This window comes from uncultured Arcticibacterium sp., assembly GCF_964021845.1.
GTDB lineage: Bacteria > Bacteroidota > Bacteroidia > Cytophagales > Spirosomataceae > Arcticibacterium.
In genome coordinates, this window is record NZ_CAXHZC010000003.1 from 173015 (window position 1) to 288357 (window position 115343).

Below are 115343 nucleotides of genomic sequence, written 5' to 3' on the forward strand. Positions count from 1 at the left end.
TTATCAATTAAATTTCTTTCTTCCAAACTCATTCTAGGTATCAATAGACCCTTATTTTGAGATTGAATATCTAATACCGCAGAGTTATCTGGACTTACCGTTCCTATACCTACGTTATCTTGTGCAAATGTGCTTGTGGCTACAGCAATTCCAAGAATCGCAGGCAGCAGTTTGTAAAATTTCTTCATGTTATTTTTTTTTAGTCAATTATTACGAAATAAAAGTATACACCATTTTCTTTAATCTAAAGCATAATAGACCTTTTTTATTAAATGGTTTTTCTAAATCTTAAAACTTTCGGTACTTCTTTACAGCATTAAAAGTCCAATTTACGAAGAACCAAGCAGATTTTAATATATTTATTTTCTCTATAACTCTATAAGTTTTCCAAACCTCCACCGCCGAATTAAGTTTATTTCTGGAAACAGAACCAGGCAATACTCTATATGCCATCAAATCTGACTGTAAACCATAAGCTTTAGACTCCCTTTTCAAAATTTCTAGCCATAGCACAAAATCATCATAATAAACTTGCCTCATTTTTATTGGCCATGACACAAACTTGGTGTCAATTAAAACAGTTGATGTAGCAATTGCAGTATTTTTAAGCAGCTCACTGTATACTATGGTTTTGGGAACACTTACACGCTCACCTTCTATATTTCCTTTAAAGCGATGAAACTCCGTAAAAGAAAAACCAATGGACTTATTCAGCATAAAATGAAGTTGCTCTTCTAGTTTATTTGGGCTCCAAAGATCATCCGCATCTAAAAAAGCCATGAACCTTCCGGTGGCATTTGACAAACTCCGGTTTCTTGTTTCCGCTGGTCCTGAATTTTCCGTATTGCAAAACAGTTTGATACGTTCGTCTTTTGCTACATACTCATTTACTAAAGCCACACTATTATCTGAAGAGCAGTCGTCACTTATTAACAATTCCCAGTTTTGATGAGATTGATTTAAAACAGACTCTATAGTTTCTGCAATATAATCTGCAGCATTAAACATGGGTGTGATGATTGAAACTTTCACTCTTTCTCTCATTTGCAATTCATTTCTTCCAAGGCTTCTTCTAAACCATATTTTGGCTCAAAAGCTAAAACCGCTTTCGCTTTATTAATGTTTACCTCGGGCGTACCAAAATGAAGAGCTCTGTATATACCATTTAGACTAAGCTCATTTGAGCCTTGCTCAGCCTTTGACTTTGAAGACTCCATCTTCTTTTTAAGCACTTTCAGTAGAGGACGCATTAAAAACCCACCAATGCTAGAATAAAGAATCTTAATAACTAGATTCTTAATAGTACTTTCAGCAAACAAGTTTTGATTACTGGCAGAACAAATAAACTTACGCTTCTGCAAAATTCCGTGCATTTTGTATAGATCTTCCCATAGATAGGGAGTTCCATTAGAAATTAAAATTGGCTGATACTTATTTTTGCTCTCTACCTCTTTTGAACCAGCCGCCTTAAAAATGGCCTGTGCCACGTCTGCTACATAGACAGCAGCCAAAGTCCCCTTTCCTTTTTTAGGAATTATTAAATTGGGGGAGTTAAGCAAACTCATGAACGTCTTGCTCCAGTTTCCTTTTAAGCCGTAAACAATAGAGGGCTGTAAAACAAGTTTTAGTAATGAGGACCTGTCTGTCTTTAATATTTTCTCAATACGCTGCTTTTCCTTCGTGTAGATATCTCCATAACCAGACATGTCTGAAGTTTCTGAAACAGGAGAACCTTCAGTTTTTAAATCATAAACTATATAAGAGCTTAGGTAAACTAGTGTCTTTACATTGTTGGCATTGCAGGCCTTTAAAACATTTTTAATACCCGTAACATTATAGCTATACATATGATCAAATCCAGCATGAACCAAAACGTCACAGCCTAGCGTGAGCTCTTCAATAGATTCATAAAGGTCTAATGAGCCAATCACCTGAACAACATTTGATTTCAGACCGACACGGCTCTTTCTGCTGAGAAAACGTATCGAAGAAAATGAGTCTCCATAACGTTCCAAAAAATCGTTTCCTATAAAGCCACTTCCTCCTATTATTCCTAATGTCATGCTCCCGTCTCTAAATGGTCTGCCAATCTCATGGCCATGGCTGCAATGGTTAGACCTACATTAACATTGCCAGAGGTAGGAAAAACCGAGCCATCACATACATAAAGATTATTCGTATTAAAAACCTTTAAATCGGCGTCTACCACACCATTCTCTTCAGAAGAGGCCATTCTAGCGGTGCCTACATGATGTGCCCCCGATGTAAAAATATTCTCCCAATTGAAATCTTTCTTTGTATGAGTTATTTCAAAATCTTTACTATCAAAGAAATTTTCAAGACACATATTATATACCATTCTCATGTTTTCAAGATCATAATCTGTCAAATGCCAATTTACACTTGCCTTTTTATAACCGAATTCATCTTTCTTATCCGATAAGCCCACAAAACTGTCCCAGCTAGGTACTTGTTCGGTCATAAAAAACAAATCGGCATAATTATAAGAAACATTAAGGGATAACTTGTAAGTCAAAATTTGCCTAACCACATTCAGGTTTAATAAGGTGTTTTTAATGTCTGATAAACTGAGTTTACCGCTTTTATAGGTAAGTAGAGATAGTTTAATTTTCTCTGACTTATCATCTATTCCCTTGACAAAAGATGGTCTAATGTAAAAATTGTGGTTTGGAAGCTTATACTTTTCTTGGGTTTCTTCCGTAAAAACCAATCCAGTTTTAATTTTTGTTCCTTTACCGTAAGGCGTGGTACTATATATATGAGCTTTTTGTTTCTTCCTAAACTTTAGCTGAACCAGGTTACCCATAGGGTGATCCATAAGGTACCGACCAATATTCTTATTCTTTATCCACTTAGAGTTTAGAAGCAAGCGTGGCGTTTCTAAAGCTCCTGCACAGATAATGAACTTATCTGCCAAGACTTCTTTCGTTTGCTTTTGCCCCACACCAATCACGCAGGAACTCACTGAGCCAGAGCTAGCCTCTGACTTTAACTCTAAAGCAGTAGAATCTGAAAAAACCTCCACATTAGCATATTGGTCTGATATCTCTTTAATGGTCCTCTTTAGGCTTAAAATCTTCTTCGGCTGCTGAAAAAGTTTATTTTCAAGAAGCTTCTTATTAAAGTTTATACTTTCAACAGACTTTTTCAAGAATGCATTTAGCCTATTCAGAAAAAAATAATCATACTCTTCTATTCCAAAAAAAACAGCCGCCCTCTTATAATAAGGCATAATGTTTTCTTTTTTAATGGGCCAACCACTTTGCGGAATCCAAGAGCGTTTTTTAAAGTCTATATCATCCAAAAAGCTAAGAACTCCGTGCCACAGGTTACTAGTTCCGCCAAGCTGAACACTTGTGGTAATCATTTTAAAAGGCAAACCGTCGGACTCGTAATGAGGTTCGGCCTTAGGTCTCTTGCCCCCTGCTTCAATAATGGCAATTTTACAGTTCGGGTTATTTTTAACCAAAGAATCTAGAAGCATGCCTCCACCTATTCCCGAACCAATAATACAGTAATCGTATTTCATTTTTATACCTTTCTCCACTGATTTAAATCAAAATCAAACTTTTTAATAACCTTGGCAGGTATTCCTGCAGCAATACAGTTTGCTGGTAAACTTTTTGTGACTACGGAATTTGCACCAATAATACTTCCAGAACCAATTTCTACTCCCATTAGTACAGCTACATTCTCGCCTAACCACACATTATCTCCAATCTTCACCTCATCTGCAAAAGTCTTTCTGTCTTTAGGAATACTTAAAGGGCTGTCATGGTGCCCTTCAAAGCCGTAGCTTCCATGACTACAATCCGATATGTACACTTTACTCGCAATTAGCACATTATCTCCAAATGTTATTTTTTTTGCCGCTGTGATATGCACATAGTCATTGATTTGTATGTTTCTACCAAAAAATATTTTTGTTTTTTGTTCATGTTCATTGCCAACAAACTCGGCTTCAATTCTGCATCCCACCCCTGTAGTCAAACGCTCTCCAAAATCTATAAAAGATCGGCCTCTAATATCTATAGGGAAACGCATTAAGCGTGCCTTTCGAGCGATTAGCTTAGTCCTTAAAAAACAGTATGCTAAGTATAGAACACTTCCTAAAGAATACCTGAACCTCATAATTTCTATTCTGTTACTGGTAAAGGATACAATAAATCAAATATAATCACAAACAAAGCAGAGACAATAATAGCCGAAAAGTATCCCGCACCTACCAAGCTAACTATAGATGAAACAGATATAAGCGAAAGAAAGATTATACTTATGAAAAAGTCAGACAAGGTTTTTAAAACCAAATACCTTTTCCAAACTATTCCCAATACTACTCCAAAAATAAATGTAACTATTACAGAGAAAAAAGAACCAAAGTCAAGATACATAGCTCCAATTTCAGTAAAATAAACCCCTGGGTTAATTATTTCAGCTGTAATTTCAGTTGAATTAATTATATCAAAACCCAGTTTATTAAACATTATAACAAAGGTTTTTAGCTGGTAAGCACCCCAGTATGGGAAATGCTGTGGGTCAGGGGCATTAAGAAGCACATCTAATTGATTTACTCCGTGTGCTACATAGTACTCGAAATATATGGTAAGGGTGACCAGATTAGGGCTAATGTTTAGTAGGGTTTCTGTAAAGGGTTTTGGGCTACAAAGTTTTAACAAATAAGCCACTGCACTGATATCTCCAGCATCCCCAATTCTATCGAGAAAAATTTGCCCAGATATTAATATAAAAATACCAACTCCTATCATTAACAAGTACTTGGCTTTCCTCTTAAGCTTCATAGGCCCAATAGCCCTGGCAAAAAGGTACATTAGAATAAATGTAAAAGCAGTAAACCTTCCTCCTGTCATAAAAGATGACATAGCACCGATTATAAACATACCATTTAGCACCAATAGTGTTTTTGAGCTTAGAACTTTTGAATAGAAAACCGCTAAAAGTCCCGCTAAAACAGGAAAGCCAAAAAGTAAGCTAGATATCATGCCAAAGAAGCTCGAACCCAACTCTTTACTATCATCGCCAATGCTGGCACTTCTTATTTCAGAAAAACCTTCTAAACTTAGATTAGAACCGTAATGAGAAGATAAGTTTTTAACTTTCAAATACATGAAAAAAACACAGATAAAGGAAAGGAAAACCGTAATGTAGATCAACAAGTTTAGGCTTTTATTAGACTCCAGTTTTCCTGCAAAAACTTTAACATTCTTTCTAATTTGAATTAACCAAAAACTTCCAAAATAAAAACCAACGATAAAAACAACAATAAAAACAGCTATTGCAAAAGTGGTCTCATGAGTAATCGGAGCATAAGCCATCAACCCGAAAAAGCGAATGCCTATCACCAGAACCCAACCAAACAGGAAACACTTTACTGGAAAACTTAATGAGGACATTCTGTAATTCTATTAATTAATCACGGCTTTACTTAATTGTCACGATGCTTTCTAAGCAAACCCTTGCAACCTCTTCCTTTTCTTTTCTAGTTAAACTTCTAGCCTTTGCTTCATCCCCTACAAAAGGTAAAAGCCCTCTACTGTAATAAACTTCTGACTCTGCCAAAACCACCTTTTTATCCGCCATAATCGCCTCTACACCAGTAGTTCCTGTCCAAACTACAATATATTCTGCAATATCAAACATTTCAAATGTAGACACAAAAGGACTTATTAAATAAGTGTTTTTGAAAGCCAAAATATCCTTATACACTTTCCTTTCTCTTCTTAAATAAGATGCTGTATGCTCTTTAACTAAAACAGTATAACCTCTTTTAGAATAATTGCTAATGGTCTTAAACAAGGATGGATAATATGACAAGTAGTTTTCTCTAGGAACCCAATATTCCGTAGTGGACTCTGGATGATAGTGGAGTGGAATGTACACTATTTTTTTATTATCAAGCTCCTTAAAAGATTCTACGTTCTTTGTAAATAAACTAGAAACCCCAATAATATCTAATAAATTTCTTGGGTAGGTATCAACCACAGTCATCAGGTATCTATAATTCTTGTTGTTCAACAGTTTGAACTGAATAAGATAGTGCCACAAGTACTTCAACTTATAGGTAAAGTAGTATTTGGCCACTTTTTGATAGACCTGCTTTTTTGAAGAAACGTATGGTTGTACTGATTTTGATTGTATTCCAGCGATAAAGTCATCTATCTCTTCCGTTGAAATATCCCTCACATTATTCACCTCGCCACGTTCAGTAATTCTGCAATGAGCTTTTCCAAAAGAACTACCGCAAAAAGAAACCACTGAAACACCAAAATGCCTGGCTATCTGCGTTAATAAATCCACAACATAGCAATCTGGCATATTAGTTACCAGTATATCATACTTATTAGCCCGAAAGAACTCTAGGAGAAACTTAGAACAGTTTAATATGTAGTTTAAAGCCTCGAGATAAGGTATATGTATTCTAAAAAATCTATCATTCTTTATAATAGCCTCAAAATCAAGAACTGACTCAAAAAAAACATAATCCTCTGCTGTAAAATCAGTCTTAGTATATTTGTTTAAATCAATATAAAAGTCTGTTTTTAAAGGATAGTCTGAAAGGATTTCATACGAGTCAACTTTAAGGTGGTTTTTAATTACTTTATCTCCATATTCTCTGAAAAGATTTCCGTAACCTGTAGGCTCTCTAGCAAATAATAAAACCTTTTTACCTTTGTTCTCATTTCTAAACAGTTGGCTAATATCTTCCATTCAGTCTTAATAATTATTGCTAATAAGATCAATCTCCTTAACTTCTGAAGCCATTTTTCTAACAGCCATTTCAAAAGCTTCAACTTTGTTATTTGGCACGCAATATACTTGGCTAAAATTGTCTGGTGTATTGGAAAAGTCTCCATTAGTAACCTTATAAACCGAAATAGAGCGTTTCCAACCAAAAAGAGTTTTGAAGATTCTACTCGGAGTCATTAAAGAACCATGATCAGCGAGGAAATCAAACTTACCATAATAAAATGTATACCCTTCTAATAGAGAAGAGCATTTTTTTGCATAGTTTCTAGAAAGTGCTTCAAAACCCACAATTGCTCCTGACTTCATTATGTCATCAGCGGCATCTTGTAATATTTTAAACTCACCTCCTTCTATATCAATTTTAATATAGGTATGCGAAAGCTCTTCCAAACCAATACACTCTTCTAATGTTTGTCCTTTGCACATAAAAGTTTCCACTTTATCACGCATTAACGGAGACTCTTCAAAAGAGGCAAGTCCTGAGCTATCCAAAGGCACCTTGAGTTCAAGTTCTCTAGGTGAGTCTTGAGAAACAATAGCTACATTTAAAATTTTAACATTCTTATTGTTTTGAAAAATTTCATTTAAAGTCTCCACAGCCCTTGGGTTAGGCTCAACTAAAACAATAGAAGAATAGTCGTTCACTAATAATATGGCCTCATGACCATAATTTGCCCCTACATCCAAAAATGTTTTACATAAACCCATTCTGGCCAAGGCTCTATAAACGAAAATATTTTCGGGCTCTCTATTACAGTCCTCATACAAATATCGCTGTTCAATATCTGTGATATTAAGCTCTATAGAAGTCCCAAGTATTTCCGTGGTCTTTACTTTAGGCACTTTATCTCCAAAAGCAATAAGTGCTTTCATTTTAGCTCTCTGTACAAGATAACTTGCAAGATTTTTAAGGTCTACAGAGGACACTTTCAAAGGAGTCGGCATCATTAGTTATGAGTATTTTACTTTTCTAAAAACAATATTTAAAATAAACAAGGAGTACAAAGAAATACATATCCCATCCACAAAGAAAAGAAGATAAATTGAAAACTGGTTAATTGCTATAAAAAGGGCAATAGAAACATTGATAATGGAAATTATAGTAATAGCAATTAATAGTTTATTATTAAAATCCTTATAGACAGCGATTGGGCTAAAAATACCAGTTAAGAAAAAGAAGCCTTTAAAAGCTGCTATTGAAAGGGTGACAAACAATATATCATTGAACTGTGGATACAATGGGGTTATAATTACTAAAAACAAACTAAAAGCAATCAAGAGAACACTATAGGATAGTAAGGAAACCTTCAATTGCTTTAGTAAACTATTTCTGTTGAGAAGATTAATCTTTTCGCCAAAAAAAATATTCGATAGATAACTAAAGGAGCTAATTAGAACAACAATTATCTGTGAAAGTTTAAAGCCAAAGGTGTAAGTGGGTAATTCAACACTGTAATACTTCCCAACCAAATAACGTTCAAAAAAAATCAACAAACCAACGACAATTGTTGCAAGAAGAGAAGTGAAAATTTTCTTAACTAGAACATAATACTTAATTAAGTCCTTACGACTTATCTTCAAAGATATCCCAGAATAGTTTATGAACCTAGATGACAATAAAAACCAAAGAACGAAAGAAATAAGAAACGTAAAAAAAATAAACTTATCGAAGGTAACATTTACATCAAATTTAAAATAGATGAATGCTAAAACCATACTAAAAAAAGCCAAAACTGGTTTAAACGCAAACGCCAAATTAAACTTTTTCTCAACCCTTAACCTTTGCTCAATAACTGTGAAAAGATTAATAAATATTAAAGGAAAAATTAAAAAAGGTAAGTTAACTGAAAACCCTAAAACAGCTGCAACTATTACACTGGATACAAGACCTATTTTTAAAAGAGCAGGAAAATAATCGATCCCATAATTATACTTCACATAAGTATATCCATTATAAGAACCTAACAAGACATTAGGAAACAGTAATATTGCATTTTTATAATACTCTATATCTGAATATAGATTTGGTGCATCAACTAAAAAATATGGTAATGCAAGTCCTTCTATTATTCCTATTCCATACAAAAAGTATCTAAAAACAATGGTTTTACCATGCTCTAAGTATTTCTTATTTTTTAGAATTCGGTTCAGAGATAACAAATTAATAGGGTTTTAATAAACAAAAGGGGTACCCTTTGTAAAATCTTTCTCTGCAGCTTTACCTAAAACTTCTTCGTAAAATTTAGGACTTAAACCATCTCCTGGCCTAATGACTCTTATGTTTTCTGGAGTAAATTTATCGCCTTTCTTAATATCGTTCACTACGTAAATAGATCTTTTAAACTGTCGGCTTTTTTCTTCACTTTTCTGTGTATCCAGCTGCGTGTGACCTAAAGCCAAGAAAACTCTTTCCGTTTCCACTACTAAGCTTTTCAGTTCTTCTGGTTCTAAAGAAAATGCACTATCCACTCCTCCGTCTGCACGGCGTAGAGTAAAATGCTTTTCTATTACCCTGGCTCCTAAAGCTACCGCCCCTACAGAGGCACCAATACCCATGGTATGATCTGACAGGCCTATAATACAGTCTTCAAAAATAGACTGAAAAACAGGAATAGTATTTAAGTTGGTATTCTCAGGCGTAGCTGGATAATTAGAAGTACACTTAAAAATGATAATATCTTGAGCTCCATTTTCCTTAAGATGCTTAATAGCCTCGTATAGTTCATTTAACTTGCTAGCCCCCGATGATATTAAAATAGGTTTACCCGTTTGTGCTACTTTCTTTAAAAGAGGAAAATGATTACTTTCAAACGAAGCTATTTTATAGGCAGGCACATCTAAGTCTTCCAAAAAATCGACGGCTGTTTCATCAAACGGAGAAGAAAACGCCTCCATGCCTAATGATTTGGCATAATCAAAAATTTCTTTGTGCCACTCCCATGGGGTATAGGCCTCTTGGTATAATTCATAAAGGTTTTTTCCGTACCAAAGTGAACCTGAGTCAGTGATGTCAAACAAACCTCCGCTATGATTCATGGTAATAGTATCGGCTGTATAGGTTTGGAGTTTTAAGGCATCTGCACCGGCATCTGCAGCCGCTTTAACCAACTCCAAAGCTCTTTTTATATCACCATTATGATTGCCAGACATCTCAGCAATAATAAATGGTTTACTATTTTTACCAAGCTCCCTATTTCCAATTTTAAAAGACGCCATTCTAAATAATTTTTCTATTTACTTAAAAGCAAATTTAAGAGTAAATATATTGATATGAGTTTTTATACTCGTTTGAAACATTTTCTTTAAACTTAAGCCTTCTAAAAAGCTTTACCGAGGCCAAGTTATCCATTTTAACATAGCCAATAATTTCGATGTCTGGGTTTCTTTTTCTAAAGAAAGCTAAGCCCTTTTCTAACACCCAGAAACCCAAACCCTTTCTTCTAAATTTTTTATCTACAGAATAGCTTAAAACTGCAGATGCTTCATTTTTCTCAAAACGAACCTGCCCTATTTCTTCATTACCTAAGCACATAATACATAAGACAGAGTCTTCGCTTTGAATCCTTTTATTAAACCAATTTTTATGCGTTTGATAATCAATTTTTTCAGAACTAAATGATTGTTGACGTGTATCTTCATCATTAATCCACTCAAAATACATTTTACAATCAGAAAGCTGTGCAACTTTTACTGAAACCATTAAATCATAAAAGATATCTCTCAATCGCTGGGTTTGTCTTCCATCAAAAGGGTTAGCTTTTTCTCTTAAAAAAAGGTTTCCGTCTACTTTAAGACTGCTACTTTTTTTAAAATCATCATCAAAACTTAAGGCTAGTTTATTTTTCAAAAGATAGCTTTGGATGTTTTTCTGATTATCCGCTATCTGTTTTAGGAATAATAAGCCTCCTGTAGTTAGATATTCGTAAGATACCGTACTTGGAGGCGTTATAGCCCTAGCACACATACTCATATAATGATGCATTTCATCAGCAGACAAGTCATTTAAAACATCAATGACCAATGAGGTTCTTTCCAAAAAGACACTTAATTCTTTTTTATAAATATATGCAGAACCTATAACCAGAAAGCATTTAGCTGACTCCTTACAACTTTCCAGTTTATAAAGAATCTCAATGGTTTTGTTTTCAGGATCTGCACCACCTAAACAAATAAAAAGATTATTCTCCTTTTCGATTAAATTTTTTGCCCGAAATGGTTTTCTCAATAAAGCGTATTGCGGACCCAAATATAGCTTCGTATATTTTTCAACACTATAGTCGGCTTTAGTAAAACCACCAGAATGATTTATTACTGCGTCTGCCACAAAATGAGATTCCGCTAAATCATCAATGCAAATTACTTTAATATTATTTTCTTTAAAGGTCTTCTGGTATTGAACATCAAACTGGTATCCATCAATAATAATAATCTCTTGCTCTTTAATAAAAGACACTAAGTTCTTAGTCTCTAAAATAAGAGACGTAGAATCACTTAATTCTATTAGAAAATCACATACCTGTAATACCCTATCCTTAAGCTCCTTGGATGGTTTAATTATTATAAAATGGCATTCAAAAGTATCATTCAGTACCTCTGCCAAGGCTAGGCTCCGAAAAACATGCCCTAAACCTATTTTTGAGTTACCATCAGCCCTAAAAAATATCCTAGGTTTACCTTTCATGCTGATAAGATTTTAAGATATCTGCCGCATTAAACATTTCTTGTAAATCTAAGATTTCGGCGGCCTCATTTAATTCTTCACTCAGGTTCTTAAACACTCTTTTTTGATACACTTCTTGATTCAAAGTAAAAATGTATGGTTTCCTTTGCCATAGGTCAAAAATATCTTGAAAAGAAAAGTGTTCTTCATTTGATTTAAGGTAGTCGAAGAGAATTCTCAACATCAAATAATCTTCTTTAGAATCTAATGTAAGCCTTAAATTAGCCACTTCTTTGGGGAAATTTGCCCTCATAATATTATGAGCAAATTTTTCTTTATGGTTTCTGGCATAAAAAGTTACATGCTCCTTATCCATAGCTTCAGCATGGTCTAAAGATTCTAACAAGGCCGCTCTTGAAATCACCTCAACGTTCATACCAATCGGGTATCCAACTGTATGTGTATAAGATGAACCCTTCAAAAGATGTTCATTCAAAGCCTTTTCAACTATGCTGGCGTCTATACAGGGATTGTCACCTGTTAATCTAACTATGTTATCAAAATCAAATTTCTCAGCTACATCACAAAACCTTTTCAGCACATTATCTTCACTTCCTCTATATACTTCAAAATTGGTTCTAGAAGTAACAAATTCTACTAGCCTATCATCTGTCTGTTTATCTGTAGTTGCAAGAATTACTTTATCGCAGTTTTTAACACTACTAGCAATATCTAAGATTTCCTCAATAACTGTGATTTCCTCAGTGATTGGCAAAAGAACCTTTCCTGATAATCTTTTCGAGTTTAACCTTGCTTGTATGACAATTCCCGTTCTCATTTTTAAATTGAAGTCCAGCCGCCATCAACGGCAATATTTTGACCAGTTATAAAAGATGAGCTATTAGAACATAAAAAGGCAAATATACCCTGTAACTCTTCTGGCTTACCTATTCTTCCCAAAGGGTTTTTACTACTTAAGGCTTCTATAAAGCCGACATTCTTTTGAACTGCTTCACTGGGGAATGGTCCAGGAGAAACTGCGTTCACCAAAATATTATCTGTACCCAAAAAGCTTGCAAAATACTTAGTTAGCTGAACTACTCCTGCCTTGGCTGCTCCGTAATGCGGTGGATTTAAAAACTGTGGAAAATCTGTATAAACCGAGAAATCTGGTGCCACCATTCCGTACATAGAAGACACATTAATTATTCTTCCGCCTTTGTTCTTTTTCATAAAAGGCAGTACTTCCCTAATACACCTATAAATACTATTTAAACTCCCATCTATACTTTCGTTCCACTCATCATCTGACAAAGACTCTGGCTTATTTCCTTTCACATGAAACGCATTATTAATAAGAGCGTCTATTTTTCCATGATTATCAAATACTGCCTGATATGCCTCTTTTATACTTTTAGAACTGTCAATGTCTAAATATTGAAATGAAACATTCTGGTTGCTAAAAGTTTCTTCAAATTTCTCCTTATTCCTTGCCAACACTACCACAGTCGCACCACATTTAAGAAGACCTTTTGTAATGGCTGTACCCAAATAACCGTAGCCACCGGTTATTAAAACAACTTTATCTTGTAATGAAAATAGGTCTTGCATCTATTATTTGATTTTCCAGTTACTTGGATTAATAATCATTTCATCGTCTACCCTATAGCCCTTAAGTTCTTCATACATTTCATTTACCAAACTACTATCAGACAGCGTACTAATATTATTTTTCAACTGATCCAAGTTGTCAATTCCAACTACAACTTTATCAATATTTGGGTTTAACAAAACAAAATTTAAACAAATGGAAGTTTTCTTTAAATCATACTCGTTTAAACTCTCCAATTTAGGAATAATCGATTGAAAATAATTGGGTATTTCTTTCACATCCATAAAAAATAGACCTTGTAGAAAGACTGACCTTACATGAACCTCAACCCCCTCTGAATTTAATTTTACCAGTTGAGCATCAAAACGTTGATCAAAAACACTAAATGGAACTTGAACTATGTCAAATTTAATTTCCTTTTCTAAAAGCAACTCCAACTCCGCTGGATTATACAGAGAAAACCCTAATTTCTTTATTCGCTTCTCTCTCTTTGCCTCCATCATTCGCTCCATTAGGAGGTCATCTTCTAAGTAAGTAGAAAAGTGATGAAATAGGTATGCATAAATTTCCTCTCGGTTAAGGTTTTTTAGAGTGCTATCCAGGTTTTTATCGAAATCACCTTCTTTACAAGGTTGTAATTTTGAAACTATATTAAACCCATCCAAGTCACATTGACCTAAAGCCTTTTCACTGGAACCGTATAATGCTGCCGTATCTAAAGTATCTATTCCCTGAGATTTTGCATATTCCAAAATTTCACTTACTGCTGACAAACTGGGCTTACCTTTTTTATTGTTAATCCCATAGTTCATTCCAAATTGAACTGTACCAATTGCCAGTTTTGAAATCATTCAGCTACTTCTAAAATTTTGGTAATAACAAAGTCTTGCTCTTCATCTGTTAAGCTTGGAAACATTGGAAGACTTAAAGTCTTTGCGTAGTACGTTTCTGCTACTGGAAAAACTAACCTTTTAGATTCCAGGTTTCTGTAAAAAGGTTGTGTATGCACTGGAATATAATGAACCTGAGTGAAAATTTTATGTTTTCTTAATTCATCATAAACCTTTTTTCTATTATTTAACTCCACTAAGTATAAATGATAGGCATGATAAACATCAGAAGCTACCTCAGCTGTTTTAACAGCAGTTCCTTTAAAGGCCGACTCGTATCTCTGAGCAATTTCATGCCTCCTTTTTAATCCTTCATCTGCTCTTCTAAGTTGTGATGTGGCTAAGGCTGCCTGAAAATCTGTTAGTCTATAGTTATAACCTAGCTCATGCATCTCATGATACCACAAGCCATGGTTTTCAATTAACTTAGAAGGTTCTTTGGTAATGCCATGAGTCCGTAATGATAATAGGCGTTCGTAAAGAGCCTTATCATTTGTGGTTATCATGCCTCCCTCACCTGCGGCAATATGCTTTACAGGATGAAAAGAGAATATGGCAAGATCGGCAAAAGCACCATTGCCACACTTTTGTTTTTTCTTCTTAGAATCTATAAAATAGCCTCCAGGAGCATGGCATGCATCCTCAATAATCCAAAGACCGTATTCTTCAGCTAAAGCTTTGAACTCTTCAAGATTACATGCATATCCAGCAAAGTCTACAGGAATAATACCATCATAAGTACCTTTTGGAGATTCCTCTAAAAGTTTTCTTACAGCTTCTATATCTAAGGTAAATGTCTTTGGGTCTATATCTGCAAATGTAATTTTCCCACCACAGTACTTTATGCAGTTAGCTGAGGCCACAAAAGTTATTGGAGAAGTAATTACATTACTACTAGCACTAACGTTTAATGCCATTGCAGCCAAATGTAAGGCGGCAGTTCCGTTAGAAACAGCCACTGCATACTTAGCCTCTACATAGTCTGCGAATTTCTCTTCAAACTGTAAAATACGAGGGCCCTGGGTCAAAAAGTCGTCACCAAGTGCCTCAATAACCACTTGAATGTCTTCGGGGCTTATATCTTGCCTACCATAACTTATCGCTCTCATACTTCAAAAGTATCGTCAATATGTACTTTAATTAAATCTCTAAGACCTTCTATGGTTTCCCATTCATCATTGGTTCCCGAATTATACTTAAAGCCTTCTTTCACCTTTACGGCATTATGCTTTTCAATAAACTCATCTATTGACCAATTATGTGTTGCAGGAAGAATTGTATAGTACTTTCCTAAATCATAGGTTAAGAAGGAGTCAGATTCAGAAATCATTTCTTCATGCACTTTCTCTCCTGGTCGAATTCCTACTACCTTTTTTTCGCATTTTGGACCTATCGCTTCGGCTAAGTCAAGAATCTTATAAGATGGAATTTTGGGGATAAATATCTCTCCTCCCCAAGCATTTTCCAAGGCATGCATCACCATATCTACTCCACCTTGAATTGGAATATTGAAACGAGTCATATTTGTATCGGTAATTGGCAAAACACCTTCTTTTCTTTTATCTAAGAAAAATGGAATGACAGAACCATTAGACCCCATAACGTTTCCATATCTGACCACGGAGAATTTAATTGGATTCCAACCCCTAATATTATTTGCAGCAACAAATAGCTTATCAGAAGCAAGTTTGGTTGCACCATATAAATTTATTGGAGCACATGCCTTATCTGTAGACAGTGCTACCACTCTTTCAACATCTGTTTCTAGGCAAGCATTTATGACATTTTCGGCTCCAAGGATATTAGTTTTGACACATTCCATGGGATTATACTCTGCAATGGGTACATGTTTCATGGCTGCCGCATGAATTACATAATCAACACCCCGCATAGCTCTTTTCAATCGGTCAAAATCCCTAACATCACCAATAAAAAAACGTATTTGAGGATATAAATTATGAGGAAACTCTTGAGCCATCTGAAATTGCTTTTGCTCATCTCTAGAGTATATCACCAATCGCTTAACCCCATTTGGTTTTGAAAGGATCTCTTTAGTTAAGGCCTTTCCAAGTGAGCCAGTACCTCCCGTAATTAAAATAGATTTTTCGCTTAACATTAGCCTTCTTGAGTGTTTATTTTATTATAGAACTTATGGTTCTTACTTAATATGTGAAGTAAGAAAAACTTTCCTATGGTTTTTCTTTACAAATAACGTTGCTACCAAAGAAACCAGAAATCCAATTAGGATAAAAACACCTAAAATGAATCCTTTCTTAGGTTCACTTGCCAAATTAGGAGCCATTGGTGGTTCCAGAATTTGAAATATCGGAGTTTCCTGTTTTAATTTTAACTTAGACTCTTCGTATTTTTTTAAAAGCTCGTTATAAATGCTAGTTGACATCTTATACTCCGACTCAATCCTCTCTCTCTGGACATCCGCTGACTTCAATCTCATTGTGGCAGCAGAGAACTGATCTTCATAAACCGCTTTTTTTGACTGATCTTTATAAAAGGTTCCTTTAGCCGATGCTACCTTATTCTCTAAAAAATCAACCTCTGACCTTAGCTTTTCAGTTCTATAAGTACTAACATAACCAGTCAAGTAATTCATAGCATAATGGGCTATCTCAGCAGCAATTACAGGATCTGGCATTTTTGCTGAAATAGATATCACTCCACTTTTTTTATCAATACTTCCAACAACTCTTTCTCTGAGCTCCTTAATCTTACTCTCAGTTAACTGGTCTAACACAATCACCCCTTCTGGTCTACCCTTAAAGGCTTCTTGTGTACTTTCTTCGGAGCTTTCAATTATATATAAATCACAGTATTCATTAAAGCGTATACTATCACTGTTTTGCGTTATAAAAGTCTGTTCTAATAGGCCTAAAAAAAATGGAGCTGTTTTGATAACGTCCGGATATAAGTCTGGCCTGATAGCGTCCGTATTATTTTTCATCCCAAGCTCAAAACCCCCTATGCCAACCAAATCAGCCAAGCCGCCTAAAGAGCCACCGCCTCCAGATGATATTTCTGGCAATATTTTTCCCTCAGAAACATATTCTTTTTTCAAGCTAAAAGCAAACCATATCCCTAATATCGCAAACACTAGAATTATACCAAATATCAATAACTTCTCCTTCCAAATAACCTTGAGAAAAGCCTTGAGATCTACCGTAAAAACATCTTCCTCCATTAAATTAGACATACTATAATATTCTTATTACTGTCACTAAAATAGTAGCGATAGAAACAAAAGCAGAACTAACCGCAATTCTCTCGGCAGGAGTCCACCTGTACTTATTTCTTGTTGGTATTATCACCTCCATGCCACGTTGAATTTCCGGATATTTTTTTATCCCCATAAACGACCTCGTTCTGTCCGTCAAGCCGTTTGCATAACGTACATATGCTTTCCTTACGTAGGCAGAGTCTGTTACTCCTCCCGCTTGCGAAATATAATCCTGAAACTTTAAATCTGGCTGATAGGCTATAATTGTAGGATTTAAAACCTGCCCACTTAACTTAACTACTTCCTGTACTTTCGGAATAATTAAACTATCCCCTTTTGACAAAATCAAATTCCCTAACTCCTTACTGTTACTTAATGCTCTTTTAAGATCTAGAGCAACGAGCTTTCCTTCTCTATAAAAACGGGCACCTTCCGAATACGCTTCCATTCTTAAACCGCCTGCCCTTTCAATCAAATCTGAAATTCTTTCCTCTCTTTTTAAAATTGTATACAAGCCTGGATAATTCACTTCACCTGTGATACTCACCAACTTTTGCTCCTCGTAATTAGGAAGATCTCTGACAAAAACCTTGTCAAAAGGACTTAAAAGCGTCTTCCCATCCTTAGCAAAAAGGTCTTCACTATTAATTATAACTACCTCGACCGTTTCATTTGAGCTTTCATCATTATATAATCTTTTTGCAATTTCTATCCTCTTTTCTGAAGCACCCTCTTTAAAACCTCCAGAAAGTAAAATCAAATCCTCTACTGACATGCCTTCAGCAAAATCAAACTCACCTGGCTGATTAACAGAACCTTTAATTTCTACCCTTCTAAGCTCTCTAAGCTCCGTGATTGACTTAACAATTACTTGGTCATTCTTCTTTAAATCTAAATCGCTTTTAGAGCCATTCAATATTTCTTTTAAATTAATCGAAATAATTTCAGGGTCTAAGTTTTCTCGCTCTCTAACTATTAAAACCCGCTCCAAAAAAGCATCTTCCCTTAAACCCTCTGAAGCCTCTAACAAGTCCTTAACAGTAGTTAAAGACTCACTTAATGAGTACTCTCCTGGTCTAAAAACAGCTCCAGAAACCTCTACCCTATTTTCATACCTATCAAGAATGGCTCCTATATGAACTAAATCTCCATTTTGAAGAGCATACATTCCTAAATTATCACCATCTACTGTCAAAAGTTTTTTCTCTTTTTTAGTATTTCTGGTGATCTTAATACTCTCTAGGTATGCTTGATCTGAAGGCCCTCCTGCATAAAATAATGCATCCTCTAGGGTCTCATTTACTTTTAACTCATAAATACCCTCTCTCTTTACTTTACCCTCCAGCTCCACTTTGGATTCTGCCATTGGTACAAAAATTACATCTTGATCTAAGAGTCTTTCATTTCCAACAAACTCTCCTTTTGTAAGAAAAGGATATAAATCTATCTGAGCTTTCTCTTTATTTTCCCTAAGGAGTTTTATGTTTCTAAAAGACCCTTTTTCTCCGGGGCCACCAGCTAGGTAAAGTGCGTTAAAAACGGATGCAAAAGCGGAAATGGTATATGTCCCTGGATTCGCGACCTCACCAACAACTGTGACCTTAATGCTTCTTACATTTCCTAAGGTTACATCTGCATTTAGTTTCCCATTTCTTAAGCCACCAAAGAGTAGCTTTAATCGATCGGTTATTTTAACCTTTGCTGCCGCAACAGTCAATCCATTCACATATATTGGAGAAAGACTTTCCAGCTTAACTGTTCCTTCAGGAGAAACCGTCACATCATAATGCTGGTAGGCATATCCAGTTATATCTATTTTCAGCTGATCATCCGTACCTAAAACATAATCCTTTGGGGTAGGAAGCCTTAAATTCGGTTCAAAAGAAAGGTTCTTATTATTAAATATCTCCCTCCCAAAAACTTCCTTCTTCTGAGCAATCTCTGTTTTTTGATCAACTTGTATGGGAGTCCTTTCTGCTAACTCTCCTATTTGCTCACGTGTAGTTTTATTGTCCGTTTCGTTAGAGAGGTTATTTGTTCCCGTCTTAATTCTGTTGATTTTCTCCCTAAGTTTGGCAACATCGTCGGGAGTGTAGCCGTTTAATAAAGCAGCAGCTTCAATTTCCGCATCAGACATTCCCCGCTGCTCCATTTCCTTAATAAACTGCTCTACCTGAGCATCTGTAACCTTATCAACATCGACAGGACTCTGAGATACAGGACTTTGGGAAAACGTTTCAAGCGATAGAGTAAAAAAGAAGAAGAGCAAAAAATAAACGTAATTTCGTTTTGCCATTGAGGGTTCTTTTGGATTTTTGAACAAAGAAAAGGAATTTTAATCTCTATTGCACATTTTGAAACTCATTTCTTATTATTCGGAACTTTAAGCGAAAGGTCTAATTTTCAATAACAAAGCGTCCCCAAAGTTCAGATTTCCAAACTCTATATGATTCACTGCTAAAATAACTACTTCATTTTTCTTAAATTCTGGTTTTTCTGATACTTCAATTCCCATCTCCTTTACTACAGAATCTCTATCGACTAAAGGATCATAAACGCTAACGACAGCACCAAAATCTTTAAGCTCATTGACTAAATCAAGCACTTTAGTATTTCTAAAGTCAGAACAGTTTTCTTTATAAGCAAATCCTAAAACAAGAATCCGTAAACCAATTAGATTTAAGCCTTGAGCCGTAATTATCTTCATGGCTTTATGTGCTGCAAACTTACCCATTTCTTCATTTACCAACCTACCAGCACCAATTACTTTTGGATCATAATCTAAAGCTCTAGCCTTGTAAATCATATAATAAGGGTCAACACTAATGCAGTGACCTCCTACTAATCCTGGCTTAAAGTCTAAAAAGTTCCATTTGGTTTTTGCAGCAATGAGAACATCATTCGTCTCAATGCCCATTTTGTCAAAAATAAGAGCTAACTCATTAACAAAAGAGATATTTACGTCTCTTTGGCAGTTCTCAACAAGCTTTGCCGCTTCCGCTACTTTTATCGAGGGAGCCAAATGGGTCTCTACCTCCAGAATGGAACGATATAATTCATCAACCATTTTAGCTATTTCTGGACTTGAACCAGACGTAACTCTCACAATAGACTCAATACTTTTTGTTTCGCCTGGGCTGTACCTCTCTGGAGAATAACCAATCCCAAAATCTTCATTTAACCTTAGCCCAGAAATAGACTCAATTATAGGTATACAAAATTCTTCCGTACAGCCAGGATAAGTCGTTGATTCATAAATTACTAAATCTCCTTTTCTTAAAACTAAACTTATAGCAGATGTTGCAGCCTCCAAAAAGGATAGGTCGGGTTCTTTCTCGCTATTTACAGGAGTTGGCACCGTTACTATGAAAGCTGTCCGCTGTTTATTTACTGGAAGATGATTTTGAAATACTAACGAGGTTTTTTCTTTTAAAAACGGTTGCTTAACAATGTTTTTTGAATCAATACCTTGATTCAATTCATCCACCCGTTTTCGATTTACATCTACACCAATAGTCCTGTATTTATTTGAAAAAGAAATGGCTGTTGGTAGGCCTACGTAACCTAGACCTACAACTACAATTTGTAAACCAGAATCAATCTTCCAATGCATTATTCAGAAAGGTGTTTCGAAGTAAGAAGAACAAAATAAATGCAAGCAAAGACCAGTTCAAATATATATAGTAATAGTCTCTTACATCTTTAACAAGCGTTTCTGCGAATCTAGTTTTTTCTAAGCCGTCTATATTTTCAAAAACACCCAACAATGATTCTCTAGACACTGCTGAATAAAACATTGCATCAGTGTTAGTGGCAATCTTATTTAAGATTTGGGCGTTTGTAGCTTCTACTCCTATGTTAGTTCCTACTGCAATGGTATAAATTCTTATACCAAATGATTTTGCTAAATCTGAAGCCGATTCCGGAGACAGGTTTCCCGCAGTATTGTCTCCATCACTTAAAAGAATTATAGCCTTGCTTTCTCCAGAAGCATCCCTAAGCCTATTTATAGAAGTTGCGATGGCATTACCAATGGCCGTACCAGATGCATTTATCATATCCCATGATACCTTATCTAAATAATCTGCTAAAACATCATAGTCTGAAGTTAGCGGACAAATAGAAAGAGATTCGCCAGCAAATACCACCAACCCAATTTTATCATTCGCTCTTTTGTCCAAAAACTGTAGGGCTACTAGTTTTGCAGCACTTAGTCTATTTGGCACCAAGTCCGCGGTTCTCATGGACTCCGAAACATCTAAAGCTATTATGATATTAATTCCTTCAGCTAATGTTTCATCCGAATCTAGGCTCCGCTGTGGTCGGGCTAGAGCAAGTAACAGTAAGGCAGTGGCTAGGCCAAAAATAGCAGGTACTACAAACCTTAGATTTTTTAACCAACTATTTGATATGCTCTCTTTTTTGACCGTCAGGTTTAGCTTTTGACCTGTATTCCCTCCAAAAAACCATCTTAAAATAAATAATAAGGGAATTCCTAAGATTAAATAGAGGTACATAGGGTTTGCCCATATAAATCCTCTAAGCGTAGCTGGAGAAAACCAGTAAAAGGAAAACCATTCTGCCATCATTACATTTTATAAGCTTCCACGGCTTTTCTAACACTTCCATGTTTCAGGAGAAGGTTTTGAGCCAATTCGAAATCAATAGCTAATTCATTCATAACCATTCTGGTACCTCGCTCCACTAATTTATCATTAGATAGCTGCATGTCTACCATTTTATTTCCTTTGACTTTTCCTAGCTGAATCATTACTGCTGTAGAAATCATATTTAGAACGAGTTTTTGAGCTGTTCCTGATTTTAGCCTAGTACTTCCTGTTATAAACTCAGGCCCAACAATTACCTCAACTGGATAATTTGCGGCAGCGGCAACACCACTTCCCGCATTACAAACGATACAACCTGTTAAAACACCAGACTCATTAGATTTTTTAAGTCCTCCTATTACATACGGTGTTCTTCCACTGGCTGCTATTCCAATTACAGTATCATTTGAATTTATACCGTAAGCCTCCAAATCCTTCCAAGCTTGTTCTTCATCATCTTCTGCAAACTCTACTGCCTTTCGGATGGCACTATCTCCGCCAGCAATAATTCCTACCACCAAATCATGACTTACACCAAAAGTAGGAGGACACTCTGAAGCATCTACTACACCTAGGCGACCGCTAGTTCCAGCACCGATATAGAATAGTCTACCACCATTCTTCATCCTTTTGACTATCTCAGTCACAAGGGCCTCTATCTGAGGTATAACCTTTTCTACCGCAACAGGAACAGACCTATCTTCCTGGTTCATTCCTTGAAGAAGTTCCTTCACAGATTTATTCTCCAAGTTGTCATGATTTGAACTTGACTCTGTTGATAATTCTAATAAATCAGCCATTCGTGTGTTATTTAGACAGTTCAGCAAAGTGTTTATAAAACAATGGAATAGTCTCTATCCCTTTAAAGAAGTTGAAAACACCATAGTTCTCATTTGGCGAGTGCAATGCATCTGAATCTAAACCAAAACCAAACAATATTGATTTCAAGCCTAGCACCTCTTCAAACAAAGCAACAATTGGAATGCTTCCTCCTCCGCGTGTTGGCACTGGTGTTTTACCAAAGGCTTCCTGCATTGCATTAAAAGCGGCCTGATATCCTATGGAGTCAGTAGGTGTAACATAAGGCTGCCCACCATGGTGTCTTGAAACGGTGACTTTCACCGTGGAAGGAGCTATCGCTTTAAAATGCTTATCAAACAGTTCTGAAATCTCTATCCAGTCTTGGTCTGGTACTAGTCTCATTGAAATTTTTGCGTTAGCCTTTGACGGTAATACCGTTTTAGACCCCTCGCCCGTATAACCACTCCAAATTCCATTTACATCCAAGGTTGGCCTAATGGCTGCCCTTTCTCTTGTGGTATATCCTTTCTCCCCCGCTACATCATCAATATTCAAATCGCTCTTATACTCTTCCTCATCAAAAGGAGCTTTCTCTAAAGCCTCTCTCTCTTCCACAGTTAATTCTACTACTTTATCATAGAAGCCCTCTACCATAATTTTTCCATCTTCGTCGTGAAGAGACGCTATCATTTTTGCCAAAACATTGGCTGGATTTGCTACTGCTCCACCGTATACCCCAGAATGTAAATCTCTATTTGGTCCAGTTACCTCCACTTCCATGTAAGAAAGGCCTCTCAAGCCAGTCTCTACAGATGGAATATCATTCGCAATAATAGATGTATCAGAAATCAGAATAATATCTGCTGCCAATTTCTCCTTATTCGCCTTAATAAAAGTTTCAAGGTTTTCAGAACCAACTTCCTCTTCTCCTTCAAACATAACTTTAACATTACAAGTCAAAGAATTATTTTGAAGCATGCCTTCGATGGCCTTTACATGCATGTAAATTTGACCTTTATCATCACAGGCACCTCGAGCGAAAATAGCTCCGTCTGGATGCACTTTTGATTTTTTAATTACTGGTTCAAAAGGTGGAGAATCCCAAAGTTCATAAGGATCTGCGGGCTGAACATCATAGTGTCCATACACCAAAATAGTTGGTAAATTCTTATCAATAATCTTTTCAGAGAAAACTATTGGATGACCTTCCGTTGGGCAAATTTCTGCCAGATCCATCCCAGCGTCTAAAAGCTTGTTTTGAATCCAAGAGGCAGCCGCCTGCATATCACCATCAAATTTGGGATCGGCACTTACCGAAGGGATTCTAAGAAAATCAAAAAGCTCGTCTAAAAATCGTTGTTTATTTTTCTCAATGAATGATTTCATACCTTAAATTACCTTTAATTTAGGCAAAGGTACATATACTAAATCATTCGAAATAAACTTGAGATTATCTATTTGAAAAAACGACTACTTCGGTGGATATTTGTTTTCGTTGCCTGCTAAAAGTCTTTTTACATTTTCTCTGTGCGTGAACAAGAGAAGTAAAAAAAGAGCAAGAGCCATAGCATGAAAAAAATGCTCGTCTGGTCTTCTAAAGAAGTTAAATGGAATAAAAGAAAAAGAACCCATTAATGAAGCCAAAGAAACATACTTGCTGAAAGTCAGAACTATAGCGAAAACCACTAGGCAAACTAATGCACCGTAAGGGTTTAGAGCCAAAATAACACCAAAGGAAGTAGCAATGCCTTTTCCTCCTTTAAAACCTGCGAAGATTGGAAGAAGATGGCCAATCACTGCAGCAAAGCCAACGATTATTAAAGTTGATTCGTCTGAACCTAAAATTTTTTTGGCAATAAAAATTGCTAAAAAACCTTTAAGCATATCAATGATTAAAACTGCTAAACCAGCTTTTTTGCCTAAAACTCTTAATGAGTTTGTGGCACCTGCATTTCCAGAGCCAAACTCTCTCACATCTACTTTATGGAAAAATCTGCCATAGAGTACAGCTGTGGGAATCGAACCAAGTAAATAAGCCAGTAATATTAAACCTGCAACAGGAAGCATTTGATACGGTGAAATTTTTTGAATTGCAAAACTAAATAAATTGTACCATTTTAAGACAACCACTTTGCATATAATTCACAAACAACTCAACAACAGTTAATTATAAAATAAAAAGTGTTTATTGAATTTACCTATTTCAACTTTACTCCCTTTTTCTTTAAGGCTAAATCATGTGCTGTATCATAATAAGAACGTAGGTTAGCCCAATCGAAGATGTCCGAAAAGTTTTCAACTCTATTTCGCTGCATTATTCTATCTCGCCTGTTCATGGTCACAAAATTGAAAAGTTGATCAGCTAACTGCTCCGCAGCTTCATCATAATTTTTCTTCTTTCTGTCTACCACATAAACCCCAACATTTTCATAATCCTTCATTATTTGGAGCATAAAATCACCAAAACCAGACAAGTCAGATGTTACCGTTGGAATTCCTCTAATAACGCACTCTAATGGCGTATAACCCCAAGGCTCATAATAACTAGGAAAAACGCCCAAGTGGCACCCTCTAACAAACTGACCATACTCTAAACCAAACAAAGGATTAGTGGTGGAAATAAAATCAGGATGATAAACGAACTTCACTCTATCCTCCTTGTTATTTTTCATATTAGAATGATCAAAAAATTCGGTAATTTGATCAGGACCTTTAAGCAAATGGGTTGTGGTTTGAGGCAGGTTATGTGTCTTCCATGTTTGTATGGTTCTTCTTAGTCGAAGTCTCCAATAATCTTCTACAAACGTATTTAAGTCTGGCAAGGTTGGGTCTTCATTGGCTGCAGAAGCATAGAACAATTGCTCTCCAATTTGTTCTTCAATAGACTCGCATGTTTGCTTAATTTCTTCCATTACGGCCCTTGATTGAAGAACCTCAGGGTTGATGGAATGAACAGGGTTTCTCGTAATAATAAACATGACCACTGTGGTGTCAATATTATTCTTGACTAGCTTAAAATTTAGCCTTTTAAGTGCTTCTAACGTTATGTCATAACCCTTATTTTTAAACTCATACCTTCCAGAAGTAAAGAAATACAAGGTATTGTCTAAATCCCAGCTATAGCTTTGGAAGAAATGTCCCATCACAAACTGGTTTATCTTCTGTTTAAATTTAATATGCAGGTTTTGGAACTCGTGTGTGGCAGCATAACGCGTAATATTAAGTCCATTAGGTAATATTAAATCACATTTTCTTTCAAAAAACACCTCACATTCCTTTGCTGTAATTTCACTAACTGTTGTAAGTACATGACAGCTTTGTGCAGCATGATGCTCTATTCCTGCCTGTGCTTCGATGTTATAATTTCTTGCTTCTACCTCCCAATTATAATTAGGTAAATCTTCATAAAAGTTTTCAACGTTACCCGCAATATACCTTCCGAGCATAGTAGCATGTGTAGTGAATATAGTGGCTAAGTCAATCTTATTTTTAGCAAGATTTAAAATTGGAACAGCCGACATCCACTCATGAAAATGGGCTATAACATTTAATTTCTTTGAGTGATTATTGACAAACTCCGTAAGGTAAAGTTCAATGTAGTGACCAAAAGCTATAACTTGATTAACCAGTGGTTCCGCATTTATGGTACTTATTTTATGGTCTTCCCAAAGCTCAAACTTCAGATTGTCAATACCCTCTAAGGCTTTTGCAAAGTCAATAAGTATCATTCTTGGTCTGCCTGTAACTAGCCAATGACCATAATACACCGTAATACCACTTTTCTTAAGTTCCTCTGCTGCCTTACAAAATGGGGAGTCGTCTGAAGATTCTTCAAATTCTATAGACGCTGTTTGGTCAAAATATGGCCCAATAAGACAATAATCATCCCCCCACTTTTCCACCATGGCAGGTACTTTTGAGCGGATAACGGTATAAATACCTCCTACTTGATTACAAACTTCCCATGCAAGTTCAAATAGAACTTCTTTTGACTGTTTTCTCGGCTCTACCTTAAATGTCTCTTGTGATGCTTTTACAAATTTCTTTACTGCCATATTAAAACAATTCTCCGGTTCTATGTTTGGGTACTATATTTAAATGTTTATAAGCTTTTTCCGTGGCTTCACGTCCTCTAGAAGTTCTCTTCAAAAATCCCTCTTGAATCAAAAATGGTTCATATACCTCCTCTATTGTCTCTGCCTCCTCGCTACAAGCTGTTGCTATGGTAGAAAGACCAACAGGCCCTCCTTTAAATTTATCAATTATAGTGTGTAGAATTCTATTATCCATCTCATCTAAGCCATGCTCATCCACATCTAGAGCTCCTAAAGCAAACTTTGCGATTTCAATATCAATTTTTCCTGAACCTTTTACTTGAGCAAAATCTCTTGTTCTTCTTAATAGATTATTAGCTATTCTAGGGGTACCTCTACTTCTTCTTGCTATTTCAAAAGTACCTTGAGCTGTTATGGGCGTCTCCAAAATTTGAGCAGACCTACCAACAATTACACTCAAAAGCTTAGCATCATAATATTCCAATCTAGCATTAATTCCGAATCTGGCTCTCAAAGGAGCTGTTAACAATCCGGCCCTAGTAGTAGCTCCAATTAAGGTAAATGGATTAAGCGAAATTTGAACACTTCTTGCATTTGGACCTGAGTCCAACATGATGTCAATTTTATAATCTTCCATAGCTGAGTATAAATACTCTTCCACTATCGGGTTCAATCTATGAATTTCATCGATAAAAAGCACATCATTTTCTTCTAGATTTGTCAATAAACCCGCTAAATCACTGGGTTTATCTAAAACAGGGCCTGAAGTTATCTTAATTGATGCGTTAAGCTCATTGGCAATAATGTAGGATAAAGTAGTTTTTCCTAAACCTGGAGGGCCATGAAGCAAGACATGATCCAATGCTTCTTCTCTCTGCTTGGCGGCAAGCACAAATATTTTCAAGTTTTCAAGCACTTTTGCTTGGCCCGTAAAATCTTCAAAATTTACAGGTCTTAAAGCTCTTTCAATATCCCTATCAATAGGATTAAGCTTTTCTTGCTCTCCGTCTAAATAGTCTTCCCGCATAAAATTCGTTACAGAATTAAATTTGGTAAAAATACGAATTGTGACTTAGCAAGATCTTTATTGCGGAAAGAAAAGATCTATTTTTTTTACTTGAGTACCCATACCGAACCCATTTCTTTCAAGACGCCTCTTTCTGGAAAGTCTAAAGCTTTATAGGTCAACACATAAGGATAAAGTGTTGGGGCTTGTATTTTTCCCTTAACTCTTCCGTCCCACTTAATATCTAAATTATCTGTCTCAAAAACCAACTCACCCCATCTATTAAACACTTTGAGATTTACTTCATCTAAGTAGGCATATTCGATTTTGAATGATTGATTTACAGCAATTGGACCAATCGGTGAAAAAGCTTCTGGAAAGAAAACTCTGGGTTCACAGCCTTCTAATACTTCAATTTCATCACTGGTGGAACATTCAAAATTATTTTCTACCTCCAGGGTATACACCGAAGGGGCTATTACTTCCTGAATAGAATCACTCGCATTTCCTCCCAATGGAACGCCAGTGGCGGTTCCCCAACTGTAAGTAAAAGTATCGCCTCCAGTTACTGCCGCATACAACTTTGCCTTTATAACTGGAAAGTCTCTTGTGCACACATAGGCGAAATCAGGAAGAGCAGAGACTGGAGAAGGTTTTATATAAATGGAGTCTACCAAAACCTCTTGTGTACATTCCGTTTCTGTAGCTTCTAATAGCTTATCAATAACCTGAGAGTTAATTATACCACTCAGTGGCGATTTGTTGAAAACCTTTATTATTACCTTAATTCTATTCCAGCCGAGTTTTGGAAAAGTATAATTGACATTTTCACCTTTCATGGTGGTTCCATCTTCAAACTCCCATGTAATTTCATTCCGCATAGGATCACAAATTCCTTGAGCTTCTAAGGCAGTAGCCGCATTAAAACAGTTTCCTGAATAATTAGCAGATGCTCCTCCACCTTCTTGTTCTTGATTGGCGTAAGTAACTGAAGGGAAACCCAAGCCAACAGTTCCATTAACCTCAATACCTCTATTAATATCATTATAACCCACTAAAGCAGGTCCGCCAAGCTCATCTGGTGCCTGTAAATAAGCAATCTTATCGCTATCTTTTACAGCCATATATAGAAATTTTTCACCTGAACTGTTTGGGTTAATTGGTCCCAGTTGTAAGGCCCCAAATTGTTCTGTATTTGATTCATCTATAGTTAAAATATTAGCCTGGATTATGGCTGGGTCTGTATAAAAGACAGGAATTTGAAGCAAGTAAGATGTTTCTCCGTTAGCTGGATCTCCTGAAATAGTGGCATAAAGTAAATTACCATCAGGGCTAAACGAAAGACCATAAACAGTCGGTGGAGCAGAAATTCCAAGATTAATAGTTATTGGATTTGAAAAGGCTTTGGTATCTGGATCGTAAGTAAGCACTTCCACCACATTATCACCACCAATAACTCCAGACTGAGCCATTTGGGTACCTTGTTCATCAAAAACGGTATAACCCGTATTAGAATCTACCTCGTCTTGGAATATTCCTATTCCTGTCTCTGTTGTTTGAATTCCTACAGAATCTATTCCAATAATTTGAATTTGATTATTGCCTAGTTCATGAGTGAAAATGTCAAAACCTGTTTCGTCTGGTTTTGGAAGAACAGTGACCTTATCTGTAATTCCTGCGGCAACAGGTACATCCCTTTCTACAATTTGCCCCATGCCTCCATTGTACCGAAGGTCAATAACGCTGTAAGACAAAAGCCCTGTGTCAATATCCTTAGAAAAGACATAGTATTGATGGTGAGGGCACTCATTACAGCTACTTTTAGGGATAATAGTTAAGCCTTGAGATGCGGTATTATTTCCATTAAGTAAGCCAACGCCATTAGCATCCAAAACGGGCTCATCATTGCCATCATAAACATTTTTACCATCAGAATAAAAAGCCAAACTCCCAGAAGGGCCATAAACCATTGCCGTGGCTACTTCAGAATCTAAAGGGTTTGACCTTCCAGCAGCAGGAGAAATAGTTATGCTATCTGTTTCAACCTCAGCAAAAAAATCACCTTCGGGGTCTAGCGAGTCTCTCGGTATCTCAACACCACCATCACTTTGAAATTCTAAAGTGGCTCCTTTTCCAAAAAACCACTCCTCATTTCCGCCACCGCCGCCGGCTTCCTCATAACAAAACTTTACATTTATTTTAGCGGTACGCGAACAACCATCAGGACCGAAAACCTCTACAGAATAACAGCCAGAAGAATCAACATCAATAGTTTTAGTAGTATCGCCTCCAGGATACCATAAATAAGAATAATTAGAAGTTCCAACTGCTAATTTAAATGGATTAAGTGTTAGAGCACTATTATCACAAACCGTAGTATCCGCTGAAGTTACTCCGTTAAATTTAGGCTGCTGTGGCAAACTTCCTATCGAAACTGTTTTTGAAACTGTTGAAGTTATCCCAGCTTTAGAAATCTTTGTTAAAGAAACCTGATAATCGCCCGCAGTGCTATAAAAAAACTGTGGGTTTCTTGTAGTTGCTTGGCTAGGATTGGTTGGGTCTCCAAAATCCCATACCCAACTTTCTGAATCCAAATCTGTATCAAAAAAATAAGTCGCATTAGGGCATCCTTCCAATGCTCCACCTTCTCCTGTCGTAATATCCAATACACAGGATTTAGGACTAACATAAAATTGACCCCAAGACTGACCCGCACCAAAGGATGCAAGCGTCAAAAGCGACAGTTTTATTATATTTTTCCTAGTTAAGCGAAACATTTTATAAATTTCTTATCAAAAAATGACTCAAAAATTAAACCAACGGTTTAATATTAGATACGAGATTAAAGGTAAAATTGCCTTTAGAAAACGACATTTTAGCCCTTTTATTCATTTATTCCTACCAGATTTTAACATGAAAATCAAAATAAGTATCGGAAACATCAATAATTGTATTGAGGTTTCTGATAAGATTCCAGAATTCTCTGACAAAAAATATGACATCACAGACTATAAACGAAGGCTCGATAAAACCTTTCATTTAATACTGATAGCCTATGATAATAACGAAGCCGTAGGTTTTAAGGTTGGCTATGATAGAGATAAAAATGGAACATTCTATAGCTGGATGGGTGGAGTTATTCCTGAATATAGGCAAAGAGGCGTGGCTAAAGAACTTGCAAAAAGACAAGAACAGCTGGTGCGAAAAGAAGGTTTTAAGTTTATTTCGTTTAAAACTAGGAATTATTTAAAAGCAATGCTGGTCTTCGGAATTCGCAATGGATTCAATATTACTGGCATTGAAGAAAAGAATATTGCTTCTGAAAACAGAATCATTCTTAAAAAGGCACTTAATTGAATTGAAAAACCCTAGAAATTTAATGTTGAAAAACATATCCTTATTTTTGCAAAAAAAATTAGTATTTGATGAAGTATTCTATTGTGGCCTATGGCGATCCTGTTTTAAGAAAGGAATGTCGTGACATTGAAAAAGATGAGCTAGATGTTAAAAAACTAGCGGAAGATATGTTTGAAACAATGTATGCGGCTTCTGGGGTTGGCCTAGCCGCTCCTCAAATTGGTAAAGACATTAGAATTTTTGTAGTGGATGGTCATCAAATAAATGAAAATTTAGAGGAAGGAGAAGATGTGAATCCGTCATTAGTAAACTTTAAAAAAGTTTTTATCAACGCGGAAATCTTGGATGAAACTGGTGAAGAATGGGCCTATGAGGAGGGCTGCCTAAGTATTCCAGACGTTAGGGCTGATATATACAGACCTGAAACACTAACAATTAGGTATTTTGACACAGACTGGAACGAGCATACTGAGGTTTATGATGATATGGCTGCTAGAATTATCCAACATGAATATGACCATATAGACGGAATTCTTTTTACCGACTTAGTAAGTCCATTGAAAAAGCAAATGCTTAAGAAGAAGCTAAACAACATTTCAAAGGGAATAGTAAAAGCCGACTATAAAATGCGTTTCTACAAAAAGTAAAATGAAAAACGACCTACAGGTAGCGATAATTCAACCAGATACATACTGGGAAAATCCGGAAGCAAATAGGTCGGAGTTGGAAGAAATGATTTCTTCTTTAGATACTTCTGTGGATTTAATAGCTATGCCAGAAATGTTTTCAACAGGCTTTAGCACAAATCCACAGAAGATAGCTGAACCAATGAATCTCACCACTCATAGGTGGATGAAACAAATGGCGAAAAGATATAATGCCGCCATATGTGGAAGCTTGGTTATAAAAGAAGGTGAAAATTTCTTCAATCGCTTACTTTTTGTCAAACCTGACGGCGAAACCTCCTTCTATGATAAACGCCATCTCTTTGCTTACGGCGGAGAAGACGCTCTTTACAGCAAAGGTTCTGAACAAGTAATAATTAATTATAAAGGCTGGAATATTTGCCCATTGATATGTTATGACCTCCGTTTTCCTGTTTTTTCAAGAAATAATAAGCTCGAATATGACATATTGTTGTATGCAGCAAATTGGCCTGCAAAAAGAGAAAACGTTTGGGAAACGCTACTAAAAGCGAGGGCAATTGAAAATCAAGCATATGTAATTGGTGTAAACCGAGTTGGAACCGATGAAAACAAACTCGTTTATAATGGTCATTCAGCCATCATTGACCCGAAGGGCTATGAATTAAAAAAGCTAGGCAACAAAAGTGAAATGAGTATTTCCACTTTGTCAAAAAAGAATTTGGATGACTTTCGTGAAAAGTTTCCAGCTCACCTAGATGCCGATGATTTTCAATTAATGAAGGGATAACAATTATATTTTATCAGCAATATTTCTATCGTTTGATAAACGTGGCACTTTGTTTTGACCTCCAAGTTTTCCTATTGATTTCATATAATCTATAAAAGCATTTCTCTTCAAAACCTTTATCACAAGCGGTTTTAATATGCTTCCTACAATCAAGTCTTTGTAATAGGCATTTAGCTCAACTAGTTTTTGATCTAAGTCATTTGCGAAAGAAACCAAATCGTTAGGCTCTTGTTCAAATTCAATAAGCCACTCATGGTAGGGTAAACCTTCTACAGGAGCCACCATAGGAGCTACAGTATATTCTACCAGTGAAACTTCTGGATGCCTTTCACAAGCATATTTCATGGCCTTTTCTATTTCTTCTCCAATCACGTGTTCACCAAAAGCAGAAATGAAATGCTTAATTCTTCCAGAAACAATAATTCTGTAAGGGTCAAGCGAAACGAACTTGACTGTATCACCAATAGAATACCCCCAAAGGCCCGCATTGCTATTTATTATCAGAGCGTAGTTTTTATTAAGTTCTACTTCGCCAATGCTTAGGCGTGTAGGGTTTTCATCAAAATATTCTTCCGCAGGAATAAACTCATAAAAAATCCCACTATCTAGAAGCATTAGAAGCCCTTCAGACTCAAATTTATCTTGATAGGCTATAAATCCTTCAGAAGCAGGATACAGCTCAATAGAGTCTACCTTTTTCCCAATTGATTCAAATAATTTAGCCTTATAAGGCTCAAAGTTTACTCCTCCGTAAACAAAAAGGTCAAATTCAGGAAAGACTTCTTTAATCTGCTTGCCTGTTCTCGCGTTAATCTTATCAAAATACATTTGCACCCACGGTGGAATACCTGAGATAAGACTCATTGGCTGCTTGATAGTCTCCTCAATAATAGCCTCTAATTTCTCCTCCCAATCTTCTATGCAATTAGTATTGTAACTAGGGAGTTGATTTGTTTTCAAATAACCTGGAACATGGTGATTTGAAATACCGGATAATCTTCCCGTATGAATCCCAGCTGTTTTTGACATAACAGGGCTTCCTGAAAGAAAAATTAGCTTATGGTCTAAAAATTTAGACTTCCCTGTTTCATGAATATAGTTTAGTAAAGCGTTTTTAGCAGAGCCAATATGATTATGAATAGAATCAGTGGTAATGGGAATGTATTTGATTCCTGAGGTTGTTCCTGAGGTTTTTGCAAAGTATAGTGGCTTTCCTTTCCAAAGCACGTCGCTTTCGCCCGCAATAATTTTCTCAACATAAGGTTTTAAGCCTTCATAGTCATTTACAGGAACAGCCTGCTTAAAATCAGTGTAAGATTCTATTTCGACAAACTTATGGTCTTTCCCAAAAACAGTATTCGAAGCATTTTTTACGATACTTTTCCGCCATTTCTCCTGAACAGCTTCCGCATTTGACTTCCACTTTTCCTGTTTATTTGCCGTATAGGCAGCCAGCGGCTTACTTAGACTAGATTTTATTCCCATTGCTACAAAACTATACAGAAAAGCTAAAATGATTTCTATTTACCCTTAAAACCAAAAAAATCCCATGAAACTAATCATGGGATTTTTTATTAAACATTTCTGATTAAGCTTCTAAAACAGCTTCAGCCAAAACCAGAACTTTATTATTTACTATTTCAATAACTCCACCGTCTACAATCAAAGAGCTTTTAGAGCCTCCTTGTTCGTACGTCAAATTACCTTTAGCTAAAGTACTAACTAAGGGAGCATGATCATTTAAAACTTGAAACTCTCCATTCTTTCCCGGCAAGGTCACTACTGACACTTCGCCTTCAAAAACGTTTTTATCTGGTGTTATTATTTCTAAAATCATAATCTACTCAATTAATTGATTTGAAAAGAATTACTGGTTGTTTGCTTCTGCCAATAATCTCTCTCCTTTAACTACGGCGTCTTCTATTGTACCTACTAAGTTAAACGCAGCTTCAGGAAGGTGGTCATAAAGACCATCCATAATCTCGTTAAATCCTTTAATGGTGTCATTAATATCAACCAATACTCCTTGAAGACCAGTAAACTGCTCTGCAACAAAGAAAGGCTGAGATAAGAAACGCTGAACTCTACGAGCTCTAGTTACTATCAACTTATCTTCTTCAGAAAGTTCTTCTAAACCAAGAATTGCGATAATATCTTGAAGTTCTTTGTAACGTTGAAGTGTGTTTTTTACTCGCTGGGCACAGTCATAATGAGCATCTCCTAAAACTTCAGCAGAAAGAATTCTTGAAGATGAATCTAAAGGATCCACTGCAGGATAAATTCCAAGTTCCGAAATCTTACGATTCAATACCGTAGTAGCATCCAAGTGAGCAAACGTTGTTGCTGGAGCCGGGTCAGTTAAATCATCAGCAGGTACGTAAACCGCCTGAACCGAAGTAATAGAACCTCTTTTTGTAGAAGCAATACGCTCCTGCATCACACCCATCTCGGTTGCCAGTGTTGGCTGGTAACCTACCGCTGATGGCATACGACCTAAAAGGGCAGAAACCTCAGAACCCGCTTGTGTAAAACGGAAAATATTATCAATAAAGAAAAGTATATCACGCCCTTTACCTTCACCATCTCCATCACGGAAATGCTCAGCAACTGTAAGACCAGATAAGGCTACTCTTGCACGAGCCCCCGGAGGTTCGTTCATTTGACCGAAAATAAATGTTGCTTGAGAATCTTTCAAAGCTTCTTTATCCACTTTGCTCAAATCCCATCCACCTGCTTCCATGGACTCTTTAAAAGCATCACCGTATTTCACAATACCAGACTCAATCATCTCACGAAGCAAATCATTTCCTTCACGAGTACGCTCACCTACTCCAGCAAATACGGATAAACCTTCGTATGCTTTCGCAATATTATTAATTAGCTCTTGAATCAATACTGTTTTACCAACACCAGCACCTCCAAATAAACCAATTTTCCCTCCCTTTACATAAGGAGCTAAAAGGTCAATAACCTTAATACCTGTAAAAAGTACTTCGGTAGTAGTAGCTAAGTCTTCAAACTTAGGAGCCGAACGGTGGATAGAAAGACCAGGAGTAGTTACTTCTCCTAAACCATCAATTGCTTCTCCAACAACGTTGAAAAGACGACCTTTGATTTCTTCACCAGTTGGCATCATGATTGGCGAACCCAAGTGTGTTACATCCATTCCTCTTTGAAGACCATCTGTAGAATCCATCGCAATAGCTCTAATTCTATCTTCTCCAAGGTGTTGTTGACACTCTAAGATTACTTTTTGACCATTTGGTTTAATAACAGACAATGCGTCGAGTATTGCAGGGATTTGAGAGTCTTTGCCCTCAAAGCTTACATCAACTACAGGTCCAATTATTTGTGAAATTTTACCGATATTCGCCATATCAAGATATATTTTGTTCGTCTATGTTGAGTTTTGGAATGCAAAATTAAAAACTCCGACAGTGAAAACAAACTTCTCCCTCTTTGTTTTTTGCATTTTTTGAAGAGAATCCACATATTTTTCCATAAATAATAGGAGGATATGGTGAATTAGAGGCCCAATGTATCCTTTAGAACAGTGCCTTACCCTTTTTCCATTCCCAATAAAATGCGAAAAAAACTAAGCAGTATTCTATAAAGAGGAGCCATAAGTTTTCTTTTACAGGACTAAATGAGTAGGCAAAATACGAAAGGCAAACCGTGTAAGTCCAGACTACTGGGAAACGAAAGTGGGTAAAAAGAGAAATTCCAAAAAGTGTGATTATGTACCAAGGATGCACCGTAGTAGTGCAGCTTACGTATATAAGTAAGATCAAAAGCGAAGCTTTTACAAACCTTAAAGAAGAAAAAGACACTTTTAGAATTAGAGCAAGACTTATAAAAGCAAGCATTGGTCCGAAATAATAGATAAGATTATAACCTGTTAGCCACTGCCCTAACTCTCTTAACAGAAAATAAAAACTGGCATTAAACTCAAACTTGTGAAAATATAAATCGAGTGAGTTTAAGATGTTGGACAGGAGTTCGCTTTGAAAAAATGGTATGAAGAGTAAGATATTTGTCACTATGGTAACTCCAACAAAAAAAAGCCCTTTCTTAAATCCCAATTTCCTCCAAATAAGCGGCAGAAAAATAAGTGGCAAGAGTTTCACCGAAACAGAAAAAGCGAAAAAGATTGCGGATAAATAAACCTTATTAAATCTCAGATAAGTATAATACGCCGCTAACAAAAACATGAACATAAGCCCTTCAAAGTGCAGACTACCAATGGTTTCAATAATTAAAAAAGGGTTAAAGGCGTAGATAGTCAACGCTTTAATTGTTCTGGAGTTTGAGTAGTGAAGCTCATTACAAATTCCCTTTATCAAATAAAAGTTGGCTAAGAAGGCTCCTATTAAAATTAAGCGAAAAGAAACAATGCTTCCTTGAATAGTTCCTCCTCCCATGAAAGCACCTAACTGAAAAAAATACTGCTTCAGCGGTGGATATAAACTATAATAATTTGGAGAGTTCAGTTTTCCAAAAAGTCCGTCTATTGTACCAAACTCAAAAATCGATGGTAAATATAAGTAAGGGTTGAACCCTTTGATACCTAAAATACCGTCCCAGATAAATCGGTAAATATCATCAGATAGTATTGGAATAAAACCTATAAAAACAAACCTGAAAAGTAAAGCAACAATTAAGAGGTGCCAGGCCTTAAGTTTCGCTTTTTTTATACTATAAAAGTAAAGTGCGAACAAGCCAGACAGGACAACAAAGTAGGTAAAAAAATCTTCACGCTCTTGATGAACAAAAACGAGAACAGCGTATAGTAAAAGAGAAATTGTCAGAACAACATATCGCATAAAAAAACCGCCATTATTAAATGACGGTAATTTAGGGTTAAATAGGTATAGTATAAATTACTTTCTAGCCAATTTGGCTTCAATGGTCTGTTGCGTATGAGGTACAGCCCTCAGCCTTTCTGCTGGAATAAGCTTACCAGTATCTTTACAGATACCATAAGTTCCGTTCTTAATTCTTATTAAAGCTGCTTCTAATTGGGAAGCAAATTTTTTCAATCGACCAGAAGATTGACTAAGTCGCTCTTTCTCTCTCATGTCTGCACCGTCTTCCAAGGTCTTACTTCCTACCGCAGTATTATCTGTTCCATTATCATCCTTTCTACTTAGTGTTCTACTAATAAATTCTATTTCGCTATTAGTGGCATCTAATTTTCTATGGATTATAGCTTCAAACTCTGCTAATTCACTTTCCGTATAATACGTTTTTTCTACTGTAGCTGACATAATTAACTCTATTTCTTTTAAGTAAGAATACAGGCTTTGCCGTTATCGCCGCAAATATAGGTTTTTATGCAACTTATATCAATGCCCTTTAAAATAAAGTTTATAACATCGCTTTTACATTAAACCGAAAACTGCCAGTTTTTCGCCACAAAAAAAGGCGAAAACCAAAAAAGGCACAACAATATACCAATTGTTATGCCTTTTACGATTTTTCATACTGCTAAGAAAAACATTCTTAAAAGTATAAATAATATGGTGATTCTAAGCAAGTGCCCTTATTACTTGCTTAAATTCTCATTTTTAATTTGATTTTGAAACCACCTCCACATCAAAAGCAAGGGTAGTTTTTCCAGGAATAGAACCAGAACCAGCCTCTCCATATCCCAAGCTCCATGGAATAATAAGTGTAGCCTTCTCTCCCACTCTCATATTAAGAAGTCCATCATCAAAACCTGGAATAACGGAGCCTGAGCCTAAAGAAACTTCAAATTCTCCTTCATCAAAAGTTGTTTTGTTTAAGAAATATCCTTTGTACTTCACTTTGACCACATCACCCACAACCAAATCTCCATCGGCAGGTCTATCGTCATTTCTAACTATCCTAACACCCTTATCTGTCACTTCTGGGCTTGCTAAATTATTCATAGAGATAAATAAGTCTATAAAGTCTTCTTCTCCGTAGAACTTTATATTTTCCATTTCCAAAACTGTAACTTCCCATGGATCTAGAGGAAAGTTATCTGGCGGATTAGCCCCATAAACCAAAGGAGAAGGTAAGTAAAATATACCTTTTTCTCCTTCTCCCAATGAACTGAGAGCTATTACAAAACCCTGAAAAACACTACTAGAAGAACTCGCCGCAAAAAAGCTTGAATCTTCTGCAGTAACGTTAATTAACTCTTTGCCATCTAAAGTACTTAACTTAAAAGCTATATGAAGTGTTACGTCTCCTTCAGGATAAACTGGACTTTCCACCTCAACCAGCTTTTTAAAGAAAATACCTGTTGCCACGTTTTCTTCCAAACCTAAGCTGTTAGCCTCATTAAAGGCCCTAATTTCCTCCCTATTTAGATCTAAATACTTTTGATCTTCATTCTCAATAAAATTCTTCCCGCAAGAAGTAAGACCCAACGCCACTAAAGCTGTAATAATTACATTTTTCATTTTCTACCTATTTCAAAAAGTTCGATGTCGAATACTAACGGAGAGAACGGTGGAATGGTTGCACCAGCACCTCTTTCTCCATAAGCTAAGTCTGAAGGAATAATGAAAGTACTCTTTTGGCCCTTTTTCATAGTTTTAAGAGCCTCGTCCCAACCCTTTATAACATATCCCAAACCTACTGGAAATGTGAAAGGATTGTTTTGGTCAAAAACTTTACCATCAAAAAACTTCCCTACATAACTAACCGTTACGGTATCTCCCGTTGCCACCGTTGCTCCGGCACCTTCTTTTTCTGTCAAATAATAAATACCATTCTCCATCTTAACGGCATTTGGGTATTTATCTTTCACAAATTCAGCAACAACTTCCGCTTCGCCTTCTCTTTTCTCTTCAAGAGATTTCTTAAATTCCTCAACAGATTGTACACTTTTTACTTTTACCAAAAATTTCAAGTCAGAATGTTCTGGAACTCCAGGAGGAAGTGGTTGACCCATTTTACCAAACAATGAATCTACTTTTACATAGACTGTAGCACTGTCCCCTTCAGACAATAAAAACAAAGCATTTTCAAAAGAACCCTTAAATTGACCTTTTCTAGCAGGAACCTGTACTGGCTGTCCTTCTGACCATGTGTCTCTAAAAACTGTATCTAACTCACTTGATATTTTCATATCCAAGGTTAGCATATCGCCTTCTTGTATTTTTTTATCTCCTCCCTTTTCGTGAATCTGATACTTATCACCGTCCTCAGTTTCAGTTACCTTAAATTGATTACAGGCCAATATTGAACCTACTAATGCTGCAAATAATACACTTGATTTAAAATTCATTTTTTTTCTTGTTTATGTTTCCCGCCTCTTTATGAAGGCTGAGAGGTTAATTCTCCTTTATATGTTGGAAGTAGCTCCAAAAACTTTTTAACTGTATCTTCTAAGCTGTCATCCGACTTCCCTCCTGCAGCATTTTTATGTCCACCACCGCTAAAATGGTTTCTTGAAAACTCTGAAACAGAAAAATCATCAACAGACCTAAAAGAGATTTTAATCATGTCGTCTCTTTCTATAAATATGGCGGACATAACCGCTCCTGAAATTGATAATCCATAGTTCACCAAACCTTCGGTATCTCCTTTCTTAGAATTATAGGCCACTAATTCTTCTTTAGAAAAGTAGAAATAAGACACTCTGTACTCCTCTAAAAAATTTAATTTCTCTTTGAGGGCGTAGCCCAAAAAGCGTAATCTATCAATACTGTTTTGGTCAAATAGCCTTCTATTAATAGCATTCGGGTTTATCCCTTTGTCAATCAACTCACCCGCAATTCTGTGAACGGTAATAGAAGTACTATCAAATTTGAAAGAACCAGTATCTGTTAAAATACCTGTATAAAGGCAAGTGGCTACATCCTTATTAATGTACTTCAATAGTCCAAGCTCTTCTATCATTAGATAGATAAGCTCGCAAGTCGCTGCCGCTTTTTCATTCCAAAAGACATAATCTGCGAAAGTTTCCGGTGCTTGATGATGGTCAATTAGCACTTTCAAGGCAGAAGATGTACGGAGGCTTTCTTCCATGTCTCCCACACGGCCAAGTGATGAAAAATCCAAACAAAATATTATGTCTGCTTTTTCTATTATTTCCTTGGCTCTAGGTTGTAACTTCTCATTTTGAAAATCTAAAACTTCGCTCACACCTGGCATCCATGCTATATAATCAGCATGGTCTGTAGGGCTAACCACCGTTACATTGTGATTTAATTGTTTCAAAAAGGCCCAAAGTCCTAATGAAGAGCCAAATGCATCTCCGTCTGGGTTTTGATGTGCGGTTAAAACAATGTTCTTCGGTTTCTCAAGAAGAGCCAAAAACTCATCCTTTTGCTTTTGATTGTCAGTAAAGTATTGATGCATTTTCTAAATTTGGCTGCAAAGGTACAAAGCATATTTGGAATGGTTTCCGAATTATCAGGCATTGTATTTCTAAAAACCTTAATTTTGTTTCAAACAGAGTTAACACTTATCAAAATGAGCAATAAAACATTCACAATGGTTAAGCCGCATGCTGTGGCTGACAATAATATAGGAGGTATCATCCAAATGATTGAAGCTGCTGGTTTCAGAATTGTGGCGATGAAAAAAGTACTGTTGACTTCAGAAAACGCTGGTAAATTTTACGAAGTACACAAGGAAAGGCCTTTTTATGCAGAGCTTTGTGAGACAATGGCTGCAGGACCTATTATTCCAATGATACTTGAAAAGGAAAATGCTGTAGCTGACTTTAGAGCATTAATTGGCTCAACTGACCCCGCAGAAGCTGCAGAAGGAACCATCAGAAAAAAATACGCAAAATCTAAAGGCGAAAATGCTGTTCATGGTTCAGATTCCGACGAAAACGCTCAAATAGAGTCATCTTTCTTCTTTTCAGAAATAGAGCAATTTTAAGCATGGGAAGAATTTTGGCAATTGATTACGGCGGAAAAAGAACTGGATTAGCCGTTACCGACCCACTTCAGATAATTGCCACTGCTTTAGAAACCATTCCTAGCTCGGAGTTAATTCCTTACTTAAAAAAGTATGTTAATGCCGAGCAGGTTGACGCCTTTGTGATTGGTGAGCCTAAAAACCTTGATGGTTCAGACACAGACGCCAGCTCTTTGGTTAAAAACTTCTTGGTTAAACTGAATATAGAATTTCCACAAATTCCAGTACATTTAATTGACGAAAGATTTACTTCAAAAATGGCCGTTCAATCAATGATTGCCAGTGGTACTAGCAAAAAAGATAGGCGAGTAAAAGGAAACATTGACAAGATTTCTGCTACGATTATTTTACAAGACTTTATGAGTAGACAGCATTAAGTCCGCCTTCTAGGTTTATCAAGTTTGTAAATCCATATTCTTCTTGAAGCAACTTTATCGCTCTTAAACTCCGTTGCCCACTTTGGCAATGAACCAAGACTTTTCCCTCTCTTTTTATTTGGGAAATGTACTCCTCTATTTCGGAAAGTGGCATCAGCTCTCCACCCAAATTATCAGCTTGATATTCGCTTTCTTCACGTACATCAATGAGCTGAATTATATCACTTTTTTGATTTTCATAATTAGAAAAGGACATGCTGTTCGTTAACTCATTATTAAGCCCACAAAACTTTTCATAATCAATCAACTCTGTAATGGGCTTCGCACCTTTATTTCTTAGAATTTTCACTTTTCGAAAATTCATATTTAATGCTTCGACTAATAAAAGCTTACCACTCAACACCTCTCCCATTCCCGTTAAAATTTTGACAACCTCTGTAGCCTGTAAAGTGCCTATTATCCCTGCCATCATCCCTAAAACACCCGCAGTAGCACAATTTGGTGCCATGTCTTCTGATGGCGGATTTGGGAATAAATCTCTATAATTTACAGCTCTATCATAATTAAACACAGAAACCTGCCCTTCAAACCTATAAATAGCACCATAAACGAGTGGTTTATTTCTCAAAACACAGGAATCGTTCAGCAAATAACGTGTAGGAAAGTTATCTGAGCCATCCACCACTACGTCATACTTTTCCACAATTGACAATGCATTTTTTGAGGATAAACGCGTGTTATATTTCTCAATTATGACATTTCCATTAATACCTTCAAGCCTCTTCGCTGCTTCTTCTATCTTTTCTAAACCTACAACATCTTCATTATAAAGGATTTGTCGCTGTAAATTAGAGGTATCAATTTTATCATCCTCAACTAAGCCTATTCTCCCAATTCCAGCAGCCGCCAAATACATCAAAACAGGACTGCCCAAACCACCACAGCCAATCACCAAAACAGAACTTTCTTTCAGTTTTTGCTGCCCTTCTAAGCCAAATCCTGGAATTAGAATTTGTCTGCTATATCTTTGAATTTCACTAGCATCTAGTTTCATGTTATTCGTCTTTTAAACTTGCCCCATGCCCGTTTTTATCATTAAAAACAGCAACTCCTTTTTTAACATTTACACCATCGGCTGGGTCAACTTTTAGCAGTGCGGCTCCATCCATATCTACATAATCTACCAACGAAATTAAGTGAGCAATGGTGGAAATCCCCACGCTACTTTCTGTCATACAACCCATCATTATTTTTAACTCCATTTCTCTGGCTCGCTTAATCATTTCTAGAGCAGGATAAATACCACCACATTTTGTTAGTTTGATATTAATGCCATCAAAATTCAATGCACATTTTTCCACATCATTTATGGAAAAACAACTTTCATCAGCAAAAATGGGCGTAGAGCTAAGCTCCTTCAAAATACCATGTTCTATTATCTTGTCTTTTGCCATAGGCTGCTCAATGAACTCTAAGTCTAAGCTCGTCAATGCTGGAAGAAAACCCTTTGTCTGCTCTAATTCCCAAGCAGCGTTAGCATCAATCTTAAATGGTTTTGAACTAAAACCCTTTAAAAACTTCAACGTTTCGATATCATTTTCGCCACCAACTTTTATTTTAAAACTAGGCCAATCTGACTTTGAAATAGTTTCTGCCATATTTTCAGGCTTATCCATCCCTATGGTAAAACAAGACTCTGGCAAATTCTCAATACTCAATCCAAGATATTGGTAAAGTGGCTTCCCTGCTTTTTTTGCCTGCCAATCAAAATAGGCAATGTCTACAGCACATTTAGCAAAATGGTTTTGCCCGAATAGGGTATCAATTCTTCGCCAAAAAATTTCATGAGATTCCCCGAAAAACCCTTCGATCGCTAAACTTAGAGATTCTATTAAATCGATGGACTCTTTTACCGTAATTCCATAATATGGAACATGGGAAGCCTCCCCTATTCCTTCAATTCCCTCATGAGCAATTTTGACAAAAAGCGTATCAGTATGCGTTCTTACACCGTGCGAAATTCTAAATGGTGTTTTATTTTCCAGACTGACCGTTTTAGTACTTAACTTCATACCAACTTCATTTCAAATAAGTGAGCCAATTTTCCAACCAGAACAACCGCCACTTCATTTAAATCTAGCTCTTTCCCTAATTCCATTTGCATAGAAGTGACAGCTTTATCCTGAATCCCACAAGCTACAATGTTTCCGAAGTAAGCTAAATCTGTATTTACGTTTAAAGCCAATCCGTGCATAGTTACCCATCTGCTTGCCTTTACTCCCATGGCACAAACCTTTCTTTCGCCCAGAAGTCTCTCTTTATTTAGCTCTAACCACACACCTGTGTAGCCATCTACCCTACCAGCTTTAATTCCATAATCTGCCAAGGTCAAAATCACGGCCTCTTCAAGCAACCTTAAGAATTTATGAATATCTGTAAAGAAGTTTTCCAAATCCAAAATTGGATAAATAACCAATTGACCAGGACCATGATATGTAATATCTCCACCTCTGTTTATTTTATAAAAACTTACATTTTTCTCAGCGAGTTCTTTTTCTCCTAAAAGCAGATTTTCCTCTTTACCACTTTTTCCAAGCGTATAAACGTGCGGATGTTGGCAGATTAAAACATGATTAGGCGTTGGCTTTTCTTCTCCATTCTTCCTATTTGATAACTTTACAGCTACCGTTTCTGCAAAAACCTTCTCTTGATAATCCCAAGCCTCTTGATAATCAATCAAACCTAGGTCAACTATTTTTACTTGCTTATTCTGCATTACTCTTTAAAAAAATTAGAACATTATAAAATGGTAACACTTTCCAGACAAAATTAATTTTATATCTTGAAAGAGACACTAGAAATGAAACCCCAAAGACCTCACAATTGAAAAACAAAAGAAAAATAGGAGACAAAGGAGAACAATGGGCGGTAGACTACCTTAAAAAGAAGGGTTATCAAATTATTGAGAGAAACCTTCAAATAAGTCACCTTGAAATCGACATTATTGTTAAAAAAAAAGACTGGCTGGTTTTTGTGGAAGTTAAACTCCGAGCCGATAACGAGCACGGCATGCCCGAAGATAACGTAGGGAAATCTAAACAAAACTTCCTTATCAAAGCTGCCGATATTTACCTAAACCAAAACGACTGGCCAGGTAAAGTTCGCTTTGACCTCATTTCTATCACCATTTCCCCTTTTGAGATAATTCATTTTGAAGATGCTTTCTATTAACACCATTTAAAAAGATTGTTAGTAATGGAAACTTAGAAATTGCTTCCAACATCATTTTATCCCTACCTTTGACCATACCTTTTCCCTTATATGCTTTACTATCTTTTCGAATACCTACATAATATTCTTGATTTGCCAGGAGCTGGCGTATTTAGATACATATCTTTCCGTGCCTCTGCAGCCACAATTTTATCCTTAGTGATTGCCGCGGTTTTTGGCAAAAAAATCATCAATCTTCTAAGAAGCCTTCAAATAGGCGAGTCTATTAGAGACCTTGGCCTTGACGGTCAAATGGAAAAGAAAGGCACCCCTACCATGGGTGGTTTTATCATTCTAGCCTCACTTCTTATTCCCGTTCTGTTATTTGCCAGACTTGACAATGTTTACATTGTTCTTTTAATCATTGCTACGCTTTGGACATGCATGATTGGCTTTGCAGATGATTACATCAAAGTTTTCAAAAAAGACAAAGAGGGCTTAAAAGGAAAATTTAAAGTGATTGGTCAAATAGGCCTTGGTTTAATAGTAGGGCTGACCCTTTATTATAATGATAGTGTAGTAGTAAGGGAGTATGTTGGTAATGCAGGCGAATTTCTTGATGTCTCAAAACTTACCACCACTGTTCCTTTCTTAAAAGGAAATGAAATTGATTATGGCATTATCGGCTCCTTTCTTCCAGACTTCCTAGCCTGGGTTCCTTATGTTTTCATTTGCACATTTATAATTACTGCCGTTTCAAATGGAGCTAACATTACAGACGGCATAGATGGACTTGCGGCAGGAACGTCTGCTATTATAGGTTTATCAATAGCCATCTTCGCATATCTCTCAGGAAATAAAATATTCGCAGAATATCTTAACATTATGCTTATCCCTAATTCTGGGGAGATTGTGATTTTTTGTGCTGCATTTTTAGGAGCATGTATAGGTTTCCTCTGGTACAATGCTTACCCTGCTCAGGTATTTATGGGCGACACAGGAAGCTTAATGCTTGGCGGCGTAATTGCAACCATGGCATTAGCTTTAAGAAAAGAATTACTAATTCCTGTTTTATGTGGAATATTCTTGATTGAACTAGTTTCCGTCATGGCTCAAGTTGCCTATTTCAAATATCAAAAACGAAAGAACGGCATAGAACATGCCAGGGCAAATCGCTTGTTACTCATGTCGCCACTACACCACCACTTCCAAAAGAAGGGTATGCATGAAGCCAAAATTGTAGCTAGATTCTGGATTATCGGAATCATTCTAGCTGTAATTTGCTTAGTAACACTCAAGCTAAGATAGGCTGAATATTTATTTTCAAAAGTCTATTGTATTTAAAACCACTTATTTATACCTTTGCAGCCCCAAAGGAATGCCTTCATGAAGCCGCCCGTGCTTCGAAGGGTTAATCAAGTTGGAGAAAATGGAAGTTCCGATCTGTTTTTTGTGCTGGTTTTCAGCACCTTACAACTTTACTTAGGCTTGAGATTTTTGACACTGAATTTGGGATAAGTTCAAAAATCAAAGGGCGAATGTTTTTTTATAAACGTTTAAAAATATAAACAGTGGATACATTAAGTTATAAGACCGTATCAGCGAACAACGCAACGGTCAACAAAGAATGGATAATTGTGGATGTAAAGGACCAAGTTTTAGGTCGTGTTTGCAGCCAGATTGCCAGCATACTAAAAGGAAAAAACAAAACGAACTACACTCCTCACGTAGACTGTGGTGACAATGTCATTGTAATCAACGCTGAAAAAGTGAAGCTTACTGGAAAGAAAATGACTGATAAGCAGTATATCCGTCACACGGGCCATCCAGGTGGACAACGTTTTGCAACTCCGCGTGAATTAATGGAGAAAGACGGAAGAAGAGTAGTGGAAATGGCCGTTCGAGGCATGCTTCCTAAAACTCGTCTAGGTCGTAAGCAATTTACTAACCTGTTTGTTTATGTTGGAAGTGAGCATCCTCACACAGCACAACAAGCGAAGTCAATCGAACTTTAATTCTAAATTAAAACATTAAAAATATGCAAGTAATCAATACCATAGGTAGAAGAAAGACAGCAGTTGCAAGAGTATACATGCAGCCTGGTAAGGGTGATGTTGTTGTAAACGGTCGCGATTTGCAAACATATTTCCCAACGGAAGTATTACAAATTATTTTAAATCAACCTTTCAACTTAGTTGAAGCTGATGGAAAATATGACCTTAAAGTAAATGTGAATGGTGGTGGAATTGCTGGTCAAGCAGAAGCTATCAGAATGGCTATTTCTCGTGCTTTAGTTGAAGCTGACGGGGAAAATAGACCTGCTCTTAAGAAAGAAGGATTCCTTACTCGTGACTCTAGAATGGTTGAGCGTAAGAAATACGGACGTAGAAAAGCACGTAAGAGATTCCAATTCTCGAAACGTTAATAATATTGAAGATAGAATTCAGAGTAAATATTTATTATGGATTCTGTCTTTCATAAAACACTTGTCCAGTCAGCACTTATCGTGTCCGATGTGTTGGGCTGCTTATTAATAACTCTTTAAAACAAAAAAGAAATGGCACAGTTAACTTACAAAGAACTTTTAAACGCAGGTGTTCACTTCGGTCACCTTACGCGTAAGTGGGATCCACGTATGGCTCCATACATCTTCATGGAGAAGAATGGTATCCACATCATTGATTTGAACAAATCATTAGCGTCTCTTGGCCATGCTCAAGATTTCGTTAAAGGTATTGCTCGCTCTGGAAGAAAAATAATGTTTGTGGCCACTAAAAAGCAGGCACAAGAAATTGTTTCTGAAGAAGCAAAAAGACTTAAAATGCCTTTCGTTACAGAAAGATGGTTAGGTGGTATGCTTACCAACTTTCCTACTATCCGTAAGTCGTTAAAGAAAATGCAGAACATCGAAAAAATGCTTTCTGATGAGAAAACTGCAGCTAACTTAGCGAAGCGTGAAAGATTGATGTTAGACAGAGACAGAATCAAGTTGGAAAGATTACTTGGTGGTGTTACTGATATGTCAAGACTTCCTGCGGCACTTTTCGTTGTGGATATTAAGCGTGAGCACCTAGCTATCTCTGAAGCTAAGAGATTGGGTATACCGGTTATTGCAATGGTTGATACTAACTCTAACCCAGAATTAGTAGAGCACGCAATTCCTGCAAATGATGATGCTTACAAATCTGTTTCTTTAATAACTCTTGCTATCGGTAAGGCTATTGAGGAAGGAATCATGGAGAGAAAGCAAGATAAAGAAGCTGCTGAACTTCAAGAAGCTGAAGAAGCTAAAAAAGCTGCTGATGCTAAAAAAGAAGCTGCCGCTGAAAAGGCTGCTGCCCAAAAAGCTGTAGCTGATGCTAAAGCTGAAGAAGCCGCTCCTGCTGAAACAGCATCAACAGAAGAAGGTGAAGCAACTAAGAAAAAAAGAACTAGAACTAAGAAAGAAGTAACGGCAGAAACTCCAGCCGAAACTCCTGCGGAGTCTCCTAAAGAAGAAGGTGACAAAGCTTAATTCTAAGAAAGAAAAATAAGTTTTCGAATAGCCCGAAGGAAACTTTCGGGCTATTCACTTTTAAAAGTTTATAATTAAATATTTACAGAAAATGAAAATAACAGCTGCAGATGTAAACAAACTTCGTCAGGCCACAGGTGCTGGTATGATGGATTGTAAAAAAGCCCTTGTGGAAGCAGAAGGAGATTTTGATAAAGCAGTAGAGTTCTTAAGAAAGGCAGGACAAAAAGTAGCTGCTAAAAGAGCTGATAACACGACTTCTGAAGGTGTAATATTAGTAGACGTTAGCGACAGCGGTAAATCTGCAAAGGTGTTGGCTTTTGCTTGTGAAACTGAGCCTGTGTCTAAAGTTGAAGACTTTTCTTCTCTTGGTAATGCTGTATTACAAGCTGGTGTAAAACACCATGCTAAAGATGCAAGCACTTTAGCTGAGCTAAACCTAGAAGATGGTAGACAAGTAAGCGAAGCTATTACTGAGCTTATTGGTAAAATTGGTGAGAAAATAGTTGTTTCTGATTATAAGCACGTAGAAGGTGAAGCTGTAGTTGCATACATTCACTCTAATAACAAAGCTGCCGCTTTAGTGTCTTTTGAAAATGTTCAAGGAGCCGACGTAGAAACTTTAGGAAGAGATGTGGCTATGCAAATAGTTGCAATGAAGCCTGTTGGTCTTGACAAAGACGATGTAGATCCTACAATCGTTGAGAAAGAGATTGAGATTGGAAAAGACCAAGCTCGTCAAGAAGGTAAGCCTGAAGCAATGCTTGAAAAAATTGCTCTTGGTAAACTTAACAAGTTCTATAAGGAGAATACTTTATTGAATCAGGCTTTTGTTAAAGACCCTTCAATGAATATCGCTCAATTATTAGAAAAGAGTCAAAAAGGTTTAAAAATCTCTTCGTTTGTACACGTGGTAATTGGATAACATCCTCTTTAATAGTTTTTACAAGAAAGCCGTATCCTTTTGGGTGCGGCTTTTTTTATCAAAAAATCCAGTCAGGCAATGCCAAACTGGATTTCTAAATTTACATTTTAAGAGAATTGTTACAGCGTTAATCCGTAGCAGAAGTTTCTTGAAACGCTCTTATAAACGCCGCAAATCAAGACACCATCTTCTTTGTTTTTAACCGCCTCTTCAATAGCCGCGTCGAACTCTTTCTTAGAGTCTACCCTAACATTACCCACTCTTGTAATAATAAAGCCAGCACGAATATCGGTATCTCTAGCAATACTTCCTGCCTCAAAAACCTTCTCTACTTTAACACCGTTTCTCACGCCAATTTCTTCTTTTTCACTTGAAGATAAATCATCAATCTTGACTCCTAGTTTAGACAGAACGCTTTTTGCAGCTTCCTTTTTTATGATTGACTTTCCTCCATCTCTATTTCTTAATGTAACCGTGTAGTCCTTCTCTTTTCCATCACGATTAACTGTTATCTTAACTTTATCTCCTGGGCGTTTAATACCTATTAACTCTCTAAACTTTGGCTCAGATTTAATTTCCTGACCATCAATTTTTAAAATTACGTCACCCGGCTCAATGCCCGCTACATTAGCGGCTCCATCTTCTGTAGTTTCTCTCACATAAATACCTTGAGATACCTTTACCTCAAACTCTTTTGCATTCTTGTTATCTAACTCTACAGGAACAACACCTAAATAGCCCCTTTGTACATTACCAAATTTGATCAAATCGGTAGTTACCTTTTTAACTATTCCAGAAGGAACAGCAAAAGCATAACCCGCATAAGCACCATTTGGCGAAGCAATAGCTGTATTAATACCAATTAACTCTCCACGCAGGTTTACCAGAGCTCCTCCACTATTTCCAGGGTTAACAGCAGCATCTGTTTGAATAAAAGATTCTATAGGCGTATCTTCTTGCTGACCACTTCTTTGGAACCGCTCCTGATAACCTCTGGCCAAAATGCTAATGTCTCTACCAATAGCACTAATAATTCCTGCCGTCACTGTTGACTCTAAATTAAAAGGGTTACCTACAGCCAAAACCCACTCTCCTACTTTTACATTATCAGAATTTGCAAAAGTTAAACTAGGTAAGTCTTTCTCTGTAATTTTAATAACAGCAATATCCGTAGATGGGTCAACGCCAACAACCTCTGCTGTATAGCTCTTCTTATTATAAGTAATAACCTCTAATTCATCTGCCCCATCTACCACGTGGTTATTGGTTGCTATGTATCCATCTTTTGAAATAATTACTCCGGAGCCAGACGATTGCTGTTGCTGGCTTCTAGGTGCACCAAACATGTTATCATCAAAGCCAAAGAAGTCATCAAAAATAGACGGCATTCTCTGCTGTCTAACAGCCCTCGTGGCCGTAGCCTTAATATGCACCACAGCGGGTGCAGAAACGCCAGCAGCATATGTAAAATCGCCTGGAGCCGCTGCCGGCAAATTAGCAAAGTTGATTAGTTTGGAATTCGTATCTGCATCGGAAGAAACCGCCTCATTAATTATTACAGCCTTCTCCTCTAGCCCTGAGTATTTAAAAGCTACAACAGTAGCCACACTACTTGCCACAGCTATTAATACAATTTTTAAGTTATTTTTCATAAACGCTTAATCTGATATCGGTTTAATTAATTCATACAAAAATATTTTTTTGTACCTAAGAAACGAAGGCTTGCCGATTTAAATTCAAAGACTCCACACAGTCTTAACATTATTTAACAGCCTTTTATCGCAAAAAGACGGCTCAGCATAAGCAAAGCCGTCTCAAAATACCTTCTTAACTTATCCTACACTGATAAACCTCGGCTCTTTAGGCTTAGCTTCTTCCTTCTTCGGCAAAGTAAGACTCAAAATTCCATCTTCATACGAAGCTTCAATTTTATCCACATCTACTGACTTTGGTAGATAAAAAAACCTTTCAAAAGATGAGAAGCTAAACTCTCTTCTCACATAGTTCTCTTTTGACTCTTCCTTTTTCACAGTCGATATTTTCAAATTCTTCCCATCCACATTGATCTTGAAGTCTTCTTTTTTAAATCCAGGTACTGCTAATTCTAATTTGAAAGCCTCGTCTGATTCCAATACATTCGCTGATGGAGTAGACTGTTTTAAACGGTTTTCATTAAAAATCTCACCCTCGCTAAAAAGTGTATTAAATAGTGAAGGATATGCACCTGCAGGTCTAAAAGATTTTACTAAAGTGTTCATAATTATTATTGTTGTTAAGTTTTAAATCATTTTTACAATTCGATTAATCCTCAACAAGTCTTGTTCCAATCAAAAAAGAAAGACAGTTTGTCTCCTTTTCCTCAATAATGCAACTTAAAGCATGACAGTTTGTCTCTTTCTGCCTGGGCAAAAAAAATACCCCGTCATAAAATGACAGGGTACACAAATATTTAAGAAGGATTTTACTTACGAGTTTTAATCTTATTCAATAAATGCTGCCCTATTCTGATACCAGCAGCCTGCCCTTCCTCGCAACCCGATCTATAATGAATTCCACCATACATTCTACTATACGAGCACGCTGTAGCAGCCTCTCTAAAAGAAGGGAAAGACTTCACACCATGACCATAAGGAAACTCTGTAGAATCAGTAAAAGCGTAATTATCTCCTAATAAACCTGTCAAAGTCTCCGCCGATGCTGCAGATATAGTACTATGCCCACTCGTATATTCCGGAAAAGGAGGTGTTTGTAAATAAGGAACCCAATCAGAGTCAAACTCAGCATTAATTACAGTTTCTGGTCTAATCTTTTCGCTTCTATACTTTTCTTCCCAACTACAAATAAATGCTTCATGAAGAGCTGTAGAAACCATAAAATAAGCCTCCACAGATTCGATAGCAGATTTTTTTTGATCTTTCAGGGCTGTTTTAGCTATTGCAAGCCAATGACCACCAGGAGTCATTTTCTTGTTAGCAAACATAACATGCCCCTGCACATTCATTACAAAAGCATTATCATCCCAAAACCACGCCATACTTTCCTGCTCCTCTGTCCTATTTTTTGAGATATTATAAACTTCCATTAACTCCTCCCAAAAATGGCTCGACTTATCTAAACTATAAGGTGGGGGTGGGGGTGGGGTAAATTGATTGGCTGAATCTAAAACGAAAAGCCTGATAGTCATCCAATAAGGCTCCATAGCATCACCATATTGGGGTGGTGTTGGCACCCATAAGCCTGGCTCATTTTTTACCGTATATCTTAAACCTCTAGTTTGAGGATAATTATCTCCTTTAGAATATTCTTTTACATGCTCGCCAATAGCCTCCCCAAATTTCAAAGATCTATCATAAACGTCTGATGGTACACCCGCTTCCTGAAAGTCTTTATAAAGCTTCTCCTCAAAATCATTATACTTATCTACAGTAAAAGTCTGACTTTTTGCTACTACCAATAAAGCTTTAATGCTTGCTAAAGGATAACAATACTCCTTTCCCTCTTCAGGTTTAGGAACATTTTCAAAACCATTAAATTGACCCGACATACTTACAAACCTTTCGTCTGAGGGAACCATAGCCTCATAAGCTGCCAATGTAGAATAAGAATAAATTCTACTTGCCACAGGCGGAGAAAAAATATCATGAATTATAACTTCGGTCAACTTATCAACCGCGTCGTGAAAATATTGTGGGTTATTAGTGACCTTACCATATTCTTCTGGTGTTTTTCTTTCACATCCAACAAAAACAAAAGCTGCTATTAAAAGCAGTACTACTTTTTTCATATCCGATTAAAATCTTAATAATTCACTCAAAAATACAAATACTTATTCGTCAAGAATATTCTCTTCTACACTAGTTTTCTTTTCACCATTATGCAAAATATCAATTACTTCTTTAATACGATAAACATCCCTATTATAACGATTGCTCAACAAAATAATAACGAAGTCTTCTCTCAAATCAAAAAACATAATGGTGTTATAACCTTTCCACCAACCTGTATGGTAAATATAATCAGTTTGTTGCTTATCATTTACCCATAACCTAAAACCATAACCATAATTTCTTAAGCCTGGAAACTCAAAACTTCTTGGCGTATAAACTTCTCTTAAGGTTTCTTTCTTTAAAATGCTTTCAGATCTCAAAGCTTGGTACCATTTCAATAAATCTTTGGTTGTAGAAAAAACACCTTTATCCCCTCCAATATTATCATATATATCAAAAGGAATCCTCCTTCTATTCTGATACCCAAAGGTTCTGTTGGTTGAATCTCTCAATTCTGAAGCAAAATAAGAATTAGACATTCCTAAAGGCACAAAAATCTCCTTCCTTAAATAATCTTTAAAGCTTAAGCCAGAAGCCTTCTCTACAATGGCAGCAAGAATAGCGAAGTTGGTATTATTATATGAGAAATAGTGGTCTGGTAAATTGAAAGCCTTTGGCGATGGGTTCGCTTTAACAAACCAATCCAATAGCATTTGATTATCAGGATAAAGTTTTTCCTTTCTCGCCTTTAAGTCAAACGTATACTCATAATATGGGAGACCAGACCTATGACTTAGCAAGCTTCGAAGCGTTACTCCTTCATAAGGAAAATCAGGATAATAATCTTTAACTGTTAAATCTAGACTTAGTTTTCCCTTTTCCACCAATTGCATAATGGCAACAGACGTAAATGTTTTCGACAAAGAGGCCAGCTGAAATGGGGTTTCATCTCCAATCAAAATAGAGTCCTCAAAATTTGCGAAGCCAATGGACGTATCACACAAAACAACACCACTTTGGGCTATCAAAATGCTTCCATTAAAACCCTTTTTAACCTTACTTTGAACAAAATCCTTCAGCAACACCTCTTTTTTGGAAGCCGATATTTCCTTTCTCAAAGAATCTATTTTCTGCTGCTTGAGCAATTCAGAATCAATGGTACTTACTACTGTTTCTTCTCCAGACTTGGAGTTACAAGAATAAAAGAAGGTAGCACAAAACAGGATGGAATAAAAAAACCTTAAGAGCATTATCTCTGTACAGACAAATTAGAAGTGAAAACACTGCTTAGATAAATAACCAAAACGGTAAAAACTGTACTAGAAAATATTTTCAGAAGCGTATGTAAAAACAAATGTGTGCCTCCTGCCTCAATGAAGAAAAGGGCAAGGTGGTGAATAAACACCAAAACAGTAATGTAAACGAGGTAACGCTGGTGACCAAGCTCCGGAAGCGTAACACTCAAGTCATTTTCAATTCCTTTGGCAGGGAAAAAGTACAGAAGTATGCCACGCCTTAAAAAACCAACTAAAGTACATGCAGCGGCATGCACACCAGCCGTATTATAAAACACATCTACCGTCAAGCCAATAAAAAAGCTAATTAGAATTACCCAGAGGGTATCCATATCGCCCGGCAACCATAAAATAGCTACGATGTATATAAAACAAAAAGCTACATCATAAAGCACAAGATTACGCACCAACAGAATTTGAAGAGCTAAGTAGAGTATAACAACTAAAGCGGCCTTTATTAAACTTTGACTATTCATTCTCGTCCTCCCTTTCTAAGTTTAATTGCTCATCCACTAATTTATTATTAACCACATAAACGTAGGTCAAACCTCCGAAATCTGTGGCTAAAGTCACATCTAAATCATGGAAAGCTCCATTATCAGGAGTAGCAACCATTTTTATGGTGCCTACTAAGATGTTTGGAGGAAAAATTAAATTCTGAGATGATGTTACTACACTATCGCCAACTGATACTTTCTTAAACTTATCAATAGTTCCTAATTTCACCACGTCATGTGAAACACCGTTCCAATTAGCCAAACCTAAAGCTGTTTGACCAGACTCCCTTAATTTTTGATTAGTAACCTCTGAAGAAACTCTAAAATCATCATGAAGTATGCTGTAGATTCTAGAAAAATGCTGACTACATGACATCACCTGACCTACCACACCTCTCGGCCCTATTACTCCCATTCCTGGTTCAATGCCGTCCAGCCTACCCTTATCAATAGTGATATAGTTTTTATTTCTTGCCGTAGTACTATTAATTACCTTAGCTACCTGAAAGTCAAACCGCTGAGCATAAATGGAATCAACTCTATAGAAAGCGTCAGGCCTTCCTTGTTTTTGCTCTAGCTCAACCACCTTATCTCTCAGAGCTTTATTTTCGTTTGCTAAACCTAAGTTCTCTTCTTTAAGATAAAGATATTCTTTCGCCTTATAAGTAGCGGCCATTGTATTCGCAGCCACAGCGTTGGTGGAATTGAAGACATTAACATCCCATTGCAGATTATTCTTACGAATAAGTGCAAAGGAGACAATCTCCATAAATAGGAATAAGAAAAAGTATTTGGCTTTGTTTAAAAGCCCAAGTAATTGAGACATAAAAAATTAAATGCTCAAATGATAAATTCTAATGAACTAAAACAGCTTGGAATTTCTCAATATTCTTAAGAATTTCACCTGTTCCTCTTACTACCGCCTTAAGCGGGTCTTCTGCCACATGAATAGGAAGCTTAGTTTTAAGTTCCAATCTCTTATCTAAACCATGAAGCAATGCACCACCGCCAGTAAGGAAAATCCCATTCTCAAAGATATCAGCAGAAAGCTCCGGTGGAGACATTTCTAAGGCTCTCATGATAGCCTCTTCTATTTTAGAGATAGACTTATCTAAAGCGTAAGCTATTTCACTGTATGTAACTTTAATTTCCTTAGGAATTCCGGTCATCAAATCTCTACCTCTAATTTCGATGTCTGCAGGTGCATCATCTAAATCTGGTAATGCAGCTCCTACTTGTATTTTAATAGACTCTGCAGAACGCTCCCCTATTAAAAGGTTATGCTCTCTACGCATATAGTCTACGATGTCTCTAGTGAAAAGGTCTCCAGCGATTCTAACAGAAGCTTCGCAAACTATTCCTGAAAGAGCTATTACAGCAATCTCGGTAGTACCTCCTCCGATGTCAACAATCATTGACCCGTTAGGCTGCTCAATGTCGATTCCAATACCAACTGCTGCAGCTATTGGTTCATGAACCATATAAACCTCCTTAGCACCTGCGTGCTCACAAGAATCTTTAACGGCACGTTTTTCAACTTCCGTAATTCCTGAAGGAATACAAACAACCATTCTGTGTGATGGAGAAAAGAACCAACTCTTTCCAGAGTCAATCATCTTAATCATTCCTCTAATCATCAACTCAGCTGCTGTAAAATCAGCAATTACACCATCTTTAAGGGGCCTGATGGTTTTAATATTTTCATTGGTCTTTTCATGCATCTGCATGGCCTTGTGACCAATAGCCAAGACTTTCCCGCTTACCTTATCTAAGGCAATTATTGAAGGTTCATCAACAACAATTTTGTCTTTGTGAATAATAAGGGTATTCGCTGTACCCAAATCAATTGCGATGTCGCTAGTAAGAAAGCTAAATAGTCCTGCCATCCGAAGAGTTAATTCTTAAAAATATGGAAATAATGGATGCAAATTTACGATTATTATTTGCAAAATTTTCTTTGGCTAAAGATTTTTCTTGCTTAGTTTTCTTTTGAAACCATTTATTCCCAACAAATATTTAGCTCACTCTAAATCAGCCGGTTATCAACTTAAAACCTTCGCCGTGTAAGTTTAGGATTTTAATGTTCTCGTCTGCCTTTAGATGTTTACGAAGTTTGGTAATGTAAACATCCATAGAGCGGGCGTTAAAATAGGAGTCGTCTCCCCAAATTAATTTCAAAGCATAACTCCTACTTACCGGCTTATTTGGGTTTTGACAAAACAGCTTTAAAAGCTCCGATTCTTTGGTAGTCAACTTTTTAGATTCTCCCCCATTTAGAGTCAACTTTAAGTCAATAGTGTTAAACGAATAAGGCCCAATTTTAAACTCTTCTTGAACCTCTTCTGGCTCTTGTTTACTCACTCGTCTTAGTATGGCCGCTATTCTCATCAAAAGCTCTTCCATACTGAAAGGCTTTGTCATATAGTCGTCTGCTCCACTTTTAAAACCTTGGATGGTATCCTCCTTCATTGACTTTGCCGTCAAAAATATAATTGGGACATTCTCATCTTTGAGCCGAATTTCTTTGGCTAAAGAGAAACCATCTTTTTTTGGCATCATGACATCTAAAAGACATAAATCAAAACCACCAACATTTAAGAACATGTCTAAACCTTGATTTCCATCTCTTGCCAGCTCTACTGTATAGCCTTTTGACGACAAATACTCTTGAAGTAGCATCCCTAAATTGGGGTCATCTTCCGCTAACAAGATCTTTAATTGGTTTTCCATTTTTATGTTAATTGGTTAGACTGCCGTGTTTAAAAATTCTAATTCAAAAGTTGTTCCTTTGCCAACAATGCTGTTGACTTTAATATTTCCATGATGCAAATCCATCATTTTTTTGACGTAGCTTAAGCCAAGGCCAAAACCTTTTACATCATGTACGTTTCCGGTAGAAACTCTATAGAACTTATCAAAGATTTTGCCTAGCTGATCTTTTTTCATTCCAATACCCTCATCACTTATAATTACAGAAACACCTCCAACTGTGTCTCTTGTAGCCACTTTAATTTTTGGTTTTTCTGAAGAATATTTGTTTGCATTATCAAGCAAATTATAAATCACATTAGTCATGTGAACTTCATCTGCTATAATTTCAGGATTGCTTGCTGCTAGATCTAACTCTAAGCTTCCTTCTTTATTTTCTATTTGAACGCTTAGGTTTTGACAAACCTGCTCTATGGTTTCATGAAGATCTACTTCAGTTTGATTTAATTTAACATGCCCTTTATCTAAAAGAGCCATCTGAAGCACTTTTTCTACCTGGCTTCCAAGCCTGCTATTTTCATCTTTTATGATGTTTAAATATTTTTCAGGATCATTTTTCATGCTGGCATCTTTCATAACCTCCACAGCTAATGAAATGGTAGATATAGGCGTTTTGAACTCATGTGTCATGTTATTGATAAAATCGTTCTTAATCATTGACAGTTTTTTCTGTTTCAGCATGGTGTTTACTGAAGTGAAGAAAATACCGCCTATCATTAAAATCAAGACCAGTGAGCTACCAAAAACAGACCACATGTTACCCATTATAAAATTCTCCTTTCGCGGAAAGTAAACATATAGGTACTGGTCTTGCTGAAAAGCGTCGTTAGGAAATAGCTTAACATTATAAGCCAAATCGCTTAATTCAGGATTATTATCAAGGCCGAAAGAAGCAAATCGCATATTCCCTTTGTCTTTTACGCCGTACTCAAAAGCTAAATCGATGCCGTGATTTTTCAGTTCTTGCTTAAGCAACGTGTCTAGCATTTCCTGATTTACACGTTCGTAAATATCTCTTTTACCTTGCATAAAATCGGTAAAAACATCTTTGACTAAATCTGCTTTATTTCTAGATTTCTCCAGCTGCTCACTATCATCCACTACCTCCACCCATTCATATTCTGGTTCTTCCAGCTCAGTAGCCACCGCCTTCGCTTTGGGTTTTGGTTTTGAGACATTTTGTTTTTGACGTGCTCTTGCTGTGTCTAAGTTTGTTTGCTGAGCTCTACTAAGCGTATCGCCTATTACCGCTAATTGACCATTAGACTGCTGTAAGCCCATTGGCCCCATTCTTTGGCCCGCATTTACAAAAGCCCTGAACTCTTGATCAATTATATTTAGGATTTGATTAATTCCTTGATTTCTATTGATGGCATCGCCAGACCTTTGATCTAATTGTTGCAAAATCATGTTTTGCTCACGCATCATCTTTTTAACAAAAGCCATTCTATTTTCTGGCAAAAGATTTCTCTCGTCAAAACCAGCATCTGATAACTGAATATTGATAGTAAACTCTTCCATGGCAGGCAAACCAGTTCTTGGGTCAAAAACCACAAAATGAGTATCCGGTCTTGCAATTGCAGACTGCCTAACAGGCTCTTCAACGGGTGTTTTCTTTGCCAATAATGGCTCACTTACTTTTTTTTTCGTTTTTGCTGAAGTTGGCTTCTTCTTTAAAACCCTCTTTAGCTTCTTTTTTGGCTTACCTTGGTCAGTTAAAGATGCTAAAGCCAAGAGTTCCTGTTCTTTAATTTTTTTGTTTGCCAGAAATAGAACCTCTTGTTTCTCCACTCTATTTACGGCCTGGTTCATTGACTCCACTACTTTTCTATCAAATTGCTCTCTCTTAACCACAAGAGCATTTTCAATCCAATACCACTGAAAAGCTATCAGTGCGATTAGAGCAAATAACATTAAACCAATGATGTATTTTATATTCTTCATTTAAGCAGAAAAAGAGCTGATTAACATTTGATTCATATTACAAAAATAAAGTTTCGCTAGCCACCGCTTCAGCGTTTAACACTTTTTAACCTAGTCTAAGCCCAAAACCCAGTTAAAAGAAGTTCTAAATCAAACACACTTTCTCGCTAAAAACCTTAGCAGCATGCCCATATACTAATACTATGAAAGCGTTTATTACAACTCAATTGTGTAAAATTCACTTTATTGGATAGTCAAATTCCCCTTATTTATTACTTTTACCCGAAACAACAACCCTCTTAATGATCATGAAGCTTTCAGAAGCATCTCACGCGAGACAAGAAAAACACCCAGAAAGAATATTACAGTTTGGTACAGGCGTATTGCTTCGTGGCTTATGCGATTTCCTTATTGACAAAGCCAACAACGACGGCTTTTTTAAAGGAAGTGCGGTAGTGGTAAAGTCGATGCCAGGCGGAATTGAAGTATTTAACGCACAAGACAACCTTTATACCGTTTGCGTAAGAGGAATAAAAAGTGGCGAAAACATTTCTAAAAACGTTGTTTGCGAAACAATAAGCCGGGTTTTGGCTGCTAGCACTCAATGGGAGGAAATTCTTAAAACTGCTGAAAACCCTGACATGGATGTGGTAATAAGTAATACCACTGAAGTAGGCCTAAAGTATGTCAAAGAAACTTTAGATGGCGTTCCTACTTCATTCCCAGGAAAACTTACTGCTTGGTTACAAAGAAGATTTAATGCTGGCCTACCTGGCGTAATTATCATTCCTACAGAATTAGTGGTAGACAACGGTGATGTTTTAAAAGACCTTATTCTTCGTCAAATAGAAGACCAAAACCTTAGCAGCGAATTTAAAAACTGGATTGAAAATGAAACTGATTTCTGTAATTCTCTAGTAGACAGAATTGTTCCTGGAAAACCAGCTAAAGATGAGCTTCAAGAGATTTATAAAGAACTTGGTTACGAAGACCAGCTTCTCACAAAATCTGAAGTATATGCTCTTTGGGCTATTCAAGGAAACGAAGATGTAAAGAAAAGGCTTTCTTTTGAGCAAGCAGATGAGCGAGTAGTAGTAGAAAAGGATATTACACAGTATCGTGAGCTTAAGCTAAGAATGCTTAATGCACCACATACATTAATGTGTGGCCTTTGCTTTTTAGCCGATTTTGAAACGGTTAAGGAAGCTCTTAATAATGATATTATAGAAAAATTCATTTCGAACTTAATGCTGACTGAACTTGCTCCGGCGGTTTCTTCAAAAGTAGACCCTAAGGTGGTTCAGCGTTATGGAAGAGAAATTATTGACAGATTCAGAAACCCATATCTTGATCATAAATGGCATAGCATTACTTTCCAGTATACCATGAAAATACAAATGAGGACCATTCCTCTTTTGACAAGGTATTATGAAGTATTTGGCAATGTTCCTCATTACTTCGCAAGAGGCATGGCGGCTTACTTATTATTTATGAAAGCTGTTAAAGAAGAGAACGGACAATACTTTGGTGAGCATAATGGTGAAAACTATATCCTAAATGATGACCAGGCAGCGTGGTATTTTGAAGCATGGAAGTGTGGCGATGCAAAAGAATTAGCAAAAAAAGCCCTAAGCAATACTGATTTTTGGGGAATGGACTTATGCACCTTAGAAGGGTTTGAGGATGCAGTAGCTACGCACCTTTGCAACATGAATATGCTTGGTGTAAAAGAAGTGGTTTCGGCATTAAATGTATTTGCCTAGCCTTTCTTAAAATAAGGAGACTTAAAAGAAAAAGCGTTGGTAGTCGCACGGAAGTAATCTTCTGTTTGATTTCCAACGCTTTTGTGTAAGAATACGGTTGAATAAATGATTGAGCAAATCTAATAATAGAATTGTTATCCCAAACAGTGGGTTCGATTTTTTTCGCAAACATTTTTAAAATAAAAATTCAAATTAATGCGGCATAAATACAATTTGGATTTCGCTCAAAAATTATTTTGAAAATATTTTAACTTTTTTCTGCCTAGTGTTTGGAAAATTTAAACTCATCCTGCATCTTTGCAATCCCAAACGAAGGGAGTTTAGCTCAGTTGGTTCAGAGCATCTGCCTTACAAGCAGAGGGTCGGGGGTTCGAATCCCTCAACTCCCACTTCGAAATCAAAGCGTTAGCAAAGTAAAATTTGTTAACGCTTTTTGATTTTTAGGGTTTTTACTTCCACGAAAACCGAGATTAAAGAAGACCCACAATCCTATACTGTCCATATCCTCACACTTTACCTTTTCGTCGCTATTTTAGAGATTAATCGTAGATTTCCATTCTATCACAACTAATTAATAACTTTATATACAAATAGTTACACAAAATATAGTTCTAAATCTAATACTTCCCGCTAGCATAAAACCAACCCCAAAAACCTAGCCCTTACCTTTTCAAAATGCCAAGCCAGATATATAAACCATCGGTTTATCAATCGTTTGTACTAATTTGCTTGTCAAACCCTATAAGAAATAAAATGAGCGAAGAAGTTGTCGTTGCTGAAGAATACGAAAGAGAACCCGTTCCCAAAAAAGCACTGAAAGGATGGAAAAGCTTTTTAGGCATGTATGCAGGCGAACATGCTGCCGGTACTGAATTCGTCATTGGCCCCCTTTTCCTAACCACAGGTGTTAGTGCTTTTGACCTTTTGGCTGGCCTTTTTGTTGGAAACCTAATGGCCGTACTTTCTTGGCGATTCTTAACCGCGGAAATTGGTGTCAAAAATAGACTCACCTTATACTTCCAATTAGAAAAAATCTGTGGCAAGAACCTTGTCAAGTTTTATAACATTGCCAACGGTATACTTTTCTGCTTTTTAGCAGGTTCCATGCTCACGGTATCAGCCACGGCTGTAGGTATTCCATTTGACATGGATATGCCGAAACTAACCGATGTTATGCCTAACGGTATCACTTGGATTATTATCGTGGTTGTACTAGGTGCTATTACTACCCTAATAGCCGCAAAAGGCTACGCTATGGTTTCCAAAGCTGCCAACTGGATGTCTCCTATCATTATTGTAGGTTTTGTAGCTGCTGCTATTGTAGCCATGGGTCAATTAGAGATTCATAGCTTTTCTGACTTCTGGAACATTTGGGGTGAAGGTAAAGAGCCTTTCCCTGGTCAAATCAAATATACATTTTGGCATGTTGCTATTTGGTCTTGGTTTGCTAATGCTGCCATGCACGTTGGGATGTCTGATTTATCTGTTTTCCGTTATGCCAAATCTGCGAAATCCGGATGGACAACGGCAGCTGGTATGTATGTAGGACATTACATCGCTTGGATAGCCGCTGCATTGCTTTATGCTGTTTACCTTAAAACGCCAGAGGCCATAAACTTTTTAGCCAACGGAGAAGCTCCTTCTGTAGCTCCTGGACCACTTGCATATAACGCCATAGGAGCCTTTGGTGTATTAGTTGTTCTTCTTGCTGGGTGGACTACCGCAAACCCAACCATTTATAGAGCGGGTTTGGCTTTTCAAACGTTGTTTCCAAAAATGAAGTCTAGTGGTGCCACTATCATTGCAGGTGTAATAGCCACGGCGGCTGGGATATTCCCTGCCTTTGCCATGCAATTATTAGATTTTGTGGCTGTTTATGGCTTCATTCTAGCTCCAGTGGGTGCCATTATCGTTTTTGACCAATATTTCTCTTCTAAATTTGACGTTAGCTCTAATTATGCAGAGAAGAACAAATTAAACCTAAACTGGGCCGTTCTTTTAGCTTGGGCATTAAGTGTTTGTGGGTTCTACTTTTACGCCAAAACGAATGGCGTATTTTTATCTTTCTTAACACTTCCTGCATGGATTTCTTGCGGTGTTCTTTTCTTAGTATTTAGTAAAATAATGCAGATGAAGACCTCCTAATTTAGAACAAACAACATATTCAAGGAGGTGGTTTTTCATAAAGCCACCTCTTTCTTTTTATATGACATTCTATTTTGGCGTATATTCGAGAAACACTTCACCCTATTTATGAAAAATACACTTCTACTCTTTCTAATAGCTTTCTCGAGCTATGCTCAAATAAATACTGCCAACATTCAAATTGCGAGAGACCAATGGGGTGTTCCACATATTTTTGGTAAAACCGACCCAGAAGTGGCTTACGGACTAGCATGGGCTCATGCCGAAGACGACTTCAAAACTATCCAATTAACACTACTGGCAGGAAAAGGAATGCTTGGCAAGCTCAAAGGAAAAGACGGTGCTGCTGTAGATTACGTTGTTGGTCTTTTAAAAACACAAGAAATAGCTAAAGCAAAAATGCATACCCTTTCGCCTGAGTTTACGGCTTTGGCCAAAGGCTACTTAGATGGACTAAACCGATATGCGAACTTACACCCTGAAGAGATTTTGGTCAAAAACTCCTTTCCAGTTAGCATGAATGACTATGTCTCCTCATTGATTCTTTCTTTATCCGTTATTTCTGGGGCCGATGATGTTATTAAAGACATTTATGGCGGAACTATAGAAAAACCTAAAATCAAAGAAGAAATAAAAGGCTCAAATGCCTTTGCGTTCTCCTCTGCCAAAACAACGACAGGAGAAACTTTTTTAAACATCAATTCTCATCAGCCTTTAGAAGGGCCAGTAGCATGGTATGAGGCACACCTTCAAAGTGAAGAAGGCTGGAATATGCTTGGTGGCCTTTTCCCGGGAGGCTGCGTTATTTTTCATGGGGTCAATGAAAACCTAGGGTGGGCTCATACAGTAAATCATCAAGACAAGATAGATGTCTATAAACTAGAGATGAAGTCGAAAAACTCTAGAAAGTATCTCTTTGACGGTGTATGGAAAAAGCTTGAAAAGAATAAAGTTAAACTAAAAGTAAACCTAGGCTGGATAACCTTGCCCATTGGCAAGAAGGCTTATTGGAGTGAATATGGTGCTACCTTAAAAACAAAAGGCGGTGTTTATTCCATAAGAATGGGAGCAAATCAAGACATAAGAGGTGTAGAACAATGGTATAAAATGAATAAAGCGACCAACTATCAAGAATTTCATAAAGCCATGGAAATGGTAGCAATTCCTGGGTTCAATACCGTATATGCCGACAATCAAGACAATATCTTCTTTGTCTCGAACGGTAAAATTCCGATTAGGAATCCCATATACGATTGGTCAGGTGTTTTACCAGGAAATACCTCAGAAACACTGTGGACGGAATTTCACCCTTTAGACGACTTACCGCAATATTTAAATCCTAAGTCTGGCTATTTGTTCAATTCAAACAATACTGTTTTTAATGCTTCTGCCGAATCTGACAATCTAAAGCCAGAGGCTATTGACCCAACAATGGGATATCCGCTCAAAGACAATAACCGGAGTATGCGATTTGTAGAAAGAATGAAAGCCTATGATAAACTGAGCTACGATGATTTTAAATCCATCAAATATGATGGTCAATATCCTGCGAAATTTCATTTCCCTTTAGATATCAATATCATCTGGGAAATGGAAAGCGAGAAGTATCCCGAAATAGCTGAAGAGATAGAATTGCTTCAAAATTGGAATAGAAAATCTGATATTGAGAATACGGATGCTGGCTTTTTCGCAATTCTTGCCTATGAAATCATAGAAGTAACTAAAGGCTCTAAAGAGGTTGATGTACTATCAAAGGAGATGGCGATTAAAGCCATTCAGGCTAGTAAAGAACACTTAATTGCAAACTTTGGGTCTACCGAAGTCGCTCTAGGAGAAGTACAAAAATTAGTAAGAGGAGACAAAGCAATTCCATTACCCGGACTTCCTGATGTTTTGGCAGCCATGTACACGAGCCCTTACAAAGATGGCATGCGTAAAGGAATGGCGGGTGAATCTTATATACAATTAGTACGCTTTAAGAAAAACCAAAAACCTGAAATAGAAACCGTCATAAACTACGGTGCTTCTAACCACCCAGAAAGCCCACACTATGCCGACCAGATGGAAATGTTTGTAAAACAAAAGACTAAGAAGATGACTTTGAATAAGGCTAAGGTTTTGAAAAATGCAGAAAGGGTTTATTCGCCCAAATAAAAAGGGTAAGATAATTATCTAGCCCTTGCTTTGTTTTAAAATAAGAATAATAGAATGACATTAAATCGGTCTGAAGACCTAAGAACATATTCCACCAAGTCGAACCAGTCTGCAGATTTATCCGCCGAATGGAGGACAGGCGGGAAGGCTTTGCGGAGCAGGTTAGCCCTCGAACCTATTGAGCAACTGTCACATTTTCAACTATTTTTTCTATTGCAAAACTAAATTTGCTTAAACCCTATATCAATCTGAAGATTGACAAACATACATACGACGTCAAAAAAACTAAAGGCAGAGCAGAGAAACATCATGCAATTTCTACCACTTTCGCTAAATCAATATTTCCCCTTTACCCAGCCCTTCGGTATACTATCCCAAATATTAACTGTGGAATCGCTAAAACATTTATCTAATTCGCATACCAAATCCCACCTGATTCTATGATAGTCTGGTGTTATGGAAGAAAACTCAACAAGTAATTCTAGCTTCTTTACTCTTTCAATATCACTTCTATCTGCACCAAAGCCCATATCAAAACGCTGAGCACCAACTGTCCTTGTTGATTCTATCCAATTTCCCTGATATTCATATTCATAATCGATGTTTACTTTCATTTTCCTCATGTAAGCACGGGTTACTTCTAACTTGGTATAAAAAGAACCCTTACTTAAATACTCTTCTTCACGACAACTGTAAATCGTGGTATATAAAGTAATGAATAGAAAGCACGCAACACTCCAAGCTAAAAATGCTCTATTCCTCTTGAGCAGTACGAGAGCCCATCGCCATAAAAATGAAATCTTTTTAATCATTTGTATCCTATGTCTGAATCAATAATCGTGTGGGCAATTTCATTGTACAAGTGGGATATTCCGCTCCCCGAAGCTTGTAGCTTCGGTGTGGTGAATAAAGGCCTCTGGCCTGAATGGCTAATTCATTTATATCATTGTACGCCTGCTAGGCTTCAAATCTAGTAACCTTCCCCCGTGTTTCAAAGTGTTTTTGATACAGCTTCAGGGTAGCAAAAAAGTATAAATTCCGAGTATCAGGGCGGAGGCCTTGTGACACTACTACGAAGCTAAAAGCTTCGTAGTAGTGTCACATAAAAAAAGGAGCACTAGGCTCCTTTTTTATACAATATATGTAATGAGAATTAGCCTATTAATAAACTCTCTCTACGTCTCATTTTTCCTGCTGGAATGCCGAACATCATCTTAAATCTTCTACAGAAATAAGCGGTGTCTTTATAACCAACTTCCGCACCAATGGCACGAATACTTTTCTTAGAAGTTCTCAGAAGCGTAACCGCTGCTTCCATTCTTTGATACTCTATATAATCTTGAGGATTAATTCCTGTCAACATTTTGAAATATTGACCGACATAATCTTCAGAAACGTTAGCTACATTGGCCAGCTGCTTATTTGACAAGTCACCTTCTAGGTTCTCTTTGATATAAGCAAAAATATCTATCAAACGAGGGTCTTTGAAATAAGTACTGTTGGTAGCTAATTGCTCCACAAACATTTTATTTCTTAAGATAAAGCGAATAATTTCAATAACAACCTCTTCGGTTTTATTCATTATCACTCTACCTCTACCTGCTTCGTCCGTAAAGTCCTCCACCAAAATATCTCTAATAAGACCAGCCAGTTTACTATCATTCTTGATAAAAAATGGTGGTATATCTAAAGAGGTAAAAAAGTTAACAGAGTCAAAAACCTTCGCTTCAAAAGCAATTAAACCAAAAGAGTTACGCACCTTTCCTATCTCATGAGGAATGGTCATTGCATCAAAATAATGCTCTCTTCGGGTCATGAATTCTTCGTAAGTAATGTTTTTAGGCTCACCCGAACCATATGTAATATTAGAAGATTTTCCACCAGGAATAAAAAGCATGTCGCCAGCTTCAATTTCCTCATCAATCCCCTCTAACTTCACATTGCCATCATAAAGGATAAGCAATGTGTTTTCCACATCGTAGAAATTCTTAATTCTTATTGGCTGTAAAATGTTAATGTGCCTTGCTTTCGCAAATTTCACACCCAGCGACTCAATAATTTTATTATAATCTTCCATAATCAACAAACTATATACTTCTTAATTTTTTGTAGACTAATAGCCTTTCCTAACACTATTTGTACAAATCTAATAATATTTATTTGAGACTCAAAAATTTAATTAGATAAGAATGTTTAATTATTCATACAAAACCGAGACCAAACAAGCATTTTTCCCAAAAAAATCTAACTTTCGTACAAATTTACAAGCTTAAACGATAAACTAAAATTGGTAAAAAACATAGAAAGCAAGCATTAGACACAAAAAAAGGGCGTTTTTGACGCCCTTTAAAAATACAATGTTATGTTGTTTTACTTCAATATAGATCTTGCGATTACGAGTCGCTGAATTTCAGAAGTACCTTCATAAATTTCTGTAATCTTAGCATCTCGCATCATTCTTTCTACATGATACTCTTTCACATAGCCATAACCACCATGCACTTGAACGGCTTGGGTGGTCACCCACATGGCTACTTCAGAAGCATAAACTTTGGCCATCGCCGCTGATTCAGAATAGTTCCTACCTTGGTCTTTTTCAAAGGCGGCTTTATAAATTAAGAACCTAGCTGCTTCAATTTTTGTATGCATATCTGCCAGTTTAAACTGAATAGCTTGGTGTCTTGAAATCTCCTTACCAAAAGCCTTTCGCTCTTTAGAGTATTGAAGAGCTCGCTCATAAGCACCTGAAGCTATTCCTAATGCTTGAGCCGCAATACCAATTCTACCGCCATCAAGCGTACCCATGGCGAACTTAAAGCCATGCCCATCATCACCAATCCTATTCTCTTTTGAAACTTTAGTATCAGAAAACATCAAAGAATGTGTATCTGAAGACCTAATTCCCATTTTGTCTTCTTTTTTCCCAACCACAAAACCCTCTGTTCCCTTTTCAATAATTAAGGCATTTATACCTCTGTGACCTTTGTCTGCATCGGTTTGAGCTATCACCAAGGCAATATCAGAAGAGCCGCCATTGGTAATCCAGTTTTTAGTACCATTGACCAAATAATGGTCTCCTTTATCAATAGCTGTTGTTTTTTGGGAGGTAGCATCCGAACCCGCTTCTGGTTCCGAAAGGCAAAAGCAACCCAGTTTTTCTCCTAAAGCCAAAGGCTTCAAGTATTTTTCCTTTTGAGCTTGCGTTCCATACTTTTCAAGGCCCCAACAAACCAAGGAATTATTTACAGACATCACCACGGCTGCAGAAGCATCAATTTTGGCTATTTCTTCCATAGCCAGCACATAACTGATGGTGTCCATACCGCCGCCGCCAAACTCAGGGTCTACCATCATTCCGAGAAAGCCGAGCTCTCCCATCATTTTGACCTGCTTTTCTGGAAATTTTGAATGTGTATCTCTTTCTATTGCGTCATGAAGTAATTCCTTCTCCGCAAAATCACGGGCAGCTTCTTGAACAGCCAACTGTTCTTCCGATAAATCAAAATTAATTCCTTGCATTGGTTTCTATGTTGATGTTAAACCAAAGTTACAAGAGTTAATAATAGTATGCAAGCATACTATTATTAATAAATCTTAATTTCTAGGCTACACCTCCGTTTACAGAAAGCGTATGACCACTGACATATGAAGCCTCTTCTGTGGCTAAGAATAAATATGCATTCGCAATATCAGCCGGCTCTCCTAACCTTCTCACAGGAATGTCGGCCATAAAGCCGTTTCTAATTTCTTCCGGAATGCTATCAGTCATATCCGTCTTGATAAAACCAGGAGCTACAGCATTGGCTGTAATGTTATGCTTTCCAAACTCCTTAGCCCATGTTTTTACCATGCCTATAATAGCGGCTTTGCTAGCCACATAGTTTGTTTGACCAAACCCTCCAGTGATTCCAACTACCGAAGAGGTGCATATTACTCGCCCGTATTTCTTCTCTACCATGTGAGGGACTACGGCCTTTGTACAATTAAAAACACCCGTTAAATTAATATCAATCACAGATTGCCATTCCTCTTGACTCATTTTAAGGAAACTTTTGTCTCTTAAAATTCCTGCATTGTTTACAAGAATGTCAATTTTTCCGAACTGGGATATTGTTGAACTAACAGCTGCTTCTATAGACTTCAAATCTTTAACATCTACTTTTTGAAACACACAATTTGCCCCAATGGCATTAGCTGTTTCTGCCCCGTTTTCAAGAACATCCCAAATAATTACTTGAGCTCCTTCTTTTACAAAAAGTTCGGCCGTAGCTTTTCCTATACCTCTAGCACCACCAGTTACAATAGCAACCTTGTCTTTTAATCTCATATCAAACTCCTGTTTTTACAAAGGGCGGTCTTTTAACCACGGCTTGAAGCATTTTCTTTCTAACTTTAATGAAAACCTCCGTCCCTTTTTTTGAAAATTCTTTATTTACAAATGCCAAAGCAATACCCTTTTTGAGCATTGGCGACATGCTTCCTGATGTAACTTCTCCTATAACCGCCCCCTCAGCATCGCACACTTCATAATGGGCTCTAGGAATACCTTTATCTATTAGCTCTACTCCTACCAACTTCCTTTTTAGGCCATTTTCCTTTTCTTCTTTCAGATTATCTGAATTCACAAAGTCTTTAGTAAACTTAGTAACCCAGCCCAAACCAGCTTCTAAAGGAGAAAAAGTGTCGGAAAGATCGTTTCCGTATAGACAATACCCCATTTCTAATCTTAAAGTATCTCTTGCTCCTAGGCCTATTGGTTTTATGTCAAATTCAGCACCTGCCTCAAATATTTTATGCCAAAGGGCTTCCGCATTCTCTTTAGGAACATATAATTCAAAGCCACCCGCCCCCGTGTAACCCGTAGCAGAAAGGGTGACATCTTTTACATCACCAAAAGTACCTTTGGTAAAACTATAATATTCAATGTTGTCTAAAGGAATATGTGTCAATTTCTGAAGTGTGGCATTTGCCTTCGGTCCTTGTACCGCAAAAAGGCACAGGTCATCAGACCAATTAACCATCTCCACATTTTCGGTATTATACTTCTGAATGTGATTCCAATCTTTTTCTATGTTTGAAGCATTGACCACAAGCATATACTCATCTTCGTCAATTCTATACACCAAAAGGTCGTCTACTACTCCGCCTGTCTCATTAGGCAGGTAACTATACTGAGCCTTTCCGTTATAAAGCAATGAAGCGTCATTAGCAGAAACTCTTTGAATCAAATCCAGAGCACCTTCCCCCTTCAGGTAAAACTCCCCCATATGACTTACATCAAATATACCTACCGACTCCCTAACAGCCATGTGCTCCTCAATGTCCGATGAATACCTAACTGGCATATTAAAGCCTGCAAAAGGTACAATTTTACCGCCAAGTTTTTCATGTAAATCACCAAGTGGAATGTTCTTTATTTCCGACATATTAAATTTAATTCTGTTAAAACATAAAATTACGAATACTAAAGCATTCGCCCATTTTCTAAAAGTATCTTCTTATTTATTACCGCCGGCAGTTCTTCCACGTTATGCGTAACATAAATCAAGGTTTTATTAAGCTTCGAAACCAGCTCATTCACTAAATCGCGAATAAATACCATATGGTTATAATCAAGGTTTTGACAAGCTTCATCAAACAGCAATAATTCGGGGTTTTTCACTAAAGCCCTTGCCAGCAAAACCAACCTTTGCTCACCTGAAGACAGCTCGCTCAGCAATCGATTCTCAATACTTCCTAAATCCAAAAGCTTGATAATTCTTTCCAATGCTACTTTATCCACATCGCTTAGCTTTTTAAATAGGCCAATTGTATCAAAAAGACCAGAAGCTATCACTTTCCAAACCTCCATATTCTTAGGAAAGTAAATATGCATTTCGGGCGACAAGTATCCCGTTCTCTTCTTTATCTCCCAAATACTCTCTCCTGAACCGCGTCTTTTACCAAAGAGGTATAGCTCGTTTTGATAAGCTTGTGGATTATCTCCTGTTAATAAGCTAAGTAGTGTACTTTTTCCAGAGCCATTTGGCCCCATCAAGGCCCACTTTTCACCTGCCTTCACTTCCCAGTTCACCTCTTGCAATACAGGCTTATCTCCATAAACCACCTGTCCATTTACTAGTTTAATGACCGATTCTGATTTAGGTTTTTCCGTCTTAAAATATTGGAGAAGTTCTTGATCAAAATCTAGTTTTAAACCGCTGTTTTCGTTCTTAGGAAAAGGCCTTTCCGAAACACCACTCAATTTGCCAGCTTTTAACTCGATAACCTTATCAATAGATTCAGGCATATCGTCAACATTGGCGACCAAAACCAATCGCACTTTCATACCTTCAAGCAGGTTCTTTAATGCCAATTTACTTTCCTGATCTAGCCCTATAAACGGATTATCCAATAAGAGAACCTTCGGTTTTTTCAAGAGAGAAAGGGCGATAAGCGACCTTCTTGTTTCTCCGTTAGAAAGCGAAGTGACTTTTCTATCTAGAAGGTGAGCAATATTCATTTTCTCTGCCACCTCTTCTACCCAAGCCTTTTCATACGTAGGTTCAGGTAAATCTACAGACTTGCTGTCTACAGTTCCCACGGGCATCACCTGATTCTGAATTACCTCATAAAGCGTGGGGCCTATTTCAGAGTCGTGAGCGTGGTACCGCTGCTGATAATATTGATAGGCAGGGCCCACAAGCCTATGAAAACCATAATCTCTAGGCACTAATTCTATCTCAGAGTAATGTGGCTTTGCTATTTTTCCTTTCCATGGAAAAACCTTTCCCGCCATGGCGTCAATTAGCGTACTCTTTCCACTTCCGTTCTCTCCTATTATTCCAAAATTTTGGCCTTCGGCTAATTCCAGATTGATGTCGGACAAAACTATGTTCTCTCCTTTTTTGATATAAACTTGATTGAATAAAATCATTTGGTAAAATTAGAGTTCTGGTCTTAGAAAAGAATCATTTACAGAAAATAAGTCTGTTAAAACTAACCCGTAGAATTTCTATTTCTCCTCATTTTTAGTAGTTTTCAATAAACAACCTCATTTAGAATGACTTGGAATATTGTATTCTGGATTCTTGCCTCATACGTAGTTCTGAGTACGCTTGCATATTTTATTCAAGATTTCTTCATTTTCAAGCCAGAGAAGCTTTCCGCTGATTTTGAATTCAAATACGATTACCCCTTTGAAGAGCTAAACTTTACTGTTTCAGATAAAGTCACCATAAACGGACTTCGTTTTTTTAGCGAAGAAAAGGAAAAAAATGGCCTTGTCATTTACTTTCATGGAAATACCAGAAGTATTAAAGGCTGGGCAAAATATTCCCGGGATTTCACGGTACATGGCTATGACGTGCTAATGATTGACTATCGCGGTTTCGGCAAAAGCAGAGGGAAACGCTCTGAAAAAGCCATGAAAGAAGATGCTCAGCATGTTTACAACAGACTTCGCTATGATTTCGGAATACTTGAAAGTGACATAGTCATTTATGGTCGTTCTTTAGGTTCAGGCTTCGCCGCAAAACTCGCCTCTTCAAATAAACCTAAAATGCTAATTCTAGATGCTCCATATTATAGCTTCTCAAATTTGACAAGTCGCTTTCTTCCCTTTCTACCCCTTAGCATCATTCTTCGCTTTAAAATCAGAACGGACGAGTGGCTTAAATACTGCCGCTGCCCTATTTACATTATTCACGGGACAAAAGATTTATTAATACCGCTGCGTAGCAGCGTTCGTTTGTCAAAAGTGGCTCCATTAAACACACATTTGGCCCCTATTTATGGTGGTGGACATAATAATTTACCCTCCTTTCCTGAATACCATAGAGTCCTGCGGGATATTTTGCTTGGTCAGTATGACGAGTTTGACAAACAAATCTTAGGTGATATTGGATTCAACACTTAATCAAACAAACAAATGAAATTTCTCAAATGGCTCATTCTTGGCTATTGCCTGATTTTGGTGATGTTATACCTCATTCAAGATTTTGTCATTTTTCGTGCAAACCCACTTCCTGAGGCTTATCAATTCAAGTTTGAACAGCCCTTTGTTGAGAAAAACTACACTGCCGCTGACGGAACCGAGGTAAACACCTTATTCTTTCCAACTTCTCAAAAATCAAAGGGTTTACTCTTTAATAACCACGGAAACAGGAGAAATTTATCTAGATGGGGTCGTTCTGCAGAGCAATTTACAAGTCTAGGTTATGACGTTTTCTTTTATGATTACCGCGGTTTTGGAAAAACAAAAGGCAAACCCAGTGAAGAAAATATATTTAGCGATTCGGCTTTCCTATATGAAGAAATGAAAAAGGAATATAGTGAAGACAGCATCATTGTTTATGGACGCTCGCTAGGCTCAGGGGTCGCTGCAAAACTAGCGGCAGAAAACAACCCTAAAATGTTAATTCTTGAAAGTGCCTATTACAGCATGGCGGAAGTGGGAAAAATGCATTTGCCTATTTTCCCTTACAAATTGCTGATAAAGCACCCCTTTGATACTGGCAGCAGAATTGACAAAGTAAAGTGTGGGGTTAAACTTATACATGGAACAGAGGACAGATTGATTCCTGTGGAATCTAGCTATATGTTGACAAAAAAAATGGGTAAGTCGCCAGAAGACGTACTTACCCTTTTACCTGGCGGCCATCGTGGTTTATACCGCTTAGACCAATACCAAAAAGTATGGAAGGAGTGGTTGGCTCCAGAATTACTTACACCTTAGGCGGCAATAACTTATACATCACTGGCGTAACTATTCTGGTTAAAATTAGTGACGAAATCAAACCTCCAATAATTACCAAAGCCAAGGGAGAGTATAGGGGCGAATGCTCCAAAACTAAAGGTGTTAAACCTCCAATAGCAGTTAAAGTGGTCAATACTATAGGAATGAATCTTGTTTCCCCTGCTTTTTCAATAGCCGCATCAATACTCAAGCCTTCGTCTGAACGAAGGAAGTTGGTATAGTCTACCAAAAGAATGGAGTTTTTAATCTCTATTCCTGCTAAAGCAATAATCCCTACCGTAGCTGTAAAAGAAAGGGAGTTTCCTGTTAAATAAAGAATAGTCACTGCCCCAATAATTCCCAATGGAATAACCGACAGGACGATAAAAGAGCTTTTAAAGGTTTTAAACTCCAAAATCAAGATGGCCAAAATTCCAAAAATGGTAATGATAATGATGTTCCCTAAGCCCCCAAATGTTTCCTTTTGACGCTCTACTTCACCAGATATTTGATATCCATAGCCTTCTGGAAAATCTATTTGCTCCAGTTTTTCTAAGAATTCTTCATTGACCGCAGGTGTCAAAAAACCATCCGCCACAAAAGACGACACCAAAACATAACGCTCCTTATCGTAATGGTTAATGTTGTTTGGAGAGCTCTCAAAATTTACCGTCGCCAATGCTTTCAAAGGAACCTGAGCACCGTTTCCTGCTAGCACGTAAATCTTGTCAAAAACGTCAAAGGTACTATTGGTAGCATTCTTCAATCCTACATTAATGGCATATTCATCTCCTGCTTCATCCCTATATTCTCCGATATTCAAACCGGCAATTGCCATTCTTACACTCTTGTCAATTTCAGAAGTTGGAATACCAAACATTCCTGCCTTGTCTTTATTTATTTTGACACGGAGGTCCGTATTTATGACCGTAGACGGGTTGTTTATATAAATAGTACCTTCCGTTTCTTTATAGGCATTTTCTACTTTGATTGACAAATTCCTTAGCGAATCAATATTATCTCCAAAGACCCTAACCGCTAACGGAGCTGCTACTGGCGGACCTTGCTCAAACTCTTTTACGATGATTTTTGCCCCTGGGTAATCCACAAACTTCTCACGAAGCTCGTTTACCAAAACTGTCCTTTCTGGCACTTCGGTATCTTCTTGAAGCTGAACAAACAACTGAGCAAATTCAGAACTAGCACCTCCCCTTGGTAAGAGGTTATAATAAATTCTTGGATTGTCTTTACCTATGTTAGAAGCATAGTTTCTTACCAAAGGCTCTTCTGAAAGTGTTTTTTCTACAAAACGATCGACCTTATCTGTTGTTTCTAAATTTGTTCCTACTGGTGTGGTGATATCTATAAGTAATTGTGGTTTTTCAGACTTTGGAAAAACACTAATACCAATCACAGGAATTAAAGCTAAGCTTCCGCCAAAAATACAAACAGCAATTAATAGCGTAATGAGCGGTTTTGATAAAGACCAATGAAGGATTTTACGATAGGAACCTTCAATTCCTTTTTTCATGTATTGTAAAACGATGTTTCCCTCTTCACTGCTGTGCCTTGGCATAATCATACTTGCCAAAAATGGAACAATGGTAATAGAAACAAACAAAGACGCCAGTACTGTCGCGATTACAGCCATTGGCAAACTTCTTATAAATTCGCCAGATGCTTCTGGTAAAAATATTAAGGGTAAGAAAGCGAAAAGTAAGGTTGCTGTACAGCCAACTACCGCAAGTCCAATCTGTTTTGTGGCTAAAACGGCAGCTTCTTTCCTACTATAACCCTCTCTTAAAAATCTGGCAATGTTTTCAACGACCACAATGGAATCATCAACCACCAAACCTAGGGCAATCACCAAACCAACTACGGAAAGCTGGTTTATTCCAAAACCCATCAGGTCTAAGCCCGCCAAACCAATGGCTAGTGAAAGCGGAATGGAAACCATAACAATTAAAGCCGCTCTAAACCCTAGGGGAATTAGTGTAATCATTACTAAAAGAATAGCAATGATAAAGTCACGAGCTAAGCCTAGCAATCGTTTTGAAACGGAATCTGCTTGGTCAAAACTTGTTTCATAGGTCAAATTTGCTGGTAAGCCTTCTTCAAAACCTGAAATAATAGGTTCAACCTCCGCTTTGACATCAAAAATATTCGTATTGCTTTTTTGCGTAGCTGTAATAAAAACCGCTCTCTTTCCATTAAGTCTGGCTTTATAAGTTAGCTCCTCATAACCCATAGTCACCTCCGCAATATCTTTCAGGTAAGTCACCTGTGTACCCGAAGTACTTACAATGGTGTTCTCTATTTCTTCTAAAGACTTATAAGAACCCGAAGTTTTGACGTTCAGTCTTCTTTCGCCAATCTCAATAGAACCAGCAGGTATATCAGCATTTTCAGACTGAATTAATCCCATTACTTGATTTATCGGGATTTTATACTGAGCCATTCTGTCGGTATTTAGGGCTATTTTTACTTCCCTATTTGGGAAAGCATGAACCTCCGCTCCTTTTATGTCCTTTACTTTTTCTAAGGCTTCCTTTAATTCTTCTGCTTTTTCTTTCATCTCCTGATAAGGGGCCGTTTCCGACATCAGGGCGGACTGTAGAATATTGACAGATTCTGGCGTGTACTTAAAAACATCAAGACTGTATATGTCTTCAGGAAGCTTGCTTCTTATCGCGTTAAGTTCTCTCAGCGTTTCACCATATTTCTCGTCGTCATCCACGTAGTGCATAAACTCCACCGTAATATTAGCAACTCCATCTCCCGATACTGAAACAATCTTTTTTACATCCTCCAATCCATTCAGCCGGTCTTCTATGGGGTCTACAATTAGCTTTTCCATATCCTGCGGACCTGTTCCTGGATAAATAACCACCACCGTATTAAATGTTGCTTTTAAAACCGGGTCTTCCGCCTTAGGCATGGTTAATAATGAGCTAATGCCCAGGGCCACTATCATAACAAATATGATAATGGTGAACTGATAATTTTTAACCGAAAACTCTGCTATCTTCATATTATTGACCTTTACAGGTTTACTACTTTGACTTTTTGACCTTCGCTTAAAAAGTTAGCCCCAAGGCTCACCACTTGGTCTGAAGAACTCAAACCACTTAAAACCTCCACTTTATTGTCCTTTATTCCGCCAATTATGATTTTTCTCCTTTCCACAGATTGACCATTAAAGACAAAAACTGAAGCACTTTCATTTTCCGCTTCAATAAGCGTGGTAGCCGGAACCAACAAAACTTGCCTTTCTGACTTTGGTGTAATTTTAGATTTAGCCACAAAACCTGAGATTAGTTTTTTACCATTACTGTTTAGCGTGAGCTCAGCCTCATAGGTGCCCGTGCTTGGGTTTATTACCTGAGCTATTTCCGTAACGCTGGCAGGAAAAACCTCACCAGGGTATGCGTCAAGTGACACTTCCGCTTTATCACCAATCTTCAATTTGATTATATCCTTATCTGCCAAACCAACTTTTACATTAAAAGAAGAGCCGCCAGTTCCTAAAATAATGGCTGGTGCAAAAGGGGTAATAAGCTCTCCTTGTTCCGAAATTTTCATCAATATTTTACCGGACTGAGGTGCATATATTCTTGATAATTTCTGGTTAAACTTGGCAGTTTGCATGGTTTCTTTCGCCAATGAAAAAGCCGTGGTGGCATCTTCTAAATTATTCTTTGTGGCTACTTCGTCTTCTAGCATTCCTTTGACACGGTTTACATCTCGCTCGGCTTTTTCTAAACCTAGTTTGGCTTGATTGACCGCAGCATCTATTTCAGACATATCAAGTTCGGCAAGTAATTGACCCGCCTTAACGTATTGTCCTTCTTTGACATACATCCGTTTTATCATTCCGCCTGTTTTGAAGGCTAGTTTTAATTCGGCTTTAGAAGAAAGCACGCCACTTGCCAAAATATCATCTTGAATAGTTTTTTGAATGGGGAAAACCGTACTTACGGACTCTAATTCTTCTGTTTGAACTGTTTCACCTTCTTCTTCCGTGCTTTTACAAGACCAAAGAAGTACTCCAATGGCAAACAAATAGCTGATTTTTTTCATTGTATTATAGATTTATTGAGCACTAACTTTATCCAAAACCGACTTCTTTAACCAAATATCAAACTTGGCTAAAGAGGTTTTTTGGGCTGCTATCAAATTGTCGTTTTGAGCTTTTATGAGCTCTATATAAATGGCGTCTGCGTTTTTGTATTTTTTCTCCACTATTCCAAGAAGGGAAGCCGTGTTTTCTAAAGCCTTTTCTGATGCTTCTAGTGTTTTCAAAGAAGCCCCATAATCAATATAGGCCTGGGCCACTTGCATTTTTATTTGCTGTTCGGCTTCTAGATATTTCACATCTAAAATTTTGCCTTGAATTTCAGTTTGCTGGATTTTGTGTTTCTTTTCGTTTCCATGGAAAATATCCCAATTTAAACCGACCTGACCTATAGCGTATGCTTGATTACTAAAGGAATAACCGTAACCCTGAAAACCCGTGCTTCCACCAAAATAAAGGCTTGGAAGTTTAGCACTCTTTTCTTGTAGCTTAAGCACCGTATTATTTACGTTCATTCCTGCTTTTAATTGACTGAACTCAGGTCTGTTTTGCAATGCGTCGCTCTGCAAAACTCCTATTTTCTTAGCAAGAGGCAGTTGTTTCAACAGCAAAGAATCAACTTCGACAGGAGTATCAAAAGGTTTATTAATCAAAAAATTGAAGTAGGCTTTTGCTTTGTCAATATTCTTTTGAGCATTTGCCAAATCTCCATCAAGCTTATTGATTTCGTATTCTGACGAATAAATAACATCCTTTAAGGCTAATTGATTTTTGACAAGTCGCTGATTGAAATCAAGGTATTGATTCAAAAATTCTCTAGAATTTTTATAAATATCAAAGGCTTCTAAGCTTTGCAAATATTGATAATAGGCCGCTTCAATATTATATTTTAACTCATATTCCAGCAAATCCCTTTTTCCCTCTTCAGTTTGAACCAAGTCTCTTTGAAGCTGAATATTATACTTTATTTCAGGATTAAATAAAGGCAACTCAAATGTAAATTTCGTTTCATGAAAGTTGTTGGGTGCAAACTGAACATCCTGATTTTCCACTGTTGGAAAGTTTTCACTTTGCGTAAGCTGGTTAAGGGTTCCATAAACTGGGTTCAACAAATCTCCGATTGGAAACTCAATACTCCTCCCTCCTGCTGCCAGTGTATAATTAGGGGCAAAAGTGATTTTTGGAAAAATATTAGACCTCGCTATGTCAATTGCCTTCAGCGACTTTTCTATTTCTAACTTTTGTTGTTTCAATGCTAAGTTAGTGCCCAAACCCTCTTCAATATACGCGTCCAAAATTTGAGCATTTGTTTCTGTCAAAAAGGTGCAAAATACTGCTAGAAGAAAAAACCTTTTCATAGCTATTTGATTACAGTTTTCAGCAGATTCGAACTGGCCTTTGCCAATAATTTCCCTTCCTTATCAAATATTTGACATTCCACATGAGCAATTGTTTTACCTGCTCGCACCACTTCTGTCTCAATAGTAATTTCGTCACCGGTTTTAGCCGCTCTTAAGAAGTCAACGTTTAGATTAACTGCCACGAAAAAACCATCACGCCCTAGCGTATGTGTGGTCATTCCGATAACCTCATCAATAATTCCAGCCAAAACACCGCCATGGGCTATTCCTGCAGGATTAGCAAATTCTTCTCTTACCTTGTATGACATTTTTATCTTGCCTTCCTCTGCTGCTAAAAGAGTTCCATTTAACCATCTTCCATACGGGGATGGGCTTACATTTTTGGCTTCTTTGCCAATCATTTTTTTGAATTGTTCTATCATAATTATTTACCTATTCTACCCAAGTGGGTGTCTTTAAAATCTGTTTCGTACTTCAAGCCATAACCAAATACTCTATCCAATGCCGAGTGAGAAAACAAAATAATTCCTGCTAGCGAAACCATTTCTAAGCCGTAGGTGAAGCCTATTATTATTATAAAAATTCCTAATGCCTTGTGATGAAAAAAGTTATAAAGCCATGCTCCTACCTTACTACCAAAAACATAACCCAGCATGCTGAAGTCAGGAACTAAAATCAACGCAGGAAACCACCACCAGGCCAAAGAAAGTTTAGTAAAAAAGAAAATTCCTAAACCGAACTGAGCCAGCTCTTCTAAACTTATTACGTTTTTCATTTCGCCTTCGTCATTTTTAGAGTGCTTACAAAAACCTTGTATGACTTCATCATTCTATCTAAGCTTCCCAACTCGTCATCTCCAAACATCTGGAGCCTTTTTCTGCATTTGAGTGTTACCAGACCATGCACAAAACTCCACACCATTAAAGAAGCGTCTTCAAGCTCGTAATCTCCTAAGTAGCCTTCTTTTTGACAATCTTCTACAAGAAATTTCAACATATCAAAAGCCTGCATCCCCTCATCCCATATTTCATCTGCTCCATCTAAGCACTCCATAGGGGCCTCCATGACAAACATCAAATCATACATTTCGGGATTATTATAGGCGAAGGAAATATATCTTTTACCCATATCTTCTAGCCTATCAATAGCCTTTTCGGCAGGCTCAGGACTTACCAGGGCAACAATCAGGTTCTGAAAAGCGACTTGATGAAGGTGAAAAAGAAGGTCGTTTTTATCTTTAAAGTATAAATAGATAGTACCTGGGCTATACTCTATTAAATCCGCAATATTCCTAATACTTGTCTTTTCAAAACCTTTCTCTAGAAACAGCTTTTTTGCGGCTTCCAAAATTTTGGTTTTCATTTCTTCCTTTTCTCGTTCCTTTCTATCGGAGATGCCCATCTAAACAGTGTTGTTATAATTTACACTACAAATAAAATGAACAGCGTTCACAAAACAAAGAGTGTTTTTAAGTTTCTGTAAAAATTACCCTCTCTCTTCAATAAACACCCTCTTTAAATAGTATTACCTTTAGTAAAACATGAATGTTAAAATGAAAAACCTTTTCAAATCCGAGAATATTGTTTCGCTGCTTAATAGAGCTTTTCAAACACATTTAAGGTTTCCATTTACATTAATTTGTGCTTTTGCAGTTTCCGTTTTATCAATAATTATGGCGGAAGCAACCGACAGTAACAATCCCACACTCATGAAGGGGCTCGTTACTTTTGCACTTGGTGTTCCACTTTTCTTTAGTATTGAAATATTTAATGAGCGACGTTCAGTTTCTAAATGGCTTAGCCTATTCGCTAGTCTTCTCTTTTTAGCCCTTTATTATTTTCTAAATGACGTAAGGGCACCATTTGAAAATGAAAATCGATTTATAATCAGAACCCTTGTTCTTGGACTTGTCTTTCATTTGGCCGTTGCAGTTTCTCCATACCTAAAAAAGGGTCAGACCATCCAATTTTGGCATTATAACAAAACCCTCTTTATTGCTATTTTAACTGCCGCCCTATATTCAGCTACTATATTCGCTGGTTTAAGTTTGGCCCTACTCGCCCTTGATAAGCTGTTCGAATTGAACTTTGACTCCGACCTTTATTTATATCTCTGGTTTATCATCGCCTTTTACATCAATACCAATATTTTCCTAAACTACATTCCAAAGCTTGATGAAATAGATAAAGAACGGTTCTTTCCTAAAGGTCTACAAACCTTTACCATCTACATTTTGCTGCCATTAGTTGCCATTTATCTACTTATACTAATTAGTTATCAGGCAAAAATTGTTTTCCAATGGTCCCTTCCAAAGGGTTGGGTAAGTAATTTGGTGCTAGCCAGTGGCGTTTTTGGCGTGCTTGCTTTCTTACTTCTTTATCCTATTCAAAACAAAAACACTTGGGTCAAAAAGTTTAACAAAGTGTTCTACTGGCTTATGCTACCCTTAGTGGCTCTGATGTTTGCGGCTATCTATGTTAGGCTAGATCAATATGGTTTTACAGAACCACGCTATTTCGTTTTAATTCTTGGTATCTGGCTTTTAGGAATTTCATTGTATTTCATTATTAGTCAAAAAGACAACATAAAGCTTATACCTATCAGTCTTATGTTACTGGGACTCATTAGTGTTTATGGCCCAATCAGTTCCTTTAATGTTTCTTACATAAACCAAACTACAAGGTTAAACGACGTTTTAACAAAACACAGCCTCTTAGAAAATGGGAAGTTTGTCGAAAACAAAAAGCTTGATTTATCAGAAACAGAAACGGATAAAATATACGCTGCTATAGAGTACTTGTGTGAAAATAACCTCGAAAACTTTGAGCAATATTTAGACGCGACGCAGTACGAAGAGCTAACGAAAGCCCAAAAATATCAAAGAGCTTCTAAGATAGAAAAATGGCTTAGTCTTCCCCAAAAATCAAAGAAACATACACCTCTCATAAATATATACCAAGACTTAAATGGCTTTCATAAAACGTATAATGCAGACTTCGCCATACCATTTTATCTCAATTCAAATAAGGTTCAAGGGAAAAGCGATAAGCACAACATTGCCTACCTCTTTAAAAAGAAATCTGACACTGAAATCCATTTTGAATTAAACGACGATATCTTTGACTTTAACCTAAAAGCTCTCCAATCTCCGGACTTTGAACAAACAGAAGAAAACCTAACTTTTAAAGAGGAATCAAATAATTGGAAGGTGACATTAGTTATTACGCAATACTATGAATTCAGTGACAAAGAAAGTAATATAGAAGGCAAGGTTTATCTAAAGAAGAATTAGCTACTTAAAGCTCTTAAGCTTCTCAATAATAAATTTCATAGCTTTGCCTCCTTGTATTTAAAAGCATCATAATGAAATATTTCCTCGGCATAATTCTTCTCGTTTTTGGTTTTACTTTGCAGTCCTGTTCTGAGACTAAGCAAGAAAACACCACTTTAGAAATTACTCGTTTTGACAAGGAGTTAATGTCTATTGAAACCAAAGAAGAACTTGTTTCTTTTCTTCAAGAAAACCCTTGGTATAGCAAAAGCTTATATCGCGTCTTTCCGGATGACACGGCATTTATCAGTCACCTTTTTTATATCATAAGTCATCCAGGAACCCAGACCTTTTACAAACAAGTAGATAGTACTTACGGTGATCTAGCTCCATTGAAAAAAGAGCTTTCTACCGCATTTGACAATATCAAAGAACACTATCCTTCTTTTGTTGCACCAAAAATTTACACCACTTTTACAGGAATAGAAAACGACATTTACGTTTCCGATTCTGCTGTAATTATTTCTTTGGAATCTTTCCTTGGGCCTAAGGCCATGTACCGACCAGACCAGCCTAGCTATATTTTACGACGATACGACAGACCTTATATTGTTCCTACCATTGTTAGGTTACTTTCTGATACTTTCATAAAGTCGACACCGGAAGGTTCTATGCTTAATGACATGGTATATTTTGGTAAGTCATTTGAATTCACACAAACCATGCTTCCAGAAGCTGCCGACTCTCTTATTATCGGGATACCTGATAGTTCTCTAGTAGGAAACTGGTATGCTCAAGATCTTATTTGGGCACATTTCATCGATAAAAATTTACTTTTTGAGCAAAACCAAAAGGTGAAAGAAAAGTACTTAGGTGAACGCCCTAAGGTTCCTGAAATTGGTTCAAGCTGCCCAGGACGAATAGGACAATGGCTAGGCTGGAGAATCATAGATAAGTTTCGAACGGAAAACCCTTCGGTAACGTTTAAACAGCTAATGGAAATGACTGACATTCAAGAAATTTTACGAATGTCAAAATATCGAGGCGAGGTAGAAGAATAAAATGGAAGAGAAAACTAATTCGGAATTTGCGGAGCGGCTCAAAAAAAAGAAGTTTGATAAGAATAGTTTTAAAAAAGCTCTCAAGCTTCTCAGTTTTGTACTTCCATATAAATGGGCTTTCGCTATCGGAATTATTTTTTTGGTGCTCTCTACCTCCACTACCCTAACCTTTCCAAGTTTGATTGGTGAAGTTACAAGAGTAATAGAAGGAAATTCTGATTATAGTTTAAATCAGGTCGTCTTGTTCTTTGGGGGTATTCTTATTCTTCAGGGAATCTTTTCCTTTCTAAGGGTTTACATCTTCTCCTATGTTAGCCAAAACGTATCTGCTGACGTAAGAAGGAAAGTTTTTAATAAACTCATCTCTTTACCTATCAACTTTTATGAGAAAAACAGAGTGGGTGATTTAATTAGCCGCATCACTTCGGATGTTTCCTCTTTCCAAAGTATTCTCTCCGTAACACTTGCAGAACTTTTTAGGCAAGTCGTTACGCTTATTGTAGGTATAGCCATCATACTTTACATTTCCTGGAAACTAACCCTTTTCATGCTACTGACCTTCCCCATTGTGGTGGTGGCAGCTTTTGTTTTTGGAAGATATATTCGCGTTTTTTCAAGAAAAGTTCAAGAAAAACTGGCAGACTCAAACGCCATGGTCTCTGAAACCTTACAGTCTATTTCAGTGGTAAAAGGCTTCACAAACGAGAAAGTTGAATCAGAAAAGTATGATGAATCGATGAGTGACGTGGTAGCCCTGTCAATCAAATCTGCAATTTTCAGAGGAGGCTTCATCAGTTTTTCAATTGTCGGTTTGTTTGGTGGCATAATGCTCGTAGTTTGGTATGGCGGTGGCCTTGTTTTTCAAAACGAAATTCAATTGGCTGACCTCATGTCGTTCCTTTTTTATACAGCCTTTATAGGGGCCTCTGTAAATGGTTTAGGAGATATCTACTCTCAAATTCAGAGCAGTGTAGGAGCCTCAGAAAGAATTTTAGAAATTTTAGATGAAAGCTCAGAAGTAGACTTAAACAAAAACAGAAACACTGTAAAAATAAAAGGTGCTATTGAATATAAAAATGTAGCATTCGCTTATCCATCAAGAACCGACCTCCCTGTTTTTAAAGATTTTTCTTTGAGCATAAAACCAGGTGAAAAAATAGCCCTTGTGGGTCAAAGTGGTGCTGGAAAATCCACCGTGGTTCAGCTACTTCTTCGTTTTTATGACATAAATTCTGGCGATATCCTTATTGATGGTAAAAGCATCAAAGAACAAGACGTAACGAACCTTCGTCAAAATATGGCCATTGTCCCACAAGAGGTCATTCTATTTGGTGGAACTATTAAAGAAAATATTAACTATGGTAGGTTAGATGCCACTGAAGAGGAAATCAATGAAGCTGCTAAAAAAGCTAATGCCTTAGAGTTTATTGACAGGTTTCCTGAAGGACTGGACACCATAGTAGGAGAAAGAGGCGTTAAATTATCAGGAGGGCAAAGACAAAGAATAGCAATAGCAAGAGCTATTTTAAAAGATCCAGCCATATTACTATTAGACGAAGCAACCAGTGCCTTAGATTCCGAATCTGAAAACCTAGTTCAAGAGGCTCTTGATGAGCTTATGAAAAACCGAACTACTATTATAATCGCTCATAGGTTAGGCACGGTAAAAAATGTTGACCAGATTTACGTTTTAAATGAGGGAACAGTAGCCGAACAAGGCACGCACGAAGACCTTATTTTGAATCCTGATGGAATTTATTCAAATTTGGTTAAGCTTCAAATGGAAAGAAGTACACTAGCATCTTAATATTCATGGCAAAAACACTTTCTTTAAAAGCATTCAACTTAAGGCACACCGAGTGTCGTGAAGAGATATTGAGTACCTTTTCGGAAAGATCTGCGGCCCTTTCTCATGGTGACTTAGAAATGGCCGTGGATGATAAATATGACCGCGTAACCATTTACCGAACTTTAAAAACCTTCCTAGAAAAAGGCATTATTCATAAAATATTAGATGCTGACGGAGGCACCAAATATGCTTTGTGCAAAACAGAATGTACTTCTGAAACGCATCAACATGATCACGTTCATTTTAAATGTAAACTTTGTGGAGACACCACATGTTTAGAAAGCATCAACATTCCCACCATTTCATTACCGGGTGGCTATGAAAGAGAAGACATCAACCTTTTGATAGAAGGAAGTTGTCCAAATTGTAAATAATAATGCACCCAATTAAAGCAGAATTTATAAAAAGTGCGGCCACCATAGAAGGTTGCCCAAAACCAGATTATCCAGAATACGCCTTTATTGGTCGCTCTAATGTGGGTAAATCATCTTTGATCAACATGCTTACTGGGCAAAAAAGGCTGGCAAAAACATCCTCCACCCCTGGTAAAACACAGCTTATTAATCACTTTTTAGTAGAAAACCGCTGGTTTTTGGTTGATTTACCGGGTTATGGTTTTGCTAAAGTCCCCCTAAAAGAAAAAGCCAAGTGGGAAAAAATGACATGGGACTATCTAGAGCAAAGAGAAAATTTGCTCTACGTCTTCGTTCTTATTGATAGTAGAATTCCTCCTCAAAAAATAGATTTAGAGTTTGTTCATAGATTAGGAGAAAAAGGGTTGCCTTTAAAACTGATCTTTACTAAGTGGGATAAGGTTAAACCTATGAAAGGTCAAAAAAACGTTAATGACTTTAAAATGGCTCTTTTAGACCGTTGGGAAATTCTGCCAGAACATTATATCACCTCTTCAGAAAAAGGAATGGGTCGCTTAGAAATACTGCAACTTATAGATGAAATAAACGCAAGTAATTAATTAAATTTTTTAATTAATGTCGCTTTAATAGTAATTCTATTCAATAAGTGCCATAAAAGAACGTTTTTGAAAGCATTTTTAAATATATTTGTCCACTCATCTATTTAACAGTTAATGGCAACAGAATATCTAGGAATTGATATTGGCGGAACTAACGTCAAAATGGGCATCGTTGAAGCCGAAACAGGCATCATTTCAAACTTTTATAGCCATGATACTGGTGATTGGAGAAAATCAGGGCATTTTGTAAAAAGCCTTGGAGATGCCATTTCTGTACAGCTTAAGCATAACACCGGGGTTACCAGGTGTGGAATTGGTGTTCCAGGACTCATTACGAGGGACAGACAAAGCCTGATTGAAATTACTGCTATTCCTGAAATTGATGGTATTTCTGTCATTCCTGAGCTAAAAGAGCGTTTTAAGGGAAAGGACTTTTTCCTTGAAAACGATGCCAACGCTGCTGCACTAGGAGAGTATTATTTTGGAGAAGGAGACATTCCTGAAGATTATATCTTTGTTACACTAGGTACCGGAGTAGGTGGAGCTGCTATTATTGACAAAAAGGTTTTCAAGGGTGGCGGCGGAAATGCCATGGAACCTGGACATATGCCTTCAAAAAACAATAAAGTTTTAGAAAGAAACATTGGTAAGGTGGAGTTACTAAACCTTGCCACAGAAATGAGAGCAGCCTGGACGGGCGAGACTTTATTAGTAGATGATGGTACCATATCAACTATGGGCTTAGTTTCTGCAGCCACAGATGGAGACAAGCTCGCTTTAGAAATTTTTGAAGAAGTGGGTACCTTGCTAGGCGATGGCCTTGTTTCCATGATAAGAATTTTAGACATTAATACCATTTTAATAGGAGGAGGGCTTTCTGCCTCTTTCGAATACATTTTACCAGCTATCAATAAGCAAATAGACTTCTGGCTATCTCCTTACTATAAGAAAGGCTTAACTATAAAAAGAGCAACCCTCGCAAATGATGCAGGGCTTCTTGGGGCAGCTAGCCTTTGCTTCTAAAAAGCTATTATTGATTAAGAATAGAACGTGTTATTAAATTGCTACTAGTTTTTGGTAGCAATTTACCCGCGTTTACATAAGAAAACCCTCTCCAAAAGGTTTCATATTTTCCCGTTTCCACCAATTGAATAAAAAGGGTATTTGCTTTTGTTTTTACTTTAGTAGGCTCTAAGAAGATATTCCCGTTTCCATCTTTATACTTATTACCTGTCAATAACTTAACATTTTCAGGAAACTCCGTCATAAAAACTAGAACCTCAGGATTACTGTTATCAAAGAAATAATTCCGTCTCCGCATCTCTTTGTAAATAGCTTTCTCTGTCAAATTCCAATCAGACATGGCAACATCATTAATGCCATCGGCGGCAAAAGCAAAACTTTTTAGTTTCTCCGATTTAGGTAAACTCTTATTACCAAAAACTGTATAATTCTGTTTAGAACACGAGCTAAATATGAATAAGATAGCCAGCAGCTGTAATACATTTAAAGTCTTCATTTCAATAGGGTTGAATAGGACAAAGGTCTAAAAACTAGGCCTTAATCTATAACTATATATATATTTTATTTCACTTTAATAATAAATATGGGTGTAGTTCCGTATTAGCCAATAAGCTTTTGTTTTCACGTAAAAACTAAAAACTTTCTTCTTTGGTGCAACCGAAATAACTAAGTCTACATCTAGCCTTCAAACAATTACAATTATGAAAAAGCTATACAAAACATTTACGATCCTATCTTTTTGCACCTTAAGCTTGACTGCTATGAGTCAAGATTATGAACATTACGATAGTCGAGAGCAATCATGGAATCGTCAAAAAAACATTCACCAGAAAAGCCAAAAAGGAAGCAATATTTTCAAGAAAAAAGACTTTGGAGTAATCCTCGCCTTGAACAGTTTTGATGCGGCCTATGATATGCCAGACCTTAACACTTGGCAGTCGCGTTATGTAGCTCTTCAGTGGAGAAGAAACCATAAACTTTTAACAGGGAGGCAGGTTGATGTAGCTTTAGGTACCGGTCTTGAAATAGCATGGAATAATTTCATGATGCAGCACGACGAACAATTCTATGAAGATGGTAACATTAGTGATTTTGAACTATTAGAATACCCCTTAGAAAAATCTAAATTAGTGGTGAATAACTTAAACCTTCCTGTCATGTTACAGTTTGGCTTTAAGGAAAGTAATTTTAAATTTGGTATAGGAGCATATGCCGGAGTGCGTATAAATAGCTACCAAAAGTTTAAGGAGTCTGAACAGGAAAAATATAAGGAAAAAGGTTCTTATAACCTGCGTAAATATAACTACGGACTAATGGCAGAAGCCGGGAGAGGAGACTTCAGAATCTTCGCAAAATATGACATGCTGCCACTGTTTAACGACAACAACCCAATTAATGCTAATGTCTTAAGTGTAGGTATAAGACTTTAAAAAAAGGCCGCATAAAACATGTTTTTTTGCGGCCTAAACTCTATTCTATTTCAATTACAACACCTGTAGTGCTTGGGTGAGCTACACAAGTTAAAACAAGGCCCTCTTTAATTTCTGATTCTGTTAGTCCTTCATCTTCATCCATTATTACTTTCCCTGAAGTACACTTTCCTAAACAAGCCGTACACATACCTGCTTGACAAGAGTAAGGTAAATCAATGTCAAGTTCCAATGCCGCCTCTAAAATAGATTGATGTGGCTCCACTTTAAATGTAAAGTCTTCACCATCATATTTAACCATTATTTCCCGAGTTTTTAACCCTTCCTCTTCCGCCAGTTCCACTTTATCATCTAAAGTAGGGGCATGGAAATTTTCTTTATGGATTCGCTCATCAGGCACTTCAAACATTTTCAAAGACGTAGTTACCTCATCCATCATTTCTACAGGACCACATAAATAAAAGGATTCTTCTTTAAAATGAATATCCATTTCTTTAAGCAAAATAACAATATTGGCTCTACTTATTCTACCTCGCTCACCAGCCCAGTTATCATCTGCTTGACTAAGTATAATAATTGACTGAAACCTTCCCGAATATTCCATTTCAAGGTCAATCAAAGCCTTCCTAAAAATAATATTATTGGAAGTTCTATTACCATAAATCAAAGACACCTTTGAATTAGGCTCGACTTTTAGAATAGATTTCGCAATAGAAATCAAAGGAGTAATACCACTTCCCGCACCTACCAGCACTACACTACGACTAATACTGGCATCTGGCTCCACCACAAAATGACCCATAGGCTCAACCACTTCTAAAAAGTCACCAACACTAACATTATCACAAAGATAATTTGACACCAAACCACCAGCTACTCTTTTAATAGTAACTGCTACAGAGCTGTCTGCATGAGGCGAGGAGGACATCGAATAGCTTCTTCTGACTTTATTTCCATTGTCAGCTGGCACTATTAAAGTCAAAAATTGACCCGCTTTATACTTAATTTGCTCCGACAAAGGATGCCAAAACTCAATGGTAATGGAATCTTCTGTCTCCTTTACTATGTTCTTAACTTGTAAAAAGTATGTTTTCATAATTTAGATACGTACATCAATTGGGCAAAAATACGATTCTCATTGCCAAAACAAGAGAGCCACGAGAATCATTTAATCCATACTAGCCAATTAAGATTTCATCAATTCAACAGCAGATTAAAACAAATAAATTAACTTACACCTTTCCAAAAATAAAAAGCTACATGGCAAGAAAGAAGAAATCAGAAATAACAAAGCAAAAAGATGCCATTCTTGGTTTTATGCGTCAGTTTGACCAAAGACCAGTAACATTCACAGACTTCTACAATCAATTCGATATTTATACCGACCAAGATAAAATGTTCTTCAAACTTATTGTTGAAGAACTAGAAGATGAAGGCAAAATAACTAGAATAGCCCGAGGAAAGTTTACGCTTTCTGATGACAAAAAGAAAACAAAGACCGCCGCAATAATTGGCGTACTAGACCATGTCAACCCAAAGTTTGCCTTTGTAAGGTATGATGATGGAGAAAAAGACATTTACATTGAGGCAGACCATTTAAATGGTGCTATACATGGAGATACCGTGTCTGTGGCTATTACAGGGCGAGCAAACCGAAAAGGAGGCAACCCAGAAGGCAAAGTCTTAGGTATAGAAAAAAGAGGTAAGAGTGAGTTAGTGGGAAAGGTTAAAGTATATGCCAACTATGCTATTGTCAAACCAGATAATAAGAATTTTCATGAAGATGTCTTTATATCAAAAGACAATATGTTTCATGCAGAAACAAATGACTTGGTCATTATCAAAATCATTGAATACCCTTCCAGTTTTCAACAAGCGACGGGAAAGGTAATTGAAGTATTAGGGCAATCAGGAGATAATGATGCCGAAATGCACGCTATTATGGCTGAATTTGGTCTTCCTGTCAGTTTTCCTGAAGAAGTAGAAACGCTAGCAGCAGCTATCCCCGTAGAAATAGAGGAAGAAGAAATTAAGAAAAGAAGGGACATGCGTGATACGCTTACCTTCACCATAGACCCACATGATGCTAAAGACTTTGACGATGCTTTAAGCTATAAAAAGATTGACGAAAATACGTTTGAGGTAGGCATTCACATTGCAGATGTATCCCATTATGTTCGTCCAGGAAGTGTTCTAGAAGAAGAGGCTTTTAAACGAGCAACCTCTGTTTATTTGGTTGACAGAACCATCCCGATGCTTCCCGAAAAACTTTCAAATAACCTTTGCTCTTTAAGGCCTAACGAAGACAAACTGGTTTTCTCTGCGGTTTTTGAAATGGATTTGAACGGAAACGTGAAAAAAGAATGGTTTGGCAGGTGCATAATTCACTCAGATAAAAGATACGCTTACGAGCAAGCTCAAGACGTTATAGAGTCTGACGAAAATAAGATTCCAGAAGGAAGTAATTCTGAACTTCGTGATTGTCTTATACTTTTAAACAATACCGCCAAAAAGCTCAGAAAAGAGCGTTTCAAAAAAGGTGCTTTTAATTTTGAAACCAACGAAGTCAAATTTCAACTTGACGAAAACGGGAAACCACTAGGTGTTTATCAAAAGGTAAGAAAAGACGCACATAAGCTAATTGAAGAGTTTATGTTGCTAGCAAATAAAAAAGTAGCCGAATTTGTATTCTGGGGAAAATTCTCCGCTAAAGTGAAAGCAGAAGTTAAGAAAAATGAAGAGAAAACTCCAACCATGGTGTACCGTGTACACGAGCCACCAAACCCTGACAAGGTAACTACTTTCACCGCTTTTGCTGGTAAACTTGGGTTTAAAATAAACTCAAACTCACAGGGTGCTCTTTCTAATTCTTTGAATAATTTGATGGGAGAAATAGAGGGTACCCCTATGCAAAATGTTTTGGAACAATTGGCCATCAGAACGATGTCAAAGGCAAAATACTCAACCTCTCCTCAAGGTCACTTTGGATTAGCTTTTGAGCATTATAGCCACTTTACCTCTCCTATTAGAAGATATCCTGATGTGATGGCTCACAGAATGCTTCAGCATTACTTAGATAATGGCACCAGCCTTAGCAAAGATGATTTTGAAGCAAAATGTAAACACTCCTCTGACCAAGAAAAACTAGCTGCAGAAGCCGAAAGAGCTTCTATTAAGTATAAACAGGTAGAATTCATGAGCTATCAAGACCGCAATGTGGTTTTTGATGGCGTAGTAACTGGTGTTACCGACTTTGGAATCTTTGTAGAAGTAGCTCAAACGGGGTGTGAAGGAATGGTTAGGCTAGCTGACTTAAATGACGACTATTATGATTACGACCCTGATAATTTCAGAATAACTGGTCAAAGAAACGGAAGAATTATTGGATTTGGCGATGCTGTAAAAGTGAGTATCAAAGCCACTGATTTGGAAAAACGTAGTATGGACCTAGACCTAATTGAAGCTGGCGGCAAATCCTTCCTAAATACTAGTGGAGGAAAAAAATTCTCAAAAGGAAGGTCTTCAAGAAATGGTGGCTCAAAAAGCCGAAAAGTTATTCCTCCAAGAAAAAAAGGAAGAAGAAAAAAGCGTTAACTAAGTCTTTTTCATTTGAATTGGAAAAATCCAATACCCTTTCAAAAATTAATACCTCTATCTGCCAAGACTTTCTGGTAGGTAGAGTAGTAGGCTTTCATACTAAAGAGTCAAAAATAAAGGAAGCACTTCTACTCTTTCTTTAAAAACACGAGTTTTTCTTTTTGGACACAAAACACCGAATAGTTCAATTTAATTCGTGCAATATCTCATATCCACAGATAAAGACAGACTTATTCCATGAAAAAATGTAACTAAGCTTACGTGTCGAATTGACAATTATTAATACATTCGTCTTCTAATTCTCTTTTCACACTTTTCAAAAAGTCTATCAAATGGCTTTTAAACTCTTATTTCACATTTATAAAAATTACCTAAAAATGAAAAAAAATTGGACTACTAATCATGTTCAAAAAGGGTCCCGACTCATTCACCAATGGTCTAACCTATTTGGAAAAACCGCCCTACTTACACTCCTATCTATTAGCCCCTTACTCGCTCAAATAAGTGGTAAGGTTTTATCACAAGAAGGAGATGAACTACCTGGTGTTTCTATTTCCATTAAAGGAACAACCACAGGAACAACCACAGACCCAAATGGAAACTACAGTTTAAATGGAACAACTCCTTCTTCTACCCTTGTTTTTAGCTATATCGGCTTTCAAAGCCAAGAGGTACAAGTTGGTTCTCGTTCTATCATCAACATTACATTAGAAGACGACAACAAAGCCTTAGAAGAGGTAGTGGTTGTAGGTTATGGTACCCAGAAAAAATCATCCATTACTGGTGCAGTTTCTACAGTTTCTCAAAAGGAATTACAAGCATTACCTGTAGTAAGTCTAACGCAATCTTTACAAGGACGCGTTGCCGGTGTTTCTGTTACTAATAACAGCAGCCCAGGTGCTAGCCCAGTTGTAAGGGTTAGAGGTGTTGGTTCTATAAGCCTAGATTCTAGCCCATTATACGTTATTGATGGAATCCCTGCAGGAGGCTTAAATAATATAGACCCTAAAGACATTGAGTCCTTAGAGGTTTTGAAAGACGCAAGTGCTGCTGCCATTTATGGTTCCAGAGCGGCAAATGGGGTTATTCTAATAACTACAAAAAAAGGTGAAGCAGGTAAAATGTCTGTAAACTTAGACTCCTATTACGGTACACAAACCGCATGGAAACAGTTAGATTTACTTAATAGTGCAGAATATATTCAATATGGTACTGCACTTCTAACAGCTTCTGGTCAACCAGTTCCTGGTAGATTTAACAACCTTAATACACCTATATATGAAGGTGCACCTACCACTTTTGCACAGACAGAGACTGACTGGCAAGATGTGATGTTTAGAAGTGCCCCTATTTCAAACACGCAACTTTCGCTTTCTGGTGGAAATAAGTCTTCAAGGTTTTATACTTCTTTGGGCTATTTTACACAAGAAGGTATTTTCCCTGAAACCAGCTATGACCGTAAGAGTTTTAGAATAAACTCCGATCATAAGCTATCTAAGTTCTTAACCATTGGCCAAACCTTGGTAGCGTCTACTGATAATAGAAAAGCGGAACAAGATGGAGGAGGAAGAACAACTGTTATGAACATGATGAGAATGATTCCTTACTGGCCTGTTAGAGACCCAACCAAAATTGGTGGTTTCAGTACAACTGCTCAAGGCTTAGATGCAACAGACCCTGAGAACCCTCTTAGAATTGCAGAACAAGAACAACGTTTTCAGACAAATACTGGTTTTAAATTACTAGGTTCCCTTTTTGCGGATGTAAAACTTACGGACTGGTTAAAATATAGATTTACCGCTGGTGTAGATTACGCAAACTCAAGGTTCAATAGTTTTCTGCCAATATATAACGATGGAAACAGGTCAAGAGACGTAGCTGCAATAGCAGAAAATAGAAGCACTTATAATTCTACTGTTATTACTAACGCTCTTACGTTTGAGAAAACCTTTGGAAAGCACTATGTAAACCTTCTTGGTGTAGGTGAAACACAAAAAGCTTCAGTAAGAGCACTAAATACTGGTGGTCAATTGCCTGATAATAATATTCAAGTTCAACAAGGTACCGCTAACCAAACATCTAATTCAAATTTCGGTGAAAATGCTCTAATTTCTTACGTTGGTAGACTGAACTACGAATACGCAGGAAAATACCTTTTAGGAGCTTCTGTTAGGCGAGATGGTTCTTCAAAGTTTGCTCCTGGTAATAAATGGGGTACTTTCCCTGCAGTATCTTTAGGTTGGAGACTAAGTGAGGAAGATTTTATGAAAGAGATTCCTGCTATCAGTGAATTAAAAATTAGAGGTAGTATAGGCCAAACAGGTTTTAACTCTATTGGTAATTATGATTGGCAACCACTTATTTCTGCAAATCAAACGGCATATCCATTTAATAATACCGTACAGTTAGGCTCCTATTTTGACCGTTTAGGAAACAGCAACTTAAGCTGGGAGGTTACTACCATGAGTAATATTGGATTAGACATGTCTTTATTCAATAATAAAATAAGTCTCACTACAGAATATTTCAACCGTGAAACAGACGGTCTTCTTTTGGCAGTTCCAATTGCAAACTCTTTAGGATATTCAACAGCTCCCAATGCTAATGTTGGAAGTATGAAAAACTACGGATTTGAATTATCCGCGGGATACCATCATACAAGCGACAACTTTAATTGGAACTTAACAGGAATGTTCGATGTGATTAGAAATGAAGTATTAAGCCTTTCTACCCCTACAGCCAGCATTTATTCTGGTAATAATGCTGATTATGGTGGGTTTGACATCACAAAAACAGAAACAGGACAGTCTGTACAGTCATTTTACGGATGGCAGGTAGATGGTATTTTCCAAAGTGACGAGGAAGTAAGAGCAGCAAACTCTTTAGGTGATGCAAACACCCCATTTCAAAATGAGGCTACGGCCGCTGGTGACATCAGATTTAAAGACTTAAATGGTGATGGAATAATAAACGGTGATGACAGAACCTATTTAGGTAGCTACCTTCCTAAATTTTCTTATGGTTTAAACTTTGATGGTAATTACAAAAACTTTGATTTTACTGTTTACTTCCAAGGTGTTCATGGAAACAAGATTTATAACGGCACTAAGGTAATTGGACAAGGGATGCTTAGACTATTCAATGCTTCTACTGATGTATTAGATGCTTGGACTCCTCAAAATACTGATACAGATGTGCCTAGAGCCGTAAGTGGCGACCCAAATGCGAACTCAAGAACGTCTGATCGTTTTGTGGAAGATGGCTCATACTTACGTTTGAAAAACTTAAGTATTGGGTATACTATTCCTGCAACAACTTTAGAAAACGTTTCAAAAGGCTTTATCAATAAAGTTAGGCTTTATGTGTCAAGTCAAAACCTATTGACTTTTACAAAATATACTGGGTACGATCCTGAGATTTCAACAAGAGGAGGAAACCTACTTACAAACGGTATAGATTATGGCCAGTATCCTCAAGCAAGAACTATTCTTGCAGGAGTAAATATTGGATTCTAATCATAAAAGAAAATCTTATTAATAATAAATTATTGTTAACATGAAAAAAATAATAGCAATCACAGGACTTCTATCGCTCTTTACAGCAATGAGTTGTAATGACGAAATCCTTGATAAAATAAACCCAAATGGGGTTACTTTCGAAACATACTTCAATAATGAAGCAGAACTTACTGCGGGTGTAAATTCCATCTATGCCCTAGTACAGTCAAATAGTTTAGTATCTAGAGAATGGTTTTTTACCCATGATCTTAAGGCAGATGAGGTTGCTACCGGTGGTGGTCAACTAGAAACTCCAAGAAACCAAATTCTTATTGGAGTTGCCAACTCTGGAAACAGCCTATGTAACGCCGTATGGACCGGTTGGTACAGAACCATCCACCGTGCCAACGTAGTAATAGAAAAAGGGCCATCCATTGAGTCTGTTCCTGCAGAAACCAAAGCTAGACTAATTGGCGAAGCTCAATTTTTAAGAGCTTGGGCTTATTACGAACTAGGAACTCTTTTTGGCGGAGCACCAATATATACTGAATTCTCAAAGACTGTGGATGGTGCCAATTCAAGAGCCTCTCAATCCGAAGTTTATAACCAAGCTATTGCCGATGCAAAAGCTGCTGAAGCGGGCTTAGCTGTGTCTTATTCTGGTGCCGATTTAGGACGAGCTACGAAAGCCGCAGCTCAAACACTTTTAGCCAGAATATACCTTCAAATGGGTAACTACGCTAGTGCTAAGACTGAACTTAAAAAAATAGTTGATTCAGGACAGTTTTCTTTAGTTTCTAACTACCTTGATTTAACTAACGAAGAAGGTGAATTTAATCCTGAATCTATTTTTGAGATAGTTTTCTCTGATTCTGGTGGAGCATATAACTGGGGTGGCGACAGCAATGGAAATACGCAAGAAGAGACTGTTAGAACTCAAGAATATTCTGCTGTAGGTTGGAGAAATCTAATTCCTTCTAACAAAATCCTAAATGCTTATGAAAGAACATCTAAAGGAGATGCTAAGTCAGACCCTCGTTATGACATGTCATACTGGAAAGATGGAGATCTGTTCAATAATGGTGCAGACGTTATAAGTTCTGATATTGTTCAAGGAAACTCTTCGATAGTAGACGGTGTAGAACAGAAGGTAAGCTGGAGGAAATACTCTGTTCTTTATAAATCTAACGCTGGTTACGCAACTAGTGCTATTAACCAAAGAATAATGCGTTATGCCGATGTGCTCCTTATGCTGGCAGAATGTGAAGCGGAAGACGGTAATTTGGCAGCTGCTGTAGCTTTGGTAAACCAAGTTAGAGCAAGAGAATCTGTAGACATGCCACCACTACCTACTGCAAACTATCCTACTAGCACACAAGCAGAAGTTTTAGCCGCAATCCAGCACGAACGCTATGTGGAGTTGGCCGGAGAACAAGTTCGCGATTTTGACTTAGTGCGATGGAGAAAAAACGGTAAGTTAACAGAAGAACCTCTTTCTTATTTTGTTTCAGGAAAGCATGAGTTTTTACCTATTCCCCAAGGCGAAATAGACAATAACCCAAATTTGACACAAGCTGATCAAAACCCTGGTTATTAATTATTACTTTTAAACGAAAACTCCCTATTCATCTCGAGTATAGGGAGTTTTTCCTTTTCCACCATTTAAGCTTTACAACGATGAAATTTGCTAAATTATCACCCTTATCATTTCTGTGCTTCTTTCTTCTTTTTGGGTGTAACCAAAACGTAGATTCGCTGTATAAAAAGGTTGACAATAACATTTCAAATATTGATTTTATCAATAATATAGTTCCTAATAAGGATTTAAATGCCTTTACGTTTACCAATTTCTACAATGGCGGTGGCGTTGGAATTGGCGATTTCAATAAGGATGGTTTACCGGATGTAGTTTTCACGGCAAACCAAGAAAAAAATAAAATATACCTAAACAAAGGCAACCTTGTTTTCGAAGACATTACAGAAACTGCGGGTATAAACATTGACCAATCTTGGAACACAGGTGTTTCCATTATTGATATAAACCAAGATGGCTGGGACGATATTTACATTAGTACAGCTTTTCACCATTCACTTTCTAACACAAAAAATTTACTTTTTATAAATCAAAAAACAGACCGTCCAACTTTCAAAGAAGAGGCTAAAAAGTATAATCTTGACTTTGATGGCTTCACTACACAAACTGCATTCTTTGATTATGATTTAGACGGAGACCTAGACGCTTTCTTATTAAACACAGCTCCCGACTTCCAAAATCCAAACTACTTAAGACCTTCTATCAATACCGGTATTTATCCTTCTACAGACAAACTTTTCAGAAACGAAATAAACAACCCCAATGCAGAGAGCCCTTTTGTTGAAGTTTCAAAAGAAGCTGGAATTCTATTTGAAGGGCTCGGCTTAGGCTTATCTATCTCCGATGTTAATATGGATGGATACCCTGATATTTATTGCTCAAATGATTTTCAAAGCAGTGATATTCTCTACCTCAATAATGGAGATGGAACCTTTACAAATACCATTAAAAGCTCGTTTGGCCACACGAGTAAATACGGCATGGGTATAGACGCAGCGGATATCAATAATGATATGCTAGTGGATATTATGCAGCTCGATATGTTACCTGAGGGTAATGAGCGGCAGAAACAGATGATAAGTAATCAAAACTATGACAAAACAGAAACTAGTATTTCTGAACGATTTGGATATCAACTTCAGTACATGCGAAATAGCCTACAAGTTAACCAAGGAAATAACAGTAAACTCCCAGTTTTTAGTGAAATAGGGCTTTTAGCAGGCATTGCAAAAACCGACTGGAGTTGGTCAACTCTACTGACAGATCTAGATAACGATGGACAAAAAGATGTTTTTATTACCAATGGCTATAGAAAAAACGTTACCGATTTAGACTTTATTAGTTATAACAAAACGAATAATATTTTTGGGAGTGACGAAACAAGAGCGGCAAATCGTGAAGACTTAATAAACAAAGTACCAGAAATAAAGCTTAGAAATTACGCATACAAAAACCTTTCAAATTTATCTTTTAAGGACGTCTCGCAAGAATGGGGACTGGATGAACTCTCCTATGCCAATGGCTCTGTATACTGTGACTTAGATTTAGACGGCGACCTTGATTTGTTAGTAAATAATATAGATGAAAAAGCGTCTCTTTTCGAGAATACCGGAAATGAAAAGACATTCCTTAATTTTTCTTTCGAGGGAGAAAAAGATAACAAGCAGGGAATAGGCGTAAAGTTAACCGTCTGGACCAAAAACAATACACAATTTTTTGAAAACTATCCCGTCAGAGGTTTTCAGTCTTCTGTGGACAAAAGCATTCATGTTGGTTTGGACGAAAGCCCAAGTGTTGACTCTTTAGCGGTGCTCTGGCCTAACGGCAAAGTCGAAAAACGCTATAATATTCCAACAAACCAATTTCTAAAAATTAAAGAATTAAACGCTAAACAGCAGATAAAACACAAAACCTACCTCGAAAGGCCTCTTTTTGAGGAGATTCCTTCTCCAGTAGTTTATACTCATAAAGAATCCAATTTTATTGACTTTAACCATACCGCTTCATTGCACAAGATGCTTTCAAAGTCAGGACCTACCATTTCACAAGGAGATTTTAATGGCGACGGTTTAGAAGATTTCATTTTAGGAGGGTCTTACCAAGGAAGCCTTACAAACATTTTTCTTCAATCGAAGAACAGTTCCTTCTCCGAGCCAATCATTTTGAATACAAAAAATATGGAAGTTGGTTCCATCTTAGTTTTTGATGCGGACTTAGATGGTGATGAAGATCTTTTAATTACCGGTACAGGAAACGAAAGGCCATTGGCCATAACAGATGCTTATCAGCCCCTCCTATTCCTTAATGATGGAAAAGCACAATTTACCCTTTCAAAGAACTTTCCAAAAATTTCCGTTAGTTCTCAAAAAGCTGTCAAAATTGACTTTGACAATGATGGTGACTTTGATGTTATAATTGCTGGTAGGCAAATACCAAACGAATACCCCCTTTCTCCTAAATCATATATTCTCAAAAACGAGAATGGCATTTTCTCTGATGCCACAGAACTAATAGCACCCGATTTAAGTCAGATAGGAATGATTTCAGATATTGCTGTTTTTGATTTTGATGGTGATAAAGACGACGATTTTGTAGTAGTGGGAGAATGGATGAACTGCATACTTTTTGAGTCAAAAAATGGTAGTTTTCAAAAGACTAAGTCAAACATTGCTCCTCAAGGTTGGTGGAATACTATTCAAAAGGGAGACTTTGACAATGACGGAGACATAGATCTCCTACTCGGAAACGAGGGTTTAAATACTACCTTCAGAGCCTCAGAAAAACAGCCCATAAAAATTTACGCTAAAGATTTTAATAATGATGGAATTCTAGATCCAATAATGGGACATTACCTAAAAGATCAAGAAGTGCCTTTCTTACCCCTAGGCTCGCTGTCAAAACAAATTGTACAATTTAGAAAAAGGTACACCCTTTATTCCGACTACGCTAAAGCTGATTTTAACGACCTTCTTTCTGCCATAGACTTAAAAAACTCCTTTTACGCAGAAGTAAAAGAACTTAAAAGCTGTTACGCGGAAAATCTTGGTAATGGAAACTTCAAACTAAGCCAGTTGCCAATTTTAACTCAGCAATCTCCAATTTCCTCCTTTATTGTTCAAGATTTTGATTTTGATGGCCATTTAGACGCTATATCCACGGGAAACTTCTATCCCAATGAAGCTAATACAGGCCGTCAAGACGCTTCCTTTGGTCTTTTCCTAAAAGGGAATGGTGATGGAACCTTTATGCCCCTTAACTCAATCAAAAGTGGCTTATTTATAAAAGGAGATGCTAGAAGGTCTATTTACTTGAATCAATCAAAAACATTAATTACGTCCATAAATTCTGCTACTCCAGTATTTCACCGTCTATTAAAACAAAATTAAATCCTCTTCACACTTTCGTGTTCGAAAGTCATTTTTCCGGTTTCAGAGTATTCACGAATCACAATAGGCTCGGTATCGTCATAACAGTCTTTGCCGTGCTGTGTTTCACTTTTTCTTCGATTACCACTTTCGTAGTACTCCACCCATCTGCCTATTTTAACACCGCTATCATATTTGCCTTCCTCAGCTAATGTCCCGTTTTCATGAAAACGGTAATATTCTCCCGTTTTCTTACCGTATAAAACAGGAATAACCTCTTTTAACTTCTGTTGAGCTTCGTCATAATAACTTATATCAGAGTCCTTAAAAAAACCTTTGTTATAATAAACCTTGTCTTGAAGAATAAATTCTTTATCGTAAGTTTCCCACCTACCATCTAGCGTTCCTAGGTAATAAAAGCCTTCTTTAATTAAACTTTCACCTATATATTCTTTATAAGGACCATGCATTAAATGATTCGTCTTTCTGTCTCTTGATATAGCTTCCACAATTCTTTTGGTTCTTTCATCATACCAAAAAACAGATTTCGCATAAACATTCGGCTGCTGAAATTCCTTTAGCGTATAAAACTCGATATACTTCATTCGGCTACCGCTGCCTCGTCTGTATATTCGCTTTTCTACTTCAATACCTTCGTAGCGTTTTCCATCAAATACTTTTTCTTTAGCCTCTGCTAAAGCCTTCTTTGCCTTTCTAGATTTGTCTTTAACCTTCTTCCCGTATCCAGGAATAGTCTCAGTCACATACTTTTTTGCCTCTTCTACAGTATTTATTTTTTCTCCACCAGGAAGTTTAGCAGAAGCAGAAGGCAAAGTAACATCTACTGGAAGTGTATCTTCAATTCGCTCTTCCAAGGTCATATTCTTTCGCTCTGCTTTTCTTTCTGCTTTCGTCTTTGCTCTAGGTATAATATCCTGACCAAAGGAAAAAGAGGTTAGTAGTAGAAAAAGGGAAGTATTAAAAATTATTGGACGCATATTTATTTGACCTGATTTCTTTTCTGAATCAAGCATCGTACTTTCGTGTTAAGCCAATGTCAATTAGTATTCCAGAAACGTCAAAAATAGAGAAAAATTGGAGAAAACAGCCAAAATTTACGTAGCAGGACATAGAGGAATGGTCGGTTCTGCTATTGTACGAAAACTAAAAAAAGAAGGTTTTGACAACATTGTAGTCAAAACATCAAAAGAACTTGATTTAAGAGATCAGGTAGCAACTCAAGCTTTTCTAAATGCAGAAAAGCCCGAATACGTTTTTCTAGCAGCTGCTAAAGTTGGCGGAATTGTAGCCAACAATACCTATAGAGCAGACTTTTTATATGAAAACCTTCAAATTCAAAACAACCTCATCCATGGCTCATACTTGATTGGGGTTAAAAAGCTAATGTTTTTAGGTTCTTCATGTATCTATCCAAAAATGGCTCCTCAACCTCTTAAAGAAGATTACCTTCTTACGGGCGTTCTAGAACCCACAAATGAACCATATGCTATTGCTAAAATAGCAGGTATAAAGATGTGCGAAGCTTACAGGGCTCAATATGGCTGTAACTTTATCTCTGTAATGCCAACTAATCTTTATGGTCCTAACGACAATTACGACTTACAAAACTCCCATGTATTACCCGCCATGATTCGCAAGTTTCATGAAGCGAAAGCGGAGGGCAAAGAAAGTGTAGAACTTTGGGGTACGGGCAAACCAATGAGAGAGTTTCTTCATGCAAACGACCTTGCCGAGGCGTGTTTCTTCCTAATGGAGAATTATGATGGAGAAACACTTGTCAACATTGGTACTGGTGTAGATGTAACCATAAAAGAACTAGCGGAAACTATCCAGAAAACCGTTGGTTATGAAGGCAAAATCAACTGGAACACAGAAAAACCAGACGGAACACCAAGAAAGTTAATGGATGTTTCTAAACTAAATAGCATTGGTTGGAAACACACTATAGACTTAAAAGAGGGTATCAAGTTGGTGTATGAGGACTTTAAGAATAATATTGTAAGAAAAATGTAATCTTGTGAAGAAGGCTTTTAAGAGGTACTTAAGTATTCCTATTCTTACTTCGGTGGTGCTTATGTTAGTACCTCTTATAACCACATCTTTTCTTGGATACTTTTTTATCAATAAAGAGGAGTATTTTTCTTCCATGGCTTCCGTAGAATGGATTACCTTTTCCCTTTTAGGAATACTAACACAAGCATTGGCCTTAACTCCTCCTACTTTTTGTGCTTTGGTCTTAGGTTATTTTTGGGGTTGGCAAACTTTACCATGGCTGTTCATAATTAACCTTCTTTCTATTTATTTAATAAATAGAATAGTAAGAGCCTTGGACCAAAATCGTTTTACTGGCTTTATAGAGACAAACCCAAAGGCTAAAAAGCTCCTTGAAAGTATTAAAACGGACGAGTTGAAAATTATATCTCTAACCAAACTCTCCCCTGTTCTTCCTTTCACCTTAACCAACGTTATTTTTACACTCTCTGGAGCAAAATTGAAAAACATTCTTCTTGGAGGCTTTCTAGGAATGATTCCAAGAACACTTGTTTCGCTATGGACAGGGACTCAGGCAAAAGAAATACAACGTTTACTAAAAGAACCTAACAGTGGTAACTTTCAACAAATTCTTTTAATAGGCTTAATTCTAATTTCTCTTATTGGACTGGTTTGGGTAATTACCAAAGCTGTAAAAAGAGCTTAAAGGTATTTTGAAAGTACATTTTTTGTAGCTTCTAGATAGGCTCTACCCCATTTCCTGTCGGGTTCCAGATGATTGCCTTCTGCCCATTCATTCATGGCATTAATAAATACAAAGTTCTCTTCCTTGGAAGGCGGAACAAAACGTTCACATATTTCACCTAACCACTTCTCATAAAGCTCAGGAGTAGAATTATCAACTACCACTGCATTAACTCTTTTTCTGGCACAATTGTCCCAATTTGGGAATATGCACTGATAATGTTTAGTGTCAGGCGTTTCCTTTGCCAACATTCTTTTTACCACAGAAGCATAATCGTCTTTAAAGTATGAGTTTTCTAGGCCTAACTTCTTTTTAAGCCGCTGTACTAGGTTAGGCTGAACCGCCATGTTTTTCCAGTCCGGTTGCCACTCTATAACTACATCAAAACCTAATTCTTCTGAATCAGGAATGGCACCTTCAAACGTTTTAACCCCGCCCAAATAAATATCCGGAAAGCCATGCTTTTTTACTTCATCTCGCCATATAGCTATACTCTCTTTTAAATCAGGGATAATAGGTGTATTAAAGAACAAAAAGAATGGTTTGCCATCTACAGTAATGTATCGGTCATCTTTAAATGCAGTTTCACACAAATGTTTGGCGTGAGCTCTATGGTCTTCTGGAGAATAGTCTTGCTTGATTAAAACCTCCTGATCTAGACCATCCCAGCGTCTTGTCCAGTTTTCATTTGCCCAGCAAAGCATAAAAGGGAAATCTGGTTTTCCACTTTTAAGCATTTCATTAACCGGTGTTTCCATGAGCTGATGCCCATTAAACCAATAGTGATGAATACAAAAACCATGAATATCATGCTCTTTAGCCAGTTCCGCCTGCTCTATCCTGCTCTGCTCTAACCTAAGATCATAAAATCCTAAGTCTGTTGGTAAATGAGGCTGATAATGACCTCTAAACCTAGGCGTTGCCTTTGTGGTATTTGTCCATTCTGTAAAACCTTTTCCCCACCATTCATCGTTTTCTGGAAATGGATGAAATTGAGGTAAAATGACTGCTAAAGCACGCAGTTTTTTGTGATCCATAAAATTTAACTCTTTAACTTCTTAAAAGAATCAAAGATAAACGGTGGTGTTATCTGCTTGATGAATCTCTTAATTGGGTTGGCTTCATAGCCAATTATATTTTTTTTCTCCTGACTTGCTACTTCTTCTTCACCGGGTCTTTGTGTAAACTTTACGTGAAGTTTTTTATTTGGGTCAACCTCCTCGGCCGGACGGCCATTAGTAAAGTAAAAGAACGCTAAAGACTTTCTGCTCATTCCTTCTGGACACTTTACTTCGTCAGGTACGCCATGCATATTAAAGTCGGTAACATTAAAAACCACCAACCTATTAAACAATGGTGCTACTCTTTGTTCACACTTTGTCATAGCGGTATCCCAGAGCTCTAAGCCTCCGTTATACTCTTCTTTCCAGTCCTTATTTAAATATAAAATAGCATTAACTCTTCTATCTAAAGGCCAACGAACATGTTTGCTGTAATCTGCATGTACTCCTAATTTTCCTTTACCGTTTAGCTGGTGTAAACCTCCTCCATAGTAATAAGGATCAGGTATCAGATTATCTATTCCAGTCAATTTTTCAAGAAAAACAAGGAAAGGTGCCGAATTAAACTGATAAAGAATATGCTGGGTAAAATCACCTAGTCGCCCTTCCCCGTTTAGTTCTTGCTTCTTTTCGAAATCACTTTTATAGTCATGCCAAACCTTTTGACCAGGTTTAGGAAATTCCTCCAGAATCTTATCAAGAGCCTCAGGATCCATAAAGTTGTCTATAACAACGTGAGGAAAGGGACTATTCTCTTTATACTGCACCGCATGTTTTTCAGCAAGAGCGTCTAAATGACTGTTGTCAAAGTAAAGCTTCATTTCTTCTTTGAAATTGATAATACTACGTTTTGCCAAAGGTAATTAATATTTAAATATATTTTGATGAGGAATTTCATACACCTCGTTCATATTCCTCAAATTATGAGTAGTATCACAAAAGCATGCACTCAGCCTTTGGTTTCAATATTATATATATCCTTCGAAACCTTCCAATTAAAGTCTCTAGCTTTATGTCAGAAAAACCTTTAAATAGTATGAAAAATATAATTATTGCCAGCTTATTATTGATTTCTTGTCCATTACTCGGTCAAAAATTATCCAAAACCGAACAAAGAATTAAAGCCAATTTTGAAGCACAAGAACGAAACTGGTCGGCTCATGACTTGCCTGCTTTTGTTTCAGCCTATAAAAGCTCCGCTGAAATGATTTCTAGCCGAGGCAGAACCATAGGAGCCAATAATATCCTTAAGAACTATCAAAAGAGTTATACTGATGAAACTATGGGACGCCTATTTTTTGACGATTTTAGTATGAAAAAGCTTAGCTCAAAATTCTTTTACGTAGTAGGCAGATATAATTTGGAGTATGAAGGTGATCAAAAACTTCGACAGGGTTATTTCTCCGTAATCATGGAAAAAATAAAGGGAGAATGGCTCATTATTAGTGACCACAGCTCCTAAAAGTAAAGCCCGCAATTTTTTATCAATTACGGGCTTCAAGTTTATAAAATATGTCCAGAACTATTCCTCCAAGCTTTTCAGATAAGCAATACTTAAAGGAATGTTTTCAATTTCATGTTCGCTTTCGTCTTCAATGAAATAATGCTCTATACCAACTTCATTAGCCAGTTTTAGTATTTCTGGCCAGTTTGCCTGACCAGTTCCAAGCACTACATCGTTTTCTGCTGGTGTTCCTCCTGAGCCATCACCCACGACTCCCTTTTTAAGGTCTTTTACATGCATCAATTTCCAACGGTTAGGATATTTCTTTAATAAGGCCTGCGGAGCGTCGGAGCCACCTCCATGCATAGTCCATAACACATCCATTTCAAAAGAAACGTATTCAGGATTAGTATTTTGAATTATATAATCCATCATTGTTCCTTCAGCATCAGGGTTTGGTTTAAACTCATATCCATGATCATGGTAACAGAAAGTCAATCCATTTTCAGCTAAAACCTTTCCTGCTGAATTAAAAACCTCCACAGCCTTCTTAGCATCACCAAAGTTAAATCCTTCAGTTCCGTCATGAGGAATCCAGGCACACATCACATATTTAGCACCTAAAGCTTTGGCTCTATCTGCCACCGCTTGTGGGTCTTCTTCAAGCTCATTAAAACTACTACCTGAAGCTGGAATACTAATTCCTCTATCGGCACACATTTTTTTGAAATCTTCCGGAGAAACACCTTTGGGAGCACCTCCCTCTAACTCGGTAAAACCCAATTCCGCAATCAAATCTAGGTTTTGCTCTAGGGTTCTTGTTGTATCTTTAAACTGCTCTCTAAAAGTGTAAGCTTGAACACCAAGTTCGCCTTTAAACAAAGGTTCTTTGTCTTTACTTTCTTCGGAACTGCTTCCTGAAGAGCATGCCATTGTAAGAGCAGCCAGAAAAAGGAAGGAATAAATTGATTTTATCATTTCTAAGGATGTTTATAATTATAGGTTTCTTTTCTTTAACTCATCAGCAGCAAAATTAGCGGCACGGGCGGCATAAGCCATATAGGTCAATGTCGGGTTTTGCGTACTTGTAGATGTCATACAAGCTCCATCTGTAACGAAAACATTTTTACAAGAATGCAATTGACTATTTCCGTTCAACATGGAGGTTTTTACATCATGACCCATTCTGACTCCTCCCATTTCATGGATATCTGAACCGGGTGCTGCTTTCGAATCTCTAGTAGAGATATCCTCAAAACCTGCTTTTTCAAACATCTCTGCCATAGTATTTTGGAAGTCTTCCACCATTTTATGGTCGTTTTCTTGCCAATCACATGAAAAAACTATTTGTGGAATACCATACTTGTCTTTCAAGCTTTCATGTAACCTAATATGGTTTTCTTCTACCGGAATGGTTTCTCCCATCATCCAACCAGATAAACTCCAGCCGCCCAGTTCTTGACTAAGAAGGTTTTCTCTTAATTGATCGCCAATACCTTCCTTTGAAGCACGCATTCCTCTGCCCCCTCCTATTCCTGTGGCATATCCCCTCAGGAAGTTTTCTTCGTGTTTGTGCAGGTTTCGGAACCTAGGAATATAGGAATGACTAGGATGAGCTCCGCTTGTTTTTTTGTCCCTAAAGCCAGCATATTTACCAAAGACCTGTCCTCTGTAATTATGCCAAGCAATGTACTTTCCAAGTACCCCACTATCATTTCCTAAGCCATTTTCAAAACGGTTAGACGTAGAATTCATCAAAATAGCGTTAGTATTGATGGCAGAGCCATTCACAAAAATCACTTTGGCATAAAACTCTACCATTTCGTTACTAGTAGCATCAATAATCTTCACACCTGTGGCTTTCTCCTTTCTATCATCATAAATAACAGAATGCACCACAGAATGAGGTCTTAATGTCAGGTTTCCTGTTTTAGCAGCCCAAGGAAGCGTACTTGAATTGCTACTAAAGTACCCTCCATAGTTACAGCCTCGGTTACACATTCTCTGACTCATACACCTTCCTCTACCCTGGTCATAGTGGATTTGTTGTGGGTCTGTGAGATGTGCACATCTTCCAAAAACTAAGTAACGGTCATTATAAGTCTTTTCAATGGTTTCTTTAAAGTGTTGCTCCACACAGTTCAAGTCCCATCCTGGCTGAACTATACTGTTTGGCAATGCATCAATATTATCATTAAAACCTGCTATTCCAGCAAACTTTTCAACGTGCTCATACCATGGAACCATGTCTTTATAACGAATAGGCCAATTTACTGCAAAACCGTCTCTTGCCGGTCCTTCATAATCATAATCTGACCATCGCTGTGTTTGACGAGCCCAAAGCAATGACTTCCCTCCTTCATGGTATCCTCTGACCCAATTGAATGGTTTTTCTTGAACTATAGGTTGTTCATCATCTGGAATAGCCCAATGTGCCGTTTGTGCACGCATAAACTTTGCTCTCTCAAAACCCTGACGCTGTTCCTGTGTCACGTCTCCCCTGTATTCAAAGTTCCACGGAGCCTTTGATGCCGTAGGGTAGTCCTCAATATGCTTAACACCTCTTCCTCTTTCTAATACTAATGTTTTAAGACCTCGGTCACAAAGTTCTTTTGCAGCCCAACCTCCACTAGCACCAGAACCTATCACAATAGCATCATATTTATGCTTCTTCTTTACCTCTAAATTTAGGTTTGCCATATTTTTAAAGCCTTTTACTTTTTTAATGAGCTTATGCCCAAATTATTTGATTAAGATTCTACTACATCCACGCAGCCATCATAATGGCCTGGTGCCATAACATAATTATAATGGTTTACCATCACATATTCTGAAGTCGTATAACCTCGAATCGTTTCTTTTCTCAGAGTATCATAAAACCATTCCTTCTCCGTGGTACTAGGTTCAGAAAAACCTATTAACATACTTTCTCGCTGTAATTGCGTACAATCACTAAAAGCACTTTGGTAAGATTTCTTAGCCGTAGTGTTCAATAATACCATTCCTTGCTTTATTTTTTCCTGATCTGCCTTAGAATAGCAATCCGCAAAAAGCCTATCTAAAAACTTATCGACTTCTAGGCCTAATGCTCCTGGTTCACTCTTTCCCTCTGGAATAAATGTACTTGCAATAGAAGAGAGCAAACCAAGTTCCTTAGAAGAAAACACCCCCGAAACCATTATTTTTGATGGAGTCCATGCATTTGCCCATGAGGGTAAAGCCACAACCGCCCCAGCTCCTAGTGCCAAATTTTTTAATAATTCTCTTCTATTCATATCGCCTAATTAATAGTATAAAATTGTAAATTAGTATAAACAACGAATCACTCCTTAAGGTGAGAAAATTGTTTAGATAAAATCTCTCTCTGTAAAGACAAAAGCTCTTAAAACCTCAAATGGGTCAATTAAAGCTACTATTTCTTATAAATATTCTTTTTTATTAAATCTTCTTCAAACCAAGTGAATTTATCTTCATAAAACTTTATGAAGTCTGGGGCACTAACATGACCAGGAACAGGTGCATAATAATGCGTCTCACTTTTTTTGTCGTTCCTCCAAACCAAAACATAGGAAAGCCTTAGATTTTCAGATTGAAGCACTTTTAGTAGCGTCTCTGTCCACCATTTTTCATTTGGTATTGACTCTAATCCTGTTTCCGTAAAAGCAGCCAATTTTTTATGCTTTCGAGCATAGTCAGATACTATTTTCAATTTCCTTACTGCTGCATCTAGATCATACCTATTTCTTCCCATGTCGGCATAATTATCCATACCAACCATATCAACCCATTCGTCGCCAGGATACCTTTCTAAGAACTCGGCTTCTGTTTCAAATTTATTGTCCGGCGAAAACGCCCAAATGAAACTATGAACATTTCTTTCATCCCTCAAATATGACAATGTAAACTTCCATAGAGTCTTAAAGTCCTCTACCGAACAGTGCGGAGCTCCCCACCAAAACCATCCTCCATCAAACTCATGATAAGGTCGGAAAATCATAGGAATCAACTCACCATTTGCCCCCTTGCAAGAGTTCACCCATTCGGCTATATCATCTAATATTGCTTTATACTTTTCATGCCCATCACCGCCTGGAATAAGTCTAGAAACCACCTCAAGAGAATCAGAGCCTTTCCAATAAAAGCCTCCTTTTCCCATAGGATTATAAAAGTGCCAAGCTACCGTTACTATACCTCCACGGTTATAGGTGTCTTGTACGGTTTTTCTAAGTTTAGTTTTATAGAGTTCTGGGTTTCTCCCTGTGAAACCGCTAAAGTCAATACCTATCACTCCTGGATGTGTTCCAACTATTGATTTAACATCTGATCTATCTTCTTCTCCGCTCCAGCCTCTACCGTATTCTGTGGCGTGTTGATGACCAAAAACAACACCTTTCTTTTGTATCTTTTTTAAGCTTTTGAATAGCTTTACCGTTTCCCTTGTGCCTTTTTGGTCTATTAGCTGACCAAAACCATCATTTAAGACCATAATAAAGACAAAAAGAAGATTTATACGTTTCATAAGGTTGAATATAAATTGAACTGGAATCAAATTATTCAAACTTAAGCTAAATGAGTTACCTTTAAAAAAGGAACTTTACAATATGGTAGTATTAGAGCAGGTATTGGATAAATATGGTGAGAAGGGTGAAAAAACAAGCTGGACTTTTGTTAAAATTGACAGTAGTATAGCTGAATCATTGAAACCAAACACCAAAAAAAGCTTTAGAGTCAAAGGCCATATTGATGATTTAGAATTAAAGCAAGTTGCTCTTATTCCTATTGGGGAAGGAGATTTTATTCTCCCAGTAAACGCTATTATACGGAGAAAAATAAGGAAAGACGTCGGCGATAAAGTTTTACTTAAACTAACAGAAGATACCAGTGACTTCGAATTATCCACCGACTTCCTGGCATGTCTTGAAGATGATCCTACTGCAAATGCCTTCTACAAAACATTGACCCCTGGCCATCAACGATATTTCTCAAAATGGATTGAGTCTGCAAAAACCATTGAAACGAAAACCAAAAGAATTAGCAGAAGCCTTTTCGGTTTATCTAAGCAAATGGATTATGGAGCTATGATTAGACACTTTAAAGGACAGAAATAGCTACTATTAGCCAATATATTCCGTTTTTCCCAGCTTATAATACCTATCCAAATCACCTTGGATAACATCATAGACTTCCTTCTTCAAGTCTTCAATATCGCTCTTTGTTTTTCCTATCGTGCTAACCTCCATGTTGATAATTACTCTTGGAAGAGCCCATGAAAACAAATTAGCAGGGTTTATCTCGTAGTTGTTCAAATAACTAATTGGTACAATAGGGACCTGATTTTCCACGGCCATTATAAACGGGCCGTCTTTAAAAGGTTGAGCCATTTTTGGTATTTCCTTTGAAACTATTCCTCCTTCGGGCATTATAAAAACACTCCTCCCGTTTTTCAGGGCTCTTATTCCACGAAGCATCGTTTTAGTTCGGCTGTCTTTATCAGCTCTGTTAACTGCTATATGAAGCTGGTCAAACATATATCCAAAAAGCGGGACTTTAGAAACCGAGCTCTTGCCTACATAGGCAAAATAGTTTTCTACTAAGTTCATCCCTAAAGCCACATCTAAGTAAGAGAAGTGATTAGCTACATAAACATAGGTTTTAGACCTATCCGGTCTAAATTTCCAGTCTTTTTGGATTATCATTCCTGTTAGCAGGAAGAATATTTGAGACCAAAACCGTATAATTTTATGTCCGAACGGATGCCAGTGTTTATTTTGAATACAGATATAAATAAACGGGTAAAGTAATAGAAAGGGTATTACAAATACCAATAGGCACCAAAAAGTGTATACAATGCTAAAAAGCTTTTTCATTCACATGAATTAAGCTTTATCTTCCGTAACATGCTTAATAAGTTCCACTGGTTTCGCTGCGGCTTTTCTCATTCTGATATTTAGCATTTCTACCAAGAAAGAAAATGCCATAGCAAAATAAATATATCCTTTTGGCACTGTAACATGGAAAGCCTCCGCCACTAATAAAGTACCTATCATCACTAAGAAAGACAAAGCCAACATTTTAATACTTGGGTGCGTTTCTACAAAATCACCAACCGGTTTTGCAAAAAGTAGCATTCCTATTGTAGAGAGAATGATAGCTGCGGCCATTACTGGAATAACATCCGTCATTCCAACTGCCGTAATAATAGAATCCACAGAGAATATTATGTTGATAACAGTGATATCCAAAATAGCTCTAGAAAGGGAGGATGCAATGGCCTTTTTCCCCATATCATCTTCTTCACCTTCCAACTTATGATGAATTTCTGAAGTTGCTTTATAAAGCAGGAATAAACCTCCACCTAGTAAGATTAAACCTTTACCACTCATTCCAATGTCAAAAGGTAAACCAAGGTCTTGAAGATTGAAAAGGTCTTTTTCAAGGCCCAAAATCCAACCAAGAACAAATAACAAGCCTACTCTTATTACCATTGCCGATACTAAACCAATATTTCTTGCCTTCTTTTGGTCTTTAGCTGGAAGCTTTCCAGAAATTATGGAAATAAAGATGATGTTATCCACCCCTAAAACCATTTCAAGAAGGGTTAAAGTGAAAACACTAGTAAGAGCTGCTGTTGTAAGAAGTTGTTCCATTTGATACTATTTTGACGCTAAAATATTTGAAATAATACGTATCACAAAATTGCCGATTTCAAAGTTAGAAAACCACTTATTTAAAAAGTCTTGATTTTAACTTTAATTCACCAACCCGATGTTTTAGTTTAAAGCAAAAAAAAGTCCCTTTTCGGGACTTTTTTATAAGTGACGCTGAACTGCCTTTTTTAACTGAGGTAACATCATTACCCCTGTTTGCCTAAAAAGCTGCCTTTTATTTTTAAAAATCATTACGGTAGGCACTCCAGTAACTTTATACTTTCGCTGTAATGCCGGATTTTTATCAATATCAATCTTCACAATCTTAACCTTTTCTCCCATTTCATTGGCTAATTCCTGTAAAGCCGGAGACATGGCCTTACACGGGGCACACCAAGTAGCAAAAAAATCTATTAATACTGGTGTTTCGCTATTTATTAGCTCTTCAAAAGCTCCTGTCATAATTTCAATTCGTTTATCTTCAGTATTAACGTTCTCCCCTTTTCTCAGGTTCAAATTTTATCATCATTATTAGCCATATAGACCTAGAATACCTAAAAATAATAGGAACCAAAAGAACGGTCAATAACACGTAAGTACCAATGTATATTCTCCAGTCTATGATATCTTCAATAAAGGCATACCAAAAAACCGTTGCGGTAACAAAAAATGCAATGTTTAACATATAGCTTACGTACATGGCACCATAGAAAAAACCGGACTCCTTCTCATACCTTAAACCACAGTTTGAGCAGTTTTTATGCATCTCCATCATTTTACCCACTTTATAAGGGTTTTGAGATTCATATAGGTTTCCCTCCTCACATCTTGGGCATTTAAGTAATAATGCCGCTTTTATATTTCCCATTAAGTCTTTCTATTCATTTTCTGGGGCAAAAATACCAAATAATCTTCTGTAAAAGCGTAACAGATGTCACTGAGCAGCTGTAAATATGTACAAATGAATTATAAAAGTTCTAAACAGCCCAAAAATACTCTTTGAACCAAAAACGACATTGTTTGAACGGCTTACATTAGTACCGAGCACATAAATAGTATCACTTTTGTATCGTTGTTAAACATCACTTAGGTGTTTTTATCAATATTCATATCGGAATTGACAACAAAACCATAATAATAAAATGTCTAAAACATTATTTGACAAAGTATGGGACGCTCATGTGGTAAGAAGCATTGAGGATGGTCCAGACGTATTCTTCATTGACCGTCACTTTATTCACGAAGTAACCAGCCCTGTTGCTTTTTTAGGTCTTGAAAACAGAGGCGTTGGCGTAATTTTTCCAGAAAGAACTTTTGCAACAGCTGACCACAATACACCAACAATCAATCAGCACCTTCCTGTAGAAGACCCACTTTCAGCTAATCAGCTTAAAGCTTTGGAGGGGAACTCTGCCAAATATGGTATTTCTCATTGGGGTCTTGGGCATCAAAAAAATGGTATTGTTCACGTAGTAGGTCCAGAGAATGGTATCACACTTCCGGGTATGACCATTGTTTGTGGCGACTCTCATACTTCTACTCACGGAGCTTTCGGAGCTATTGCATTTGGAATTGGTACCTCTGAGGTTGAAATGGTACTTTCTTCACAGTGTATCATGCAGCCTAAGCCAAAGAAAATGAGAATTACCGTGAATGGTAACTTAGGTAAAGCGGTCACTCCTAAAGATGTTGTCCTTTACATTATTGCTCAAATTTCTGCAGCGGGTGCCACTGGGTACTTTGTAGAATACGCAGGTGATGTTTTTGAAAATATGAGCATGGAAGGTCGTATGACGGTTTGTAATATGACAATTGAAATGGGTGCTCGTGGTGGAATGATAGCTCCTGACGAAACTACTTTTGCTTATTTGAAAGGAAGAGAAATGTCGCCAAAGGGTGAAGACTGGGAGAAACTTCTTAAATATTGGGCTACGC

General features: G+C 37.1%; 103 protein-coding genes and 1 tRNA gene (2 of these 104 running past the window's edge). 33 read left to right on the top strand and 71 right to left on the bottom strand.

Features of this window, described 5'->3' with window-relative positions:
- From AADJ06_RS10250 to AADJ06_RS10375, 26 genes are all read right to left on the bottom strand, one after another.
- On the bottom strand, positions 1–188 hold the start of the coding sequence (locus AADJ06_RS10250) for a hypothetical protein (RefSeq protein ID WP_341226349.1). The gene continues 1102 nt to the left of window position 1, outside the view; 188 of the gene's 1290 nt are visible here — the first part of the coding sequence; it begins with the start codon at positions 186–188; its stop codon lies beyond the left edge, outside the window.
- Between the two features lie 100 nt (positions 189–288).
- Positions 289–1032 carry a glycosyltransferase family 2 protein gene (locus tag AADJ06_RS10255; protein ID WP_341226350.1) on the bottom strand — a complete coding sequence of 248 codons (744 nt, stop codon included), beginning with the start codon at positions 1030–1032 and terminating at the stop codon, positions 289–291.
- An 8-nt stretch (positions 1033–1040) separates the two neighbouring features.
- A complete protein-coding gene (locus AADJ06_RS10260; protein WP_341226351.1) occupies positions 1041–2063 on the bottom strand; it encodes an NAD(P)-dependent oxidoreductase in 1023 nt (340 codons plus the stop codon).
- Positions 2060–3550 carry a GMC family oxidoreductase gene (locus AADJ06_RS10265; RefSeq protein ID WP_341226352.1) on the bottom strand — a complete coding sequence of 497 codons (1491 nt, stop codon included), beginning with the start codon at positions 3548–3550 and terminating at the stop codon, positions 2060–2062. Before AADJ06_RS10265 ends, AADJ06_RS10260 begins: the two co-directional genes overlap by 4 nt.
- A gap of 2 nt (positions 3551–3552) precedes the next feature.
- Positions 3553–4065 (bottom strand): DapH/DapD/GlmU-related protein, encoded by a 513-nt coding sequence (locus AADJ06_RS10270; protein ID WP_341226353.1) that lies wholly within the window; start codon positions 4063–4065, stop codon positions 3553–3555.
- Positions 4066–4157: 92 nt separating this feature from the next.
- A complete protein-coding gene (locus AADJ06_RS10275; RefSeq protein WP_341226354.1) occupies positions 4158–5432 on the bottom strand; it encodes an O-antigen polymerase in 1275 nt (424 codons plus the stop codon).
- A gap of 28 nt (positions 5433–5460) precedes the next feature.
- Positions 5461–6747, bottom strand: coding sequence for a hypothetical protein (locus AADJ06_RS10280; protein ID WP_341226355.1), 1287 nt, complete (start codon positions 6745–6747; stop codon positions 5461–5463).
- Between the two features lie 6 nt (positions 6748–6753).
- The gene (locus tag AADJ06_RS10285; RefSeq protein WP_341226356.1) at positions 6754–7659 is read right to left on the bottom strand and encodes an FkbM family methyltransferase; all 906 of its coding nucleotides are present in this window, start codon (positions 7657–7659) and stop codon (positions 6754–6756) included.
- Between the two features lie 78 nt (positions 7660–7737).
- Positions 7738–8946, bottom strand: a complete 1209-nt coding sequence (locus AADJ06_RS10290) for a hypothetical protein (RefSeq protein ID WP_341226357.1) — start codon at positions 8944–8946, stop codon at positions 7738–7740.
- Between the two features lie 12 nt (positions 8947–8958).
- The gene (gene pseI, locus AADJ06_RS10295; protein ID WP_341226358.1) at positions 8959–10002 is read right to left on the bottom strand and encodes a pseudaminic acid synthase; all 1044 of its coding nucleotides are present in this window, start codon (positions 10000–10002) and stop codon (positions 8959–8961) included.
- A gap of 34 nt (positions 10003–10036) precedes the next feature.
- Positions 10037–11467 (bottom strand): UDP-2,4-diacetamido-2,4,6-trideoxy-beta-L-altropyranose hydrolase, encoded by a 1431-nt coding sequence (gene pseG, locus AADJ06_RS10300; protein WP_341226359.1) that lies wholly within the window; start codon positions 11465–11467, stop codon positions 10037–10039.
- Positions 11457–12284: a hypothetical protein gene (locus AADJ06_RS10305; protein ID WP_341226360.1), complete on the bottom strand. Its 828-nt coding sequence runs from the start codon at positions 12282–12284 to the stop codon at positions 11457–11459. The genes pseG and AADJ06_RS10305 overlap by 11 nt, the downstream gene beginning before the upstream one ends.
- A 2-nt stretch (positions 12285–12286) precedes the next feature.
- On the bottom strand, positions 12287–13057 hold the full coding sequence (locus AADJ06_RS10310) for an SDR family oxidoreductase (RefSeq protein ID WP_341226361.1): 771 nt from the start codon (positions 13055–13057) through the stop codon (positions 12287–12289).
- Between the two features lie 3 nt (positions 13058–13060).
- Positions 13061–13909: an aldo/keto reductase gene (locus AADJ06_RS10315; protein ID WP_341226362.1), complete on the bottom strand. Its 849-nt coding sequence runs from the start codon at positions 13907–13909 to the stop codon at positions 13061–13063.
- Positions 13906–15057 (bottom strand): UDP-4-amino-4,6-dideoxy-N-acetyl-beta-L-altrosamine transaminase, encoded by a 1152-nt coding sequence (pseC, locus tag AADJ06_RS10320; protein ID WP_341226363.1) that lies wholly within the window; start codon positions 15055–15057, stop codon positions 13906–13908. The genes AADJ06_RS10315 and pseC overlap by 4 nt, the downstream gene beginning before the upstream one ends.
- On the bottom strand, positions 15054–16064 hold the full coding sequence (gene pseB / locus AADJ06_RS10325; protein ID WP_341226364.1) for a UDP-N-acetylglucosamine 4,6-dehydratase (inverting): 1011 nt from the start codon (positions 16062–16064) through the stop codon (positions 15054–15056). Before pseB ends, pseC begins: the two co-directional genes overlap by 4 nt.
- Before the next feature lie 42 nt (positions 16065–16106).
- Complete coding sequence (locus tag AADJ06_RS10330) at positions 16107–17156, bottom strand: Wzz/FepE/Etk N-terminal domain-containing protein (protein WP_341226365.1); 1050 nt, start codon at positions 17154–17156, stop codon at positions 16107–16109.
- Between the two features lies 1 nt (position 17157).
- Positions 17158–19476, bottom strand: coding sequence for an SLBB domain-containing protein (locus AADJ06_RS10335; protein WP_341226366.1), 2319 nt, complete (start codon positions 19474–19476; stop codon positions 17158–17160).
- An 87-nt stretch (positions 19477–19563) separates the two neighbouring features.
- A complete protein-coding gene (locus AADJ06_RS10340) occupies positions 19564–20793 on the bottom strand; it encodes a nucleotide sugar dehydrogenase (RefSeq protein ID WP_341226367.1) in 1230 nt (409 codons plus the stop codon).
- Complete coding sequence (locus tag AADJ06_RS10345) at positions 20777–21769, bottom strand: VWA domain-containing protein (protein ID WP_341226368.1); 993 nt, start codon at positions 21767–21769, stop codon at positions 20777–20779. The genes AADJ06_RS10340 and AADJ06_RS10345 overlap by 17 nt, the downstream gene beginning before the upstream one ends.
- Positions 21769–22587, bottom strand: coding sequence for an N-acetylmuramic acid 6-phosphate etherase (gene murQ / locus AADJ06_RS10350; RefSeq protein WP_341226369.1), 819 nt, complete (start codon positions 22585–22587; stop codon positions 21769–21771). The genes AADJ06_RS10345 and murQ overlap by 1 nt, the downstream gene beginning before the upstream one ends.
- 7 nt (positions 22588–22594) lie before the next feature.
- Entirely contained in the window at positions 22595–23974 is a 1380-nt protein-coding gene (locus AADJ06_RS10355) for a dipeptidase (RefSeq protein ID WP_341226370.1), read from the bottom strand.
- An 84-nt stretch (positions 23975–24058) separates the two neighbouring features.
- Positions 24059–24655, bottom strand: a complete 597-nt coding sequence (gene plsY / locus AADJ06_RS10360; RefSeq protein ID WP_341226371.1) for a glycerol-3-phosphate 1-O-acyltransferase PlsY — start codon at positions 24653–24655, stop codon at positions 24059–24061.
- Positions 24656–24786: 131 nt separating this feature from the next.
- The gene (locus tag AADJ06_RS10365) at positions 24787–26643 is read right to left on the bottom strand and encodes a glycogen synthase (RefSeq protein WP_341226372.1); all 1857 of its coding nucleotides are present in this window, start codon (positions 26641–26643) and stop codon (positions 24787–24789) included.
- 1 nt (position 26644) lies between these two features.
- Positions 26645–27670 carry a Holliday junction branch migration DNA helicase RuvB gene (gene ruvB / locus AADJ06_RS10370; RefSeq protein ID WP_341226373.1) on the bottom strand — a complete coding sequence of 342 codons (1026 nt, stop codon included), beginning with the start codon at positions 27668–27670 and terminating at the stop codon, positions 26645–26647.
- 86 nt (positions 27671–27756) lie between these two features.
- Complete coding sequence (locus AADJ06_RS10375; RefSeq protein WP_341226374.1) at positions 27757–30426, bottom strand: PKD domain-containing protein; 2670 nt, start codon at positions 30424–30426, stop codon at positions 27757–27759.
- Between the two features lie 136 nt (positions 30427–30562).
- Here AADJ06_RS10375 and AADJ06_RS10380 point away from each other — a divergent pair, with 136 nt between their 5' ends.
- From AADJ06_RS10380 to AADJ06_RS10390, 3 genes are all read left to right on the top strand, one after another.
- Positions 30563–31006 carry a GNAT family N-acetyltransferase gene (locus tag AADJ06_RS10380; RefSeq protein WP_341226375.1) on the top strand — a complete coding sequence of 148 codons (444 nt, stop codon included), beginning with the start codon at positions 30563–30565 and terminating at the stop codon, positions 31004–31006.
- A 68-nt stretch (positions 31007–31074) separates the two neighbouring features.
- Positions 31075–31653: a peptide deformylase gene (gene def / locus AADJ06_RS10385; protein ID WP_341226376.1), complete on the top strand. Its 579-nt coding sequence runs from the start codon at positions 31075–31077 to the stop codon at positions 31651–31653.
- A gap of 1 nt (position 31654) precedes the next feature.
- Positions 31655–32440: an amidohydrolase gene (locus AADJ06_RS10390; protein WP_341226377.1), complete on the top strand. Its 786-nt coding sequence runs from the start codon at positions 31655–31657 to the stop codon at positions 32438–32440.
- Positions 32441–32443: 3 nt separating this feature from the next.
- Here the strand turns inward: AADJ06_RS10390 and AADJ06_RS10395 are convergent, their stop codons facing one another.
- The 8 genes from AADJ06_RS10395 to AADJ06_RS10430 form a co-directional block, all read right to left on the bottom strand.
- The gene (locus AADJ06_RS10395) at positions 32444–33925 is read right to left on the bottom strand and encodes a GH3 auxin-responsive promoter family protein (RefSeq protein WP_341226378.1); all 1482 of its coding nucleotides are present in this window, start codon (positions 33923–33925) and stop codon (positions 32444–32446) included.
- Positions 33926–34028: 103 nt separating this feature from the next.
- Positions 34029–34277, bottom strand: coding sequence for an ATP synthase F1 subunit epsilon (atpC, locus tag AADJ06_RS10400; RefSeq protein WP_341226379.1), 249 nt, complete (start codon positions 34275–34277; stop codon positions 34029–34031).
- A gap of 30 nt (positions 34278–34307) precedes the next feature.
- On the bottom strand, positions 34308–35816 hold the full coding sequence (atpD, locus tag AADJ06_RS10405) for a F0F1 ATP synthase subunit beta (protein ID WP_341226380.1): 1509 nt from the start codon (positions 35814–35816) through the stop codon (positions 34308–34310).
- Positions 35817–35985: 169 nt separating this feature from the next.
- Entirely contained in the window at positions 35986–37263 is a 1278-nt protein-coding gene (locus AADJ06_RS10410; protein ID WP_341226381.1) for a hypothetical protein, read from the bottom strand.
- A gap of 57 nt (positions 37264–37320) precedes the next feature.
- Entirely contained in the window at positions 37321–37707 is a 387-nt protein-coding gene (locus AADJ06_RS10415; protein ID WP_341226382.1) for a TraR/DksA C4-type zinc finger protein, read from the bottom strand.
- Between the two features lie 300 nt (positions 37708–38007).
- Positions 38008–38871 (bottom strand): FKBP-type peptidyl-prolyl cis-trans isomerase, encoded by an 864-nt coding sequence (locus AADJ06_RS10420; protein ID WP_341226383.1) that lies wholly within the window; start codon positions 38869–38871, stop codon positions 38008–38010.
- Positions 38868–39701: an FKBP-type peptidyl-prolyl cis-trans isomerase gene (locus tag AADJ06_RS10425; protein WP_341226384.1), complete on the bottom strand. Its 834-nt coding sequence runs from the start codon at positions 39699–39701 to the stop codon at positions 38868–38870. Before AADJ06_RS10425 ends, AADJ06_RS10420 begins: the two co-directional genes overlap by 4 nt.
- A gap of 29 nt (positions 39702–39730) precedes the next feature.
- Complete coding sequence (locus tag AADJ06_RS10430; protein ID WP_341226385.1) at positions 39731–40777, bottom strand: bifunctional oligoribonuclease/PAP phosphatase NrnA; 1047 nt, start codon at positions 40775–40777, stop codon at positions 39731–39733.
- Between the two features lie 114 nt (positions 40778–40891).
- Here AADJ06_RS10430 and AADJ06_RS10435 point away from each other — a divergent pair, with 114 nt between their 5' ends.
- Together AADJ06_RS10435 and ruvX are read left to right on the top strand one after the other, a co-directional pair.
- Positions 40892–41308 carry a nucleoside-diphosphate kinase gene (locus AADJ06_RS10435; protein WP_341226386.1) on the top strand — a complete coding sequence of 139 codons (417 nt, stop codon included), beginning with the start codon at positions 40892–40894 and terminating at the stop codon, positions 41306–41308.
- A gap of 2 nt (positions 41309–41310) precedes the next feature.
- Positions 41311–41724: a Holliday junction resolvase RuvX gene (gene ruvX, locus AADJ06_RS10440; RefSeq protein ID WP_341226387.1), complete on the top strand. Its 414-nt coding sequence runs from the start codon at positions 41311–41313 to the stop codon at positions 41722–41724.
- Here ruvX and moeB read toward each other — a convergent pair.
- Genes moeB through lipB form a run of 3 tightly spaced genes read right to left on the bottom strand, consistent with a single transcriptional unit; the run spans position 41705 to position 44500 of the window.
- Entirely contained in the window at positions 41705–42778 is a 1074-nt protein-coding gene (gene moeB / locus AADJ06_RS10445) for a molybdopterin-synthase adenylyltransferase MoeB (RefSeq protein ID WP_341226388.1), read from the bottom strand. The two genes, ruvX and moeB, sit on opposite strands and share 20 nt — an antisense overlap.
- A 1-nt stretch (position 42779) precedes the next feature.
- A complete protein-coding gene (locus AADJ06_RS10450; protein WP_341226389.1) occupies positions 42780–43796 on the bottom strand; it encodes a dipeptide epimerase in 1017 nt (338 codons plus the stop codon).
- Complete coding sequence (lipB, locus tag AADJ06_RS10455; RefSeq protein ID WP_341226390.1) at positions 43793–44500, bottom strand: lipoyl(octanoyl) transferase LipB; 708 nt, start codon at positions 44498–44500, stop codon at positions 43793–43795. Before lipB ends, AADJ06_RS10450 begins: the two co-directional genes overlap by 4 nt.
- Positions 44501–44607: 107 nt before the next feature.
- Between lipB and AADJ06_RS10460 the strand changes: the two genes are divergently transcribed.
- From AADJ06_RS10460 to tsf, 6 genes are all read left to right on the top strand, one after another.
- The gene (locus AADJ06_RS10460) at positions 44608–44955 is read left to right on the top strand and encodes a YraN family protein (RefSeq protein WP_341226391.1); all 348 of its coding nucleotides are present in this window, start codon (positions 44608–44610) and stop codon (positions 44953–44955) included.
- Between the two features lie 90 nt (positions 44956–45045).
- The gene (gene mraY, locus AADJ06_RS10465; protein WP_341226392.1) at positions 45046–46242 is read left to right on the top strand and encodes a phospho-N-acetylmuramoyl-pentapeptide-transferase; all 1197 of its coding nucleotides are present in this window, start codon (positions 45046–45048) and stop codon (positions 46240–46242) included.
- Positions 46243–46505: 263 nt separating this feature from the next.
- On the top strand, positions 46506–46949 hold the full coding sequence (gene rplM, locus AADJ06_RS10470; RefSeq protein WP_341226393.1) for a 50S ribosomal protein L13: 444 nt from the start codon (positions 46506–46508) through the stop codon (positions 46947–46949).
- A 23-nt stretch (positions 46950–46972) separates the two neighbouring features.
- Positions 46973–47359 carry a 30S ribosomal protein S9 gene (gene rpsI / locus AADJ06_RS10475; protein WP_341226394.1) on the top strand — a complete coding sequence of 129 codons (387 nt, stop codon included), beginning with the start codon at positions 46973–46975 and terminating at the stop codon, positions 47357–47359.
- Between the two features lie 132 nt (positions 47360–47491).
- Positions 47492–48448: a 30S ribosomal protein S2 gene (rpsB, locus tag AADJ06_RS10480; RefSeq protein ID WP_341226395.1), complete on the top strand. Its 957-nt coding sequence runs from the start codon at positions 47492–47494 to the stop codon at positions 48446–48448.
- A gap of 91 nt (positions 48449–48539) precedes the next feature.
- Positions 48540–49373, top strand: a complete 834-nt coding sequence (gene tsf, locus AADJ06_RS10485; protein WP_341226396.1) for a translation elongation factor Ts — start codon at positions 48540–48542, stop codon at positions 49371–49373.
- Between the two features lie 119 nt (positions 49374–49492).
- Here tsf and AADJ06_RS10490 read toward each other — a convergent pair whose 3' ends face one another.
- From AADJ06_RS10490 to AADJ06_RS10530, 9 genes are all read right to left on the bottom strand, one after another.
- On the bottom strand, positions 49493–51025 hold the full coding sequence (locus AADJ06_RS10490) for a trypsin-like peptidase domain-containing protein (protein ID WP_341226397.1): 1533 nt from the start codon (positions 51023–51025) through the stop codon (positions 49493–49495).
- Between the two features lie 180 nt (positions 51026–51205).
- A complete protein-coding gene (locus AADJ06_RS10495; protein WP_341226398.1) occupies positions 51206–51631 on the bottom strand; it encodes an Hsp20/alpha crystallin family protein in 426 nt (141 codons plus the stop codon).
- A gap of 203 nt (positions 51632–51834) precedes the next feature.
- Positions 51835–53157, bottom strand: a complete 1323-nt coding sequence (locus tag AADJ06_RS10500) for a vanadium-dependent haloperoxidase (RefSeq protein WP_341226399.1) — start codon at positions 53155–53157, stop codon at positions 51835–51837.
- Between the two features lie 42 nt (positions 53158–53199).
- Positions 53200–54390, bottom strand: a complete 1191-nt coding sequence (locus AADJ06_RS10505) for a serine hydrolase domain-containing protein (protein ID WP_341226400.1) — start codon at positions 54388–54390, stop codon at positions 53200–53202.
- Entirely contained in the window at positions 54390–54911 is a 522-nt protein-coding gene (locus AADJ06_RS10510; RefSeq protein WP_341226401.1) for a hypothetical protein, read from the bottom strand. The genes AADJ06_RS10505 and AADJ06_RS10510 overlap by 1 nt, the downstream gene beginning before the upstream one ends.
- Entirely contained in the window at positions 54904–55758 is an 855-nt protein-coding gene (mreC, locus tag AADJ06_RS10515; protein ID WP_341226402.1) for a rod shape-determining protein MreC, read from the bottom strand. The genes AADJ06_RS10510 and mreC overlap by 8 nt, the downstream gene beginning before the upstream one ends.
- A 28-nt stretch (positions 55759–55786) precedes the next feature.
- On the bottom strand, positions 55787–56818 hold the full coding sequence (locus AADJ06_RS10520; protein ID WP_111373174.1) for a rod shape-determining protein: 1032 nt from the start codon (positions 56816–56818) through the stop codon (positions 55787–55789).
- A 145-nt stretch (positions 56819–56963) separates the two neighbouring features.
- Positions 56964–57662, bottom strand: a complete 699-nt coding sequence (locus AADJ06_RS10525; protein WP_341226403.1) for a response regulator transcription factor — start codon at positions 57660–57662, stop codon at positions 56964–56966.
- Between the two features lie 15 nt (positions 57663–57677).
- A complete protein-coding gene (locus AADJ06_RS10530; RefSeq protein WP_341226404.1) occupies positions 57678–59645 on the bottom strand; it encodes a HAMP domain-containing sensor histidine kinase in 1968 nt (655 codons plus the stop codon).
- A gap of 287 nt (positions 59646–59932) precedes the next feature.
- On the opposite strand from AADJ06_RS10530, the gene AADJ06_RS10535 reads away from it, so the two are divergent.
- The 4 genes from AADJ06_RS10535 (at position 59933) to AADJ06_RS10550 (ending at position 65686) form a co-directional block, all read left to right on the top strand.
- Complete coding sequence (locus AADJ06_RS10535) at positions 59933–61387, top strand: tagaturonate reductase (RefSeq protein WP_341226405.1); 1455 nt, start codon at positions 59933–59935, stop codon at positions 61385–61387.
- Positions 61388–61701: 314 nt separating this feature from the next.
- Positions 61702–61776: transfer RNA gene (locus AADJ06_RS10540), tRNA-Val, on the top strand.
- Positions 61777–62140: 364 nt separating this feature from the next.
- Entirely contained in the window at positions 62141–63532 is a 1392-nt protein-coding gene (locus AADJ06_RS10545; protein ID WP_341226406.1) for a hypothetical protein, read from the top strand.
- 108 nt (positions 63533–63640) lie between these two features.
- Positions 63641–65686 carry a penicillin acylase family protein gene (locus AADJ06_RS10550; protein ID WP_341226407.1) on the top strand — a complete coding sequence of 682 codons (2046 nt, stop codon included), beginning with the start codon at positions 63641–63643 and terminating at the stop codon, positions 65684–65686.
- 335 nt (positions 65687–66021) lie between these two features.
- Here the strand turns inward: AADJ06_RS10550 and AADJ06_RS10555 are convergent, their stop codons facing one another.
- The 6 genes from AADJ06_RS10555 to AADJ06_RS10580 all read right to left on the bottom strand — a co-directional run bounded on the left by AADJ06_RS10555 (position 66022) and on the right by AADJ06_RS10580 (position 72602).
- Positions 66022–66498 carry a hypothetical protein gene (locus AADJ06_RS10555; RefSeq protein WP_341226408.1) on the bottom strand — a complete coding sequence of 159 codons (477 nt, stop codon included), beginning with the start codon at positions 66496–66498 and terminating at the stop codon, positions 66022–66024.
- A gap of 341 nt (positions 66499–66839) precedes the next feature.
- The gene (locus AADJ06_RS10560) at positions 66840–67763 is read right to left on the bottom strand and encodes an AraC family transcriptional regulator (protein ID WP_341226409.1); all 924 of its coding nucleotides are present in this window, start codon (positions 67761–67763) and stop codon (positions 66840–66842) included.
- Positions 67764–68056: 293 nt separating this feature from the next.
- Positions 68057–69205: an acyl-CoA dehydrogenase gene (locus tag AADJ06_RS10565; RefSeq protein ID WP_341226410.1), complete on the bottom strand. Its 1149-nt coding sequence runs from the start codon at positions 69203–69205 to the stop codon at positions 68057–68059.
- Positions 69206–69287: 82 nt separating this feature from the next.
- Entirely contained in the window at positions 69288–70013 is a 726-nt protein-coding gene (locus AADJ06_RS10570; RefSeq protein ID WP_341226411.1) for a beta-ketoacyl-ACP reductase, read from the bottom strand.
- A gap of 1 nt (position 70014) precedes the next feature.
- Entirely contained in the window at positions 70015–71112 is a 1098-nt protein-coding gene (gene gcvT, locus AADJ06_RS10575) for a glycine cleavage system aminomethyltransferase GcvT (protein ID WP_341226412.1), read from the bottom strand.
- Between the two features lie 38 nt (positions 71113–71150).
- Positions 71151–72602: an ATP-binding cassette domain-containing protein gene (locus AADJ06_RS10580; protein ID WP_341226413.1), complete on the bottom strand. Its 1452-nt coding sequence runs from the start codon at positions 72600–72602 to the stop codon at positions 71151–71153.
- 126 nt (positions 72603–72728) lie between these two features.
- On the opposite strand from AADJ06_RS10580, the gene AADJ06_RS10585 reads away from it, so the two are divergent.
- Together AADJ06_RS10585 and AADJ06_RS10590 are read left to right on the top strand one after the other, a co-directional pair.
- A complete protein-coding gene (locus AADJ06_RS10585; protein WP_341226414.1) occupies positions 72729–73583 on the top strand; it encodes an alpha/beta hydrolase in 855 nt (284 codons plus the stop codon).
- 12 nt (positions 73584–73595) lie between these two features.
- The gene (locus AADJ06_RS10590) at positions 73596–74402 is read left to right on the top strand and encodes an alpha/beta hydrolase (protein ID WP_341226415.1); all 807 of its coding nucleotides are present in this window, start codon (positions 73596–73598) and stop codon (positions 74400–74402) included.
- On the opposite strand, the gene AADJ06_RS10595 is transcribed toward AADJ06_RS10590, so the two are convergent.
- From AADJ06_RS10595 to AADJ06_RS10620, 6 genes are read right to left on the bottom strand one after another with little or no spacing between them, the layout of a single operon-like run.
- Positions 74392–77433: an efflux RND transporter permease subunit gene (locus AADJ06_RS10595; protein ID WP_341226416.1), complete on the bottom strand. Its 3042-nt coding sequence runs from the start codon at positions 77431–77433 to the stop codon at positions 74392–74394. The two genes, AADJ06_RS10590 and AADJ06_RS10595, sit on opposite strands and share 11 nt — an antisense overlap.
- A gap of 11 nt (positions 77434–77444) precedes the next feature.
- The gene (locus AADJ06_RS10600) at positions 77445–78482 is read right to left on the bottom strand and encodes an efflux RND transporter periplasmic adaptor subunit (RefSeq protein WP_341226417.1); all 1038 of its coding nucleotides are present in this window, start codon (positions 78480–78482) and stop codon (positions 77445–77447) included.
- Between the two features lie 12 nt (positions 78483–78494).
- Positions 78495–79835, bottom strand: coding sequence for a TolC family protein (locus AADJ06_RS10605; RefSeq protein ID WP_341226418.1), 1341 nt, complete (start codon positions 79833–79835; stop codon positions 78495–78497).
- Between the two features lie 2 nt (positions 79836–79837).
- Positions 79838–80260, bottom strand: coding sequence for a PaaI family thioesterase (locus tag AADJ06_RS10610; protein WP_341226419.1), 423 nt, complete (start codon positions 80258–80260; stop codon positions 79838–79840).
- Positions 80261–80262: 2 nt separating this feature from the next.
- Positions 80263–80613, bottom strand: coding sequence for a DUF4260 domain-containing protein (locus tag AADJ06_RS10615; protein WP_341226420.1), 351 nt, complete (start codon positions 80611–80613; stop codon positions 80263–80265).
- On the bottom strand, positions 80610–81200 hold the full coding sequence (locus AADJ06_RS10620; RefSeq protein WP_341226421.1) for a TetR/AcrR family transcriptional regulator: 591 nt from the start codon (positions 81198–81200) through the stop codon (positions 80610–80612). The genes AADJ06_RS10615 and AADJ06_RS10620 overlap by 4 nt, the downstream gene beginning before the upstream one ends.
- Before the next feature lie 190 nt (positions 81201–81390).
- Here AADJ06_RS10620 and AADJ06_RS10625 point away from each other — a divergent pair, with 190 nt between their 5' ends.
- The 6 genes from AADJ06_RS10625 (at position 81391) to AADJ06_RS10650 (ending at position 88015) form a co-directional block, all read left to right on the top strand.
- Positions 81391–83130, top strand: coding sequence for a DUF4153 domain-containing protein (locus AADJ06_RS10625; RefSeq protein ID WP_341226422.1), 1740 nt, complete (start codon positions 81391–81393; stop codon positions 83128–83130).
- A 71-nt stretch (positions 83131–83201) separates the two neighbouring features.
- Complete coding sequence (locus AADJ06_RS10630; protein WP_341226423.1) at positions 83202–84170, top strand: gliding motility protein; 969 nt, start codon at positions 83202–83204, stop codon at positions 84168–84170.
- Position 84171: 1 nt separating this feature from the next.
- Complete coding sequence (locus tag AADJ06_RS10635) at positions 84172–85977, top strand: ABC transporter transmembrane domain-containing protein (RefSeq protein WP_341226424.1); 1806 nt, start codon at positions 84172–84174, stop codon at positions 85975–85977.
- A gap of 5 nt (positions 85978–85982) precedes the next feature.
- Entirely contained in the window at positions 85983–86393 is a 411-nt protein-coding gene (locus AADJ06_RS10640; protein WP_341226425.1) for a transcriptional repressor, read from the top strand.
- 2 nt (positions 86394–86395) lie between these two features.
- A complete protein-coding gene (gene yihA / locus AADJ06_RS10645; RefSeq protein WP_341226426.1) occupies positions 86396–86992 on the top strand; it encodes a ribosome biogenesis GTP-binding protein YihA/YsxC in 597 nt (198 codons plus the stop codon).
- Between the two features lie 114 nt (positions 86993–87106).
- The gene (locus AADJ06_RS10650) at positions 87107–88015 is read left to right on the top strand and encodes an ROK family protein (RefSeq protein WP_341226427.1); all 909 of its coding nucleotides are present in this window, start codon (positions 87107–87109) and stop codon (positions 88013–88015) included.
- Between the two features lie 7 nt (positions 88016–88022).
- Here AADJ06_RS10650 and AADJ06_RS10655 read toward each other — a convergent pair whose 3' ends face one another.
- Complete coding sequence (locus tag AADJ06_RS10655) at positions 88023–88511, bottom strand: hypothetical protein (RefSeq protein ID WP_341226428.1); 489 nt, start codon at positions 88509–88511, stop codon at positions 88023–88025.
- A gap of 205 nt (positions 88512–88716) precedes the next feature.
- Between AADJ06_RS10655 and AADJ06_RS10660 the strand changes: the two genes are divergently transcribed.
- Positions 88717–89445, top strand: coding sequence for an outer membrane beta-barrel protein (locus AADJ06_RS10660; RefSeq protein ID WP_341226429.1), 729 nt, complete (start codon positions 88717–88719; stop codon positions 89443–89445).
- A gap of 40 nt (positions 89446–89485) precedes the next feature.
- Here the strand turns inward: AADJ06_RS10660 and AADJ06_RS10665 are convergent, their stop codons facing one another.
- Positions 89486–90544 (bottom strand): ferredoxin--NADP reductase, encoded by a 1059-nt coding sequence (locus AADJ06_RS10665; protein WP_341226765.1) that lies wholly within the window; start codon positions 90542–90544, stop codon positions 89486–89488.
- A gap of 161 nt (positions 90545–90705) precedes the next feature.
- On the opposite strand from AADJ06_RS10665, the gene rnr reads away from it, so the two are divergent.
- The 4 genes from rnr to AADJ06_RS10685 all read left to right on the top strand — a co-directional run bounded on the left by rnr (position 90706) and on the right by AADJ06_RS10685 (position 101519).
- Positions 90706–93039 (top strand): ribonuclease R, encoded by a 2334-nt coding sequence (gene rnr, locus AADJ06_RS10670; protein ID WP_341226430.1) that lies wholly within the window; start codon positions 90706–90708, stop codon positions 93037–93039.
- Between the two features lie 380 nt (positions 93040–93419).
- The gene (locus tag AADJ06_RS10675) at positions 93420–96557 is read left to right on the top strand and encodes a TonB-dependent receptor (RefSeq protein WP_341226431.1); all 3138 of its coding nucleotides are present in this window, start codon (positions 93420–93422) and stop codon (positions 96555–96557) included.
- 40 nt (positions 96558–96597) lie between these two features.
- On the top strand, positions 96598–98136 hold the full coding sequence (locus AADJ06_RS10680) for a RagB/SusD family nutrient uptake outer membrane protein (protein ID WP_341226432.1): 1539 nt from the start codon (positions 96598–96600) through the stop codon (positions 98134–98136).
- 80 nt (positions 98137–98216) lie between these two features.
- A complete protein-coding gene (locus AADJ06_RS10685) occupies positions 98217–101519 on the top strand; it encodes a VCBS repeat-containing protein (protein WP_341226433.1) in 3303 nt (1100 codons plus the stop codon).
- Here the strand turns inward: AADJ06_RS10685 and AADJ06_RS10690 are convergent.
- Complete coding sequence (locus AADJ06_RS10690; protein ID WP_341226434.1) at positions 101516–102532, bottom strand: hypothetical protein; 1017 nt, start codon at positions 102530–102532, stop codon at positions 101516–101518. The genes AADJ06_RS10685 and AADJ06_RS10690 overlap by 4 nt on opposite strands.
- Before the next feature lie 61 nt (positions 102533–102593).
- Between AADJ06_RS10690 and AADJ06_RS10695 the strand changes: the two genes are divergently transcribed.
- Together AADJ06_RS10695 and AADJ06_RS10700 are read left to right on the top strand one after the other, a co-directional pair.
- Positions 102594–103532: a GDP-L-fucose synthase gene (locus AADJ06_RS10695; RefSeq protein WP_341226435.1), complete on the top strand. Its 939-nt coding sequence runs from the start codon at positions 102594–102596 to the stop codon at positions 103530–103532.
- A 4-nt stretch (positions 103533–103536) separates the two neighbouring features.
- A complete protein-coding gene (locus tag AADJ06_RS10700; protein ID WP_341226436.1) occupies positions 103537–104217 on the top strand; it encodes a VTT domain-containing protein in 681 nt (226 codons plus the stop codon).
- Here AADJ06_RS10700 and AADJ06_RS10705 read toward each other — a convergent pair.
- A complete protein-coding gene (locus AADJ06_RS10705) occupies positions 104214–105293 on the bottom strand; it encodes a glycoside hydrolase family 99-like domain-containing protein (RefSeq protein ID WP_341226437.1) in 1080 nt (359 codons plus the stop codon). The genes AADJ06_RS10700 and AADJ06_RS10705 overlap by 4 nt on opposite strands.
- 5 nt (positions 105294–105298) lie before the next feature.
- Complete coding sequence (locus tag AADJ06_RS10710; RefSeq protein ID WP_341226438.1) at positions 105299–106174, bottom strand: 2OG-Fe(II) oxygenase; 876 nt, start codon at positions 106172–106174, stop codon at positions 105299–105301.
- A 179-nt stretch (positions 106175–106353) separates the two neighbouring features.
- On the opposite strand from AADJ06_RS10710, the gene AADJ06_RS10715 reads away from it, so the two are divergent.
- A complete protein-coding gene (locus tag AADJ06_RS10715; RefSeq protein WP_341226439.1) occupies positions 106354–106779 on the top strand; it encodes a nuclear transport factor 2 family protein in 426 nt (141 codons plus the stop codon).
- A gap of 60 nt (positions 106780–106839) precedes the next feature.
- On the opposite strand, the gene AADJ06_RS10720 is transcribed toward AADJ06_RS10715, so the two are convergent.
- From AADJ06_RS10720 to AADJ06_RS10735, 4 genes are all read right to left on the bottom strand, one after another.
- Positions 106840–107739: a sugar phosphate isomerase/epimerase gene (locus AADJ06_RS10720; RefSeq protein ID WP_341226440.1), complete on the bottom strand. Its 900-nt coding sequence runs from the start codon at positions 107737–107739 to the stop codon at positions 106840–106842.
- Positions 107740–107757: 18 nt separating this feature from the next.
- Positions 107758–109461 (bottom strand): GMC family oxidoreductase, encoded by a 1704-nt coding sequence (locus tag AADJ06_RS10725; RefSeq protein WP_341226441.1) that lies wholly within the window; start codon positions 109459–109461, stop codon positions 107758–107760.
- Positions 109462–109511: 50 nt separating this feature from the next.
- Positions 109512–110036 (bottom strand): gluconate 2-dehydrogenase subunit 3 family protein, encoded by a 525-nt coding sequence (locus AADJ06_RS10730; RefSeq protein WP_341226442.1) that lies wholly within the window; start codon positions 110034–110036, stop codon positions 109512–109514.
- A gap of 137 nt (positions 110037–110173) precedes the next feature.
- On the bottom strand, positions 110174–111280 hold the full coding sequence (locus tag AADJ06_RS10735; protein ID WP_341226443.1) for a glycosyl hydrolase: 1107 nt from the start codon (positions 111278–111280) through the stop codon (positions 110174–110176).
- An 82-nt stretch (positions 111281–111362) separates the two neighbouring features.
- On the opposite strand from AADJ06_RS10735, the gene AADJ06_RS10740 reads away from it, so the two are divergent.
- The gene (locus tag AADJ06_RS10740; protein WP_341226444.1) at positions 111363–111869 is read left to right on the top strand and encodes a YdeI/OmpD-associated family protein; all 507 of its coding nucleotides are present in this window, start codon (positions 111363–111365) and stop codon (positions 111867–111869) included.
- 6 nt (positions 111870–111875) lie between these two features.
- On the opposite strand, the gene AADJ06_RS10745 is transcribed toward AADJ06_RS10740, so the two are convergent.
- The 4 genes from AADJ06_RS10745 to AADJ06_RS10760 all read right to left on the bottom strand — a co-directional run bounded on the left by AADJ06_RS10745 (position 111876) and on the right by AADJ06_RS10760 (position 114276).
- A complete protein-coding gene (locus AADJ06_RS10745) occupies positions 111876–112628 on the bottom strand; it encodes a lysophospholipid acyltransferase family protein (protein WP_341226445.1) in 753 nt (250 codons plus the stop codon).
- A 9-nt stretch (positions 112629–112637) separates the two neighbouring features.
- The gene (locus AADJ06_RS10750; protein ID WP_341226446.1) at positions 112638–113408 is read right to left on the bottom strand and encodes a TerC family protein; all 771 of its coding nucleotides are present in this window, start codon (positions 113406–113408) and stop codon (positions 112638–112640) included.
- Positions 113409–113570: 162 nt separating this feature from the next.
- The gene (gene trxA, locus AADJ06_RS10755) at positions 113571–113870 is read right to left on the bottom strand and encodes a thioredoxin (protein ID WP_341226447.1); all 300 of its coding nucleotides are present in this window, start codon (positions 113868–113870) and stop codon (positions 113571–113573) included.
- Positions 113871–113895: 25 nt separating this feature from the next.
- Positions 113896–114276: a DUF983 domain-containing protein gene (locus tag AADJ06_RS10760; protein ID WP_341226448.1), complete on the bottom strand. Its 381-nt coding sequence runs from the start codon at positions 114274–114276 to the stop codon at positions 113896–113898.
- A gap of 274 nt (positions 114277–114550) precedes the next feature.
- Here AADJ06_RS10760 and leuC point away from each other — a divergent pair, with 274 nt between their 5' ends.
- A protein-coding gene (leuC, locus tag AADJ06_RS10765; RefSeq protein ID WP_341226449.1) for a 3-isopropylmalate dehydratase large subunit crosses the window boundary here: on the top strand, positions 114551–115343 show its 5' portion. It continues 605 nt past the right edge of the window; only the first 793 of its 1398 coding nucleotides appear in the window; the start codon lies at positions 114551–114553; its stop codon lies beyond the right edge, outside the window.

Bases quoted from the DNA above. Each gene is read 5' to 3' on its own strand.
- AADJ06_RS10260 (WP_341226351.1), bottom strand. From the start codon at position 2,063: ATGACATTAGGAATAATAGGAGGAAGTGGCTTTATAGGAAACGATTTT.
- AADJ06_RS10265 (WP_341226352.1), bottom strand. From the start codon at position 3,550: ATGAAATACGATTACTGTATTATTGGTTCGGGAATAGGTGGAGGCATG.
- AADJ06_RS10270 (WP_341226353.1), bottom strand. From the start codon at position 4,065: ATGCGTTTCCCTATAGATATTAGAGGCCGATCTTTTATAGATTTTGGA.
- AADJ06_RS10275 (WP_341226354.1), bottom strand. From the start codon at position 5,432: ATGTCCTCATTAAGTTTTCCAGTAAAGTGTTTCCTGTTTGGTTGGGTT.
- AADJ06_RS10280 (WP_341226355.1), bottom strand. From the start codon at position 6,747: ATGGAAGATATTAGCCAACTGTTTAGAAATGAGAACAAAGGTAAAAAG.
- AADJ06_RS10285 (WP_341226356.1), bottom strand. From the start codon at position 7,659: ATGAAAGCACTTATTGCTTTTGGAGATAAAGTGCCTAAAGTAAAGACC.
- pseI (WP_341226358.1), bottom strand. From the start codon at position 10,002: ATGGCGTCTTTTAAAATTGGAAATAGGGAGCTTGGTAAAAATAGTAAA.
- pseG (WP_341226359.1), bottom strand. From the start codon at position 11,467: ATGAAAGGTAAACCTAGGATATTTTTTAGGGCTGATGGTAACTCAAAA.
- AADJ06_RS10305 (WP_341226360.1), bottom strand. From the start codon at position 12,284: ATGAGAACGGGAATTGTCATACAAGCAAGGTTAAACTCGAAAAGATTA.
- AADJ06_RS10310 (WP_341226361.1), bottom strand. From the start codon at position 13,057: ATGCAAGACCTATTTTCATTACAAGATAAAGTTGTTTTAATAACCGGT.
- AADJ06_RS10315 (WP_341226362.1), bottom strand. From the start codon at position 13,909: ATGATTTCAAAACTGGCAATTGGTACAGTTCAATTTGGAATGAACTAT.
- pseC (WP_341226363.1), bottom strand. From the start codon at position 15,057: ATGAGAGCGATAAGTTATGGTAGGCAAGATATAAGCCCCGAAGACATT.
- pseB (WP_341226364.1), bottom strand. From the start codon at position 16,064: ATGTTAAGCGAAAAATCTATTTTAATTACGGGAGGTACTGGCTCACTT.
- AADJ06_RS10330 (WP_341226365.1), bottom strand. From the start codon at position 17,156: ATGTCTAATTTAATGGAGGAAGATGTTTTTACGGTAGATCTCAAGGCT.
- AADJ06_RS10335 (WP_341226366.1), bottom strand. From the start codon at position 19,476: ATGGCAAAACGAAATTACGTTTATTTTTTGCTCTTCTTCTTTTTTACT.
- AADJ06_RS10340 (WP_341226367.1), bottom strand. From the start codon at position 20,793: ATGCATTGGAAGATTGATTCTGGTTTACAAATTGTAGTTGTAGGTCTA.
- AADJ06_RS10345 (WP_341226368.1), bottom strand. From the start codon at position 21,769: ATGATGGCAGAATGGTTTTCCTTTTACTGGTTTTCTCCAGCTACGCTT.
- murQ (WP_341226369.1), bottom strand. From the start codon at position 22,587: ATGGCTGATTTATTAGAATTATCAACAGAGTCAAGTTCAAATCATGAC.
- AADJ06_RS10355 (WP_341226370.1), bottom strand. From the start codon at position 23,974: ATGAAATCATTCATTGAGAAAAATAAACAACGATTTTTAGACGAGCTT.
- plsY (WP_341226371.1), bottom strand. From the start codon at position 24,655: ATGCTTCCTGTTGCAGGTTTAATATTACTGGCTTATTTACTTGGTTCG.
- AADJ06_RS10365 (WP_341226372.1), bottom strand. From the start codon at position 26,643: ATGGCAGTAAAGAAATTTGTAAAAGCATCACAAGAGACATTTAAGGTA.
- ruvB (WP_341226373.1), bottom strand. From the start codon at position 27,670: ATGCGGGAAGACTATTTAGACGGAGAGCAAGAAAAGCTTAATCCTATT.
- AADJ06_RS10375 (WP_341226374.1), bottom strand. From the start codon at position 30,426: ATGTTTCGCTTAACTAGGAAAAATATAATAAAACTGTCGCTTTTGACG.
- AADJ06_RS10380 (WP_341226375.1), top strand. From the start codon at position 30,563: ATGAAAATCAAAATAAGTATCGGAAACATCAATAATTGTATTGAGGTT.
- def (WP_341226376.1), top strand. From the start codon at position 31,075: ATGAAGTATTCTATTGTGGCCTATGGCGATCCTGTTTTAAGAAAGGAA.
- AADJ06_RS10390 (WP_341226377.1), top strand. From the start codon at position 31,655: ATGAAAAACGACCTACAGGTAGCGATAATTCAACCAGATACATACTGG.
- AADJ06_RS10395 (WP_341226378.1), bottom strand. From the start codon at position 33,925: ATGGGAATAAAATCTAGTCTAAGTAAGCCGCTGGCTGCCTATACGGCA.
- atpC (WP_341226379.1), bottom strand. From the start codon at position 34,277: ATGATTTTAGAAATAATAACACCAGATAAAAACGTTTTTGAAGGCGAA.
- atpD (WP_341226380.1), bottom strand. From the start codon at position 35,816: ATGGCGAATATCGGTAAAATTTCACAAATAATTGGACCTGTAGTTGAT.
- AADJ06_RS10410 (WP_341226381.1), bottom strand. From the start codon at position 37,263: ATGCGATATGTTGTTCTGACAATTTCTCTTTTACTATACGCTGTTCTC.
- AADJ06_RS10415 (WP_341226382.1), bottom strand. From the start codon at position 37,707: ATGTCAGCTACAGTAGAAAAAACGTATTATACGGAAAGTGAATTAGCA.
- AADJ06_RS10420 (WP_341226383.1), bottom strand. From the start codon at position 38,871: ATGAAAAATGTAATTATTACAGCTTTAGTGGCGTTGGGTCTTACTTCT.
- AADJ06_RS10425 (WP_341226384.1), bottom strand. From the start codon at position 39,701: ATGAATTTTAAATCAAGTGTATTATTTGCAGCATTAGTAGGTTCAATA.
- AADJ06_RS10430 (WP_341226385.1), bottom strand. From the start codon at position 40,777: ATGCATCAATACTTTACTGACAATCAAAAGCAAAAGGATGAGTTTTTG.
- AADJ06_RS10435 (WP_341226386.1), top strand. From the start codon at position 40,892: ATGAGCAATAAAACATTCACAATGGTTAAGCCGCATGCTGTGGCTGAC.
- ruvX (WP_341226387.1), top strand. From the start codon at position 41,311: ATGGGAAGAATTTTGGCAATTGATTACGGCGGAAAAAGAACTGGATTA.
- moeB (WP_341226388.1), bottom strand. From the start codon at position 42,778: ATGAAACTAGATGCTAGTGAAATTCAAAGATATAGCAGACAAATTCTA.
- AADJ06_RS10450 (WP_341226389.1), bottom strand. From the start codon at position 43,796: ATGAAGTTAAGTACTAAAACGGTCAGTCTGGAAAATAAAACACCATTT.
- lipB (WP_341226390.1), bottom strand. From the start codon at position 44,500: ATGCAGAATAAGCAAGTAAAAATAGTTGACCTAGGTTTGATTGATTAT.
- mraY (WP_341226392.1), top strand. From the start codon at position 45,046: ATGCTTTACTATCTTTTCGAATACCTACATAATATTCTTGATTTGCCA.
- rpsI (WP_341226394.1), top strand. From the start codon at position 46,973: ATGCAAGTAATCAATACCATAGGTAGAAGAAAGACAGCAGTTGCAAGA.
- rpsB (WP_341226395.1), top strand. From the start codon at position 47,492: ATGGCACAGTTAACTTACAAAGAACTTTTAAACGCAGGTGTTCACTTC.
- tsf (WP_341226396.1), top strand. From the start codon at position 48,540: ATGAAAATAACAGCTGCAGATGTAAACAAACTTCGTCAGGCCACAGGT.
- AADJ06_RS10490 (WP_341226397.1), bottom strand. From the start codon at position 51,025: ATGAAAAATAACTTAAAAATTGTATTAATAGCTGTGGCAAGTAGTGTG.
- AADJ06_RS10495 (WP_341226398.1), bottom strand. From the start codon at position 51,631: ATGAACACTTTAGTAAAATCTTTTAGACCTGCAGGTGCATATCCTTCA.
- AADJ06_RS10500 (WP_341226399.1), bottom strand. From the start codon at position 53,157: ATGAAAAAAGTAGTACTGCTTTTAATAGCAGCTTTTGTTTTTGTTGGA.
- AADJ06_RS10505 (WP_341226400.1), bottom strand. From the start codon at position 54,390: ATGCTCTTAAGGTTTTTTTATTCCATCCTGTTTTGTGCTACCTTCTTT.
- AADJ06_RS10510 (WP_341226401.1), bottom strand. From the start codon at position 54,911: ATGAATAGTCAAAGTTTAATAAAGGCCGCTTTAGTTGTTATACTCTAC.
- mreC (WP_341226402.1), bottom strand. From the start codon at position 55,758: ATGTCTCAATTACTTGGGCTTTTAAACAAAGCCAAATACTTTTTCTTA.
- AADJ06_RS10520 (WP_111373174.1), bottom strand. From the start codon at position 56,818: ATGGCAGGACTATTTAGCTTTCTTACTAGCGACATCGCAATTGATTTG.
- AADJ06_RS10525 (WP_341226403.1), bottom strand. From the start codon at position 57,662: ATGGAAAACCAATTAAAGATCTTGTTAGCGGAAGATGACCCCAATTTA.
- AADJ06_RS10530 (WP_341226404.1), bottom strand. From the start codon at position 59,645: ATGAAGAATATAAAATACATCATTGGTTTAATGTTATTTGCTCTAATC.
- AADJ06_RS10535 (WP_341226405.1), top strand. From the start codon at position 59,933: ATGAAGCTTTCAGAAGCATCTCACGCGAGACAAGAAAAACACCCAGAA.
- AADJ06_RS10545 (WP_341226406.1), top strand. From the start codon at position 62,141: ATGAGCGAAGAAGTTGTCGTTGCTGAAGAATACGAAAGAGAACCCGTT.
- AADJ06_RS10550 (WP_341226407.1), top strand. From the start codon at position 63,641: ATGAAAAATACACTTCTACTCTTTCTAATAGCTTTCTCGAGCTATGCT.
- AADJ06_RS10555 (WP_341226408.1), bottom strand. From the start codon at position 66,498: ATGATTAAAAAGATTTCATTTTTATGGCGATGGGCTCTCGTACTGCTC.
- AADJ06_RS10560 (WP_341226409.1), bottom strand. From the start codon at position 67,763: ATGGAAGATTATAATAAAATTATTGAGTCGCTGGGTGTGAAATTTGCG.
- AADJ06_RS10565 (WP_341226410.1), bottom strand. From the start codon at position 69,205: ATGCAAGGAATTAATTTTGATTTATCGGAAGAACAGTTGGCTGTTCAA.
- AADJ06_RS10570 (WP_341226411.1), bottom strand. From the start codon at position 70,013: ATGAGATTAAAAGACAAGGTTGCTATTGTAACTGGTGGTGCTAGAGGT.
- gcvT (WP_341226412.1), bottom strand. From the start codon at position 71,112: ATGTCGGAAATAAAGAACATTCCACTTGGTGATTTACATGAAAAACTT.
- AADJ06_RS10580 (WP_341226413.1), bottom strand. From the start codon at position 72,602: ATGATTTTATTCAATCAAGTTTATATCAAAAAAGGAGAGAACATAGTT.
- AADJ06_RS10585 (WP_341226414.1), top strand. From the start codon at position 72,729: ATGACTTGGAATATTGTATTCTGGATTCTTGCCTCATACGTAGTTCTG.
- AADJ06_RS10590 (WP_341226415.1), top strand. From the start codon at position 73,596: ATGAAATTTCTCAAATGGCTCATTCTTGGCTATTGCCTGATTTTGGTG.
- AADJ06_RS10595 (WP_341226416.1), bottom strand. From the start codon at position 77,433: ATGAAGATAGCAGAGTTTTCGGTTAAAAATTATCAGTTCACCATTATC.
- AADJ06_RS10600 (WP_341226417.1), bottom strand. From the start codon at position 78,482: ATGAAAAAAATCAGCTATTTGTTTGCCATTGGAGTACTTCTTTGGTCT.
- AADJ06_RS10605 (WP_341226418.1), bottom strand. From the start codon at position 79,835: ATGAAAAGGTTTTTTCTTCTAGCAGTATTTTGCACCTTTTTGACAGAA.
- AADJ06_RS10610 (WP_341226419.1), bottom strand. From the start codon at position 80,260: ATGATAGAACAATTCAAAAAAATGATTGGCAAAGAAGCCAAAAATGTA.
- AADJ06_RS10615 (WP_341226420.1), bottom strand. From the start codon at position 80,613: ATGAAAAACGTAATAAGTTTAGAAGAGCTGGCTCAGTTCGGTTTAGGA.
- AADJ06_RS10620 (WP_341226421.1), bottom strand. From the start codon at position 81,200: ATGAAAACCAAAATTTTGGAAGCCGCAAAAAAGCTGTTTCTAGAGAAA.
- AADJ06_RS10625 (WP_341226422.1), top strand. From the start codon at position 81,391: ATGAAAAACCTTTTCAAATCCGAGAATATTGTTTCGCTGCTTAATAGA.
- AADJ06_RS10630 (WP_341226423.1), top strand. From the start codon at position 83,202: ATGAAATATTTCCTCGGCATAATTCTTCTCGTTTTTGGTTTTACTTTG.
- AADJ06_RS10635 (WP_341226424.1), top strand. From the start codon at position 84,172: ATGGAAGAGAAAACTAATTCGGAATTTGCGGAGCGGCTCAAAAAAAAG.
- AADJ06_RS10640 (WP_341226425.1), top strand. From the start codon at position 85,983: ATGGCAAAAACACTTTCTTTAAAAGCATTCAACTTAAGGCACACCGAG.
- yihA (WP_341226426.1), top strand. From the start codon at position 86,396: ATGCACCCAATTAAAGCAGAATTTATAAAAAGTGCGGCCACCATAGAA.
- AADJ06_RS10650 (WP_341226427.1), top strand. From the start codon at position 87,107: ATGGCAACAGAATATCTAGGAATTGATATTGGCGGAACTAACGTCAAA.
- AADJ06_RS10655 (WP_341226428.1), bottom strand. From the start codon at position 88,511: ATGAAGACTTTAAATGTATTACAGCTGCTGGCTATCTTATTCATATTT.
- AADJ06_RS10660 (WP_341226429.1), top strand. From the start codon at position 88,717: ATGAAAAAGCTATACAAAACATTTACGATCCTATCTTTTTGCACCTTA.
- rnr (WP_341226430.1), top strand. From the start codon at position 90,706: ATGGCAAGAAAGAAGAAATCAGAAATAACAAAGCAAAAAGATGCCATT.
- AADJ06_RS10675 (WP_341226431.1), top strand. From the start codon at position 93,420: ATGAAAAAAAATTGGACTACTAATCATGTTCAAAAAGGGTCCCGACTC.
- AADJ06_RS10680 (WP_341226432.1), top strand. From the start codon at position 96,598: ATGAAAAAAATAATAGCAATCACAGGACTTCTATCGCTCTTTACAGCA.
- AADJ06_RS10685 (WP_341226433.1), top strand. From the start codon at position 98,217: ATGAAATTTGCTAAATTATCACCCTTATCATTTCTGTGCTTCTTTCTT.
- AADJ06_RS10690 (WP_341226434.1), bottom strand. From the start codon at position 102,532: ATGCTTGATTCAGAAAAGAAATCAGGTCAAATAAATATGCGTCCAATA.
- AADJ06_RS10705 (WP_341226437.1), bottom strand. From the start codon at position 105,293: ATGGATCACAAAAAACTGCGTGCTTTAGCAGTCATTTTACCTCAATTT.
- AADJ06_RS10715 (WP_341226439.1), top strand. From the start codon at position 106,354: ATGAAAAATATAATTATTGCCAGCTTATTATTGATTTCTTGTCCATTA.
- AADJ06_RS10720 (WP_341226440.1), bottom strand. From the start codon at position 107,739: ATGATAAAATCAATTTATTCCTTCCTTTTTCTGGCTGCTCTTACAATG.
- AADJ06_RS10725 (WP_341226441.1), bottom strand. From the start codon at position 109,461: ATGGCAAACCTAAATTTAGAGGTAAAGAAGAAGCATAAATATGATGCT.
- AADJ06_RS10730 (WP_341226442.1), bottom strand. From the start codon at position 110,036: ATGAATAGAAGAGAATTATTAAAAAATTTGGCACTAGGAGCTGGGGCG.
- AADJ06_RS10735 (WP_341226443.1), bottom strand. From the start codon at position 111,280: ATGAAACGTATAAATCTTCTTTTTGTCTTTATTATGGTCTTAAATGAT.
- AADJ06_RS10740 (WP_341226444.1), top strand. From the start codon at position 111,363: ATGGTAGTATTAGAGCAGGTATTGGATAAATATGGTGAGAAGGGTGAA.
- AADJ06_RS10745 (WP_341226445.1), bottom strand. From the start codon at position 112,628: ATGAAAAAGCTTTTTAGCATTGTATACACTTTTTGGTGCCTATTGGTA.
- AADJ06_RS10750 (WP_341226446.1), bottom strand. From the start codon at position 113,408: ATGGAACAACTTCTTACAACAGCAGCTCTTACTAGTGTTTTCACTTTA.
- trxA (WP_341226447.1), bottom strand. From the start codon at position 113,870: ATGACAGGAGCTTTTGAAGAGCTAATAAATAGCGAAACACCAGTATTA.
- AADJ06_RS10760 (WP_341226448.1), bottom strand. From the start codon at position 114,276: ATGGGAAATATAAAAGCGGCATTATTACTTAAATGCCCAAGATGTGAG.